Genomic DNA, 113816 nt, shown 5'->3' on the forward strand with positions numbered 1-113816 from the left:
TGCCGCAAGGCGGACCTGGTCGCGTTGGGCGCTGGCGTTGGCAATCTCCATCTCGGCGGCTTTGCGCCTGGCGGTTTCCTGCGCGATCGCCACGTGCTGACTGGTGAGATAGGCCAACTGACCGACCGCGACATCGTCACCCTTGCTCAATGCCGCATCCGCTTTGCTCAGTGACTCGCCGGCCTTCTGCAGCTCAAGCGGTGCCAGGCTCACGACCTGGGAGTTAGTTCGTGCGCTGCCGTAAGCGCTGCGCGCGTCTTCGAGTGCTGTGTTTTTCGGCGGCGTGGTGCTGCAGCCCGCGAGCATCGCAGCAGCGACCAGGCTTAAGGAAAGATAGTGATTTTTTTTCATGATGAGCTCCATTGACGGTTATTTGGATTGACGATCGATTTCCTGGCGCAGCACGCGAATATCCTCCTGCACTGCATCCGCGGCTTGTTTCGCCTTGGCTGAACGCGCCATCTCTGCAGCCAGCTTGGCGTCAACCTCCGCCTGTTCCGCCAGCCGCAAGGCAAGCTCATAATCTTTCGCGGCCACTGCCCGCTCGGCAGCATCCATCTTGTCCAATGCGGACTTGAGCTGCACCGGTGCGAACTGATTGCCCCCGGCGCTCATTGCATTGCTTACCGCAGCCCTGGAAACGGCCATCTGTTCTGTCGGCGCCGAGGTGCTTGCGCAACCCGCCATTAACATAACAGCCACGGCAGCCATGCCAATCCTGCGCGCCATTTGATTCAGTTTGGGGGAGTATGTGTTTTTCATCATCTTTTCATCCATTGGGTTGAGCATCGAACACAATCGTTGCAATGACCATTAAATGCGGTTGCAATACGATTGCAGCTATTAATCATAGTAGTCAAAAAAAAACGGGGTATTTTGCGTGCGCTCTGCATTTGGCTGGCGCCATACATTCATCCTACGAGCAACAATACGGAGAATAGGGGGGGGCGTCTGTGCGGCATCGCACATAGCCGATGTCATACGGCCCCCATCCAGCCTGGCTGGGCCTGCTGCTGCGCTATGTGCGATACCGTACCGACCCCATCTGTTTTTTTGACTATATTTCGATCAAGGCTTCGACACAGTGTGCGAGCAAGGCCCGTTCAGGTGTTGCCGCATCGCACTGGCCTGTCGGCGGGAAGCCGGGACCAAGCAGCTCTTGTTTTTCTTTCTTACCTTTGGAGAATCCACCATGAACAAATTTAGTAAAGTTCTTTCAGCAGCATTCCTGTCCGTTGCGCTGGTATCCGTCGTGGCTTGTGCGCCCACGGCGAAGAAGGAAGGGACCGGCCAGTACTTCGACAACAGCGTCATCACCGCCAAGGTGAAAGCGGCCTTGATTGAAGATCCCTTGACGAAAGCCCTTGAGATCAAGGTCGAGACCTTCAAGGGTGAGGTTCAACTGAGTGGTTTCGTGACTTCGCAGGCCGCGGCGAACAGGGCAGTCGAGTTGGCACGTGGCATTGCCGGCGTGAAATCCGTCAAGAACGACATGCGGATCAAGTAAGCAATCGTTTCTCCAGGGCCGCTGCCGGATTTTGCGTTTGGACGTGACTTGGCGGCATGAATTCACCCTGGGGTTTGATGGTTCAAGCAAGACCCGCAGGCTATAAGGCTTGCGGGTCTTCTCGCGTCTGGAGATCTCGCCACCAATAAAAACCCGCAGCGCCAGGCTTTACACGAGATTCTCTCAAAGCGTCAACCTGGCAAGCGTGATGCGGCAGAAATCAAAAAAACCACGATCAGCCCGCAGGCGGAAGCTTCTCGATCCAGGCGCGCATCTCAAGCGGGCGATGGAAGTAATAACCCTGGAAACGTTCGCAGCCTTGCTGGCGCAGGAAGGCAAACTGGGCTTCGTTTTCCACCCCTTCGGCCACCACATCGAAATGCAGGTGGTGCGCCATCGAGAGGATGGTCTCCACCAGGGCGACGTCATTGGGATCGTGCGGAATGTCCTGCACGAAGCTCTTGTCGATCTTGAGTTCGGACACTGGCAGACGTTTCAGGTAGGCCAGGGATGAATAGCCGGTGCCGAAATCGTCAATGGAAAAGCGCAGGCCGAGCGCTCCCAGCTCGGTCATGCGCGCCACCGATTCGGAGGCGTGTTCGATCAGCAGGTTCTCGGTGATTTCCAGCGTGAGATAGGTCGGGTCGGCACCGGTGGCGGCAAGGATCTCCTTGATCCGCTGCACGAAATCGGCCTGGTGGAACTGCCGCGGGCTGACATTGACGGCGATGCGCAGACCGCGGCCCTCGGCGTCGAGGCGGGCGATGAGCAGGCAGACTTCGTGCAGCACCCATTCCCCCATCGGCACGATGAGACCGGAATCCTCCGCCAGCGGAATGAAGCGGGCTGGCATCACGAGGCCGCGCTGCGGGTGGCGCCAGCGCACCAGGGCCTCGGCCCCGATCACCTTCCCGTCTCCATTCACCTGCGATTGCAGGTACAGTTCGAAGCTGCGTTCGCGCACCGCCTCGCGCAATTCGCGATCGAGCGCATAGCGCTCGGCGACCGCTTCCTGCATGGCGGGCTCGAAATAGGCCAGGGCATTGCGGCCACGCTCCTTGGCCCGGTACATGGCGGTGTCGGCCTCGCGCATCAGGTCTTCCACGCTTTCCGCGCCCTTGGGAAACAGGGTAATGCCGATGCTGGCGCCGGTCACGTATTCCTGCCCGTCGATGCTGATCGGGTTTTCCAGCGCACCGCGAATCTTCTCTGCCACCGTCATCACCAGCGCGCCTGCGCCCTCAAGGTTTTCCGCCAGATCGGGCAACAGGATCACGAATTCGTCGCCGCCCAGCCGCGCCACCGTATCGCCCTGCCGCATATAGTATTCCAGCCGCCCGGCGACCTCGCGCAGAACGGCATCGCCCATGGCATGGCCATGCACATCATTGATGCGCTTGAACTGGTCGAGGTCGACGAACAGCACAGCACCGTAGCGCCGCTTGCGGCGTGCGGCAGCCAGTGTCTGGTCCAGCCGGTCGAGGAACAGCACACGGTTGGGCAAGCCGGTCAGCGCGTCATGGTAGGCCAGACGCTCGATTTCGGCCTCGGCACGCCGGGCCTCGGTGACATCCAGGCAATGCCCGATATACCCCAGGAACTGGCCCTGGCTGCCAAAGCGCGCGCTGCCCTGGCCGATGATCCAGCGGTACTCGCCGCTGACGTGGCGCAGGCGGTATTCCATGGAAAATGGCTCGCGACGGTCGAAGGCGGCGCGATAGATCTCGGTGCAGCGCGCGCGGTCGTCCGGATGCTCGCCTTCGGTCCAGCCCTGCCCCAGTTCCTGTTCCAGGGTGCGGCCGGTAAAACGCAGCCAGGGCTCGTTGAAGTAATCGAATTCCATGTCGACCCCGGCGGTCCACACCAGCGCCTGTCCGCTGTTGGCCAGGGCGCGGAAATGCAGTTCGCTGTTGGCCAGTTCCTCGCGCAGCAAGTACTCCTCCGACACATCGCGAAACACCAACACCACCCCCTGCAATTCCCCCCCGGCGCTGCGAATCGGTGCGGCACTGTCGGCGATGTGGTGACGCGCGCCATTTCGCGCCAGCAACGTGGTGTGGTTGGCCAGCCCCACCACCCGCCCCTCGCGGATGACGCGCGTCACCGGAATCTCCGCCGGTTCGCCGGTGAGCGCATTGTGGATCACGAACACCTCGGCGACACGACGCCCAAGGGCCTCGGCCTGGGGCCAGCCGGTGAGGTTTTCCGCCACAGGATTCATCAGCGTGACGCGTTCTTCGGTATCGGTGGCCAGCAGGGCGTCACCAATGGAGTTGAGGGTGATGGCCAGCCGTTCCTCGCTGGTGGCCAGGCTTTCCTGCGCCTCCTGGATGGCGCGCGCCATGGCATTGAAGTTCTCGGCCAGCACCGCGATCTCCTGCGGGCCCTGCTCCGGCACTCTCACATCCAGCTGCCCGCTGCGCAGGGCATTGGCCGCACGGCCCAGATTGCCCAGCGGAATAGCCAGGTAGCGATGCAGCAGCCATCCAAGCAAACCAATCAGCAACAAGGTGGCGATCAGGTCAGGGGCGCGCGCCTTGAACACGAAAGCGCGCATCGCCCGCCGCTCGCGAGTGAGATCGAAACCGATATACACCATGCCCAGTCGCTGGCTGCGCAACTGCTGCGGTTTGGGTTCCGCGGGGCGCGGGAAATACTGCATCGCGGCAACACGGCTGCCGTCCGGGCTGAGGGTAAAAAACGCCGGCAGCCGTCCTTGTTTCTCTTGCGCGAGGCGGCGCATATCGAAACCCGGCAGCACGTCGGCAGCGAGCCTGCCGCGCCAGGCAGTGCGGTGGGCCGCCAGCACGCGGCCGCTGTCGTCGAGCAGCAGCACGGCCTCCACACGCGGGTCGGTCGCCGCCAGGGCTATATCGTCTTCCACCAGGCCGCGGTTAGTTTCCCAGCCCTGCTCCGCCATGTGCGCCAGATGTACCGTCTGGATCAGGATATCCGCCCTGGCCCGCTGGTCGAGCTGTCCCAGGCGCTTGTGCAACGCATTCGCCACCGAGACTCCCAGCATCACCAGCGCCAGCAGCGCCAGCCCTATGGGCAAGGCGGTGCGCAGCGGCAAATGTCGCATCGTCATGACAAGGCCGGCAAAAAATACGGGGACGCCAGCCCTTCCAGTGCGGGATCCAGAGAATGCTTCCCAACGCGCGGCAAGGGGGACTGGCCGCTACAGGCGCTCGCCAGCGCAAGCGGCGCCAGTGCGCTGGTAACAAGAAATCGGCGGCATCCCTGGTTCATCTGTCCTCCTGTTACCTGGTTGCCCACAGCGCCTCCCGGAAGCGCGCTTTTTGCCGGGAAACCGATCCCCACGAGCCAAATTTGTTGTTTTCGACTCATGTGGCTTTATTCTGTCATGAATAAAGTTAAAGCCTTAAAGCAAATTCGTCAGCAGAGGAACGTCGATCCGCTATACGCATTGCTTCTTCTGCCTGAAAGACAAACCGAGATGAATGAATTGATCGCCTGGCTACCTGCCGAACTGGCCACCCTACCGCGCTACGTGGTGGCGCTGGCGATCGGCCTCTTGATGGGACTGGAGCGCGAGCGCAACCCGGCGGCAAAAGCAGGGCTGCGCACCTTTGCGCTGACCGCACTGTTCGGCGTGCTGACGACGCATCTGGCAACCGAACTGGGCGCGCTGTGGCTGGTCGCGGTGGGCCTGCTGCTGGTCGGCAGCATGATGATCGCGGCCTATCTGCGGTCACCGCAACCGACGGACGGCGACCCGGGCACGACGACGGTGGCGGCGCTGCTGCTGTGCTACAGCCTTGGCGTGCTGGTGTGGCACGACGAAATCCAGCTGGCGGTGATGCTGGGGATCGCGGCGACCATGCTGCTGTATTTCAAGCCGGAACTGCGCGGCCTGAGCGAGCATCTCTCGCGGCGCGACCTGCTGTCGGTGCTGCAGTTCGCGGTGCTGGCGCTGATCATCCTGCCGCTGCTACCAAACCAGAATTACGGCCCCTACGGGGCGATCAACCCTCACCAGGTCTGGTGGATGGTGGTATTGGTCGCGGGTGTCGGGCTGGCGGGCTATGCCGCGCTGCGCGTGGTCGGGCAGGAGCACGGTGCGGCGGTGCTGGGCCTGCTCGGCGGACTGGTGTCGTCCACCGCCACCACACTCGCGTTCAGCCGCCACGCCCGTGCCAGCAGTGCAATGATGCCGGCCGCGGTGATCGTCATCGTGCTGGCCAACCTGATGGTGCTGGTGCGCCTGGGCGTGCTGGCTGCGGTGCTGGCGCCGGAGGTGATGCCGCAACTGTTGCCGGTGCTGATCGGCGGGCTGGCCGTCGGCGGACTCGGCGCGGCCTATGGCGTACACCGGCTGCAGCCGCAGGACGAACTGCCCGCGCTGGCGATAGGCAATCCCACCGAACTGCGCACGGCGCTGGGCTTTGGCCTGCTGTATGCGGCGGTGTTGCTGGCTGCAGCGTGGTTGTCCGATTGGCTGGGCACGCGCGGACTGTACGCAGTGGCGCTGGTGTCGGGACTGACCGATGCCAGCGCCATCACGCTGTCCAGCCTGCGTCTACATAATCTTGGCCAACTGCCGGCGGCGATTCTGGTCAACGTCATCACGCTCGCGGTGCTGGCCAATCTGCTCTTCAAATCGATGCTCACCCTGGTTATCGGCGGCTGGCAGATGGCGCGATACGCCATCGCCGGCATGGGCGCGGCAGGTCTGGGCCTGGTGCTGGCCTGGGCTATAATCGGAAGATTTTCCGCTTAATCACCGAGCCCTAATCATGGAAGCCGAAAGCCTTAATCAGATCGAATCCAAACTCGCCGACCTGAGCGAGCGCGCCACCCAACTCAGGGGGTTTCTTTAACTACGCTGCCAAGAAAGACCGCCTGGAAGAAGTCGTCCGCCTGGCCGAAGCGCCGGATTTCTGGAACGACGCCGCCCGCGCCCAGGAATTGGGCCGCGAACGCAAATCGCTGGAAGACGTGGTGCTGGTGCTCGACCGCGTAGCATCGGGCCTGAAGGATGCGTCCGAACTGTTCGAGATGGCGCGCGAGGAGAACGATGACGACACCCTGGCCGCCGTGCAGGCCGATATCGCAGCCCTTGAAAAGGCTGTCTCGAAGCTGGAATTTCGCCGCATGTTCAACCACCCGGCCGACTCCAGCAACTGCTTCATCGATATTCAGGCCGGCGCCGGCGGCACCGAAGCCTGCGACTGGGCCTCGATGCTGCTGCGGCAATACCTGAAATACGCCGAGCGCAAGGGCTTCAAGGCCGAGCTGCTGGAAGAATCCGACGGCGACGTCGCCGGCATCAAGTCCGCCTCGATCAAACTTGAAGGCGACTACGCCTACGGCACCCTGCGCACCGAAACCGGGGTGCATCGTCTGGTGCGCAAATCGCCGTTCGACTCGTCGGGCGGACGCCACACCAGCTTCGCCAGCGTGTTCGTCTACCCGGAAGTCGACGACTCGATCGAGATCGACATCAACCCGGCCGACCTGCGCGTCGACACCTATCGCGCATCCGGCGCCGGCGGCCAGCACATCAACAAGACCGATTCCGCGGTGCGCATCACCCACCTGCCCAGCGGCATCGTGGTGCAGTGCCAGAACGACCGCTCGCAGCACAAGAACCGCGCCGAGGCGATGTCGATGCTGAAGTCCAAAATGTACGAAGCCGAACTGCGCAAGCGCCAGACCGAACAGGACAAGCTCGAGGCCGGCAAGTCGGACGTGGGCTGGGGCCATCAGATCCGCAGCTACGTGCTCGACAATTCGCGCATCAAGGACCTGCGCACCAACGTCGAAACCTCCGCCACGCAGAAGGTGCTGGACGGCGACCTTGATATCTTCATCGAGGCGAGCCTGAAACAGGGCGTGTAAGCGGCATTTCCATGTCTCGCAGCGCGAGCGTAGACTTTGGCTCGTTACGCACCAAGGAGCTGGCGATGAAAACAGGTGAGTTGATCGACGAAGTGACTTCGCTTCCAGTGGAAGAACGGGCACGTGTGGTGGACACACTTTTGCGCAGCCTGAATGCACCCGAAAGCGCAATCGATGCCGTCTGGCTGGAAGTTGCGCAACGCCGGCTTGCAGAATTGCGCCAAGGGCATGCGACGGCCATCCCCGGCGAGGCCGTGTTCGAGCGCATCCGCCAGCAATACAACAAATGAATTACGCCTTCCACCCGGATGCCGAGGTGGAACTCAACGAAGCCATCGAATGGTATGAAACGCGTGAACCCGGCCTCGGTCTGGATTTCGCGACCCAGGTCCACGCCGCCGTTCAACGCGCACTCGCCTTCCCGTTCGCCTGGCAGGAAATGAACAGTGATATCCGGCGCGCACTGGTACATCGTTTTCCCTATGGTGTTCTGTATGTTGCAGAACCAGACCACTTGCTGATCGTTGCCGTCATGCACCTCCATCGCCACCCTGATTATTGGCACAATCGAACAAGCTGACCTCCAACTGCTGCTTGCACAAGCAAAAGCAGCTTCCACCACTCTTTCCTGGTTAGCTTTTCTCCACCCTATCCCTCTTGGGTCATGCCATGCGCACCGAAACCCCCGTCACGCTTTTTCTGAAGGACTACACCCCACCCGCCTGGTGGATCGAATCGGTCGATTTGCAGGTTGCCATCCGCGACGACCACGCCGAAGTTCGGTCACGCTTGCGCTGCACGCGCAACCCGGCGGTTGCCGCCTGCGCGCTGGTGCTGAATGGCGAGGTGCTGGAACTGATCAGCCTCACGCTCGACGGCAGCGCGCCTGATGCGGCCCGCTACACCCATACCGACGACCTGCTGACGATCGCCGGGCCATTACCGGATGCCTGCGTGCTGGAAACCGTGGTGCGCATACTTCCCGACCAGAACACCCAGCTCTCCGGGCTGTACCGCTCGCGCGACGGCTATTTTACCCAGTGCGAGGCGGAAGGCTTTCGCCGCATCACCTTCTTCCCGGACCGGCCGGACGTGATGGCGAAATTCACCTGCACGGTGGAAGCCGACCGTGCACGTTTTCCGCATCTGCTGTCCAACGGCAATCCCGTCGCAGCCGGCACGTGCGACGATAACCCGACGCGGCATTGGGCACGCTGGGAAGACCCTTACGCCAAGCCCTGCTACCTGTTCGCGCTGGTCGCGGCGAAACTCGACGTGCTGGAAGACGAATTCATCACCGCCTCGGGTCGCAAGGTGCATCTTGTAGTGTATGTCGAACCCGGCAAGCTCGACCAATGCGGCCACGCGATGGCGGCGCTGAAAAAAGCCATGCGCTGGGACGAGCAGCGCTTCGGGCTGGAGATGGATCTCGACCGCTACATGATCGTCGCGGTGGGCGACTTCAACATGGGCGCGATGGAGAACAAGGGCCTCAACATCTTCAACACCAAATACGTGCTGGCGCGCCCCGACACGGCGACCGATGCCGATTACCAGGGCATCGACCGGGTGGTGGCGCACGAGTATTTCCACAACTGGACCGGCAACCGCGTGACCTGCCGCGACTGGTTCCAGCTGTCGCTGAAGGAAGGCCTCACCGTGTTCCGCGACCAGGAATTCGGCGCCGACACCCATTCGCGCGCGGTCACCCGCATCCAGGAAGTGCGCGCCCTGCGCATCGGCCAGTTCCCCGAAGACGCGGGGCCGATGGCGCACCCGATCCGGCCGGCCTCCTACGCCGAGATCAACAACTTCTACACCGCCACCGTCTACAACAAGGGCGCGGAAGTCATCCGCATGATCCACACCCTGCTCGGACGCGTTGGCTTCCGGCGCGGCATGGATCTGTATTTCCAGCGCCACGATGGCCAGGCCGTGACCTGCGACGATTTCGTCGCAGCGATGCAGGATGCCTCCGGGGTTGATCTGACGCAGTTCCGCCGCTGGTATGCGCGCGCCGGCACGCCGCGTTTGCATGCTGAAACGGCGTACGACGCTGCGACCCAACGCTGCACGCTGACCCTGACCCAACACCTCACGCCGACTGCCTACGAAAAACGGCTGGGCGAATCGGGGCAAAACATCGTCGATGGCACACTGCACATTCCCGTCGCGCTCGGGCTCGTCCTGCCCGACGGCAGCGACGCATCGCTGAAACTCGCCGGCGAGGTCGAGGCTTGCGGCACGACACGCGTGCTGTCGCTGACCGAGGCCACGCAGACCTTCGTCTTCGAAGCCATTCCCGCCGCCCCTGTCGCCTCGCTGCTGCGCGATTTCTCCGCACCGGTGCTGCTTGAACTGGAACAGACCGACGCCGAACTCGCGCACCTGATGGCGCACGATTCCGACGCCTTCAACCGCTGGGAAGCCGGGCAGCGCCTGGCGACGCACGTCCTGCTCGCCGGCATCGCGGCCGGCGGAACCGGCGCCGACTGGATTCCCGACGCCTTCGTCGCCGCTTGCGGGCGCGTGCTCGACGACGGCCTCGCCGGCGACCCCGCGCTCGCCGCCGAGGCGTTGAACCTCCCCGCCGAAGCCGTGCTCGCCGAAGCCGTGGTCGCCCTTGGCGGCACCATCGACCCCGAAGCCATCCACACCGCGCGCGTGGGCCTGCGCCGTCATCTCGCTGCCTGTCTGCGCGACCAACTCGAATCCGTGTGGACGACGCTCGCACCAAGCGAGGGGTATGCTCCCGACGGCGCACAGGTCGGGCGACGCGCGCTGCGCAACGCCTGCCTCGCCTATCTGGCCGAAAGCGATACCGACTATCTGAAATCCTCGGTCGTGCCGCGCCTCGTCGCCCAGCTCGCGGCTGACAATCACAACGCTAGCGGCAACATGACCGACGAGATTGCCGCGCTGGCCACGCTCGTCAACCTCGACCTGCCCGAACGGGAAGCGGCCCTGGCTGACTTTTACGCCCGCTGGCAAAACGAAGCCCTGGTCATCGACAAATGGTTTTCCGTGCAGGCCGCTTCCCGCCTGCCCGTCACCGTCGCCCAGGTGCGTGCGCTAATGCAGCACCCCGCCTTCGACCTGAAAAATCCCAACCGCGTCTACGCCCTCATCCGCGGCTTCTGCGGCGCCAACCCGCGCCACTTCCACGCTGCCGATGGCAGCGGTTACGCCCTGGCAGCCGACGTCATCGGGGAATTGCAGGCCATCAACCCGCAGGTCGCCTCACGCATCGCCCGCAGCTTCGACCGCTGGCGCCAGTTCGACGCCGGTCGCCAGGCGCATGCGCGCGCCGCACTGGAACGCATCGCGGCGGTCGAGGATCTGTCGAAAGACGTGGCAGAGGTGGTAGGGATTGCGTTGAAGGATTGATCGCTTGGGGTGCCGCATTGCCGGTGCGAAGCGATGTGGGCGACTGGCTTTCGATGCGGATTCAACCAATCGGCGCAACAGATTGTCCAAATCGCGCAGCGGGTACGTGATTACAAGACCTGCCCCGAACATTTGCCGTTGGTCTGTAGCGTGGATCAGTAACAAAATGGTGCTGACCCTGAGGTTCCCTGTTCTGGGTGCCCTGGGGCAGGCGTTGTACGCCCGGCAATCTGAGCGCGATGGGGCCTTGATCCATCATTCCGACCGCGGCTCGCTGGACGGATTCCACGGCGACAACGACCATGTTTCTTTCTCATTTCACCCCCTTCAAATTGTGGGGTGTTGCGACGACCGGTTGAATCCGCCCAGTATGTCTCGATCCGCTACAGCACTCGCCAGTCAGGCCAAAACAGCAGCATGACTTAAACCAAATGGCCTCCACGAAAGTCGGGGCGGTTCAATCTCCCTGATCGAAGCTCATAAAATTGGCTCTTAGATAACCCAAGTTTTTCATAGAATCTTGCCGCTACAGTTCCCTCACGAACGATCAGCGCGACATGTGAATTTGTTCCTTTCTTCTCCACCAACTGTCTTACAAGATCGCCAGCGATCCCCCTGCGACGATAGTAGATGGTGACAAATAGCTCCTGAAGAAAGAGCATGGAGCCGGTTTGCCACGGATAGCTGTAACCAAACACTGCCCCGACAATCTCATTATCACCCTCTACTGCGACCAGAGCCCCTTGAGGATCAATGTGAAAAAATGATTCTAGATATGCCGTAGCCCGCTCCTCAGACCAATTCTCGCAATAAGGCGGCTCCGCATAAATTTGGCGGAGAAACGCTCCGCACGGCGGCAAATCTTTTTTAGTACATTGGCGGATAGTAATCATCGTATGAAGTACTCCCATAAAAAGCACGTTGGTTAATCCAGATTACTCCCCCGCTGACGGGGAACGCGTGAAATTGTTGGTAACTGCTCCTGACCACCTTCGATTTGCGATGTTGTGCTACTTCCAACCTTATGCCATGAGGGTCTTCGGGTCAGGCACCATTGATTCTGTTATGGCGCCGTCGGCTTGGCGACTCGAGGCGCCAAGCCGACGGCGGAGTCATCACCCGCTGGGCGCGGTCTGGACGACGGGGGTGCCATCCGGTGCGAAGGCGTGCAGCATGCGTGTGGGAATCGCGAAGCCGATGCCGAGTTCGTCAAACACCGCCATGATGTTCAGGTTGATGCTCTGCTGCACATCCATGTACAACGTGTAGTCCGGACTCAGTACGTAATAGACGAACTCGAAATCGAAGCCGTATTCGCCGAAGCCCTTGAGATGCCCGCGATCCAGGCTTGCCTGCTTCTCGTCAGCGATGACCTGCTGCACGCGCTCGACAAGGGTCTGCACCTTTTCGCGTGGCGTGTCGTACGGAATCCGGAATCCGAACACAATCCGTCGCTGCTGCATACGGCTGTAATTGTGCACAAGGTTTTTCAGTAAATCGGCGTTGGACACAGCCAGTTCCTCGCCGGAGAGCGACTGGATTCGCGTGGACTTGATGCCGACCTTGGTGACCGTACCGAGGTCGCTACCGAAGGCGATGAATTCACCGACCTCGAACGGCTTGTCCAACCCGATGCTGATCGACGCAAACAGGTCGCTGAGCACATTCTGTAGGGCCAGTGCCACTGCTACGCCGCCCACACCGAGGCTGGCGACGAACGCGGTGATATTGACCCCCCCTCCGGCCAGCAGCGCCAACACCAGGGTGACCCACACGACAAATTGCGCGGCCCATACAAGTACCCCCAACATCACCGGGTTGGCGGGGCGCGTCTTGTCGTGGTCGGCTGACTGGCGCAGCGATGACACCAGCAGCGTGCTGACCCAGAAGGCGATCTGGATGCCCACCAGCACCCACGTCGCGAGATGCAGTGCCGGCTGGGCGCCTTTGATGTCCGTTGCAGTCTTGCCGAGAAACAAGAACTCGAGTGCCACCGCAATGGAGATCAGCAGCAAGAGCCAGCCCCGGGTGGCCTTGACGACCTTGGCAGCAACTATGATGCCGCGGCGTCCCGTACGTTTGGCGAGGTTGCCGAGACGCGCGCCGAGGATTGCCGCCGCGCTGTGCGCAACGATGTAGCCCAACAGTGCGCCACCTGAGGCGATCACCCACGAAAGCATGGAATTGCCAAGCCATTCGGTGTGGGTCAGCCATTGTTCAATCATGGAATCGTTGCCTCCGGTAGTTGACGTATGCGCCGGTTCAGGCTGTCGGTTTGGATGCCCGCCAATTCGCGGACTGCCAACACTGTGAACGCGTTTTCGGAATCGTCGTCGAGCATCGTCAGCACCGCTCGTGCCTTGTCTGCGCGGGCCTGGCGCAGCACGTCACGGTCGCCAGGTTCGCCGATCACCACATCCACGTCATCGGAGGGCCCGGTTTCGGACTCCTGCCGCAGCAGACAGGTTACGGGATGTCCCCGGTACGCCAGCCCGTGCCAGGTGTTGAGTGCCAGTGTTGTATTGCCGATGGCGACGAAATGGTTTTCGCGATTCATACGGATGCCCTTGCGAGTGACGATGCGTTGGAAACTACGGGTGACCAGCGATGCGATCACCGCAGCCAGTGAGGCGGCGAACACCGCGACGCCGAGTACGACGATGAGACCGCGAACCGTTTCGCTTCGGTGGTTTGTGGTGTGATATCGCCGTACCGCACAGTGCCCCGGTGACCATCGCGTAGTATAGCGCCGTGGCCTGATCGGTGATCTTCGGCTTGAAATCTGCACCCAGAGAAAACGCACCGAAGATCGCGTACACCACCCGCATCACCATCGCGGCCGCTGTCTTGAAGAGCGCACTGCCGAATCACATCACGCTGTTCGATCTGGCGGTTGATCCGCCGGCGCGGTGGGATGAGCAGCGGGAGCGGGCCGGCAGTTCAGACGTCTGTCCAACCTGGTTTTATTGGGGAGGCCAAGCCGAAAGCATTCGTCAGGGCAGCATGGATTCAATATCCGAGGCGGCGGTGGGGTAGGCAAAGGTGGCGTGGCGGATGGCCTCGTCGGTCAGGCCGCTGCGCATGGCAAAGCCGAACAGGTTGATCACCTCGGCCGCATCGGGGCCAACCAGGTGGGCACCGAGAATGCGGCCACTGTCTTCCTCCACCAGCACCTTGTAACCGTAGCAAGTCTCGTTGACCCGGCATGCGGTAAACCAGCCGGGCACGCTTTCGTACTTGACCTTGAAGCGCAGGCCTTGCGCTTTCGCCTCGGCTTCCAGCAGACCCACCCGTGCGATCGGTGGCAAGCTGAAGACTGCACTGGGTATGCCGGTGTAATCGACGGTTGCCCGTTTATTTCCGAGCAGGTTATCGACCACGGCATGAGCCTCCAGCGCTGCAACCGGGGTTAACGGCAGTGGGCCACCGGCGGCGTCGCCAGCCGCATATACAGCAGGATTGGACGTACTGCGGAAAGTCTCGTCGAGCTTCAGCCGCCCGTTTTCGTGCGCGATGCCAGCCGCATCCAGGTCCAGGGCTTGCAGCGCGGGTTTGCGCCCGCCGCTGTGGATCACCAGATCGGTTTTGATGACAACGGGGCCCTCAGCGCCATCTGCTTCGACTTCGAAGCCATCACTCACCTTGCGCACGCCTTTCACCTCGTGACCCAGGCGTACGTCCACGCCGAGCATGCGAGTGCGCTCGACCAGCAAGGCAACCAGATCCGGATCAAAACCGGTCAGTGGCTTTTTTCCACGGTTGAGAATCGTGACTTCGGCCCCAGCGCGTGCCGCGATGTGTGCGAACTCGAAGCCGATATAGCCGCCACCGACCAGCACAATACGGCGCGGCAGCGATTCCAGATTCAGGAAGTCTTCGCTCAAAGCGAGGTGCTCGGCGCCCTCGATCGGCAGCCTGATCGGCTCGGCGCCGGCGGCGATGACAATCTGCCGTGCCTTGAGCGTCTTGCCGTCCACGACGACCGTGTCGGGCCCGTTGAAACGGGCGCGACCGTGATACGCGTCGATTCCCTGCCGGGCATACGCCTGCTCGCGTTTGCCCGGCACCGGGTCGGTGAACGAACGCTTGTGGCGCTGCAGCGCCGCCCAGTCAATGCGCACACTACCTTGCACGGTGCCGATGGCGCCCATGCGCTCGAAGCCGTCGATCACTTCGGTGGCCGCGATCAGCATCTTTTTCGCGTCGCAGCCGCGCAGCGCGCAGGTGCCGCCGAACGGTCGGTGGTCGATGATCGCCACCGACCATCCCGCTTTGCGACAACCGAATGCGGTCACACTGGCCGCCGTTCCTGTGCCGATCACGATCAGATCATAAGTTTTGTCTTCCATCTCTGTCTCCTTCACGTGCAGGCGATGGTCGATAACGCCAGCCCGTGTCTGTATTGTCGCCGGGTGATGAAGCTAGCCGTCATCGCCCGTGACGACTGGCCCTGGAAGAACCCCCACGACGTCGATAGCCGTCTACCCAGAGCGCGATTGGCGCGGTTGCAGCAACTTCGCCACCAGGCCTGTCCATCCCGTCTGGTGCGAGGCGCCCATGCCGCGTCCGCTGTCGCCGTGAAAATATTCGTGGAACAAGATGTGGTCGCGGAAGAGGGGGTCTCTGCGTAGTTTGTCTGCGCCTCCATATACCGGGCGGTCACCTTGCTCATCCCGGCGAAAGATTGCGGTGAGCCGACGCGTCAACTCCTCGGCGACTTGATCGAGACGAAGCGTGCGACCGGAGCCCGTCGGGCATTCCACCTTCAGCTCCTCGCCGTAAAAATCGGCGAAACGGTAAAGGGCATTCAACAGCAGGTAATTGACCGGAAACCAGACAGGCCCGCGCCAGTTGGAGTTGCCGCCGAACAGGCCGGACGTCGACTCCGCCGGCTCATAACTCACGCGCACGGGCTGGCCGTCAAGAGAGAATTCATAGGGCTGATCCAGGTGGGCACGGGAGAGGGAACGCACACCGTAGTCGGACAGGAATTCGCTTTCATCCAGCATGCGTTGCAACACACGCCGCATGCGATGTGGGCGCAGCAGCGACAGCAGGCGGCGGTTGCCGCGACCGGGTTCCAGCCAATGGGATACCAGGGCGGCCAGCTCCGGGCGGTATTTCATGAACCATTCGAGCCGGCGCTTGAAGTCGGGCAGGCGCTCCAGCATTTCCGGCTCGATGATTTCGACCGCGAACAGTGGGATCAGACCGACCATGGAGCGCACCCGCAGGGGCTGCATGCGCCCATCCGGGAAACGCAGCACGTCGTAGAAGAACTGGTCTTCCTCGTCCCACAGGCCGATGCCCTGGTCGCCGATGTTGTTCATGGCCTTGGCGATGTAGAGAAAGTGCTCGAAGAATTTGGTCGCGATGTCCTCGTAGACAGGGTTGGTTTGAGCAAGCTCAAGCGCGATGCGCATCAGGTTCAGGCAGTACATGGCCATCCAGCTCGTGCCGTCGGCCTGGTCGACGTGGCCGCCGCCCGGCAGCGGCGAACTGCGATCGAACAGGCCGATGTTGTCGAGGCCGAGGAAACCACCCTGGAAAACGTTGAGCCCGCCGGGGTCCTTGCGGTTCACCCACCAGGTGAAGTTGAACAGCAGCTTGTGCAGGATGCGCTCCAGGAACGCGGTGTCGCCCTTGCCGCCGTTTGCGTCGCGCTCGGTCTTGTATACCTCCCACGCAGCCCAGGCATGAACCGGCGGGCTCACATCGCCAAATGCCCACTCGTAGGCGGGAATCTGACCGTTGGGATGCATGTACCACTCGCGCGTCATCAGGACGAGCTGGTCCTTGGCGAACGCGGGATCGACCATGGCCAGGGGGATGCAGTGGAAGGCCAGGTCCCACGCCGCGTACCAGGGGTATTCCCACTTGTCCGGCATGGAAATCACATCGGCATTGTTGAGGTGCCGCCAGTCGCGGTTTCGTCCCTGTCTGCGTTCTGAAGGCGGCGCTGGCAGGCCTGGGTCGCCATCCAGCCAGGGCGACACGTCAAAGTAATAGAACTGCTTGCTCCAGATCAGGCCGGCGAGGGCCTGGCGCTGGATCATGCGCGCGTCGGCATCGTCGATACCGGCCTGCAATTCGTCGTAGTAGGCGTCGGCCTCGGCCTGGCGCTGCGCCAGTATCTCGGTGAAATCCGCGAACGGTTGCTCCAACGCGGTTCTTGCCAGGCGCAGGCGAACGGTCACGCTGCCAGCGGCCGGCACCTCGAACACGAAGTTCCCGGCAGCCTTGGTGCCGGTGTGCGCCGGGTTGACGGCATCGTGCCGACCGTCGACCACGTAATCGTGGAATGCGTCCTTGTAGTAACCCTCATCCGGGATGCCATACAGGCGCGGTGCGTTGGTTTCGTTGTCGCAGAACAGCAGCTCGGGGGCACCATCCAGAGAGCAGTAATAGGTTCCCAGCTTGGCATGGCGTGCCTCGATACCGCCCGCGTCGCCGATCGACAACTCCGGTTTGGCTTCCGGCTCACCCCACGACCAGTCGTTGCGGAACCAGAGCTGCGGCAGAATATGCAAGGGTGCGGCGTGCGTTCCCCGGTTGTGGGCGGTGACCTGCATCAGGATGTCGTGAGGGCCGGCCTTGGCGTATTCGACAAAAACGTCGAAATAGCGGTCCTCATCGAAAACGCCGCTGTCGATCAGCTCGAATTCCGGCATCTCCCGACTGCGGCGTTGGTTCTCCTCCAGCAGCTGCGCATAGGGAAAGGCGCGCTGGGGATATTTGTAGAGCATCCGCAGATAGGAGTGTGTGGGGGTGGCGTCGAGGTAGTAATACAGCTCCTTCACGTCCTCGCCGTGGTTCGCCTCAGTGTTGGTCAGGCCGAACAGGCGTTCCTTGAGAAAGGGATCCTGCCCATTCCACAGCACCAGGGCCAAACACAGGTGCTGGTACTTGTCGCAGATGCCGCCAATGCCGTCTTCGCCCCAGCGATACGCGCGACTGCGCGCCTCGTCGTGGCTGAAATAATTCCAGGCGTCACCGTCTGCGCTGTAATCCTCGCGCACGGTGCCCCATTGGCGTTCGCTGAGATACGGCCCCCAGCGACGCCACTCCGGGCTGTCGTGGGATTGCGCCACGCTGCGTGCCTGTTCCACGCCCGCTGCGGAATGACTGCGCGATGAACGCTGCGTATTGTGCTGCGAGGCTGCCATCTGATCCATCCTCCGACTGCCAACGACGATGCAGAGCGAGCCTGTGTGGCGGGATTTCTGCGAAGCTTCGAGTTTGAGAATAGCACGCAGGTTACGTGAACGCGGGTCGGCGGAGAACCTCCAGAATTGCTGCCGGAGAAGGAAAGGTTACCCGGTTTGAAGCGGGGAGAAAAAAACCAGGCAGAGACCCTATTGGCGGTGTTTGGCGCCACTATCGGCTGATTTTAGTGTTTAGCGGCTCCTACCGACCCTAAGCTGCCTGTCGGGCTAACCGCCGGATTTGTCCGGTCCTCGGCCGAAGCGGTCATTTGCCCAGCACTGCAAATACGTCTGCAATTGGCTGCACACCGGCCATTGGCTAGAAGAGCTGCTGAACGGCCGCTTGTATGGTTGAGGTGGTGTTATCGGAATATCCGTTGATGCCACCGAAAGCGGCCTATTCAAAATCCCACTCCAGACCTGTCGACGATAACCTAAGCTGACTTTCACGGATTTCGTAGACGGGGAGCGCAATGCCCATGGTGATGATGGCCAGGCCGAGGCCGCTGCCCAGATAGAGCAGGCCTGCGAGCAGCAGCGGCGACAACTCGCCGACCAGCAGCTTGACCAGCGGCGTGCTGGCGCCGAACAGCGCGGCAGCGGCGAAGGCAGACCAGATGGCCCCACGTGCATTGCTCATTTCATCCACGATAGGCCAGCAAACGCAAAGCGTTCACCACCACCACTACGGTCGAGCCCTCATGGATGAGTACTGCCACCCCGATCCCCGCCCAGCCGAACAGGGTGGCGGGAACCAGCAAGGCCACCACGCCCAGGGACACCCACAGATTCTGCCGAATAATGCGCTTCGATGCGCGGCTCAAGGCCACGGCGAACGGCAGTCTGGAAAGGTCGTCGCCCATCAGCGCGACATCGGCGGCTTCCAGCGCCACGTCGGTGCCGGCGCCGCCCATGGCGATGCCGACAGTGGCGCGTGCCATGGCCGGCGCATCGTTGACGCCATCGCCGACCATCGCCACCTGGCCGTAGCGCTGCGCGAGTTCCTCCATGGCCTTGACCTTGTCTTCTGGCAACAGACCCGCTTTCACTTCGTCGAGACCCACCGCGTCGGCGATGGCGCGGCCCACGCGCTCGTTGTCGCCGGTAAGCATGATGGTCTTGCGGATGCCGGTCTGATGCAGACGTTCCAGCACCTGCTTCACGCCCTCGCGCGGCGTGTCGGCCAGGGCCACCACGCCCAGAAACTGTTCGTCCATCCGGATCAGCATGATGGTTTTGCCTTCCGTCTGCAGGCGCTCTGCGTGCTGCTGGACCACTTCGGGGATGGCTTCGCCGTCAAACAGCCTGACGTTACCAATGGCTATTTTTTGCCCGCCAAATTCAGCACGCACGCCTTTTCCGGTCACGGCTTCGACCTCCCCGGCTTCATCCCAACTTAAACCGCGCCCCTTCGCCTCCGTCACCACCGCCTGCGCCAGGGGATGGGCGCTGCGGCTTTCCACGGCGGCGGCCACGCTCAGCAGACGCGCTTCGTCGCCGCTGATGGCGATGACGTCGGTCACCTTGGGCTTGCCGATGGTCAGGGTGCCGGTCTTGTCGAAGGCGATGGCGGTGAGCACGCCCAGACTTTCCAGATGCGCGCCGCCCTTGATCAGCACGCCGCCGCGCGCGGCGCGTGCGATGCCGGACAGCACCGCTGAAGGCGTGGCGATGGCGAGTGCGCAGGGGGAGGCCGCCACCAGCACGGCCATCGCGCGGTAAAAGGATTCCGCAAAAGGAAAGCCGAACAGTGGCGGCAGCACGATGAGCAGTACGGCGCCCACCAGCACGACGGGTACGAAGATGCGCTCGAAGCGGTCGGTGAAGCGCTGGGTGGGCGATTTTTGCGTCTGCGCCTCGGCCACCATCGTAACCATGCGCGCCAGCGTGCTTTCCTGCGCCAGCTTGGTGACCTCGATCGTCAGCATGCCTTCGCCGTTGACCGTGCCGGCGAACACCTTGTCGCCCGGCTGCTTGTCCACCGGCATGGATTCGCCGGTGATGGGCGCCTGGTCCACCGCCGAGATGCCTGATGCCACCTGGCCGTCGGCGGGGATGCGCTGGCCGGGTTTGACCACCACCCGGTCGCCGCGCTGCAAGGCTTCGACCCGCACCTCGATCTCGGCACCATCGCGCTGCACGATGGCGGTCCTGGGCGCCAGTTCCGCCAGCGCCTCGATCGCCTTGCGCGCCCGGTCCATCGCCATGTGTTCCAGCGCATGACCGAGGCTGAACAGGAATAGCAGCAGCGCGCCTTCTTCCCAGGCGCCTAGCGCTGCGGCCCCGGCCGCTGCGACGATCATCAGGATGTCGATGTCGAAGCTGCGGCTCTTCACACTCTGCCAGGCGTCGCGCAGGGTATAGAAACCGCCCGCCGCATAGGCACCCAGCAGCAGGCCGAGCGAGAGGGCGCGCGGCGCGTCGGCGAGGCCGGTCAGCCAGCCGGCCAGCAACAGCAAGCCCGACACGCCGCTGAAAATAAGCTCGCGATGCTCGGCGAACCATCCGGCCTCATGGCCTTCCTCAAGCACGGCATAGCCGAGCGCCTGGATGCGCTTGATGATTGCAGGACGCCCGATTTTCTCGCTGTCGAATTCCAGGCGCAGGCGTTCCGCGGCGTAACTCACGGAGGCTTCCAGCACGCCATCCATGCGTTGCAGGGCATGTTCGATCACCGTGGCGCAGGTGAGGCAATCCATGCCGTCGATGCGCAGGCTCTCGTGACGAAACCGGTCTCCGATCTTCGCGCCGGCCGCCTGCGCCAGTTCGCGCACCCGGCTCACGCTAAATTGCTGCGGATCGTAGTGCAGGCACAGGCGGGCGCTGCCGTCCTCGCGCACCAGGTGCACTTTTTCCAGGCCTTCGGCCTGCAGCAGTTCCGTCAGCCGCCCTACGCAAGCGTCGCGCTCGTCGGGGATTTCCGGCAGGACCAGGGATAAGTCCAGTTCAAGTTTTTCAGCCATGCTGCTACTCCTTATAGAAACCATCGATTTCGACGCGGGGTTGCCGCTATGCGGCCAAGGGCAGCCACTGGTCAGGAATTTACGCCGAACGGCTGCTTCCAACTTCGGTGAATGCGTGTTCCCGACCCGTTTCTGCCGTTGGTGGCTGCGAAGAGTTGAGATTCGCTTGTGACACATTGAGACTAATGCTGAGGACGAATGTGGGGCAGCAGGTCGACCATTACGGCCAGTCAGAACAGCCAACAAGATAAACAGGCCGGACACCGCCCTAACAGTCTATTTTTTCCAATCAATCACCCGCCTTTAATCTGAACTGGTGCCCGTCCTGGGTTTGGCAAGTGCCTTTGACATCGGCAAGGTGACTGACCCATTCGCAAACCAGGCGCTCGCCATCGGCTGATTCAAGCGTAGCCTTGCTGCCTTTGCTGGTATGCCTCCTATGGAGTCCCAGGGTGTCGTTTCTGTATATGCCATGGCATGCATCCGTCGTGCACGGATTTCTCACCCACTCCCCTTCATATCGTTTTCCATCCAGCATTACCTCCATCCTATGCGTAGCCCCCCAGGCCGACAGGGTTCCCACGGCCCGGGTGGTATCAGCAGCGTCCTTGAGCGCTACGTTAGAGGCGCAGCCGGTCAGCGCCAGCAGGAACAGCATTGTCATTTGTTTCATTTTTCTCTCCTTGCGATGTTGATTGATTAGACGAGACGTCCCGGCCTGTCGGCCGGGGCGTTCCGGTCAGGCGGGTTGTGCTTGCAGTCTGCTGTTATCAACAGGATTTGCCTCGATCTCTTCCTCTTTCCTGTGCGCCAGTCGATACAGGAGCGGCAGAACCAGCAGCGTCAGTGCGGTAGAAGACAGGATGCCGCCGATGACGACGGTAGCAAGCGGGCGCTGCACTTCGGCGCCGGTGCCGGTGGCGATGGCCATTGGGATGAAGCCCAGCGAGGCGACCAGCGCGGTCATCAGCACCGGACGCAAGCGGGTCAGTGCGCCATCGACAATCGCCGCGTCGAGCCGTTTTCCGTCTTCGCGCAGGCTGCGGATGTAGGCGATCATCACCAGGCCGTTCAGCACGGCCACGCCCGACAGCGCAATGAAGCCGACCCCTGCCGAGATCGACAGTGGAATGTCGCGCAGCCACAGCGCGAGGATGCCACCGGTAAGTGCGAACGGCACGCCGGTAAATACCAGCAGCCCGTCCTTGACGTTGCCGAACATGGCGAACAGCAGCATGAACACCAGCAGCAGCGCGACCGGGACGACGATTTGCAGGCGCTTGGCGGCCGATTGCAGTTGCTCGAAGGTGCCGCCCCAGGTTGTCCAGTAGCCGGCGGGAACCGGCGCGTCGGTCTGGATTCTCTGCGTGGCTTCGCTGACGAACGAGCCGATGTCGCGCCCGCGGACGTTGGCGGTGACGACCACCCGACGCTTGCCGTCTTCGCGGCTGATCTGGTTGGGGCCGGGGGCAACGTTGATGTTCGCCACCTCGCCCAGCCGCACGAAGTTGGCTTGCGCATTGTCCGCTGTGGATGGCAGGGGGATCGGCAACTGCTGCATCGCCGCCAAATCGTTGCGCAGGCGCTCGGGCAGACGGACGATGATGTCGAAGCGCCGATCGCCCTCGAACAGCATGCCAGCTTCGCGCCCGCCGAGCGCGATCGATACTGCATCCTGTACGTCGCCGACATTGATGCCGAGGCGGGCGGTTTTTTCGCGGTCGATCTGGATCGTCAGCATCGGCAGCCCGGTGGTCTGCTCGACCTTGACGTCGGCTGCGCCCGGCACGCTTTCGAGCACGCGGGATATCGCTTCGGCTCTGGCGTTCATGGTGTCCATGTCGTCGCCGAACACCTTGACCGCCACGTCGCTCCTCACGCCCGACAGCAGTTCATTGAAGCGCATCTGGATCGGCTGGGTGTACTCGTAGTTGTTGCCGGGCACCCTGGCGGTCGCCTCCCGCATCGCCTGCACCAGGTCGGCCTTGCTGCGCGTGGGATCTGGCCACTCCGACTGCGGTTTGAGCATGATGAAGTTATCCGCGACGTTGGGTGGCATCGGGTCGGTGGCAATTTCCGCCGTGCCAAGCTTGGCGAAAATCCGCTCGACTTCGGGAAACTGCATGATCGTACGTTCGAGTTCGGTCTGCATCTCGACTGCCTGCGACAGACTGGTGCCGGGGATGCGCAAGGCGTGCAGCGCGATGTCGCCCTCGTTGAGGCTGGGCACGAATTCGCTGCCCATGCGCGTGAGCAGCAGTGCCGACAACACCACCGCGACGCCCGCGAAACTCAGCACCAGCGGCGCGTTCTTCAGCGAAAAATCGAGCATTGGCGCATAGCCTCGCCGCGCCCAGCCCATCAGGCGGTTTTCCTTTTCGCTGACTTGTTTGCCGATCAGCAGCGCGGCGGCGGCCGGGATGAACGTCACCGACAGGATCATCGCGCCGAGCAGGGCCGCGACCACGGTGAACGCCATTGGGTGGAACATCTTGCCCTCGACGCCGGTGAGCGCGAAGATCGGCAGGTAGACGACCATGATGATGAGCTGGCCGAACAGCAGCGGCCGCCGCGCTTCGCGCGACGCCAGGAACACTTCGTGAAAGCGCTCGTTGCGGGTCAGGGTTCGCCCCGCCGCAGCTTGTGCGTGTGCCAGTCGGCGCACGCAGTTCTCGACGATTACCACCGCGCCGTCGATGATGATGCCGAAGTCGAGTGCGCCCAGGCTCATCAGGTTGGCGCTGACCTTGTTGCTGACCATGCCGGTAAACGTGAACAGCATCGCCAGCGGGATGACCATGGCGGTAATGATAGCGGCGCGGATGTTGCCCAGGAACAGGAACAGCACCGCGATTACCAGCAGCGCGCCTTCGAGCAGGTTTTTCTTGACCGTGTCGATCGCCTTATCGACCAGGATGGTACGGTCGTACACCGTCTGCGCGACCACCCCGGCAGGCAGGGTGCGGTTGACTTCTTCCAGCCGCTTGGCCACCGCCTGCGATACGGTGCGGCTGTTTTCTCCGACCAGCATGAACACCGTGCCAAGCACGACTTCGCGCCCGTTCTCGGTCGCGGCGCCGGTGCGTAGCTCCTTGCCCATGCCGACTTCGGCCACGTCGCCGATGCGAATCGGAACGCCTTCCCGGCTGCTGACGATGATGTTGCCGATGTCGGTCAGATTGGCGACCTGGCCAGGCGCGCGGATCAGGTATTGCTCACCGCTTTTTTCGATGTAGCCTGCGCCGGTGTTGCCGTTGTTGCGCTCGATGGCGGTAACCAGATCATGCAGTGTCAGGCCGTAGGCCATCAACTTGTCGGGCAGCGGCGCAACCTGAAACGTCTTGGCATAGCCGCCGATGCTGTTGATCTCGGTCACCCCCGGCACGTTGCGCAATTGCGGCTTGATGATCCAGTCCTGGATCTCGCGCAGGTCGGTCGGCGTATAGGCGCTGCCGTCGGCTTTTTTCGCACCCGGTTTGGCCTCGACCGTCCACATGAAAATCTCGCCCAGGCCGGTCGAAATCGGCCCCATTTCCGGGGCGAGTCCGGCGGGCAATTGCGCGCGCGCCTGGCCGATGCGTTCATTGACGAGTTGCCGCGCAAAGTAGATGTCGGTGCCTTCCTCAAAAATAACCGTCACTTGCGACAGGCCATAACGCGACAGCGAGCGCGTCTGTTCCAGGCCGGGCAGCCCGGCCATGACGATTTCGATCGGAAAGGTAATGCGCTGCTCGGATTCGAGCGGGGAATAACCGGGGGCGGCGGTGTTGATCTGTACCTGCACGTTGGTGATATCAGGCACGGCATCGATCGGCAGCTGCTGGTAGTTGTACACGCCGAGCGCCGCCATGCCCAGCGTCATCAGCAGAACCAGCCAGCGCTGGTCGATGGCGAAACGGATGATTTTTTCAAACATGATGAAGGTTTTTCCTAAAGCGCCGCGTCGCCGCGTTCGCCGGAGCGAATGCGCAGCACGTCTGCAAGTTCAGAAACAGCAATCAAACCGTCGCCGGGATTGCCCGTGATGGCCGCTGCGCGGATGGCTTCTACCATCATCTGCGCGTGTTCATCCGCGCAAAACATCAGTAGCACTAGCCGCTCGTGGGCGTCCGGGTTCCACTCGGTGGGTACAAAGGCGTGGTGCGGCCCCTGTCCACGGGAATGGCCGCGTGCCGGAAAGTAGGTAAAGCCGGACAAATGAGCGAGGCCATGCAGCGCCTCTTCAATGCTGTCCAGACGATGCGGCTGCACGATAGCGATGATCTGTTTCATTGGGGTCTCCTAGTGGTCGTGGCTCGCGCCGGATTTTTCCAGATCGGCCTTGATCAGAAAGCTGTTCGTCGCGGCATACACTTCGCTCGCATTCAGCCCGCTAACGACCTCGATGAACTTGCCGTCGCTGCGCCCGAGTTCCAGCGGGCGCGCTTCCAGCTCGTTGCCGTAGCGTCCGAACACCACCGTCCGGTCGCGTAGGCTCTGAATGGCTTCGGCGGCCACCGCGACCGGCACCTCGACCGAGCCGGTGACCAGCTGCACTTTGACCTGCAAACCTGGACGCCAGACCCCGTCCGGGTTAGGCAACACTACCCGCGCAGTGGCCGCGCGCGTCGCTTCGCCGACCAGCGCGCCGACATAGGAAATCGTGCCGCTGCCCTGCGCTGCAAACGCGGTGGCCTGGATGTCCGCCTTCTGGCCGGTTTTGACTGCACCGAGGTCCTTGGCCGCGACCGTCATGTCCACCCACACCGTGGACAAGTCGGCGATGACGAAAATTTTCGCGTCACCCTGCACGGCTTCGCCCAGCGAGAGATGTTTTTCGACCACCACGCCGTCGATCGGCGCGCGGATTTCGTAGCGCGTCAGCGCGCTACCCGGTTGTCCCGCGCCACCCAGCGACGCCAGTTTCTGACGCGCGTTCTGCACGGCGATTTCAGCTTCCTGCATGGCATGCTTCGCTTCCAGGTAATCCTGCTCGGCGGAGATTTTTTCCGCCCACAACTGCTTCTCACGTTCAAACGTCGTGCGCGTCAGCGCGAGGCGTTTTTGCGCCGCTAGCAGTTCGCTGCGCTGGTCGGCCAGCGCCTGGCTGGAAATCACCGCCAGCAATTGACCTTTTTTCACCCGGTCGCCGGCATTGGCCGGCGAAGCTACCACCACCCCGGTCAGCAAAGGCACCACATGCACCATGCGGTCTTCGTTCAGGCGAATCTCGCCGATCAGTTGCAGCACGGCATTGATCCGTGCCGGGCCCGCAGTCAGCAGGTTCACGCCGTTTTGTTTGAGCTGCGCATCGCTCAGGCTCACCCGCGCTTCAATCTGGTCGTAGCCGAAGCGGTACGCCTTGCCGCCAGATTGCGCGGCGATCTCCACCTTGAACGAATGCGGCTCGACCACTTCGGCGTCGCCCCTGAGGTAATCGCCTACCTTGGCAAACTGGATGGCTTGCGGTTCGCGCCCGAGGCGATGCAGCGTAATGGCAACCTGGCTTGACGACGGATCGACAGGCTTGCCGTCGCGGTAGAGGTAGACGCGAAATTCCGGCGGCACGCCCTGTTCGAAAATGGTCACCTCCAGCCCGTAGCCGTTATCGTTGAACAGCTTGCCGCCGTGTGGCCCCTTGGCCGGCCCGGCTTCTGCCGCGTGCGGTTCTTCGTCGGCGTGACCCGGCGCTTCGGCATGACTGTCTTGCCCTTGCTCGTCGCCTGCGGGCTGAGGCTTGCCCGTGCCGAGAATCAGTCCGGCCAGCACGACGCCGATCCCCAGGACGGCGGCAATGGATAGAGTCTGTTTCTTGTTCAGATTGAGTTTCATGTGGGCTCCTACTGCTGAGTGGCGGCTGGCGCCTGGGTCGATGCCACGCCGAGAATGCGCTCGATTTCGGCGGCGGATCGATGCGCCTCGGCCAGCGCGCGTAGATATTGGGATTTGGCCTGGAATGAAGTGCGCTGGGCGTCCAGCACTTCGAGGAAACTGAATTTGCCCAGTTCGAAGCCCTTGGTTGCGGCGTCGTAGGCGCTCTGTGCTCCCGGCAAAATGTCCCGCTGCAGCAACGCCACCTCCTGACGTGCCGTATTCAGGCGTTCATGCGCAGCAGCCAGTTCATTGGATAGACGGGTTCCGGCGGCGGCCAGTTCGTCGCGCGCCTTGTCGGTCCTGTGTAGCGCTTCAAGCAGGTTGCCCTGATTTCGATTGAAAACCGGAATCGGAATCGAAACGCCGAGGATTGCCTGATCGCGCCCCAACTCTTCGTTGCGCTTGGCGCCAAGGCTGACGGTCAAGTCCGGGATGCGCCGGCTTCGCTCGACCTCCGCCAGCGCTTGCCGGCGCTCGACCTCGATCCTGGCCCTCAGCAAATTAGGCGAGGTGGCGAGGCGCATGTTCAGGTCGGCTAGGGCGGGGAGCGGTGGCAGGGATTCGGGGTCGCCTTCGGCGTACTCGAAACGCGGTGACGAATTGCCCCAAGTGGCAGCCAGTCGGCGGCGTGCGGTCGTGACCTCGCTTGCTGCCTGCGCCTGTTCAACGCGCACGGCGGCCTCGGCCACGCTCGCCCTGGTCTCTTCGACCGGGGACACCTTGCCAGCTGTGACTCGCCGCGAGGCGGCACCGGTCGCGCGTTGCGCAAGTTCGACCGACGCCTGGGCAAGCCGCAGACGTTCCTGCGCAACCAGCACGTCAAAGAATGCCGCCGTCCCCGCCGCACGAATCTCGGCACGTTTGGCATCCAACTCCAGGGAGGCAGCATCGCGGCCGCGCTCAGCAGCTTCGATCCTGGCGCCACGCTTGCCGCCCAGTTCGATCGGTTGATTCAACTGCAGGGTCGTGGTCCGCGTCTCCCGGCGCGTGTCCTCGATCAAGGCCGAAAGTTCCGGATTGGGCCGGGCTTGTGCCTGGGTGATGGTGGCGTCGAGCGCCTCCAACTCACGGCCCGCCGCTGACAAATCAGGGTTGGCGCCAAGCGCCAGTTCAAGTGCCGCATTCAGGGTAAGCGGGGCAACCGATTCGCTGGCACGCGGCGAACTTGGTCCCGGGCCGGTGAGCGGGGTTTGTGCCCACGCCACCAATGGCAGCGCGAGCAGGAATACAGATAACGAGAGTCGCATGGTTTTTCCTCGTGAATAAATATCAGAACGAAGATCACCGGCGCGCGACAGCGGAACGCGGTTTGAAGCCGCGTTGAAGCAAACGTTCGCCGGTTCAGGCGGACGCTAGAGGGGGACGGTCGAGTAAGGGGGGGGTGCGGCTGAGGAAGGCGGCGGGTGCATGCTGAACCGGACCACCGCTCAGTTCCAGCCCGAGAACCGGGCCGGGCTGATAAAAGATGAAGGAAAACACGTGATGGCAGTGGTTGCCGTGATGGCCGTCTTCATTGTGTTGCTCGCCGTCGGTATTGCCGAGCGCGGCGAGGTCATGGCTGGCGTGCCCGCCATCGTGATGGTCATGGTCTTGGACATGCGCGCCCACGGCATCCTCCCCAACGTACCCATACAGGCCGGCTGCGGCTGCCCAGGCGAACTGGAGCGGTACGATGAGCATGATGATCAGGGCGATGAAGCGACGCATGGGTCGGATACTACAGGTTCCAGCGTATTCATCAAGAATTCGATCATACGCATTCGCTGGAGTTGGTCATTCATCGGCATTTCTAGTTAATGACCGGTGTGCGGTTGCTTAGCTGACCTGACAGGCGCAGTACGCCAACGGCGGCTCTGGCCGAACTCCGGACGGATAGGTGAGCCAACCCGAATGACGGCTCCTGGCCGGTTGCAGCCAGCCAGAGTCGATTATCATGCCCCGCAAACTGTTATTTATGCCAACAAGGGCAACTACCGAACAAGTTCCGGTTAACCCTCCGCCACTACCCCCAGCACCGCCTCGCCGTACGCCTCCAGCTTCTTCGCCCCCAACCCCGATATCTCGCCCAGCGCCGCAAGTGTGGCTGGCTTGCGTGCGGCAATCTCGCGCAGGGTGGCGTCGTGCAGGATGACGTAGGCGGGGATGCCTTTTTCGTTAGCAGTTTCACGTCTCCAGGTACGCAGGGCAATGAAGAGCGGATCTTCGTCGTCGTGGTAGCCCGCGCCGGAACTGGAGGCGAGGCGGGATTTGCGTTGCTTGGTACGCACCTCGATGGCGCGCAGCCAGACCTGTTCCTCGCCTTTCAATACCGGTCGCGCGGCGGCGGTGAGCTTCAATGCGCCAAAGGCAGTATGATCGACTTCCATCAGGCCGCGCACGACCAGTTGCCGCAGTACCGCGCGCCAGACCTTGTCGGTGTGTGCGGTGCCGATGCCGAACACGCTCAGCTCAGTGTGGCCGAATTTGTCGACCTTTTCGGTTTTCTTCCCCAGCAACACATCGAGCACATGCCCGGCGCCGAAGCGCTGGCCGGTGCGGTAGACCGCGCTCAAAAGTTTCTGCGCGGCTTCGGTGCCGTCCCACAGCGTGGGCGGATTGAGGCAGACGTCGCAGTTGCCGCAAGCCTGGCTGGCCTCGCCGAAGTAGTTCAGCAGCGCAACGCGGCGACAGCTGGCCGCTTCGGCGAGTCCGACCAGGGCGTCGAGCTTGGCGTGGCCGACACGCTTGTGCGCGTCTTCGGCGTCACCCTCGTCAATGAAGCGGCGCTGGGTGACGACGTCCTGCAGGCCCCACGCCATCCACGCCTCGGCAGGCTCGCCGTCACGCCCGGCGCGGCCGGTTTCCTGGTAGTAGCCTTCAACCGATTTCGGCAGATCGAGGTGGGCGACGAAGCGCACGTCGGGCTTGTCGATGCCCATGCCGAACGCGAGGGTGGCGACCATGACGACGCCGTCCTCGCGCAGGAATTTTTCCTGGTGGCGGCGGCGCGTTTCGTTGTCCATGCCGCCGTGGTAGGGCAATGCGGTAAGGCCGGCCTGCTTGAGCGCGTCGGCGGTTTCCTCGACCTTCTTGCGCGTGCTGCAGTAGACGATGCCCGCCTCGCCTTTATGCTCATTCAGAAAATCCAGCAACTGGCGGCGCGGCTCGGATTTTTCAGAAATACGATAGCGGATGTTAGGGCGGTCGAAGCTGGCGACGAACACCCGAGCGGCGCCGAGATCGAGCCGGGTGAGGATTTCGGCGCGGGTGGCGGCATCGGCTGTGGCGGTCAGCGCGATGCGGGGCACCTTTGGAAAGCGTTCGTGCAGCGCCGACAGGCCGAGATATTCCGGGCGGAAATCGTGCCCCCATTGCGAAACGCAGTGCGCTTCGTCGATTGCGAACAGCGCGACGCGCGCCTGTTCGAGCAGGGATTGGAAACGCGGCGTGAGCAGGCGTTCCGGGGCGACGTACAAGAGCTTGAGCTGCCCGGAAACGAATTCGCGCTCGACCCGCATCGCCGCCGCGCCATCCAGGCTCGAATTCAGGAACTCGGCTGCGATGCCCAGTTCTTTCAGCGCTGCGACCTGGTCCTGCATCAGCGCGATCAGCGGCGACACCACCACCGCGCAGCCCTCGCGCAGCAGCGCGGGAATCTGGAAGCACAGCGACTTGCCGCCGCCGGTGGGCATCAGCACCAGCGCATCGCCGCCCGCGGCGACGGTGTCGACGATGGCGGCCTGCTCGCCGCGGAACGCGGGGTAGCCGAAAACACGGTTGAGCAGATCGAGGGCGGAATCAGGCGGCATGCGGGTAAAAATCTTGGGCGGACTGGGTTGAATCTGGTTTTCCGGCTGGAAAATCAGTGTGTCACATCAGCTATAATTGTGTCACGTTTTGCGCCTGGAGCGTTCCATGAAAACCATGACCATCCGCGAAGCCCGCGAGGGCCTGTCGCACCCCGACCAGATGTTCGCCGACAGCGACGAGGTGCTGGTGGTGTGCCGCGGCGAGCCGGTGGCGCGGATTCTGCCCGTCACGCCTGCCGCACCTGCGCGCAAGCTGCCGTCACTTAAATGGCTGCGTGACCAGTCACCGTATCAGGAGATCCCCAGCGAGGTGTTGATCCGCGAAGATCGGGACGCGCGTGACTGAGGTTTATCTCGACACCAGCGCGCTCATCAAGCTTTACGTGGCCGAGGCGTTTTCCACCGAAGTGGAGCGGCTCGTCGCGGAGGTCGATGGACTCGTCATCAGCCGGCTCAGCATGCTGGAATGGCATTGCGCCATGGCGCGTCGGCTGCGCACGGGGCAGATCACCGACGATTACCTGAACCTTGCCCGCACCGAGTTCACCCGCCACCTGGCCGAGAGCTATTTTCGCATCATGCCGTTCGACGACACCTTGCTGATCGACGCATTGCGCGTGCTCGACAGCGTCAAGCCGGTGCCCCTGCGCACGCTCGACGCCATCCATCTGACCGCCGCACGCAATGCCGGCGTTGCCCGCCTCGCCACCGCCGACCGCGTGATGGCGGATGCGGCAAACCAACTCAATCTCGTAGCAGACACTTTTTTTGTATGACCTTGCCTACCATGAACGAAACCACCTCCGCCGCACCCGTCCTCGACGAAAACCAGATCATTGCCGAGCGCCGCGCCAAGCTCGCTTCGATTCGCCAGCAGGGCATCGCCTTTCCCAACGACTTCGAGCGCCGCGACTACGCCGGCAAGCTGGCCGCCGCCCACGGCGATAAATCCAAAGAAACACTCGAAGCCGAGGCGATCGAGGTGCAACTGGCCGGACGCATGATGCTGAAGCGGGTGATGGGCAAAGCCAGTTTCGCCACCCTGCAGGACATGAGCGGGCGTATCCAGGTCTACATCTCGAACGATCTCACCGGAACCGAATCGCATGACGCCTTCAAGCACTGGGACCTGGGTGATTTCATCGGCGTCACCGGCACCCTGTTCAAGACCAACAAGGGCGAGCTGACCATCCAGGCGAAGTCGATCCGCCTGCTGTCGAAGGCGCTGCGCCCGCTGCCGGAAAAATTCCATGGTCTTGCCGACCAGGAGCAGAAATACCGCCAGCGCTACCTCGACCTCATCACCAACGACGATGCGCGCGAGACCTTCAAGCGCCGCTCGAAAGTCATCCAGGCGATCCGCAGCTTCATGGTCGAGCGTGACTTTCTCGAAGTCGAGACGCCGATGATGCATCCCATCCCGGGCGGCGCCGCCGCGAAACCTTTTGCCACGCATCACAACGCGCTCGACATGGAGCTGTTCCTGCGCATCGCGCCCGAGCTGTATCTCAAGCGGCTGGTGGTCGGCGGCTTCGAAAAGGTGTTCGAGATCAACCGCAACTTCCGCAACGAAGGCTTGAGCACCCGACACAACCCCGAGTTCACCATGATGGAGTTCTACGAGGCCTACCGCGAATACCGCTACCTGATGGATTTCACCGAATCCTTGATCCGTGCCACTGCGCTTGCCGCCACCGGCTCGACCACGGTGAATTATCAGGGCCACACCATCGAGCTCGGCACGCCGTTCGCCCGCCTCACCATCGTCGACGCGATCCGCAAGTACAACCCGCACTACACCGTCGAACAGCTGAACGACCGCGACTGGCTGATCGGCCAGTTCGTCGCGATGAAGGCAAAGTACCGCCCGCAGGACGGGCTCGGCGGCCTGCAGCTTTCCTTCTTCGAGGAAACCACCGAAGCGCTCCTGATCCAGCCGACCTTCATCATCGACTACCCGGCCGAGGTCTCGCCGCTGGCGCGCCGCTCCGACTTGCATCCCGACATCACCGAACGCTTCGAGCTGTTCATCACCGGCCGCGAGATGGCCAACGGCTTCTCCGAGCTGAACGACGCCGAGGACCAGGCCGAGCGTTTCATGGAACAGGTGCGGCAGAAGGAAGCTGGCGACGAAGAGGCGATGCACTACGACGCCGACTTCATCCGCGCGCTGGAACACGGCCTGCCGCCCACCGGCGGCTGCGGCATCGGTATCGACCGTCTGGTGATGCTGCTGACCGATTCGCCCAGCATCCGCGACGTCATCCTCTTCCCGCAAATGAGGCGGGAAAGTTAAATGAACCCGCAGATGCGCCGCGAAAGCTGACTCCGCCGCCATGGGGCAATACGCACTCAAGATCGGCCTGTCCGCGCTGATCCTCGTCATCGTTGCCGAAGTGGCCAAGCGCAGCACATTCTGGGCAGCGGCCCTGGCTTCGCTGCCGCTCGTCTCGCTGCTCGCGTTTGTCTGGCTCTATCTCGACACCGGCGACGTGCAGAAGGTTGCCGCGCTCTCCAGTGGCATATTCTGGCTGGTGCTGCCCTCGCTGCTGCTATTTGTGCTGCTGCCGTTTCTGCTGCGCAATGGCCTCGGCTTCTGGTTCAGCCTGGCCGCCTCCAGCGCCGCCACGGCACTGGCCTATCTGGGCACGATCAAGCTGCTGGGCATGTTGGGCATACGCTTGTAAGCGAATATCCGGCCGTTAACAGGCACTGCGCTTCCGGTAAAATCGGGCCTCCCGACCATTTTTCACAGTCAATCATTTTACGAATCAAACCATCATGACCGACACATTCAACACCTTCGATTCCATTTCAACCGCTGCCGGCAAGGCGCACTTCGCCTCGCTGAAGAAACTGGAAACCGCGCTGGGTGTGTCGGTGGCGCGGCTGCCGGTGTCGATCCGCATCGTGCTGGAATCGGTCCTGCGCAACTGCGACGGCGTCAAAGTGACGCCCGAGCACGTCAGGCAGCTGGCGAACTGGCAGCCCAATTCCGATCGCACCGAGGAAATCCCCTTCACCGTGGCGCGGGTGATCCTGCAGGACTTCACTGGCGTGCCGCTGTTGGCCGACCTCGCCGCGATGCGCTCCGCCGCGCAAAGAATGGGCCACGACCCGCAGAAGATCGAGCCGCTGGTGCCAGTCGACATGGTGGTCGACCACTCCATCCAGGTCGACAAGTTCGGCACCCCCGACGCGCTCGATCTCAACATGAAAATCGAATTCGAGCGCAATCAGGAACGCTACCAGTTCCTCAAATGGGGTATGCAGGCCTTCGACACCTTCAAGGTGGTGCCGCCCGGCGTCGGCATCGTGCACCAGGTGAACATGGAATATCTGGCGCGCGGCGTGATGGAAAAGGACGGCATGGTCTATCCGGACACACTGGTCGGAACCGACAGCCACACCACCATGATCAACGGCCTCGGCGTGGTCGCCTGGGGCGTCGGCGGCATCGAGGCGGAAGCGGCGATGCTGGGCCAGCCGGTGTATTTCCTCACCCCGGACGTGGTCGGCGTCAACCTCACCGGCTGCGTGAAGCCGGGCGTCACCGCCACCGACGTGGTACTGACCATCACCGAGATGCTGCGTCGCGCCAAGGTGGTCGGCAAGTTCGTCGAGTTCTTCGGCGAAGGCGCCGCCGCGCTGCCGGTGACCGACCGCGCGACCATCGCCAACATGGCGCCCGAATATGGCGCGACCATGGGCTTTTTCCCGACCGACGAAGCCACCTGCCAGTACTTCGCCGCCACCGGCCGCAAAGCCGCGCAGGTCGACCTGATCCGCGCCTACTACCAGGCGCAAGGCCTGTTCGGCATCCCCCAGGCGGGCGACATCGACTATTCGCAGACGCTCAGCTTCGACCTCTCGACCGTCGAACCCTCGGTCGCCGGCCCCAAGCGGCCGCAGGACCGCATCGCGCTGTCCGCGATCGAAACCACCTTCGACACGCTGATGCAGAAACCCAAGGCGGAAGGCGGCTACGGCAAGACCGTCGAGGATCTGCGCCGCACCTACACGGTCGAGGGCGGCGGCGAGCTGCGCCACGGCAGCGTGGTCATCGCGGCCATCACCTCGTGCACCAACACCTCCAACCCCGGCGTGATGATCGCCGCCGGTCTGCTGGCGAAAAAGGCAGTCGAACTCGGCCTCTATACCCCGTCCCACGTCAAAACCAGCATGGGGCCCGGCTCGCGCGCGGTGACCGAATACCTGAAAACCGCCGGCCTCTTGCCCTACCTCGAACAGCTGGGTTTCGGCGTGGTCGGCTACGGCTGCACCACCTGCATCGGCAACTCGGGTCCGCTGCCGGAAGCCATCGAGAAAACCGTGCTCGACAACGACCTCGTCGCCTGTTCGGTGCTCTCCGGAAACCGCAACTTCGAGGCGCGCGTGCACCAGAACGTCAAGGCCAACTTCCTCATGTCGCCGCCGCTGGTGGTGGCGTTTGCGCTGGCCGGGCGGGTGCCGTTCAACGTCGACAAGGAGCCCATAGGCGCCGGCAAGGACGGCCCGGTTTACCTGAAGGACATCTGGCCGGACAATGAGGAGATCGCAGCGCTGCTGCACCACTCCACCGACGCCGGCGCCTACAAGCGCTACGCCGACGTCGGCGCCGACAACCCGCTGTGGGACGGCGTGAGAGCGCCGACCGGGGCGGTGTATGAATGGGACGAGAAATCGACCTACATCCAGCAGCCGCCGTTCTTCCTCCCCGCCCCCGCAAGCGAGGGAAAGGGTGCCCCCATCAAGGGTGCGCGCGCGCTGGCGATCTTCGGCGACTCGGTCACCACCGACCACATCAGCCCCGCCGGCGGCATCAAGCCGACTTCGCCGGCCGGCCTCTACCTCGCCGAACACGGTGTGGAGAAAGCCGACTTCAACAGCTACGGCGCACGCCGCGGCAACCACGAGGTGATGATGCGCGGCACCTTCGCCAACGTGCGCATCAAGAACCTGATGATCCCCGGCAGTGAGGGCGGCATCACCCTGAAGAACGGTGAGGAAAAGCCGATCTACGACGCCGCCATGCAGTATCAAGCGGACGGCACGCCGCTGATGATCTTCGCCGGCGAGGAATACGGTACCGGCTCTTCCCGCGACTGGGCCGCCAAGGGCACGGCCCTGCTCGGTGTGAAGGCGGTCGTCGCCAAAAGCTTCGAGCGCATCCACCGCGCCAACCTTGCCGGCATGGGGGTGCTGCCCTGCCAGTTCAAGGACGGCGTCGATGCCGCAACGCTCAAGCTCGACGGCAGCGAGGCCTTCGACCTCGAAGGCGCCGAAGCCGGCATCGCGCCGCAACAGGACGTCACGCTGGCGATCCACCGCGCCAATGGCAATATTGAACGCGTCGCGCTCACGCTGCGCATCGACACCCCGATCGAGGTCGAGTATTACGACAAGGGTGGCATCCTGCCGTTCGTGCTGGACCAGCTGCTGGACTAAGCTTGCGCGTTCTCCGCGCCAGCGGCGTCATGAATGGGTCGCTGGCGCATGCGGTCCACCCGGCCAGTGTCGTGAATCCTTACCCGTTGGTTTTGCGCAGGAGCCGCCCATGAAACGCACTGCACTTTCCGCTTTCGCCATCCTTGCTGCCGTATTGCAAGCGGGCTGCAGCGATGACCGGCCGCTGACGTATCGGACCCGCATCAAACCGATCCTCGATACGCATTGCGTAGCGTGCCATGTGCCCGGCAAGCCGGGATATGAACAGTCTGGCCTGCGTCTCGACAGCTATGACGCGCTGATGAAGGGCGCCAGGCTCAACCCGGTGGTGCGTCCGGGCTCCAGTTTAAGCAGCACCCTGCACCGGGTGCTGGCCAGTCAGCTCGATCCGTCCATCCGCATGCCGCATGGCGGGGCCGAACTGTCCGAAGAGGACGTACGCACCATTGGCGCCTGGATCGATCTGGGCGCCAAGTACTGACTGTTCGGCCGGAATTCTCCAGCGCATCCTGCTTCGACGTCTCGCCACGGTGCGGGACGGCTGTACAGAGGGACACGTGACTGGCTGGGCAGACTCGTGGACGGCCAGCTTCCGGTAGAGCGTCCGTTCGCTGATTCCCAGTTGCGCGGCCAGCGACCTGCGGTCGCCGCCATGGTGCGCCAGCGCCCATTGCAGATAGCGCAGCCCCGCCGTTTCCAGCGGCACGATGCCATCCACGCCCGGCATGCCTGCCCTCTCATGGCAGTTCACGTTTTCAACGCCTGCCACAAAATTGATCTATTCTTTTGAAACCAAAGAGAAATAAAAGTCCCCACCTATTCTGGGGAGTTGGCACGGCACTTGCTAATATTGGAGCCCTTATGAAATCTCCCATGCCCACTTTCCTGCAGCATCCGCTGGCCAAAGAAATCTCGCTCGCCATCGTCATCAAGCTGCTGGTGATCGCGGCTATTTTTTATGCGTTCTTCGACGGCCATGCGCTGCATCCAGACGCCGACGCCGTAGCGCAACGCCTGGCCAATCCCGAGCACCCCACCCCATCCCAACCTTCATCGGAGAGCCCCCATGCTGACTGAAGAACTCGTCGACCTGTCGCGGCTACAGTTTGCAGTCACCGCGCTGTATCACTTCCTGTTCGTGCCGCTGACGATCGGACTGGCGGTGATTCTGGTGGCGATGGAACTGACCTACGTCGTCACCAATCGCCTCATCTACAAGGACATGGTGCGCTTCTGGGGCAAGCTGTTCGGGATCAACTTCGCGCTCGGCGTGACCACCGGCATCACCCTGGAATTCCAGTTCGGCACCAACTGGGCGTACTACTCGCACTATGTCGGCGATATCTTCGGCGCACCGCTGGCGATCGAGGGCCTGATGGCATTCTTCCTCGAATCGACCTTCATCGGCCTGTTCTTCTTCGGCTGGGATCGCCTCAACAAATGGCAGCATTTCATGGTGACGGTGCTGATGGCGCTCGGCTCCAACCTCTCGGCGCTGTGGATCCTGATCGCCAACGGCTGGATGCAGAATCCGCTCGGCGCGGAGTTTTCCTTCGTCACCATGCGCATGGAAATGACCGACTTCTGGGCCATCGTATTCAACCCGGTGGCACAGGCCAAATTCGTCCACACGGTGTCGGCGGGTTATGTCACCGCTTCGGTGTTTGTGCTTGGCATTTCCAGCTGGTACCTGCTGAGAGGCCGTGACCTCGACTTCGCTCGCCGCTCGTTTCGCATTGCCGCCGGCTTCGGCTTTGCCTCGGCGCTGTCGGTAATCGTGCTGGGCGATGAATCCGGCTACACCCTGAGTGAATCGCAGCAGGCCAAGCTGGCAGCGATGGAGGCGATGTGGGATACCGAACCCGCGCCCGCCGCGTTCACGCTGTTCGCGCTGCCGAACGAAGCAGCCCAGCGCAACGATTACGAACTGCAGATCCCCTACGTGCTGGGGCTGATCGGCACCCGCTCGCTCAGCGAGACCCTGCCCGGCATCCGTGAGATCAAGGAGAAGAACCGCGAACGCATCGTGGACGGTATCAAGGCGGTGGTCGCATTGGAGCAGCTGCGCAGAAACCGCGACGATGCCACTGCGCTCGCACAGTTCGAAGTGCACAAGGCCAACCTCGGCTTCGGCCTGTTGTTGAAGAAATACATTGTCGACGTGTCGCAGGCCACGCCTGACATGATCCAGCAGGCCGTCGACGACACCATCCCGCGGGTCGCGCCGCTGTTCTGGAGTTTCCGCATCATGGTCGCACTGGGTTTCCTGTTCCTCGCGCTGTTCACGCTGGCGCTGTTCTATTCGATCAAGGGCACCTTCGTCGAGAAGAAATGGCTGCTGCGCTGGGCGCTGTGGTTCATTCCGATGCCCTGGATCGCCGCCGAACTCGGCTGGATCGTCGCCGAATATGGCCGCCAGCCCTGGACGATCTACGGCGTGTTGCCGACGCACATCTCGGTTTCCAACATTTCCGTCGCAAATGTCTACGGCTCGCTCGCGGGCTTTATCGGCTTTTATACCGTGCTGCTCGTCGTCGAAGTGTATCTGATGAGGAAGTACGTACGACTCGGCCCGGCCAGCCTCGGCACCGGCAAATACCACGGCGAGCAGGCGGCGGGCGGCGCATTGCCTGCAGGCGCCACATCGAACAGGGTTTAAGGAGCGGACATGGATTATGCAACCCTGAAACTCGTCTGGTGGCTTCTCATCGGTGTGCTGCTGATCGGCTTTGCCATCATGGACGGCCACGACATGGGCGTCGGTACCCTGCTGCCCTTTGTCGGCAGGACCGACCTCGAACGACGGGCCGTCATCAACACCGTCGCCCCGCACTGGGAAGGTAACCAGGTCTGGTTCATCACCGCAGGGGGCGCGCTGTTCGCCGCCTGGCCGCTGGTCTACGCCACAGCCTTCTCGGGCTTTTACTGGGCGATGATGGCGGCATTGTGGGCCTTGTTCTTCCGCCCGGTCGGCTTCACCTACCGTTCCAAGCTCCACAACGCCACCTGGCGCAGCACCTGGGACTGGGGCCTGTTCATCGGCGGTGCCGTGCCGCCGGTCATCTTTGGCGTCGCCTTCGGCAACCTGCTTCTGGGTGTGCCGTTCCACTTCAACGACCTGATGATGTCGACTTACACCGGCAGCTTCTGGGCGCTGCTCAACCCGTTTGCACTGCTGGCCGGCGTGGTAAGCCTGGGCATGATCACCTTTCAGGGTGCGAACTACCTGATGATGCGCACCGAGGGCGGCATCTATCGCCGCGCCCGTACCGCAAGCCTGCTGTTCGGCGTGCTGACCTTCGTCACGTTCGCACTGGCCGGGTGGTGGGTGACCGGCATCGACGGCTATGTCATCACCAGTACCCTCGATCCCAACGGCCCAGCCGATCCGCTCGCCAAGACCGTTGAAATCGCCGCCGGCGCCTGGATGACCAACTACCACACCTATACGTGGGCGAAGTGGGTGCCGATCGCCGCCTTTGTCGCCCTGGCAGCGGGCATCCTGTTCGCACGCCTCAACAAGGCCGGCCTGGCATTTTGGTCGTCGTCGGCGGCGTGCGCCGGCATCATCGGTACCGCCGGCGTATCGATGTTTCCCTTCATCATGCCGTCGTCGACCGATCCGCGCTCCAGCCTCACCGTGTTCGATGCCATGTCCTCGCAACTCACGCTCGGTCTGATGCTCGGTGTCACCGTGATCTTCATGCCGCTGATCGTCGTTTACACCTCGTGGGCCTACAAGGTGATGTGGGGCAAGGTCACGACGGAATTCATCGCCGCCAACGACAAATCGGTGTACTGAAAGGAATCGCCATGTGGTATTTCGCCTGGATACTCGGAGTCACCCTGGCCGTGCTGCTCGCCTCGATCAGCGCGATGATGTGCGACGCCAGGGAATGCGCAGCCGACGAAGCGCGCGATTCGGCCGCAGACGATGCCCGGCAGGATTGATCTTTGATCGTGAAGAACTCGCCCGCGTGATGCGGACACGCCATACTATTGGCCTGATTTCATCGAGCCATTACAGGAGTTTTTCATGAGTGCCCACCATATTGTCATTCTCGGATCGGGATTCGCCGCGCTCACCGCGGTGCGCGAACTGCGACAACGCGATCGCGACGTGCGGATCACGCTCGTTTCCCCCCGGGCCGCGCTGACGTATTACCCGAGCCTGATCTGGGTGCCTTCGGGATTGCGACGCGGCGCCGACCTCGACATCGACGTGTCGGGCTTTCTCGCCGAACAGCGGGTTGAATTCCACGCCGGGCGTGTAACCGGCCTCGCCGATGGCGGCCGCACCGTGCTGACCGACAACGGCAGCGTCACCAACGATGCGCTGCTGATCGCCAGCGGCGGCCGCTTCCTCAAGTCCCTGCCCGGCATCGAACATGCGCTGACGATCTGCGAAGGTTCGAGTGCGGCCGAAGCGGTCCGCGAACGCCTGGAAAAAATGGACCGCGGCACGATTGCCTTCGGTTTTGGCACCAACCCCAAGGAACAGGGCGCAATGCGGGGTGGGCCGATGTTCGAACTGCTGTTCGGCATCGACACCCTGCTGCGCCGACAGGGTCGCCGTGATCGCTTCAAGCTGGTGTTTTTCAACGCCGCGAAGGAACCGGGCAAGCGTCTGGGTGCGAAGGCAGTCGTCGGCCTGCTGCGCGAAATGCAGAAGCGCGACATCGCCACCCATCTCGGCCACAAGCCCGCTGGCTTCGAGGCCGACCGGATCAGGACCGAAGGTGGCGACGTGCCCGCCGACCTGATTCTCTTCATGCCGGGCATGACCGGACCTGCCTGGGCAAGCGAAACCGGGCTGCCTCTGTCCGACGGCGGCTTTTTCAAGGCCGACGCCCACTGTCAGGTAGCAGGATCGGACAAGGTCTATGTCGCCGGCGATTCCGGCAGCTACCCCGGCCCCGACTGGCTGCCCAAGCAGGCGCACATCGCCGACCTGCAGGCTAAAGCCGCCGCCGAAAACCTGCTGCGGGCCCTGGCGGGCAAGCCGCCGGTCGCGCGTTTCAAGGTCGAGCTGATCTGCATCGTCGACACGCTCGACCGCGGCATCCTTGTTTACCGCAACGAAAAACGCGCCTTCATGCTGCCGTCGTGCCGCCTGTTCCACTGGGCCAAACGGTTTTTCGAATGGCGGTACCTGCGGCCCTACCGCAAGGCGAAACCGACCTGACCGCCATGCTCGATCGCGGATGGATACGCGGCATCACGCTGGCCGCAGCGTTCGTGCTCATACTTCTCGTCACGCTGTTTCCGCGACCATTGACCGTCGAGGACGGCAGTCCCATCGGGCACGGCATTCTCGCGCTGATCATGTGGGGCCTGTCGGCCGGCTTCGTGCACGGCGTCGGCTTCGTTCCTTACAACAGGATCCTGCGCGTATTGCTTGGCCCCGCCGTCGCCTGGCTGGGCATGGGCGTGGCGCTGACTTTCTATGTGCAGTATTTCCTGAGGTGATGACAGGCAGACGATCTGTCAACTCACCATGACCTCACTGCCACGGCCCCGCCGAATCGATCCCGGAAGGGGTTAAGGCACGCCTGCAGACTGAATATCCGCTGGATCGGACCACCGACTATGGGGTAGGCGAATTACGCGGCGCCATCGTCGTCAAGCGGCCCTGGTATTTCTGCAGAAAGTCGATTTAAAAAAGCGCGCCCCTATTTAAATGGGCAGCTCTTTCATCGTTATTTATTGGTGTTGGCCAGCGCCGTAGGGTGCACCCTGCGCACCGATTGACGCACTGTAACAGGAGCGCCCGGAAGCCAAGGAACCGCCGCTGGCGCTTTCCGACGCGGCTACCCGCGCAAATTTGGCGACGCTGAACACATAACCGAGGGTGGATCTGAAGGGCTGAAGATAGCGCGGCAGCGTGCCTATGATCCCTGCTCCGGCGGCGCCGAGCGCAAAGTGCCCGAATGCAGCGGGAGCTGGCAGCGACAAGCGGGCCAAGAGATGAGGGGCCGTCTATTGCACAGGATCGAGTTCGGCGCGCACCGACTCCAGCGCGTCCTTGAGGGTTTCCTCGGTCAGCCCGTTGAGTTGTTCGGCCAGCATTTCAGCCGCATCGATGGTGTCGGTGTCGTCGGGCAAGGTATCGGTATCCAGATTGGCGACGAATACAGCTGCCGCGCCCGTCACCTGCAACAGCTGGCGGCGTTCGTTCATCAACATTTCGATCTCGCCGCGCAACAGGCGGACTTCGTCTTCTTTCATGGCGTGCAAGGGCATTCTTGTATCCTCATACTGGTCATCCGAACAGGGTCAACACCCCGGTGTAGCCATATAAACGGTTGTGGGAAATTTCGCCGTTGGCAAAAAAACCCACCAACGGGAAATCTCCCAGGGCATCGCGAATCAGTTCCATTTCGCGGTTCGGCGCGCCGAACATGTGCTGGCCGCGCCCCAGGCAGGAATAATACACGCCGCCCCGGATTGGCGCGTTCAATTGCGTCCCGATGGCCGCGAGCATCCGCTGCAGGTCGGCCTCGGCCGACTGCCGATCGCGCCGACAAAACAGCAGTTCGTCTCCCGGCTCGACGATTTCGCCGATTGCCACCAGGTGATTCTGCGGGTCGATACCGAGGATGTTGCGCACCAGATAGTCGCCGGTGTCCGAACCGCGTACCGGCAGGCCGACAAAAATATAGCCAGCCGCGCGCCGCAAGTCGCGCGCCAACACTTCGCCGATTTCTTCCTTCATCACGTCCAGCGCCGGACGATGGTCAAGGCTGCCGATGATGTTTTTGTTGGCTGCGGTGACGCGGTGGCGCGGCCCCAGCGGCGAAACCCCCTGCGTCAGCCGCGTCGCCAGCTTCACCCGCTCGCTGAACAGCACGCCCGACAAACCGCCACTCACCACGCCATCATTGATCTGTGCGGTCACGCCTTCCGAACTGGACAGCCCGCCGACGACAAAGCCGCTCGACACGTGTTCACTGAGGCCTTCAATCAGATCCTGGATGCGGGTGTTGGCCGGGTCGCCATGCACCATGGCGAAGTAGGCATCCGGCAACGGCTGAGCGGCGATATCCTGCGGGGTCCGCAGCAGCGGCAGCATGCTGAAATCGGCCGGCTCGAACTCGCCCAGCATCACCGCCATCGCCGGTTGCCCCAGGTATTCCACCCCGCTGGCGCAGACCCCCACGCCCACGCTACCAGTCCAGTGCGGTACCGCCGTCGCGCTTTTGAAAAAAGCCAGGATTGCGTCGAGTTCGCCCGCGAAGGCGTCCGACACATACAGAAACCCCAGCGTCGCAGCGGATGGAATCGTGCCCAGCTGATTCATGCAGGCCTGCGCGGCGCGGGTCCAGTCGGGGTCTACAGCATGGGCAAACTTGAAGGGGGTGTTCATGGCATCACATCAAACAAGAATCGCAACAGTCCGGCCGTCGTGGCGCCAGGCGCCGTCACGATTGGAGCGGGCCATGCATCAGCAGCCCGTTTGGCGCAGGAAATGCTCAGCAAATTTTTCCCCGGCTCCACCCAGGCCCAACAGGACAACTTTAACAACATGGCTCATGGAACGACTCCGGTATCGGTTGGTTGGCAGCTTCGGACGTTGCTACTTTTTTTCTCCCGCACAGCCCGAATCACCGAATTGCCGGCTGGCGCATTCCGGACGCACCGGAAGCATACGACCCCAGCACCCGCCTGTCGATACGGCAAATTTCCGGCAGGCACAGCGAATCGGCGCCCCTCGCCTGTTCATGCCCGACAGCGCAGGCGATAATCCTGGCTTCAACTCCAGGCGCCGCCCATGTCAGACCTTGCCACGCTCTACCCCCCCCTTACGCCTTACGCCAGCGGCATGCTGGAAACGGCAGGCGTCCACCGCATCTACTGGGAGACCTCCGGCAATCCCGACGGCATCCCGGTGCTGTTTGTGCATGGCGGACCCGGTTCCGGCACCTCGCCGATCCAGCGGCAATTTTTCGATCCGGCGCGCTACCGGATCGTTTTGTTCGATCAGCGCGGCAGCGGCCGTTCGACCCCGCACGGCGAGCTCACCGACAACACCACGCCGCATCTGATCGCCGACATGGAAGCACTGCGATGCGAACTCGGCATCGATGCCTGGCTGGTATTCGGCGGCTCATGGGGCTCGATGCTGGCGCTCGTTTATACCGAAACCCACCCCGAACGCTGCCGCGGACTGGTGCTGCGCGGGATATTCCTGTGCCGAAAAAACGAAATCGACTGGTTCCTCTACGGCATCCGTGCCCTGTTCCCCGAGGCGCAGCGGCAACTGGCGGAATTCATCCCGGCAAACGAACGCCACGATCTGCTCGCCGCCTATCACCGCCGCCTGCTCGACCCCGATCCGGCGGTGCACCAGCCTGCCGCCTTTCAGTGGGCCACCTTCGAGGCGTCCTGCTCGACCCTGCTGCCCAACCCCGGCCTCGTCTCCGCGTTCTGCAGCGAAAAAACCGCACTGTCGCTGTCGCGCATCGAGACGCATTATTTCGTCAACCATATCTTCCTGCCCGACAACAGCCTGCTCGCCAACATCGACCGCATCCGTTCCATCCCGGCGGTGATCGTGCAGGGACGCTACGACGCCGTCTGCCCCATCGTCTCGGCCGACGAACTGGCACGCGCCTGGCCCGAAGCGCGCTATGTAATCGTGGCGGATGCCGGCCATTCGGCGTTCGAGCCGGGCACCGCACGCGAACTCGTCGCCGCCTGCAACCGCTTTGCCAAGACCGGAGGATTCGTATGAGCCTGTCACCTTATGTTTTTGACGCCAGCGCCGAGAACTTCAATCGGCTGGTACTGGAAAACTCGCACAAGGGCCCGGTGCTGGTGCACTTCTGGACTCCCAAGGCCGGTCCTTGCTTCATCCTGATGCCGCGCCTGGTCAAGCTCGCCGCCGAATACGGCGGCAAGTTCCTGCTGGTGATGCTGAATACGGATGACCTGCCCGAGTTGGTCCGGCGCTTTGGCGTGAATTCGGTGCCCACGGTGAAGTTTTTCTGGCGCGGCGAGGTCGCCCACACTATTCACGGCGCCGATCCCGACAGCAGCTTTCGCGAAGTGCTCGACCGCTTCATCGCCGGCGACGCCAACCGCGCCCATGCGCTGGGGGTAGCTGCCTGGCAGTCGGGAAACGTAGCGCAGGCGCGCATGCTGCTCGCCAATGCGGCGATGGCCGAGCCCGACAATCTCGCCATCCCGCGCGACCTCGCCAAGCTGCTGTGGGCCGAAGGCGAAGGCGAGCAGGCGCTGAAGCTGCTTGACAGTCTGCCGCCGGACGCGCGGGCGGAGCCCGAAATCGCCCGCCTGCACGCACACCTGGGCCTGGCGGAAACCGCGCGGCTGGCGCCGCCGCTGGCCGAACTCGATGCCCGCCTCGCCCACGATTCAAATGACCTCGGTGCACGCTATCAGCGCGCGGCGGTATTGCTGGCGGCGGACGAGTTTGCCGGCGCGCTGGAGGAACTGCTGTTCATCGCCCGCACCGACCGCGGCTTTCGCCACGACATCGGCCGCATCAGCCTGCTGGCGCTGTTCGACCTGCTCGGCAGCGCCCATCCGCTGACGCGGCAATACCGCCAGGCCCTGTCCGAAGCGCTGCATTGAATCCAGTTTGTTCATTCGGGGGACGAAGTGGTTCCGTAGGGTGCGCCGTGCGCACCCTGGAGAGCATGGATCGGTGCGCATGGCGCACCCTACGGGCCATCTATCGCCTCATGGATAATTCGGGTTGAACTTCGCCCACCCCGCCTTCGCGCCCTACCGGGATCCGATCGACGCGCTGGGACTGGCGCACGCGCTGCCCTCGCTGGACGCCCTCAACGCACTGGCCACTGCACGCGGCACAACGCAGTCACGCGGGTTGCCGCTGCGCTTTTTTGCCGCTGACGGCCGCCTGCCGGCACGCGATTACGAAACCCATATTCTGCACACCGGCCAGGTGCCGACCCGCGCCGACACCTGGCACGATGTGCTGAACGCGCTGGTTTGGCTGCGCTTTCCACGCTTCAAGGCTGCGCTGAACGCGGCCCATGGCGAAGCCATCGCGTTTGAAACCGACGCCCGGCGCGGCCGCCGCCGCGACGCGCTGACGGTGCTGGACGAGTCGGGTGTGTGGGTGCTCAGCCGTGAATCGGCGTTGCCTGCGTTGCTGACCGGGCACGCCTGGCACGCGCTGTTCTGGGAAGCGCGCGCACAGGTCGAAACCGGGATGTGTTTTGTGGTGGTGGGCCATGCGCTGCTGGAAAAAACACTCGCACCCTACCCGTCGATCACCGGAAAATGCCTGCTGCTGCGTTCGGATTCGCTCGACCCCGATGCCGCGGAAGCCCTGGCCGTCACGGCGCTCGGCGCGATCGACACCCCGCGCCAGCTTGTCCCGCTTCCGGTACAGGGCATTCCGGGCTGGGATGCGGCCAACGCCCACGTCGCGTATTACGCCAACAAGGAAATTTTCCGGCCGGCGCGCAATGCGCCCCCATGAGTGGCCGGACAGCAGCCTGAAAACAGGATCACTCTGCGCCAGTCTGATATCGGGCTGGCATGCATCAGCTCGCCGCGGCCGGCAACTTGCCGCCGGCCAGCCAGGCCTGCGCCAGACCCAGATCGTCGAACAGGCGGATATCCGCCGACATGAACATGCGGTTCACCCACATGCTCCACGCTACCCACTGATCGCCGGTCAGGATGGCGATGCGGCCAAAATCGTTCTTGTGCTCGCGCGAAAATTTCAGCTCCTCCCACGCCACGTCGATGCTGTAGGACAGCATATCGCGCAAGTCGAACAGCAGGTTGACGCTGCCCTGAAACTGGATGCCGTAACACACCGCCTTCTCGATCTCGCGGTAATCGTCCAGCGTGAACTGCCCCATCACGGTGACGGCAATCAGGTTGTCCTTGGTGTTCAGACTGATCATGGTGCTCTCCTTTGGAATGTGACCGAACTATAGCGAATCGGGCTGCGCAGGTGTCGACGCGCGCACGGCCCACACACCGGCTGCCGCCGCCACCGCCATCCCGATCCAGGCCGGCAGCGGCAGCCGTTCGCCGAACAGCAGCACGCCGTAGAGGGCGGAAAATCCGACCGTGGTGTAGGCGAGCGCGCCGACCATGAGCGTGCGGCCGCGATGATAAGCGCGCGTCAGCGCCAGCTGCGCCAGCGTGGCGGTGACGCCGATGCCGGCCAGCCACAGCCAGTCGCCCGCCTGCGGCGTGTGAAATCCGGCCACCAGCATCCATGCGCCGCCGCCCATGGTCGCCAGCAGGGTGAAATAAAACACCACCCGCCACTCGGGTTCGCCCAGCCGGCCCAGCTGCTTGACGTTGACATAGGCCACCGCTGCCAACATGCCCGACGCCAGTCCGGCCAGCGCCGGCAACCAGGCCTGGTCCTGCAGCTGCGGACGCAGCAGCAGGACGATCCCGACAAAACCCAGCAGCACCGCCCCGATCAGTCCTCGTCCGTGGCGCTCGTGCAGCCACCAGGCGGATAGCGCAGCCAGGAATAGCGGGGCGGTGTAATTCAGGGTGACCGCAGTGGCCAGCGGCAGCCGCGCGATGGCGTAAAAGAACAGCACCAGCGCGATAAAGCCCGACAGTCCGCGCCAGAAGTGCGCCCGCCAATGGCGCGTGGCGAGCGGCGCCAGCAACCGGCGACGGCTGAGGGCGATTCCCCCCCAGATGGCGACCAGCCCGAACGCCGAGCGGTAAAACACCAGTTCGGCGGGCGAGAAGGTAGCGGACGCCTGCTTCACCAGCACGCTCATCAGCGCGAACAGGGCCGCCGCCACCAGCATCCAGCTTGACTTCATCGATGTCCCTGCTCCACTTCCATCACCGCGATGCATTGTTTGCCCGGCCGCGACGAGTTCGTGCCATGCCGATTACTGTTAAGGCAGCGGGCTAAATTTGTTAAAGTATCGTCCTTTCCCCCGCTGGATTCGATATTCATGGCCAAATCCCGCGCCACCCTCCCGCCCAAGGACTACGAGTCTGCACTGGCCGAACTGGAGGCCATTGTGACTGAAATGGAATCCGGTCAGCTGCCGCTGGAAGCCTCGCTGACCGTATACAAGCGCGGCGCCGAACTGTTGCAGTATTGCCGCCGGCAGCTGGCCGATGCGGAACAGCAGGTGCAGATTCTCGAAAACGGGGCCCTGCAGCCTTTCAAGACCGAAGACACCGATGACTGATTTTGCCGCCTGGACGCAAGGCTGCCAGGCACGCATGGAAAGCGTGCTGGCCGAGTGGCTTCCGCCTGCCCACATTGCGCCCCAGCGCCTGCACGATGCGATGCGTTACACCGTGCTGGGCGGCGGCAAGCGGGTGCGCCCGCTGCTGGCGTTTGCCGCCGGCGAAGTCTGCGGCGCCGGCATCGAGCGGGTGCAGAACGCCGCCGCCGCGGTCGAACTGATCCACGCCTATTCGCTGGTGCACGACGACATGCCGGCGATGGACAACGATGCGCTGCGGCGCGGCAAGCCCACGGTGCACGTCGAGTTCGACGAGGCGACCGCCCTCTTGGCGGGCGACGCCCTGCAGAGCCTGGCGTTCGACATCCTCGCTTCGCAGCCGCTGGCCGACGATGCGGCCAGCCAGCTGAAGATGGTGCAGCTGCTGGCACAGGCTGCCGGTTCGCGCGGCATGGCTGGCGGCCAGGCGATCGATCTGGCCAGCGTGGGCAAGCCGCTTGACCTGACCGAACTCGAATTCATGCATATCCACAAGACCGGTGCGCTGATCCGCGCCTCAGTGCTGCTGGGCGCACAATGCGGCAGCATCCCCGATGCCACTCACACCGCACTCGATCGCTACGCCAAGAGCATCGGCCTCGCCTTCCAGGTGGTCGACGACGTGCTTGACGCCGAAACGCCCACCGCCACGCTGGGCAAGACCGCCGGCAAGGATGCCGCCAACAACAAGCCCACCTACGTCAGCCTGCTCGGCGTCGCGCGCGCGCGCGAACTGGCGCAGGAACTGCGCGCCGACGCCCACGCCGCCCTGTCCGATCTTGGCGCACCCGCCGCGCGGCTGCGCCAGTTGGCCGACTTCGTGGTCGAGCGGACGTTCTGAGATGACCAAGCCATTGCTCGACACCCTCGATACGCCAGCCGACCTGCGCGCACTGGCACCCGCCGAGCTGCCTAAACTCGCCGCCGAGCTGCGCCAGTTCCTGGTCGAATCGGTTGCCAGCACCGGCGGCCATCTCGCCTCCAATCTCGGCACGGTGGAACTGACCCTCGCGTTGCATTACGTGTTCGACACCCCGGCGGACCGCATCGTGTGGGACGTCGGCCACCAGACCTATGTGCACAAGATCCTCACCGGGCGCCGTGCGGCGATGGCCGGCCTGCGCCAGCCGGGCGGCATCGCCGGCTTTCCGCGCCGTGCCGAAAGCGAGTACGACGCCTTCGGTGTCGGCCATTCCAGCACCTCGATCTCGGCCGCGCTCGGCATGGCCGAGGCCTTTCATCAGCTGGACTCCGGCCAGCGCGCGGTGGCGGTCATCGGCGACGGCGCAATGACTGCCGGCATGGCGTTCGAGGCGCTGAACAATGCCGGGGCCACCGATCTGCCCTTGCTGGTGGTGCTGAACGACAACGACATGTCGATTTCGCCCAACGTCGGTGCGCTCAACAATTACCTGGCACGCATGATGTCGGGCAAATTCTATGCGGCCGCGCGCCGTGCCGGCGAGAAAGTGCTGTCGGTCGCGCCGCCGATCCGCGAACTGGCCAAGCGCGCCGAGGAGCACATGAAGGGCATGATGACGCCGGGCACGCTGTTCGAGGAATTCGGCTTCAACTACATCGGCCCGATCGACGGCCACGACCTCGACGTGCTGCTCGATACCCTCTCCAACATCAAGCAGCTGAGCGGCCCGCAGTTCCTCCACGTGGTCACCAAAAAGGGCAAAGGCTACAAACCCGCCGAAGCCAATCCCTGCCTGTATCACGGCGTTTCGTGTTTCGATCCGGAAAATGGCGTCGCCGAGAAAGCCGGCGCCAAACCCACCTACACCCAGGTGTTCGGCGACTGGCTGTGCGACATGGCCGCCGTCGACACGCGGCTGGTCGGCATCACCCCGGCGATGCGCGAAGGCTCAGGCCTGGTGCGCTTCTCGCAGGAATTCCCGAAGCGCTATTTCGACGTCGGCATCGCCGAGCAGCATGCGCTGACCTTTGCCGCCGGTCTCGCCTGCGAGGGCGTGAAACCGGTGGTGGCGATCTATTCGACCTTTCTGCAGCGCGCCTACGACCAGCTGATCCACGACATTGCGCTGCAGGACCTGCCGGTGATGCTGGCGATCGACCGCGCCGGGCTGGTCGGCGCCGACGGCCCCACCCACGCCGGCAGTTTTGATCTGAGTTTCCTGCGCTGCATTCCCAACATGCTGATTGCTGCGCCCTCCGACGAGAACGAATGCCGCCGTCTGCTGACCACGGCGTTCCTGCACAACGGTCCGTCGGCGGTACGCTACCCGCGCGGGAGCGGCGCCGGCGCTGCAATCGACCCCGGCCTCGATCCGGTCGAAATCGGCAAGGGCGTGCTGCGCCGCAGCGGCCGCGAGGTGGCGCTGATCGCCTTCGGCAGCCTGGTCGCACCTGCCCTTCAAGCCGCCGCGGCGCTCGACGCCAGTGTGGCCGACATGCGTTTCGTCAAACCGCTGGATCTCGATCTGCTGCGCGAACTGGCGCAAACCCACCGCCTGCTGGTCACGCTGGAGGAAAACGCGGTGGCAGGCGGCGCCGGCGCCGGGGTGGCCGAGGCGCTAGCCGGCCTCGGCATCCCGGTTCCCGTGCTGCACCTGGGACTGCCCGACACTTTCATCGAACATGGCGACCCGGTCAGGATGCTGGCCGCCTGCGGGCTCGACGCTGCAGGCATTGAACACGCCGTGCGCGCAAGGACAACCCAATTACCCGAGTAGTTTACTCAACTACCCTGGCAGTTTATACTTGGTCTAAACTGCACTCATCATTAGGAACTCGCCATGAACCAGATTTGCGACACCGCCGTTTGCATGCCAGACGTGCAAAGTTCAGTCGATACGCGTCAAATCGCCATCGACAAGGTCGGCATCAAGAGCATTCGCCATCCGGTGCGGGTGGCGGATAAAAGCGATGGCGTCCAGCACACCATCGCCAATTTCAGCATGTACGTGTACCTGCCGCACAACTTCAAGGGCACGCACATGTCGCGCTTCCTTGAAATTCTCAATACGCGCGAGCGCGAGATTTCGGTCGAGAACTTCGAGGGCATGCTGCGCCAGATGGTCGAACGCCTGGAAGCCGAATCGGGCTACATCGAAATGACCTTCCCCTACTTCATCAACAAGTCAGCGCCCGTTTCCGGCGTGCAGAGCCTGCTGGATTACGAGGTCACCTTTGTAGGCGCCATCGAAAAGGGTCAGTTCTTCCACACCACCAAGGTGGTGGTGCCGGTGACCAGCCTGTGTCCATGCTCGAAAAAGATCTCCGACTACGGTGCGCACAATCAGCGCTCGCACGTCACGGTCTCGGCCAGAACCAACGGCTTCCTGTGGATCGAGGATCTGGTGCGCAAGGTCGAGGACCAGGCCTCGTGCGAACTGTACGGTCTGTTGAAGCGCCCCGACGAGAAATACGTCACCGAGCGCGCCTACGACAACCCGAAATTCGTCGAGGACATCGTGCGCGACGTCGCCGCCGCGATGAACGACGAACCGCTGATCGATTCGTATGTGGTGGAAGCGGAGAACTTCGAATCCATACACAACCACTCGGCGTATGCGCTGATCGAACGTAACAAGCAGAAAAGCACCTGAGCTTTGCTGCTCTAAAAAAACAAGGCCTGCAATTGCAGGCCTTGTTGCATTCCGGCAGCCAGCAACGGCAGCCCGAAATCAGTAACGCTGCGTCAGCGTCATCGTCTGGCCGTCACGCTTCATTTCCATCCGGTTCAGAAAACTCATTCCCAGCAACGGCACATTGAGGCCACTTTCCACCACCATTCCGTCCACCTGGTTAAGCGTAATACTGCCGACCTTGACGGTGTTGAACTTGACCCGCCAAGCACGCACCATACCTGCGGCGGTACCAACACCGACGGCCTGCCCGGCCTTGTAGTCGAGTCCGATGCGCCGGGCTTCGGCGGGATTGATGGCGATGGTGGTGGCGCCGGTGTCGACCAGGAAACTCATCGGGTAGCCATTCAGCGACCCGGCGGCCGCGAAGTGACCGCGCGCATCGGCGGTAAGCGACACGCTCTGGCGTTCGGCCGTCACTGTGCCGCCGGCAAACGATTGCCCCATGCCGAGAGTGCGGCGCTTGCCGTCGACATCGAAACTAGTGTTGCGAACCGGAAATAGCGGAACAAATGAAACAGATGGATTTTTTCGCCAGGCTAGGCGCAGACCCGCAGCCGTATGGGGTATACGGCAAGGGGCTGCAACGACGCATGGCGGAAAAAGACGCTGTTTCATGTTTCGTTATTTTTGGTTCGTGACACTACCATCCGAATCCGCGGCGAGCAGCTTCACCCCCTGAACCGTCTGCCCCACACTCAGGATGCGCGACTTGCCGCCGTCGATGCTGACGATGGCCTTGTCCTTGAACAAGCCCATCACCGACACGCTGGTCGCCCAGGTCGCCGTGCACGCAAGCCAGCCTGCCGCTATGATGAGCGTGGTTGTTGCCGCTTTAGCGGCTTTAGAGCGTGGTTGTTGCCGACTTGTCGGCTTTACAACCACGGCCTGCCCCTCGCGGGTACAAACACGGCCTGCCCCTCGCGGGTAGAGCGTGGTTGATTTATATTTATGAGGCATCATGGATCCTGTTCTGATTTTGCGTCACTTCCCGATCGAAGGGCCGGGATACTTCACCGCGTTCCTGGATCGCCACGGCATCCCCTGGCAGCTGGTGCGCATCGACGCCGGCGACGCCGTGCCCGACAAGCTTAACGGCATTTCCGGTATCTGCTTGATGGGCGGACCGATGAGCGTGAACGACGATCTGCCCTCGATCCCGCCTGAACTGGCCCTGATCCGCCAGGCGGTCGCGGCGGCCATCCCGGTAATCGGCCACTGTCTTGGCGGACAGATGATGGCCAAGGCGCTGGGCGGAACGGTCGGCGCCAATCCGGTCAAGGAAATCGGCTGGGCCGATGTCCGCATCACCGACGCCGACGCTGCGCGCCCCTGGCTGGGCGATGCCGCAACCCCCATGCCGGCTTTCCACTGGCATGGCGAAACCTTCACGCTGCCGCCGGGCGCCACTCGCATCCTCGAAAGCGCCTATTGCGCCAACCAGGCCTTTGTGCTAGACGATCGCCATATCGGCATGCAATGCCACGTCGAAATGACGCCCGAACTCATCGCCAGCTGGTGCGAGCACGGCGCCGACGAAATCGCCGCCAGCGACAGTCCCGGCGTGCAATCGCCCGCAGACATCCAGACGGACTTGCCCGCCCGCATCGCCCAGCTTCACCAACTGGCCGACAAAATTTATTCCCGCTGGATTCAAGGGCTTAGGAAATAATCGCGCCACCATCCCGAAAAGGCGCTAACGGCCGCATCGCGCGGCGTAGGATAATGACCGGCTTTGCATCCAGCCTGCAAAGCCTCACCTGATAACGGAGCTCCCATGTCAAACGTCGATTACGCCAACTTCGATTTCGGAGAACGCCTGAACGGCTTCATCCAGGAAGTGATGAATTACGGCGGCGTGCCCCGCACCGAAGCCGATCTCACCGAAGGCCAGAAAGTCTTCGTGCGCGCGGTCAAGCGCGAGAAGGTCAAATACGCCGACCCCAACCGCCAGGGCTATCCGCACAACCTGCTGGAACAGATGGAATCCTTCACCCGCACCATCGGCGATCTGCACAACTCCTATTTCGATGCAGGCATGCGCAGGGTCAGCGACTGCCTGTACAACCGCTGGAAAATGCTCTACGAAGAAACCAAAAAGCTGGCCACAGCCGGGGGCGACATCCAACCCGCCTGGGTTGACGTCATCAGGACGGAACAGTCCGATATGCCCGCTTTTTTTGACGCATAAATCCTTGTTTCATTTGCAAAAAGCCCGATTTGCCCGGGATTTTTCGTCATCGCCACTCCATATCAAACCCGCTTATCCTCAAATAAAAATAAAGGATTATTCAGGCGCCAACCCCGGTGCTATGCTGCCCGGACTCTAATACCCCCACACAGTCCAAGGAGACAGCATGTCCAAACTGGTACGCCCCCACGGTGGCGGTGAACTCAAACCCCTGCTGCTGACGGGCGACGCACTCGCCGCCGAAAAAACCCGCGCTGCTTCGCTGCCCAAAGTCACGATGAGCTCGCGTGAAACCGGCGACCTCATCATGCTGGGCATCGGCGGCTTCACTCCGTTGGAAGGCTACATGACCCATGCCGACTGGGAAGGCGTGTGTGACGGCTACAAGATGGCCAGCGGTCTATTCTGGCCAATCCCGGTCACCCTGTCGACCGATGACGAGGCCATCAAGGCCGGTGACGACATCGCACTGGTCGATGCCGAGACCGGCGACATCATGGGCACCATGAAGGTGACCGAAAAATACAGCATCGACAAGGCCCACGAGTGCATGCAGGTCTACAAGACCACCGACATGGAACACCCCGGCGTCAAGATGGTCATGGCCCAGGGCAAGTACAACCTGGCCGGCCCGGTCAAGGTACTGTCCACCGGCAGCTTCAAGGAAGAATACGGCGATCAGTTCATGACCCCGGCCGAAACCCGTGCCGCGTTCGAAAAAATGGGCTGGTCCAAGATTGCCGCCTTCCAGACGCGCAACCCGATGCACCGTTCGCACGAGTACCTGGCCAAGATCGCCATCGAGACCATGGATGGCGTGCTGGTTCACTCCCTGCTGGGTGCGCTGAAGCCGGGCGACATCCCAGCCGAAGTACGTTCCGAAGCCATCAGCGTGCTGGTCGAAAACTACTTCGCCCCCAACACCGTGATCCAGGCCGGCTACCCGCTGGACATGCGCTATGCCGGTCCGCGCGAAGCGCTGCTGCACGCGCTGTTCCGCCAGAACTACGGCTGCTCGCACCTGATCGTCGGCCGCGACCATGCTGGCGTGGGCGACTACTACGGCCCCTTCGACGCGCAGAAGATCTTCGACGAAATCCCCAAGGGCTCGCTCGAAACCGTGAACATGAACATCGATTGGACCTTCTGGTGCAACAAGTGCGGCGGCATGGCCTCGCAGCGCACCTGCCCGCACACCAAGGATGACCGCATCCTGCTGTCCGGTACCAAGGTGCGCTCGATGCTTTCCGAAGGTCAGGATCTGCCGGTCGAATTCAGCCGTCCCGAGGTCGCCAAGGTGCTGCAGAAGTATTACGCCGGTCTTTCCGCGGAACAGAACGTCAAGATCGAGTTGAAAGGCCACTCGGCTACATGATTATTCCATCCGGCAGCAATGCCGGATGGAATGTGCCCTGCTCGCAGCGGTTGTCGACAGGGAAAAGATTTTAGGACACGAGCCTACCGGAAGCGGTTTCGCGACACGCCCCGGCCAAGGACGGGTTCAGTTCTAATCGGACCGCGACGTACGCGGATTGTTAGCTAACTTTAGGAGACTGTAATGCCAACCTATGTTCGTACCGACAAGTGCGACGGCTGCAAGGGTCAGGACAAGACCGCTTGCATGTACATCTGCCCGCACGATCTGATGAAGCTGGACAAGGACGGTTCTGAAACCGGCCATGCCATGCGCGCATTCAACCAGGAGCCCGAGCAGTGCTGGGAGTGCTATTCCTGCGTGAAGATTTGCCCGCAGCAAGCCATTGAAGTCCGCCACTACGCCGACGTCGTGCCGCTGGGCGGCATGGTTCAGCCGCTGCGTGGTTCCGACTCCATCATGTGGACGATCAAGTTCCGTAACGGCGTGTTGAAGCGTTTCAAGTTCCCGATCCGCACCACGCCCGAAGGTTCCATTGACTGCTACGGCGGCAAGCCCATGCCCAAGATGGCTGACATCGAATCCACGGGTTCGTTCACCCGCGACATGATGGGTGGTTACCGTGCCGGCAACCCTGCCGAACTGATCCGTAAGTAATTTAGAGAGGTTAAACGAAATGGCTGGAGAATTTGGTAATCCCGAAGTAGTCCAGGAGGAAGTAGACATCCTCCTGATCGGCGGTGGCATGGCATGCTGCGGCGCCGGTTACGAAGTCATGCGCTGGGCAGATGCTGCCAAGGCAGAGATGGGCATCGATCTGAAGATCAAGCTGGTCGACAAGGCCGCGATGGACCGTTCCGGTGCCGTGGCACAGGGCCTGTCCGCGATCAACACTTATATCGGCTCCGAACAGGATCCCGCCGACTACGCCCGCATGGTCTCCAACGACCTGATGGGCATCACCCGCGACGACCTGGCCTACGACCTGGGTCGCAACGTGGATGATTCCGTGCACCTGTTCGAAGAATGGGGCCTGCCGATCTGGAAAACCGACGAAAACGGCGAGCGTCATGACGGCGCCCAGGGCCTGCCCACGCTGAAGGACGGCGGCAAGCCCGTGCGTTCCGGCAAATGGCAGATCATGATCAACGGCGAATCCTACAAATGGATCGTTGCCGAAGCCACCAAAAAAGCACTCGGCATGGATCGCATCGAAGAGCGTATCTTCATCGTCAAGCTGGTCAACGACAAGAACGACCCGAGCCGCATCGCCGGCGCCGTCGGTTTCTCGACCCGCGACCACAAAGTTGTCGTGTACAAGGCCAAGGCGATTCTGCTGGCCGCTGGTGGTTGCGTAAACATCTTCCGTCCGCGCTCCGTCGGTGAAGGTACCGGCCGCGCCTGGTACCCGGTGTGGAACGCAGGCTCGACCTACGCGATGGCTGCCGAAGCCGGCGCCGAGCTGACCATGATGGAAAACCGCTTCGTTCCCGCCCGCTTCAAGGACGGCTACGGCCCGGTTGGCGCGTGGTTCCTGCTGTTCAAAGCGCAAGCTGTGAACGCATACGGCGAAGTCTACATGGTGAAGAACAAGGAACTGCTGAACGACTACCCCCCCTACGGGCAGGCAGCCGTTCCCGCATCGTGCCTGCGCAACCACCTGATGCTGAAGGAAATGCAGGAAGGCCGCGGCCCCATCTACATGGACACCGTGACCGCTTTGGCCAAGCTGCGTGAAACCCTGACTCCGCGCGAAGTGAAACACCTCGAAGCCGAAGCCTGGGAAGATTTCCTCGACATGTGCGTCGGCCAGTGCGGTATCTGGGTGGGCGAGAACATCGAGCCGGAGAAGAAGAACTCCGAACTCATGCCGACCGAGCCCTACCTGCTGGGTTCGCACTCCGGCTGCTGCGGCATCTGGGTGTCGGGTCCGGAAGACGTCGGTGCCCCCACCGATGAAGGCCACGCCGATGCAGGCAAGATCCCGGCTCACCTGCCCAAGGGCTGGAACTGGGGCTACCGCTCGATGACCACGGTCAAGGGTCTGTTCACTGCCGGCGACGGCGTGGGCGCATCCGGCCACAAGTTCTCCTCCGGCTCACACGCCGAAGGCCGCATGTGTGCCAAGGCCATGGTCAAGTACTGTATCGACAACAAGGATTGGAAACCCGAACTCGACACCTCCGTCGAGCAGCTGGTGGAAGATATCTACAAGCCGGTGCGCACCTACCTCGAGCACAAGGACTACACCACGGCGATCGACGTCAACCCCAACTACATCACGCCCAAGATGCTGCAGTTCCGTCTGCAGAAGATCATGGACGAGTACGTTGCCGGTGTCGCGACCTACTACAAGACCAACGCCAATATGCTGGGCGTGGCAGAAGAAAAGCTGAACATGCTGAAGGAAGACGCAGACAAGATGCGTGCGAAGGACCTGCACGAACTGCTGCGCGCATGGGAAAATTACCATCGTATCCTGACGGCCGAAGCCCACATGAAGCACATCCAGTTCCGTGAAGAGAGCCGTTACCCCGGCTTCTACTACCGCATGGACAAGAACTTTGTCGATGAGGAAAACTGGCATTGTTTCGTGAACTCGATCTACGACAAGAACTCCAAACAGTGGAACTGCTTCAAGCGCGCCCACGTGGATCTGGTCGACAAGTCCAAGCTGTTCAAGCCCGCTGCTCACTAATTCGCAAGAATTAGCCAGGTAGTAAGCTCCGGGCGCCGCTGTTTCAATAACGGCACCCTTTAAAACCGGGCGCCATCAGGCGCCCGGTTTTTTTCCACCCTCAATAACAGTGAGGCAGGCAAGGTTTAGCATCCAGTCGAAAGCGCGTACCCTACGCACTCCCGTCTGTGTGTTGATTGTTTTTGAAGTGAGGGGGCCAAGCCCCACGAGGTTGAACCATGAACGAAGCCGAATTTAAAGACATGATCGACGACTCCCCGTTTGCGGGCAGTCCGGTCAAACCCATCATGCTGGCCGAAGACGCGACGCTGCAATTCCGCTGTCATCGCGACGTCAAGTGCTGGAATGCCTGCTGCAGCAACATCGACATCCCACTCACCCCCTACGACATCCTGCGCCTGAAAAAACGGCTGGACATGGCGTCCGGTGAATTTCTCAACCAGTATTCGGTGCCGTTCGAGATGGACAAGGACGGCATGCCCGGGGTGAAGCTGAAGCCGGTCGAGGGCGGCACCGCCTGCCAGTTCATGACTCCCGAAGGCTGCGGCGTCTACGAAGACCGGCCGACCGCCTGCCGTTACTACCCGGTGGCGCTGCTGACCATGCGCCGCTCCGACGAATACGTCGACCGCAGCGCGTATGCCATGGTGAAGGAGCCGCACTGCCTCGGCCATTTCGAGGACAAGACGCAGACCATCGAGCAATACCGCACCGAGCAGGGCGTCGCCGAATATGACGAGAAGGCCCATGCCTGGCGACAACTGGTGGTCAAGCGCAAGTCGGCCGGCCCTTCCATCGGCAAGCCCTCGCCGATTTCCAACCAGCTGTTCTTCATGGCGAGCTACGACGTCGACCGTTTCCGTGCGTTCGTCATGAGCCCGAGCTTTAACGACACCTACAACATTCCGGTCGAAATCATGGCGGCCCTGATCGCCGACGACGAGGCCCTGCTCGACTTTGGCATGAACTTCCTGCGCCATGCGCTATTCGGCGAAGATTTTGTCGAGCAGCACCCGGGGGCGTACGAAAAACGTCTGGCGCGCAAGCACGCCCTGGCCGAGCAAGAAAAAGAAACCGGATTCCAGAAGAAGATGGAACTGGAAGACGACAAATATTCAGGCGAACACTGAACGCCGATGCGTTTGCTTGCTCTGGCCCTGCTCGCGCTGCCGGCCCTGCTGCCCACGGGGGCATCGGCACAGGCCACACTCAACAAGTGCATCGATGCGCAGGACAGGATCACCTATTCCAACCTGCCCTGCCGCGATGCACGGGAGGCCCGCAAGCTGGAAATCGATCCCACACCGCTGCCCGATCCCGCACGGCCGGCGCCCCTCCGGGTCGAGCCTGCCAAACCCGCCGCACCCAAAGCGGCAAGCAGCGCCAAGGAGACCGCCACCCTGCGCCTCGACACCCAGCGCACCCCCGGCAAGCCTGCTGCACGTCTCTCGGCGCGCCAGTGCGACGCGCTGACCGACAAGCTGGGACGCGTGTTCGACAAAATGGATCAAGCGCGCCGCAAGGGCTACACGCAGGAACAGATGGATACGTGGAACCTGGAAGTCAAAGACCTCGAACGCCAAAAACAGCAATCCGGTTGTTTCTGAAAGTGACTTCAGCCATGAACGCCCGCACCCTCGACCCTGCGCACCACCTGATCGAAAAAGAACCGTACTTTGAAGCTGTCGGCGACGAAATCCAGCTGTTCGAAGCCGCCTGGCGGCAGCAGATTCCGGTGCTGCTGAAAGGCCCCACCGGCTGCGGCAAGACACGCTTCATGGAACATATGGCGTGGCGCCTCAAGAGACCTTTGATCACCGTGTCGTGCCACGACGACCTCACCGCCTCCGATCTGGTCGGCCGCTATCTGGTGAAGGGCGGCGAAACCGTTTGGGTTGACGGCCCGCTCACCCGCGCGGTGCGCGCAGGCGGCATCTGCTACCTGGATGAAGTCGTCGAAGCGCGTAAGGACACCATGGTGGTGATCCATCCGCTGGCCGACGACCGCCGCACCCTGCCGATGGAAAAGCTCGGCATCGAAGTCGAGGCGACGCCCGAATTCTGTCTCGCCATCTCCTACAATCCCGGCTACCAAAGTGTGCTCAAGGATTTGAAGCAATCGACCCGGCAACGCTTTGTCGCGCTGGAATTCGACTACCCGTCGGCCGAACTCGAACGCCGCATCGTCGCCACCGAATCCGGCGTGTCCGATGCCATCGCCGACAGTTTGGTGCGCTTCGCCCAGATGACGCGCAACCTCAAGGGCAGCGGACTGGAGGAAGGCGCCTCGACGCGGCTGCTGGTACATGCCGGCAAGCTGATCGCCGACGGCATCAGCCCGGTGACGGCGTGCAAATCGGCGGTCGCGCAGGCGGTCACCGACGACGCCGACATGCTGAAGGCCATACAGGAACTCTCCTCATCGATTTTCTGAGGGGTACCTGATGGCGCAGCCACCGTTCACCGCCTCCGAGATCGAGGCCAGCCTCCACGTCTGGCTGGAAACCGAATTCACCTATTTCAAGGTCGAGCAACTCGCCGCCGAGCTTGAGCCGCTGACGCGCGACGAACAGGACTTCATCCTCGGCTGGATCCGCCGCATCGCCTCGACCCACATCACGCTCGCCTGGCAGTTCGGCCGCCGCGCACCCGCGCTGCTGCCGCGCATGGAGCGGCGCTTGCTCGAGGCCTGGGCGGTGCATACCTGTGACGTGTTCGACCGCAGCGGCCTGCAGAACGCGCTCAGGGTAATGGAACAGGTCGACACCTTCGACGAAGTGCAGCATCGGCACGACGCCGCCGGGGCGCTGTTCGACGACATTGCGCCGGTGCTCGGCAATTTCGTCTGCGGCCTCTCCGGCCGGCGGCTGCGCATCGAGGAGGGCGACGCCGTCTGGACCGACGGCGAGCGCATCGTGCTGCCGCCGCTGATCGCCGCGCTGCCGAATCTGGACGACAACTTTCAGCTCGCCAAGATCAGCGTCGCGCTGTTGTGGGCGCAGACCCGCTTCGGCACCCTGCGCATCGACCATGCGACAGTTGCCGCCCGCTATGCCAACCCCGAACGCGCACTCGGCCGCCTGCATGCACTGGAAACGCTGCGGCTGACCGCACGCATCGCGCGCGAACTACCCGGACTGCACCGCCGGATGCAGCGACTGCGCGCGCTGCTCGATCCCCCCCTGCCGTCAGGCTGGCAGCGTTTCGAAGCGGCACTGGCCGCCGAGCAGGCGACGCTCGACGACAGTCTGGCCCTGCTCGACGCCGCCTACGACGAGGCCGAGTGCCCGCAGTGGAGCGACCAGGGCTGCCTGCGCCCGGATGCGATTGCCGCCGCCCGGGCTGCCCGGCTGGACAAGGAAAAGGCGCGGCTGCGCATCAAGCTGGCCGAGCTGCTGGAAGAGCATCGGAACGTGCAGCCCGACCCGCAGGCCACCGCCGATGCGCCGCACGGGCTGGACGTGAGGCCGCGCGACGAAAACGGCCTGCTCGACTTCGACATCACCCTCGACGACGCCCCGATCGCCCCGCCCGAGGGCGTCAAGCAGCTGCTCACCTCGGTCTATCTCGATTTTGGCGAAATCCCCCCGGAATACCTCGTACCGGCGGGTGACGGCGAATACGATCCCGACCGCGTGTTCGACCAGCCGGAAGACCCGGACGCCGTGTGGCAGGGCACCTATCACGAGAAGGGTGCCGTGCTGTATCCCGAGTGGGATCACGGCCGCCAGCATTACCGCAAGAACTGGTGCGTGATGCGCGAGAAAAACGTCACCCCGGTCCACGACACTTTCCATCGCGATACGCTCGACAAATATGCCGGCGTGGTGAAGCACCTGCGCAGAAAATTCGAGGTGCTGCGCGACGAAAACCGCCTCGACAAGCGGCAGACCCAGGGCGACGAGGTCGACCTCGACGCCCTGATCGAAGCACTTGCCGACGCGAAAGATGGCCGCGAGATGAGCGATCGCCTGTTCGTGCGCCTGCACCGCGCCGAGCGCAACATCGCAGTGGCGTTCCTGGTCGACATGAGCGGCTCCACCAAAGGCTGGATCAACGAGGCCGAGCGCGAAGCGCTGGTCCTCTTGTGCGAGGCGCTGGAACTCTTGGGCGACCGTTACGCGATCTACGGCTTTTCCGGCACCACCCGCAAGCGTTGCGAGCTGTTTCGCATCAAGACCTTCGACGAACCCTACGGCGACGAAGTGAAGGCGCGCATCGCCGGGATCCGCCCGCAGGAGTATACCCGCATGGGTTTTGCGCTGCGCCACATGACCAAGCTCTTGAACCAGATCGAAGCCAGAACCCGCGTGCTGATCACGCTGTCGGACGGCCGTCCGGACGATTATTTCGACGTCTACCGCGGCCAGTACGGCATCGAGGATACGCGCATGGCGCTGCTGGAAGCGGCGCGCACCGGCATCCACCCCTTCTGCGTCACGCTCGACCGCGACGCGCGCGACTACCTGCCGCACATGTACGGCGCGGCACGTTACATCATTCTGGATGACGTGCGACAATTACCGATGAAAGTCACCGACATTTACCGACGCATTACGACATGAGCCCGGACGAATTCAAGATAGGATTTTTCTACAGCAACGGCGCCTACGGCCGCACCTGGGGGGTGCGCCAGCTGACCGAAATCGCCGCCGACGCCGAAACCGGCGAGGCGATTTATCACTTCAAGGGAATCGCCGGCACCTGCCGCCACAAGAAGGGCCATTGCAGCCCGAAGGAATTCGCCCGCTGGGCCAAGTACCAGGTGTCGCTGCTGGAAAACGACTGGAAGCGGGTGCGCAGCGACACCACGGAGGACGCCTGTTAACAGAGGCTTGGCAGCCTGCCCCGTAGGGCGGGCTCCCCCGCGAAACGCACCCGCCACGTCGGGCAGAAGGCAAGCCTCCTACAAGGGCGGTATTTCCCCTTCGCTTTTGGGCGCTGCGAGCTCGTCCTCGAGAACCACCGGCGCCTGCGTGTTTAGATAGTCCATCACCGCATAGGTCAGCGCCGTGCAGCCGGTGCCGTCGAGCGCTGAAATCGCGAACACCGGACCGGTCCACTCGTAATCCGCCACGAACTTGGCCACCACGGCCTCGCGTTCGGCCTCGTCCACCATATCGATCTTGTTCAGCACCAGCCAGCGCGTCTTGTCGTAAAGCTTCTGGTCGTACTTGCGCAGTTCCTCGACGATGGCGCGCGCCTCATGCACCGGATCGCCTGCTTCCCAGCGCGGCGAAATGTCGACCAGATGCAGCAGCACCCGCGTACGCTGCAGATGGCGCAGGAACTGGTGGCCCAGCCCGGCGCCTTCTGCCGCGCCCTCGATCAGTCCCGGAATGTCGGCAATGACAAAACTGCGTTCGCTGTCGACCCGCACCACGCCCAGGTTGGGCGCCAGCGTGGTGAACGGATAGTCGGCCACCTTGGGGCGCGCCGCCGATACCGCACGAATGAAGGTCGATTTGCCCGCGTTGGGCATTCCCAGCAAGCCGACGTCCGCCAGCACCTTCAGTTCCATCTCCAGTTCCCATTCCTCGCCCGGTTCACCCAGCGTGTGCTGGCGCGGTGCGCGGTTGGTGCTCGACTTGAAATGCAGGTTGCCCAGCCCGCCCTTGCCGCCTTTGGCCAGGCAAACCGTCTGGCCATCCGCCGCCAGGTCGGCCACCGCCTCGCCGCTGTTGATGTCGGTGAACACGGTACCCACCGGCACGCGGACAATGAGGTCCTCGCCGCCTTTGCCGTAGCACTGTGCGCCGCGCCCGTTTTCGCCTTTTTGCGCCTTGAAGACGTGCTTGAAGCGAAACTCGACCAGGGTATTGATGTTGCGGTCGGCCACCGCGATCACGCTGCCGCCGCGACCGCCATCGCCCCCATCGGGGCCGCCGAACGGGATATTTTTCTCGCGGCGGAACGAAGCGCTGCCGTCACCGCCCTTGCCGGCGATGACCTGTATTTTGGCTTCGTCGATGAATTTCATATTGAATATCCTGGAAACAAAAAAGCCCCATCCGGCGGACAGGGCTTTTTGACGAACGAAGCGGAATCAGTTCAAATCAACTCAGACCGTCGAGTCAATCACACTGCGACCGGCTCGATACAAACCGTGCGACGACGGGCAGCGCCCTTGATCTGGAATTTGACCGTGCCGTGCGCCTTGGCGAACAGGGTATGGTCCTTGCCGATGCCGACGTTGTCGCCGGGATGGAACTGGGTGCCGCGCTGACGCACGATGATGTTGCCTGCCAGAACCAGTTCGCCGCCGTAGCGCTTCACGCCGAGACGTTTCGACTCCGAATCGCGGCCGTTACGGGTACTGCCGCCTGCTTTCTTGTGTGCCATGTTATGAGTTCCTTATGCGGTAATGCCGCCGATTTGCACTTCGGTGAAGTGCTGACGATGGCCCTGGCTCTTGCGATAATGCTTGCGGCGGCGCATCTTGAAAATCTTGATCTTGTCGCCGCGGGCCTGGTTCAGCACAGTGGCCGTAACTGCGGCACCGCGCAGCAAGGGCGCACCCATTTTGATGTCGGCACCATCGCCTACCATCAATACCTGATCAAAGGTGATCTCGCTGCCGATCTCGCCGTCCAGCTTTTCAATTTTAAGTTTGTCACCGGCGCTCACGCGATATTGCTTGCCGCCGGTTTTGATGACTGCGTACATGGGGGGTCTCCAACCAATACGAACCCAGGAAAGCGCAGAAGTTTATCGGCGATGCCGGAACAAGTCAAACCATTTGACAGGCTATTTGAATACACAGCTCGCGCACATGCCCCGCATACATCCCAAGTTCCGCGATTGAATTCACCCAGAACCCGTAAGCACCGCGGCGCGCCTTGATCTTCGATAGAGTGCCGTTATCGAGACGCTCACCTCTGCCAAAGCCCGGCAGTGGGCGCGGCTATGCGGCATCGGCCTGCGTCAACCCGCCGGTGCTCATGCTCACCGGCGGCGGATGCCGCCGGCGACTGGGCTGCGCCGCACCGGTGCGGGCGCGGGGCTGAGCGGCCTTGATCGCATCAACCGGCGCATCGTCGCCACCCGTATCCGCCAGACCGGTACGACCGCGCACTTCACCTGCAAAGGCGAGGTGGGCTACATGCCCATGGTCGGCCATTTGGCTGAAGCAGGGGTTGTCATCCACGTTGCCCCCGCCACGCAGAACCGCGAATTCATCCGTGCCTGCGAAGCACGGCGGCCCAGGGGACACCGTATTGCGCATGTACGCATTGATTCGGCAGGCTGCCAGGCAGACCTCTTCAACCACTGCAAAGACCACGGACAAAGCTTCGCGCTGGGCGCTGCCTCGTCCCAACCGCCAATTTTGGTTTGATGACGGCAGTGGGCTTATTTGTTGGCCAGATGTTCGTGTTGCTGCTGCTGCCGGCACTGCTTCCAATCAGACAATGTGTTGCCGATGCCTGCTTGCGCAAGCCGCCCAAGGTCGTCAAGGCACCGTGATCTTCAGTGTGTCGAACGCGTCGCTGAACAAGCCCACCTCGTCGCCCGAGGCGAACTGCCAGCCTTCCAGGTGGCCAAAATCTGTTCTGGACTTCGGGTCCAGTTCGAGCTGGAAGCGCTTGACGGTCGACAGCGTGGGGTTGCGCACGGCCAGTACCACACTGAGATAACGATCACTGGTGTTTTCGATCATCGCAACCAGGCCCTGGCCCAGCATCGACGAGCGAAAGCCGACCACCACCGGCAGCGCGGGCCTGGCCGTTTCCCGCGCCTGCTGGGCATCGGATTCCTTGTAGGCCAGCTGGGTTTTGAGCTGCTCGATTTCGCGCAGGCTGTCGGTCAGCTGGTTGCGCGTTTCGATCAGATAGCGCTCGGCCTGCTGGCGGGTTTCGACTTCCTTCGACAGGCGCCGCTTCACCTCTTCAAGGTCGACATTGAGCATGAAGGCATACAGCGCCAGCCCGCACACCAGCACCAGCAGCACGACATTCACGGCAATGGAGACGACCAGCCCGCGCCGCTTCGGCTGAGTGGGAGAAGGAATGATCGCCATCGCGTCGCGCCCGTGCTCAGCCGGTATTGCGCATTCCGGCGGCAATGGCATTGATCGACCGCTTCAGCGGTGTCAGCCAACTGTCCTGCTCGGATTCCAACACGCTGTCGGTGCGGTAACGCTTCAGCATCAGCACCTGAATGTGGTTGATGGGATCGATGTAGGGGCGGCGGCGCGAAATCGACAGCGCCAGCGACGGATTGTCTTCCAGCATGGTCTCGATCTGCGCGACCTTTTTGACGCCGGCCACGGTGAGCGCGAATTCGTCCGCAATCGTGCGGTAGATCGTCATGGTGTTGGGGTGATCGCACAGGCGCGCATACTCCTCGGCGATTTCCATGTCGGCCTTGGTCAGCGACATCTGCACATTGGATAGCAGACTGCGGAAAAACGGCCACTCGCGACACATCGCCTGCAGATGCGCGAGACCGTCCGGCTGGCGGTCGATGAAGCCCTGCAACGCGCTGCCGATGCCGTACCAGGCGGGCAGCGTATGGCGCGACTGCGCCCAGCCGAATACCCACGGAATCGCGCGGATCGACCCCAGCGAGCGGTCGGCCTTCTTGCGGTGCGACGGCCGGCTACCGATATTGAGCAGGCCGATTTCGGTGACCGGCGTGCTCTCGTAGAAATAATCGATGAAGCCCGGCGTGCCGATCAGGGTACGGTAGGCGGTCTCGCCCGCCGCCGCGATGTCGCGCATCCAGTCGAGATAGTCCGGCGGGTAATGCACTTCGCAGTTCGCCAGGGCGGTGGCGCTGGCCTTCAGGAGGCCGGTGACGCCCATGCCGATTTCGTAGTTGGCGGTTTCCGGGTTGCTGTACTTGTAGTACAGCATCTCGCCCTGCTCGGTGAACCTGATTTCGCCGTTTACGGTGCCGGGCGGCTGCGACAGGATCGCATCGTGGGTGGGGCCGCCGCCACGCCCGATAGTGCCGCCCCGCCCATGGAACAGGCGGCATTCGACGCCGTGCTGCCGGGTCAGCGCGATGATGGAAAGCTGCGCCTGATAGAGGTTCCAGTTCGACGCCAGGGTGCCGCCGTCCTTGCACGAATCGGAATAGCCGAGCATGACTTCCTGGCGGTTGCCGTCGGACGCCACCAGCGCACGATAGACCTTGTTGGAAAACAGCTGGTCGAGAATCGCCTGGCTGCGCTGCAGGTCGTCGACCGTCTCGAACAGCGGCGCCACCAGAATGCGGCAGAACCACGCGCGCCCGTTGTGGCCGCACAGGCCCACCAGCCGCGCCAGCAACATCACTTCCATCACGTGCGAGGCGCTGTGCGTCATCGAAATCACATAAGTGCCGAAGACCTCGTCGCCGACTTCGATCTTCAGCTTGATCATGCGCCGGAACACCGCGAGCGCCTCGCGCGCCTCGTCGTCGAGCACGGCATCGTTTACCCCGATCGGGCCGATATGGCCGATCCACGCCGCCAGCCGCTGCAGCCGCTCGGCTTCCGCCGCACCGGCGTAGTCGAAATCGGGGTCGATCTGCTGCAATACTGCGATGACCGTGCGGGTATGGACGGTCGACTCCTGGCGGATGTCGAGCTGCAGCAGATGGAAACCGAAACTCTCGACCAGCCGGATCAGCGCCTGCAGGTCCTGCATGGCGACGATGCGATCGCCGTGGCTGATCAGTGAATCGCGCAGCAGATAGAGATCGTCGAGGAAAGCGGCGGCGTTTTCGTAGGCCAGATCCGAGAGGAAGCCCGGCACGTCGGCCAGACACTGGTGGATGTAGGACAGGTTGGCATCCAGCCGCGCCAGCATCATCGCCGCCATGCGGCGGTAGGGTTCGCGGCTGTAGATCTGCACCGCGGTGCCGCGGAAAACCTGTTCGCCGTATTCCGCCTCGTATTCCCGCAGGCGTGCCAGGAAGGGCGCCGAAGGCATGCACCAGTTGCTGCTGTGGGTGAGCGTCTTCCGCAGCTTGAGCAAGCGCGCACGGTATTCGTCAAGCGCTTCCTGCATCTGCCGGTGCACCGTCCATTCGGTGACATCCGCCGTCACAAACGGGTTGCCGTCGCGGTCGCCGCCGATCCACGAACCGAACCGGATAAAGCTCGGCACGCTAACCGGCGCGACGCCCTCGGCGTTCACGCCGTAATGCTTGCGCAGCGCCCGCTCGAAGTGCTCATACGCCTTTGGCACCGCTTCGAACAGGCTTTCCCGCACGTAATACAGGCCGTTGCGTACCTCGTCGCGCACTTCCAGCTTGGCGCTGCGCAGTTCGTCGGTACGCCACATCACCTGGATTTCGGCAGCCAGTTGCGCTTCCAGTTGGCGCTGGTCGTTCACCCCCAGCGTCTGGCTGTACATCTGGTCGCAAATCAGGAAAACCCGCCGCACCCCTTCCATCACCGCACGGCGGCGCGCTTCAGTGGGGTGCGCGGTGAACACCGGTGCGTAGTGCAGCCGGTCGAGCATGTTTTGCAGGGTGGTCACCGAAATGCCTTGCGCCTTGAAATCGGCCAGGGTGTGGTCGAACGAGCCCTCCCACAGTGCCGTGCCGTGCGACAGCATGCGGCGGCGGTTGCGGTGGGCGAAGCTTTCTTCCGCCACGTTGACCAGCATGAAATAGCTGGAAAAGGCTCGCACCACCAGTTCGACCTTGCTGGCAGGCATGGCGTCGATGATCGCCATCAGCTCGGTGCGGCGCTGCTGGTCTTCCTGCTGGTGCAACTCGGAAAAACCGCGCCGCAGGGTCTCCACCGCATCGAATACGTCCTCGCCGGCGAACTGCAGCAGCACCTGGCCCAGTAGAGTGCCCAACAGTTTGACCTGCGCGCGCAGGTGGTCGTCAGTCAGGAGATTTCCGGGTGCGTTCATGATGAGGAATCAGCCCGGCACAGCGGGTTTCAGTGGGGCAAAGCGCGCTATTTTCGCATAGACGACGTGTATCACCCAACCGCGCGCCGCGCGTTGCGAAACATCCGCAGCCACGGGGCGGCGCCACTCATGCCTTCCGGTTTCCACGACAGCTGCGCGGCGCGGAACACGCGCTCCGGATGCGGCATCAGGATGCTGAAGCGGCCGTCCGCGGTGGTGAAGCCGGTCAGCCCGCCGGGCGATCCGTTCGGATTCAGGGGATAGACCTCGGTCGGCGCGCCGCGATGGTCGACGTAGCGCAGTGTGGCCTGCGCCCGGGCGGCGTGCGCGGGGTCGCGGAAAGTAGCCAGACCTTCGCCGTGTGACACCACGATCGGCATCACCGATCCGGCCATGTCGGCGAAGAAAAGCGACGGCGAGGCCAGCACTTCGACCAGCGCGAAGCGCGCCTCGAACTGCTCCGACAGGTTGCGCTCGAAACGCGGCCAGGCAGCCGCCCCGGGGATCAAGTCGTGCAGCTGGCTCATCATCTGGCAACCGTTGCAGACCCCCAGTGCGAGCGTGTCGGCGCGGTCGAAGAAGGCCGCGAACTGGTCGCGCGCGCGCGGGTTGAACAGAATCGACTTGGCCCAGCCGCCGCCTGCCCCGAGCACGTCGCCGTAGCTGAAGCCGCCGCACGCCACGAGCCCGGTGAAGTCGGCCAGGCTGGCCCGGCCGGACAGGATGTCGCTCATGTGGACGTCGACCGCGGCAAAACCGGCCGCGTCGAACGCCGCAGCCATCTCGACCTGGCCGTTGACGCCCTGCTCGCGCAGCACCGCGATGCGCGGGCGCTTGCCGCTGGCGATGAAGGGCGCGGCGATATCGGCGTCGACATCGAAGCCCGGCGCATAGCGCAGACCGGGGTCGGCAGCATCGGCATGTTGCGCGAACTCCTGCTCAGCGCACGCCGGGTTATCGCGCAGCTTCGCCATTTCGTAGCTGGTGCGCGCCCAGGCGGTTTGCAGCGCGGTACGCGCCTCGTCGAAGAACACCTGCTCGCCGCGCACCAGGCGCAGGCGGTCACATGCATTGGGCTGGCCGATCACATGGAATTCACCGCGCAGGCCGGCATCCATGAAGGCCTGCAGCACCGCCTGCGTGTCGCCACGCCGCACCTGCAGCACCGCGCCGGCTTCCTCGTTGAACAGCACATTGAAAATGCGCTGCGAGACCTCGCCCGCGCTTGGCAATTCCGGTTCCGGCAGGCCTGCGTCCTCGACCTCGTGGCGGATCTGGTCGAGACACAACTCGTACACGTCAAGATCCACCCCGCAATGCCCGGCAAACGCCATTTCGACAAGGGTGACGAACAGGCCGCCGTCGGAGCGATCGTGATAGGCCAGCAGCATGCCGGCCACGTTCAGCGCCTGCACGGTGTCGAAGAACGCGATGAGCGCAGTGGGCTCCGGCGCATCCGGGCAGTCGTTGCCCATTTGCTTGTAAGCCTGGGCAAAGCTCGATGCGCCGAGGCGGTTTTTGCTCAGCCCCAGGTCGATCAGGACGAGGTCGGTGTCACCGGCGTCGGTGCGCAGTTGCGGCGTCAGGTGCCGCGTCGCGTCGGGGGTGTTGGCGAACGCCGAAATCACCAGCGAGATCGGCGAGGTTACCGCCTTCTGCTCGCCGTCAGCCTGCCACACGGTCTTCATGCTCATCGAGTCCTTGCCGACCGGGATGGAGACGCCCAATGCCTGACAATACTGCGAGACCGCCGCCACGGTATCGAACAGCGCGGCGTCCTCGCCCGGATGGCCGGCGGGCGCCATCCAGTTGGCCGACAGCTTGACCTCGCCCAGGCTCTCCACGCGCGCGGCGGCGAGGTTCGCGATCGCCTCGACGACCGCCATGCGCCCCGATGCGGGCGCATCGATCAGCGCCAGCGGCGCCTTCTCGCCGATGGAAAACACCTCGCCGTGCGTGGTTTTATAGCCCGCCAGCGTGACGGCGCAATCGGCCACCGGAACCTGCCACGGTCCCACGCATTGGTCGCGCGCGGTGAGGCCGCCAACACTGCGGTCGCCGATAGAAATCAGAAACATCTTCGACGCCACCCCCGGCATCGCCAGCACGCGGTAGGCGGCGTCCTTGAGATCGATGCCGTCCAGCACCAGCGGCGCGAGCGCGCTCGCCCGATGCGTGACGTCACGCGTCATCTTCGGCGGTTTGCCGAGGATCACATCCAGACTCACGTCGACCGGCGCATTCTCGAAATGGCTGTCGGTCACCAGCAGGTGGTTGTCCTCGGTGGCTTCGCCCAACACCGCAAACGGACAGCGCTCACGCTCGCAGAGGGTCTGGAATTCGGCCAGCCGCGCGGGCGGGATCGCCAGTACGTAGCGCTCCTGCGCCTCGTTGCACCAGATTTCACGCGGCGACATGCCGGATTCCTCCGACGGCACCGCGCGCAGTTCGAAGCGGCCGCCGCGGCCGCCGCCGTGCACCAGTTCGGGCAGTGCATTCGACAGGCCGCCGGCACCGACATCGTGAATCGACAGGATCGGATTGGCCTCACCCAGCTGCCAGCAGCGGTCGATGACTTCCTGCGCGCGCCGTTCCATTTCCGGGTTGCCGCGCTGCACCGAGTCGAAATCGAGGTCGGCGGCGTTGGCGCCGGTGTCCATCGACGACGCCGCGCCGCCGCCGAGGCCGATCAGCATGCCGGGGCCGCCCAGCTGGATCAGCAGCGTACCAACCGGCAGCAGCTTCTTCTCGACATGGTCGGCGCGGATGCTGCCGACGCCGCCCGCCAGCATGATCGGCTTGTGGTAGCCGCGCCGCTGCCCGGCGACCGTTTCTTCGAAGGTGCGGAAATAGCCGGCCAGGTTGGGGCGGCCGAATTCATTGTTGAACGCCGCCGCACCGATCGGGCCTTCGAGCATGATCGCAAGCGGCGTGACGATGCGATCCGGCTTGCCGTAGACGCCGGCTTCCCACGGCTTCTCGAAGCCGGGAATATTGAGGTTGGACACCGAGAATCCGCACAGGCCAGCCTTCGGTTTCGAGCCGATACCGGTCGCGCCCTCGTCGCGGATTTCGCCGCCGCTACCGGTAGCCGCGCCCGCGAAGGGCGAAATCGCCGTCGGGTGGTTGTGCGTTTCCACCTTCATCAGCACATGGGTCAGCTCGCTACCGTAGGCGTAGCCGCCGGCGGCGCGCGGGTAAAAGCGGTCGATGGTCGCACCTTCGATCACCGACGAATTGTCGGAATACGCCACCACCGTGCCTGCGGGATGGGCGGCGTGGGTGTCGCGGATCATGCCGAACAGCGTTTTCGCCTGCGCCGCGCCGTCGATCACCCACGAGGCGTTAAAAATCTTGTGGCGGCAATGCTCGGAATTGGCCTGCGCGAACATCATCAGTTCGACGTCGGTGGGATTGCGCCCGATACGGACGAAATTCTCCACCAGGTAATCCAGCTCATCGTCCGATAGCGCGAGGCCGAGCTCGCGGTTGGCGGTCTGCAGCGCCGGGCGGCCGCCGCCCAGCACGTCGACGCGGGCCAGCTCGCGCGGCGGCACGTGGCGGAACAGTTGTTCCACGTCAGCCAGCGTCATCACCGCCTCGGTCATGCGGTCGTGCAGGAGCGGCAGCAGACGCGCCGTCGCCTCGGCCGACAGCGGCCGACCGGTCGCGTCCAGGGCATGGAAGGCCACCCCGCGCTCAATCCGCCCGAAGCCGGCGAGGCCGCAGTTTTTCAGGATATCGGTCGCCTTCGACGACCACGGGGAGAGGGTGCCGGGGCGCGGCGTAACGAGGATCAGCGGGTCGTCCGCGGTGGGTGTGGCGGTCGGCGTGCCGTAATCGAGCGCCTGCTCGACCAGCTGCATTTGCGCGGCATCGAGTGCGGCGTCCGCTTCCAGGAAATGCCAGTGACGCGCAGCCAGCGCGCCCAGGCTCAGGCCCAGTTGCGCAGCCTCGCTGCGGATTTTATCAAGACGGAACGAAGACAGCGCGGCAGCGCCGGGAAGCGAAACAATGACAGACATGTGCGCCTTTGCGGAACGGGCAAAGGCGCTATTTTAGCTGATCGGAGCCCTTCTCCGGACCGGCTTGCCGGCGAATGGCGGCCTGCTTTCGCCAGGCTTCGAGGCAGTCGAGGCCGCAAAAATGATGGACATAGTCCTGCGCATCCGTCACGTTGACCGAATCGGCCGGCACTTCCTTCAGACAGACCGCACAGCTAAGCGTGGTGCAGCTTTTTTCGTCGGAACATTGCACCACCGGCGCGCCCGCCGGGTTGTGGTGTGGGCTATTCATATGATATTCCTCGGATCACCAGACGTTTTCAGTTTAAGCCAATCGCACGACTTCAGCCATGGCATTAAGATGTCGGCGATACCGCCGAACCGGATACTTCACAGCATGGCCGACCCTGAACGCCCCGCCCATCCCGCCGCTTGCGCCCCCCTGCCGGTCGCACCCCGCACCCTCGTCTCCCCGCCGCTGTTCACGGCTGCCGCCATGCGCGAAATCGACCGGCAGTGGGCGGCCCGCCACCCCGCCGCCTCATTGATGGCGAGGGCGGGCGCGGATGCGGCCGAACTGGCCGGCACGCTGGCCAGCGAATCGGGCGCGCCGGTCCTGGTCCTGGCCGGCCCCGGCAACAACGGCGGCGATGCCCTGGTCGCCGCGCGCCGGCTTACGGCGCAGGGATTCCGCATCGACGTCGTCAGCCGCGCCGACCCCGCCCGCCTGCCGCCGGATGCCGCCTGCGCCTGGGCCGGCTGGCGCGAAAACGGCGGCACGATTCTGGCAAACATCCCGCCGTTGCGGCGCTACAGCCTGGTCATCGACGGCCTGTTCGGGCTGGGGCTGCAGCGCGATATCGGCGGCGAAGACGCGCACTGGATCGAGCAGGCCAACGAAATGGACTGTCCGAAACTCGCGCTCGACGTGCCGAGCGGCCTCGACAGCGACAGCGGCCGCATCCGTGGCATCGCCCTGCGCGCCGACCACACGCTGACCTTCATCGGTCTCAAGCCGGGTTTGTTCACCGCCGACGGCCCGGATTACGCCGGCCAGTTGCACCTCGACCTGCTCGGCGTCGATCCGGCCGACCTGCCCGCCGCGCCGGGCATCGCGCTGACGCAGCTGGAAAGCCGCCACCGCCTGCCCGCGCGCGTCCAGAACAGTCACAAGGGCCTGTTCGGCCATGTCGACATCGTCGGCGGCAGCCACGGCATGGTGGGCGCCTGCCTGCTCGCCGGGCGCGCCGCGCTGCGGCAGGGCGCAGGCAGCGTGACCTTGGGCGCGCTGGACGAGCGCGTCGTGGTCGATTACGGCGAACCGCGGCTGATGTTCGCCGTGCCGGAAAACCTGGTTGGCCGGCATCCGGGCGTGCTGGCGGTCGGCCCCGGGCTGGGCCAGGGCGCCCGCGCGCACGCCTTGCTGGAAGCGGCACTGACGGCGCCCTGCCCGCTGGTGCTGGATGCCGACGCGCTGAACCTGCTGGCCGGCAGCCCGGAGCTGGCCAACCGCGCCGCCCGCCGCAGCCACCCCACCCTGCTCACCCCGCATCCAGGCGAAGCCGCGCGCCTGCTCGGCGTGAGCGGGACGGACATCCAGGCGAACCGCATCGAGGCCGCGCAGCGCCTGAGCGCGCAGTATCACGCGCATGTCGCACTCAAGGGCGCCGGCACCGTCATCGCCCACCCCGACGGCCGCTACGCCATCAACACCAGCGGTGGACCCTGGCTCGCCCAGGCCGGCTCGGGCGACCGCCTCACCGGCATGGTGGCCGCGCTGCTGGGTCAGGGAATGGCCGCGGGCGATGCATTGGAAGCTGCGGTGTGGCTTCACGGCAACCCGGCCTGAAAATTACTCAAGGCTTTGCGAACCCACGCGATCATTAAAGTATATCGACCCCATGCCGATATGAATGGTTGAGGCCACATCCCATTCTCACTTATGGTTTTCCGACTATTGCAGATGCTGAGTCAATGAAGAAAAACTCCCAACATCTGGGAATCGGCGTCCGCATCGGGGGCGGTTTTGTCATCGTGCTTGCCCTGATGGTCGCGCTCAGTGCGATCGGTCTGCGTTATGTAGCCGAAGCCAACCAGCGCCTGAAGGACATCGCCCAGACCAATAACGTCAAGATCGAACTCGCGACAGAGATGCACAGTGCGCTGCGTGAGCGCGCGATCTCCATGCACACACTCCCCAGCATCGTCGATGCCTTCGAGAAGGATGACGAGATCCAGCGCTTCAATGCCCAGGCCACTCGCTACGCCAAGGCGCGCGTCCGTCTTGAGAGCATGCCGCTCAGCCCGCAAGAACGCGAGATCCTGGCAAAAATCTTCGAAATGACCCGTGAAGCGGGATCCGAAGTGCAAGCGGTCGTGGACAGGTCCACCTTTATCGACGACCCGGCAGACGTCTTCGAATGGATACGCAATGTGGCGATGCCGCGGCAAAACGCCATCGCCGAACAGGTCAACCTCATGCTCGACCTGCAGCGCAGTCAGACAGCCGCTGCGGTGCAGGATGCGGAGAACTCATTCTCCCGCGTGCGCAGCCTGATGCTGGGGCTGGGTACCACGGCACTGCTGACAGGAATAATGATTGCCGGCTTTGTCGGCCAACGGGTGACGCGCCAGGCCAGGCAGCTCGAAACCCAGGCCATGTATGACCTGCTGACCGGCTTGCCCAACCGTTCGCTGTTGCATGACCGGCTCCAGCATGAGATCGGCTTGTCCAAACGCGAGCATGCGTCGTTTGGCGTGGTACTGATGGATCTGGACCGGTTCAAGGAGGTCAACGATACCCTCGGCCATGATGTGGGCGACGAAGTCCTGCGTGAAGTCGGGTGCCGCTTGAAGGAAGCGATGCGCACCGAGGACATGGTGGCGCGTTTGGGCGGGGACGAGTATGTCTTGCTGATACGCAACCTGGAACCAGAAGACACCGCATTGATCGCAAACAAGATTTTTGCCGCTCTGAACAAACCCTTTTACTGGCAAAACCAGAGCATCGACCTCGGCGCAAGCCTGGGACTGTCGTTTTATCCGTCGCAGTGCGACGACGCCAGCGCCCTGCTGCGGTGCGCCGACATCGCGATGTATGTGGCGAAGCGCTCCGGCCAGGGCTATGCGCTGTATTCCCCGGATCAGGAGCACACCAGTCGCGACGATCTTTCGCTCAAGAGCGAGTTGCGCGAAGCCATCCAGTCGAACCAGTTGAGCCTGTACTACCAGCCGCAAATCGACCATCGCAGTCAGCGCGTATCCGGCCTCGAGGCTCTGGTGCGCTGGAATCATCCGTCGCGCGGTCTCCTCGCACCCGACCAGTTCATCCCCCTGGCGGAAGATGCGGGACTGATCGCCCCCCTCACCCACTGGGTGCTGAAGACCGCGCTGGCACAGCTGGTGGCCCTGCAGAAAAAAGGCTACGACCTGACCATGGCAGTCAACCTCTCCGCGCGCAACCTGTACGACATGGAACTGCCCGCCAGCATTCTCGCCCTGCTTGCCGAGAGCGGCGTGGCCCCGCAAGACCTCATCCTCGAAATCACCGAAAGTGCGGTGATGACCAATCCCAGCGACGGCCTGACCATCCTCAACGAGCTCGACCGCATGGGCGTGACGCTCGCCATCGATGACTTCGGCACCGGCTACTCCTCGCTCGCCTACCTCAAGCGCCTGCCGGTGGACGAACTGAAAATCGACAAGTCCTTTGTGACGGATATGGAAGAAAACGATAACGACGCCGTGATCGTGCGCTCCACCATCGACCTCGCGCATAACCTGGGCCTCAAGGTCACCGCCGAAGGCGTGGAAACCCAGGGCGCCTGGGACCTGCTCGAGATCCTCGGCTGCGATAATTCACAGGGGTACTTCATGGGCAAACCTATGCCGGCGGAAAAGCTGGAAGCATGGCTGCAGGCGACGGCGTGGTCCGGGGTTTGGATGAACGCACTTGCCGCACGCTGAGTGCGCGTCAAAAGCGCGCATCAAGTCCCGTCGAACAGGCGAGTCCCGGAAATTCAGCAAACGTTCTTTTTCAGGTATGCCGCGAAGTCTTCGCTGACCTCGCTGTGCTTCAACGCATATTCAACCGTCGCCTGCAGATAACCCAGCTTGCTGCCGCAGTCGTAGCGGACGCCATCGAAGGCATAGGCCAGCACCTGCTGTTCCTTCAGCAGGGCGGCGATGGCGTCGGTCAGTTGCAGTTCGCCGCCGGCGCCGGGCTTGAGGTGCTGGATGTGGTGGAAAATTCGCGGAGTGAGGATGTAGCGCCCGACCACGCCGAGATTGGACGGCGCATCTTCAGGCTTGGGTTTTTCGATGATGGCGTTCACCCGCGACACATGCTCGGCCAGAGGGCTGACGTCGACGATGCCGTAGGACGCGGTTTCCTCGGGTGCCACCTGCTGCACGCCAAGTATCGAGCACTGATAGTAGTTGTACTGGTCGGTCATCTGCTTCATCACCGCCGGGCTGCCGTCGAGCAGGTCGTCGGCGAGGATGACGGCGAAGGGTTCGTTGCCGATCACCGGCTGCGCGCACAGTACCGCGTGGCCGAGCCCCAGTGCTTCGGCCTGGCGAATGTAGATGAAATTGACGCCGGGCGGGCGAATCGACTGCACCAGTTCCAGATCGCGATTCTTGCCGCGCGCGGCCAGTTCGGTTTCCAGTTCGTAGGCCTTGTCGAAGTGGTCTTCGACGGTGCGCTTGGTGCGGCTACTGATGAAGATGATGTCGGTAATGCCGGCCTCCATCGCCTCTTCGACCGCATACTGGATCAGCGGCTTGTCGACGATGGGCAGCATTTCCTTGGGGCTGGCCTTGGTGGCCGGCAGAAAACGGGTGCCCAGACCGGCAACCGGAAATACGGCTTTCTTTACTTTTTGCATGTCTCTTCCCTGTAAGTCATTTGATTCAAAAATCTAAAGCGTGCTGCCCGGCATTGTTGTTCGATGCCAGCAAGGCCAGCAGCCCGACCTCGTCCAGAATGGCCACGCCGAGTTCCTGCGCCTTCACCAGCTTGCTGCCGGCTTCCTCGCCGGCCACCACGTAGTCGGTTTTTTTCGATACCGAGCCGGCTACCTTGCCGCCCGCGGCCTCGATTTTTTCCTTCGCGGCATCGCGCGTCAACGTCGGCAGCGTGCCGGTCAGCACCAGCGTCTTGCCGGCAAGGATACCTGCCGATTGCTGCATGCCGGCAGAATCCACCCAATGCACGCCGGCGGCGCGCAGTTTCTTGACCACCTCCAGGTTATGCGGCTCGGCGAAAAACTGGAGGATGGACTGCGCCACGATGGGGCCGACATCGCGCACCGCGAGCAGTTCGACCTCTGTCGCATCGATCAGGCGGTCCAGCGAACCGAAGTGCTTCGCCAGGTCCTTGGCGGTGGTCTCCCCGACATTACGAATGCCGAGCGCAAAAATGAAGTGGGCCAGCGTGGTGACCTTGCTGGCCTCGATGGCCGCGAGCAGATTGGCTGCCGACTTTTCGGCCATGCGCTCCAGCCCGGCGAGCGTCTCCAGCGTCAGGCCGTATATATCGGCGGCCGTGCGCACCAGACCGCGATCGACCAGCTGGTCGACCAGTTTATCACCCAGGCCCTCGATATCCATCGCGCGGCGACCGGCGAAATGCAGCAGCGCCTGCTTGCGCTGCGCCGGGCAAACCAGGCCGCCGGTACAGCGCACCGCCGCCTCGCCTTCCAGCCGCACCACATGCGAGCCGCATTCGGGGCAGACGGGATAGGTTTGCAGGATACTGAAGCGCGGCGGCTCCGGCTGCGGACGACGCTCCATCACGACGGCAACCACTTCGGGGATGACATCGCCGGCGCGCCGCACGATCACGGTATCCCCGGCGCGAACGTCCTTGCGGTCGATCTCGTCCTGGTTGTGCAGGGTGGCATTGGTCACGGTAACGCCGCCGACGAACACCGGGGCGAGGCGCGCCACCGGGGTCAGCGCGCCGGTGCGTCCCACCTGCACCTCGATGCCGAGCACGGTGGTCAGCTGTTCCTGCGCCGGAAACTTGTGCGCCACCGCCCAGCGCGGCTCGCGCGTGAGAAAGCCCAGCTCGCGCTGCAGGTCGAGACGGTTGACCTTGTACACCACGCCGTCGATGTCGAACGGCAACTGGTCGCGGCGTGCAGCGATGTCATCGTGAAATGCGATCAGTGCCGCTGCACCCTGGCCGGTAATACGCTCGGCGCAGACCGGCACGCCGAGTGCGGCCAACGCGTCGAGCATCCCGCTGTGGGTGGCCGGTATGCTCCAGCCCTGCACCTCGCCCAAGCCATAAGCAAAGAAGGACAGCGGGCGCTGCGCGGCAATTGCCGGATCGAGCTGGCGGATGCTGCCCGCCGCGCCGTTGCGCGGGTTGACCAGGGCCGGCTTGCCGGCTTCGCGCTGCTTTGCGTTGTAGCGCTCGAAATCGTCGCGCCGAATGAACACCTCGCCGCGCACTTCCAGCACGGCAGGCGGCGATTCGGCATTCAAACGCAACGGAATGGCTTTCACGGTACGGATATTCTGGGTGACATCCTCGCCGGTTTCGCCGTCGCCGCGCGTAGCGGCCTGCGCCAGCACGCCGTTTTCGTAGCGCAGGTTGATGGCCAGGCCATCGAATTTCAGCTCGGCGGCGTACTCGACCGCCGGGTCGGCGTCGGACAGTCCCAGCTCTTTGCGCACCCTCGCATCGAAGGCACGCGCGCCGCTGGCCTCGGTGTCGGTTTCGGTGCGAATCGACAGCATCGGCACCGCGTGAAGCACCTTTGGAAACGCATCGAGCGGTTTGCCGCCGACGCGCTGGGTAGGCGAATCGGGGGTGATGAGTCCGGGATGCTCGGCCTCGATGGCCTGCAGTTCACGGAATAGCCGGTCGTATTCCGCATCGGGAACCGTCGGCGCGTCGAGTACGTAGTAGGCGTGGTTGTGGCGCTCAATTTCCCGACGCAGCGCGGTGACGCGCGCCAGGACATCGGTCGACGCCATCAGGAAAACAGACGCAGCGCCCGCCGGGATCCGGATGGCACGCCGCGCGCTTCCATACGTTCATAGATCTGCGCGAGCTGGGTGCGGATTTTCTCGATGCCGCTGTCGGTCAACGGACGCAGGTTATCGTCCACCAGAATACCGCCGACTTCGCTGGCAAGCTTGCGGCCGAACGCCACCATGCCGTCGAACACCTTGATGCCATCCGGTACGCGCGGCACGTCGAACTGCAGGGTGACCCCCTGCGAGGTCTGTCCCTCGATCGCCGTGGCGCTGAACGGCTCGGCATCATGGTTGCACAGGGCATAGAGCGGCTCGCCGCGGCTGTCGAGTAACTGGAACACGCCGTCCACACCCAGCGCCATGCCGCTGCTCTCTGCCTGGTGCACGATGCGTGTCAGGTTCACCGCGCCCTCGCCACGCGCCACCACATTGAGGCCGATCAGGACGTCGACGTCGACACAGAAGCGATCGATCGCCTGTGCACGTTCGATCGCTTCCGCCACATCGCCACAGGCGATACGCAGGCCATGCGTTTGCGCCGTGTTTTGCAGCATGGCGCAGAGGGCCGAGAGCTGATCTTCCTGTACCGCGCCGTTGCGGTCGGCCAGCTGCATGGTAACCACCACCTGTTGATAATCCACGTCGCGCCAGGGCTGGATCTCTTCCCATTCCGCCGCGCCGACCGGCAGGCCCGTCCAGCGCACCGCCTTGCCCAGGGTACGTGCGTGGCTGAAGGCATCGGCAAATACGTTCGCCCGCACGCCATCGCTGCCGATGCGGACACGGTATTCGATCAGCTCGTCATAGGGCGCGGCCGCCGGCGACACGGCAGGGCGCGACGGAATGGGCGGCGCAACGGAAGATGCCGTGCGCAGGGCGGGCGCCGCATCCTCAGGCGATGCGTGCGACGCAGGCGGATGCGCGGGTTCGATCTGCAGATAGGGCTCACCGGCTTCGTCCTGTTCGTCGGCCTCGATGACGGGCTCATGCAGCGCGGGCTCGACCCGCATGTGCGTTTCGCGGGGCGCCGCACCAGACTGCATCAGGGCATCGCCCGCCGGCGTCTGAAAAGCTGCGTCGGCCTGTTTCCGGAAGCGGCGCTCCTGGACCCAGTTGAACAGCATCACCGCCGCCACAATGACCGCGCCAATCACCAGCAAGCCGATTTGTAAATCACTCATTTACTTTTCCAGACTGAACGGATTGGGCGGACACCACGCGAACGAACCATTCGTCCGGCGCAATCATGCCCAGTTCATTGCGCGCACGCTCTTCGATGGCGTCGCGTCCCTGCTTGAGATCACCGACCTCGGCCAGCAGGCCGGCATTGCGGGTTTGCAAACGCTGGTTCAACACCTGCTGGGTGTCGATCTTGTGCGCACGCTCACGTACTTTCAGCCATCCGCCCTCGCCCAGCCACAGCGGATATTGCAGCAACACGATCGCAGCAGCCAGCGCCCAGGTCAGCCCACGGCTGCGTATGTGCGCGATCCATTCAGCCGCGCTGGCGGAAAGCATCGCGTCCGGGGTAGCTCGCCGTGTCGCCGAGCTCTTCCTCGATGCGCAGCAGCTGGTTGTACTTGGCCATGCGGTCGGAACGCGACAGCGAGCCGGTCTTGATCTGGCGCGCGTTGGTGGCCACCGCCAGATCGGCAATCGTGGTGTCCTCGGTCTCGCCCGAACGATGCGAGATCACCGACGTGTAGCCGGCCTGCTTGGCCATCTCGATCGCCAGGAAGGTTTCCGACAGGGTGCCGATCTGATTGACCTTGATCAGGATCGAGTTGGCGATGCCCTTGTCGATGCCTTCCTTGAGGATTTTCACGTTGGTGACGAAGAGGTCGTCGCCCACCAGCTGCACCCGGCGGCCGAGCTTCTCGGTGTGTATCTTCCAGCCGTCCCAGTCGCCTTCGGCCATGCCGTCCTCGATACTGACGATGGGATACTTGTCGCACCAGGCCGCCAGGTAATCGGTAAACGCGGCCGAGGTCAGTTTCAGGCCTTCGGATTCGAGGTGGTAGAGACCGTCCTTGTAGAACTCGGTCGCGGCACAATCGATGCCGATGGCGACGTCGATCCCGGGTTGCAGGCCGGCTTTTTCGATCGCCTGCACGATCAGCTTGAGCGCCGCCTCGTGCGACTCGAGGTTGGGCGCGAAGCCGCCCTCGTCGCCGACGGTGGTCGCCATGCCGGCGTCATCGAGCAGCTTTTTCAGCGCGTGGAAGACTTCCGCACCGTAGCGCAAGGCCTCGCGGAAGCTGGGCGCACCGACCGGAATGATCATGAATTCCTGCATGTCGATGTTGTTGTTGGCGTGCGCGCCGCCGTTGATGATGTTCATCATCGGCACCGGCAAGGCCATCGGCGCGGCGCCACCGAGATAGCGGTACAGCGGCAGGCCAGCCTGTTCGGCGGCAGCGCGCGCGCACGCCATCGACACCGCCAGCAGCGCATTGGCGCCGAGGCGCGACTTGTTCTCGGTACCGTCGAGATCGATCATGGTCTGGTCGATGAAGGCCTGATCCTCGACATCGAGGCCGATGATGGCTTCGCAGATTTCGGTATTGATGTGCTCGACCGCTTTCAGCACGCCCTTGCCAAGGTAGCGCGACTTGTCGCCGTCGCGCAGCTCGATCGCCTCGCGGCTGCCGGTGGATGCGCCCGAGGGCACCGCGGCACGGCCCAGCACGCCGGATTCCAGCAGCACGTCGGCTTCAACAGTGGGATTGCCGCGGGAGTCGAGAATTTCCCGTGCGATGACATCGATAATTGCACTCACTTTGTTTCCTCAAAATTCAATTTTTATCCTTCGCGGATCAGGTTTTCATCACTTTGTGTTCGATAAAACCGCGCTGCTTCACCAGCGCGTCGATTTCCTTCAGCGTTTCCAGCAGTTCCTTCAGCATGCCGAGCGGCCAGGCATTGGGGCCGTCGGACAGCGCGCATTCGGGATTCGGGTGCGTCTCCGCAAACACGCCTGCCACCCCGGCTGCGACCGCCGCGCGTGCCAGCACCGGAACGAATTCGCGCTGGCCGCCACTGGTCGTGCCCTGCCCGCCCGGCTGCTGCACCGAATGGGTGGCGTCATAGACCACCGGGCACTGCGTGGCGCGCATGATCGCCAGGCCGCGCATGTCGGACACCAGGGTGTTGTAACCGAAGGAAACGCCGCGTTCGCACACCATGATCTGGTCGTTGCCGACCTCGCGTGCCTTGTCGACCACGTTCTGCATATCCCACGGCGCGAGGAACTGGCCCTTCTTGATGTTGACCGGAAGCCCCTGGCGCGCGACGTTCTGGATGAAATTGGTCTGGCGGCAGAGGAAGGCCGGGGTCTGCAGCACGTCGACCACGGCGGCCACTTCGGCGAGCGGCGTGTCTTCGTGCACGTCGGTCAGCACCGGCACGCCGATCTGCTTCTTGACCTCGGACAGGATGCGCAGGCCCTCCTCGATCCCCGGCCCGCGGAAGGACTGGGTCGACGAGCGGTTGGCCTTGTCGAACGAGGACTTGTAGATGAACGGGATAGCCAGCGCCGCGCACATCTCCTTCAGCTGACCGGCGGTGTCCATTGCCAGCTGCTCGGATTCGATCACGCAGGGACCGGAAATCAGGAACAGCGGATGCTCGATCCCGGCTTCGAAATGACAGAGTTTCATGCGGATTCCTGTTGCTGCGCTGGCGCAGTTCCAACCGTGGCCTGATGCGCCAGCGCCGCCTGCACGAACGCAATGAACAGCGGATGGCCGTTGCGCGGGTTGCTGGTGAATTCGGGATGGAACTGGCAGCCGATGAACCAGGGATGAACCGAAGTCGGCAGTTCGACGATTTCGCACAGGTCGGTGCCCGGCGCGCGTCCGGCAACGACCAGGCCCTTCGCTTCGAGTCCGGCCAGCAGCGTGTTGTTGACCTCGTAGCGGTGGCGGTGGCGTTCGATAATGCTGGCTGCGCCATACACCTCGCGTGCCAGGGTGCCGTCCTTCAGCTCGCAGGGCTGGCCGCCGAGGCGCATGGTGCCGCCCAGGTCGGACTGATCGCTGCGCTTTTCGACCTGGCCGCCACGGTCCAGCCATTCGGTGATGAGACCGATCACCGGATGCGAAGTCGCCGGATCGAACTCGGTCGAGTGGGCATCCGTCATGCCGGCGACGTTGCGCGCGTATTCGACCACCGCGAGCTGCATGCCCAGGCAAATGCCCAGATACGGCAGCTTGTTTTCGCGCGCATAGCGGATGGCGGCAATCTTGCCTTCGACCCCGCGCTTGCCGAAACCGCCGGGCACCAGGATCGCGTCCATGCCCTTGAGGCAGTCGATGCCGGATGTCTCGATCTGCTCGGAATCGATGTAGTGGACCTTTACCCGGCTCCTGGTGTGCATGCCGGCGTGGATCATCGCCTCCGACAGCGACTTGTAGGATTCGGTGAGGTCGACGTACTTGCCGACGAAAGCGATGTTGACGGTGTGCAGGGGGTGCTCCAGCGCATGCACCAGGTTTTTCCACACGCTCAAATCGGCGGCGCGCGCCAGGATCTTCAGCTTGTGGCAGACGATCTCGTCGAGCATCTGGTCGTGCAGCATCGCCGGAATCTTGTAGATCGAATCGGCGTCCAGTGCCTGGATCACCGCTTCCGGGCGCACATTGGTGAACAGCGCGATCTTGCGTCGTTCATCGACCGGGATTTCGCGATCGGCGCGGCACAGCAGGATGTCGGGCTGGATGCCGATTTCGCGCAGTTCCTTCACCGAATGCTGGGTCGGCTTGGTTTTCAGCTCGCCTGCGGTCGCGATGTAGGGCAACAGGGTCAGATGGATGAAACAGGTGTTTTCAGGACCGTCCTCAAAGCCCATCTGGCGGATGGCCTCCAGAAACGGCAGCGATTCGATATCGCCCACGGTGCCGCCGATTTCTACCAGCGCCACGTCGGCGCCCTCGGCACCCGCGCGAATCGAGCGCTTGATCTCGTCGGTGATGTGCGGGATGACCTGCACCGTGCCCCCGAGGTAATCGCCGCGGCGCTCCTTGTCGATCACCGATTTGTAGATCTGGCCGGTGGTGAAATTGTTGCGCCGGCTCATCCGCGCGCTGGAAAAGCGCTCGTAATGACCCAGATCGAGGTCGGTTTCCGCACCGTCGTCGGTCACGAACACCTCGCCGTGCTGGAACGGGCTCATGGTGCCGGGATCGACGTTGATGTACGGATCGAGCTTTAACAGAGTGACACGGATACCGCGCGATTCAAGCAGCGCAGCAAGAGAAGCGGAGGCGATCCCTTTCCCGAGGGAAGAAACCACTCCACCGGTGACAAACACATACTTCGTCATTTTATGAGCGGGGACGGGTGATGGCGGATTCTACTTCATCCCATCCCGCGGCTCAAATTCGTGGCCGGCTTTATACTTGCGGCCCGCCTCAAGGCCGGGTCTGATCGATCATGATTTTCACCCCGCTCGCACCCACCTTCACGTTGGCGACCGTGCCCTCCAGATCGCCCGGCTGGGCCATTGGGTTGCCGGATTTTGAAAGGCGGGCCACCAGTGTCACCTGCCTGTGCTGCGAGAGCGTGTTGCCGGGGTTCATCGCCGTGCTGTCGTCCAGTTCGAATTCCAGCGGAAGCTGGCCGGCGCTGGCACGGATCGCAGCAACCGGCGGACCGCCCGGGCCCGAACGCGCGAACAGAAAAAGCACGTCCGTATCCGCCAGCCCGGACTTGAGCGCCGGGGCGACGTCAACGCTGCCGCGGATGGCGGCGCCCGTAGCAATCGGCGCCGTCCTGTCGGCTACGGGAGGCGGGGCGGGCAGCCCGGGCACGCCCGACTGGGCCAGTCGTTCGGCTTCCTGCTGCGCGGCCAGGATGTCCTGGGCATAGGGCGATTCCGGTGGCAGCAAGCCGTGCATGCGCTTCAGGTAGGCGCTGGCCTGGGCAAAGTCGCCTTCCCGAAAGGCATTGATTCCGGCCAGTTCCAGCGCCTTCATGTCTTCGGGGTCGATCTCCAGCGCCTGCCGCACCAGTTCCATTGGCTTGCCCGTCAGCGTAAGGTTGCTGGTAATCGCCAGGGCCTCGGCATAGCCGGACAGTACCGAGGCTTCCCGCGGCAACAACCCGGCCGCCTTTTCGAAAGCCTGCAGGGCCTTGGGCCACTGCTCCGTCGCCGCGTAGGACTTGGCCAGCATGGCCCACGCCTCGCCGTCATCGGGATTGGCCTGGGTCTTTTCTTCCACTTTCCGGATCAGGTTCATGAAATCACGCTCACCCGCGGCGCCGGCCATGGCGGATTGGGCCATACCGGTTTGTGCATCGGCAACCAGGGACGCGGGGCTGCCCAGCCAGAAGTAAAGGGCGAAAGCGGCAACGGGCAGAACGGCGCCCAGGGTATAACCCAGCCTGCGGCTGCCGACGCGGCCGGGTTCGGGAGCATCGTCCGGGGTCAGGGCATCGTCGGCCAGGCGGGCTTCCAGTTCCCGCTTGGCGCTTTGGTACTGCGCATCGGAAAGCAGGCCGTTGGCGCGGTCGGCTTCCATTTCCTTCATCTGGTCGCGGTAAACAGCGATATTGACGTCGCGCCGGACCGCCTTGCCTGCCCCGCCCCGCCCACGCAGCAGTGCAGGCAGCACGAAGGCCAGGGCGATGACGACGCAGACGACGGCGGCAATCCAGAACAGGGGTACAGTCCAGAGTGGGTTCATTTTTCTTCCAGAAGTTGAGCGGCAGCGGCGAGTTTTTTCTCGTCCACCGGGGCGGCCTGAACGTTGCGGCGACGGCGCAGCGTCATGACCCAGGCGCCGCCGCCGATGCCCAGGAACAGCACCGGCCCCAGCCAAAGCAGATAGGTCACCGGCTTGAACGGCGGCCGATACAGCACGAAGTCGCCGTAGCGTTCGGTGAGGTAGGCGATCACCTCGCGGTCGTCCTTGCCGGCCTTCATCTGCGTGCGGATCTCGCGCCGCAGGTCTTCCGCCAGCTCGGCGTGCGAGCCGGCCAGCGATTCATTCTGGCAGACCAGACAACGCAGGTCTTCCGCCAGATTGACCAGGCGCTGCTCGATGACGGGGTCTTCCGCATTGGGCAGCGCCGCCTTCGGCGCCGCTTCATTGGCGAACGCAGGCAGGGTAATCGCCAGCAGAAAGGCCAGCAGGACAGACTTGATGCAACCGGATTTCATGCGCCCAGCTCCTTGAGTTTCGGTTCGAACTTGGTCTGCCATACGTCAGGACCGATCGGACCGATGTGCTTCAGCCGCACGATGCCCGCCTGGTCGATGATGTAGGTCTCGGGCGTGCCGGTGACGCCGTAGTCGATGCCGACGCGGCCATCGAGATCCTCCGGCACCGCCACATAGGGGCTGCCGGTGCGCGCGAGCAGCGCTTCCGCCTCGCGCGCCTTGTCTTTCCAGTTGAGGCCGACGATGGGAATGCGGCCGCTCTGCGTCAGCTGCATCAGGAAACCGTGCTCCTGGCGGCACGATACGCACCAGGGCGCCCATATGTTGAGCATCCAGACCTGGCCCTTCATGTCGGCCGGACTGAAGGTGGCGCTCGGGTCACCCACCAGCGGCAGCGTGAAGGCAGGCGCCACGCGGCCGATGAACGGCGAAGGCACTTCGCGCGGGTTGAGGAACAGGCCCTTGGCGAAAAAGCCGACGAGGACGACGAAGAGGACAAGCGGTAGCCAGCGCTTCATGATTCAGGCCCCCTGCGCCGCGAGGTTCTTCGGCACTTCGCTGCGCCTCAGCGCGAAGCGGTAGCGCTTGTCGGAGGCCGCCATGAACCCGCCCGCCACCATGAACAGGGCACCGAACCAGAGCCAGTTGATGAACGGCTTGTGGAACAGGCGCACGGTCCAGGCGCTGCCCTGGTCGTCGAGCGGCTCGCCCATGGCGACATAGATGTCGCGGAAGATGTTGGGGTGTACCGAGGCTTCGGTCATTCCCATGCCGGTTGCGTTGTAGGTGCGCTTCTCCGGGTGCAGCGTGGCCACAGCCTTGCCGTTCTGACTGACCTCCACGGTGCCGCGGGCGGCATGGTAGTTGGGGCCTTCGTGCCCGGTAGTGCCGCGGAAGACGAAGGTGTAGCCGGCGAGTTCGGCATAACTTCCCACCTCCATGCGCACGTCGCGCTCGCTCGAATAGTTGGCGACCACGGCGATGCCGGCGACGCCGACGGCCATGCCGAAGTGCGCCAGCTGCATGCCCCAGAAACCGCGCGGCAGCGTCGCCAGTTTCTGCAGCAGGCCGCCCTGGCCATGTTTGAGCCGGTCGATGAACGCCACGGCCACCGCCAGGGTGATCCAGGCGGCGAGAAAGAAGCCCAGGCTCGCCCAGGCATTGAAACCGTCCAGCGTCAGCGGCAGCAGCAGGCCGACGGCGAGCGCCACACCGAACGCCCACTTCAGGCGGGTGACCATGTCCGGCAGGCTGGCTTCCTTCCAGCGCGCCAGCGGACCCACGCCCATGAGGAACAGCGCCGGCGCCATCAGCGGCACGAACACCGCGTTGAAATAAGGCGGGCCGACGGAGATCTTGCCCAGCCCCATGGCGTCCATGAACAGCGGATACAGGGTGCCGAGCAGCACCGAGCCCAGGGCCGCGATCAGGATCACGTTGTTGGCGAGCAGGAGCGACTCGCGCGAGAACCAGGTGAAGCCGCTGCCGGTGACCATCTTCGGCGCGCGCCACGCATACAGTGCCAGCGAGCCGCCGATCACCACCGCGAGGAAGCCGAGGATGAAGGCGCCGCGCGCCGGGTCGGTGGCGAAGGCATGCACCGAGGACAGCACGCCGGAGCGCACCAGGAAAGTGCCGAGTAGCGACAGCGAGAAGGCGATCAGCGCCAGCAGCACGGTCCAGGCCTTGAACGCGCCGCGCTTCTCGGTGACCGCGAGCGAGTGCATCAGCGCGGTGCCGGCGAGCCACGGCATGAACGAGGCGTTCTCGGTGGGATCCCAGAACCACCAGCCGCCCCAGCCCAGCTCGCGGTAGGCCCACCAGCTGCCGAGCATGATGCCGAGGGTGAGAAAAGCCCACGCCACCGTGGTCCACGGCCGCGACCAGCGCGCCCAGGCGACGTCCATCTTGCCAGAAAGCAGCGCGGCGATGGCGAAGGCGAAGGCGACGGCGAAGCCGACGTAGCCCATGTACAGCATCGGCGGATGGATGATCATGCCCCAGTCCTGCAGCAGCGGATTCATGTCGTTGCCGTCCATGGCGGCGGGCAGCAGCCGCTCGAACGGGCTGGAGGTAGTGAGCAGGAAGGCGAGGAAGCCGACCGAGATCAGCCCCATGACGCCAAGCACGCGCGCCGCCATATCCTCCGGCAGGTGGCGCGAGAACACCGACACCGCGGTGCTCCAGAAGGCGAGGATCAGCACCCACAACAGCAGCGAGCCTTCGTGCGAGCCCCAGGTGGCGGTGAGGCGGTAGACCTCGGGCAACTGCGAGAACGAGTTGCGCGCCACGTTCTCGACCGAGAAATCGTTGGTCAGAAACGAATAAGCCAGGCAGGCAAAAGCGACGGCGACGAACACGAACTGGCCCTGCGCGGCGGGTCGCGCCACCGCCATCAGCGTGAGGTTGCCGCGCTGCGCGCCGTAGAGCGGCAGGATGGCCTGGGTCAACGCCAGCAGCAGCGCGACAATCAGAGCGAAATGGCCGAGTTCCGGGATCATGGTAGTTACCTCAAGAAAAACCACGGGGTTCCTGCCGCGGCAGGAACGTTATGCATGAATTGGACCGCACCGCACTCACTCAGCGACCGTGAGTTGCGCCTTCTGCGCCTGCTCGATCGCGCTGGCGGCTTCCGGCGGCATGTAGTTCTCGTCGTGCTTGGCCAGCACCTGGGTGGCGGCAAACAGGCCGCCGGGACCGAGCCGGCCTTCGGCCACCACGCCTTTTCCTTCCTTGAACAGGTCGGGCAGGATGCCGGTGTAGGTCACCGGCAACGACTTGGCGGTATCGGTGACGACGAAACGCGTGGTGAGGCCATCCGCCTCGCGCCGGATGCTCCCTTCCTCGACCAGGCCGCCGATGCGGAAGGCGCGACTGGTCGGCGCCTCCCCGTTGGCGACCTGGGTGGGCGAGAAAAAGAACACCAGATTGCTGTTGAAGGCGTTGAGCACCAGCGCGACCGCCACCCCAAGGACGGCGACGACAAGGACGATCAGGGCGAGTTTTCTGTGACGTGGTTTCATTGTCATGCAGTTTCCAGATGATGGATTATTGCGAATCCCATGATTTCATGCGCTTGAGCCGGCGCCAGACCTGCAGGCGATGGCGGCGCAGCAGCCCGACTTCAGCCACGACGCAGAGCAGCGTCATGCCGAACGACCCCCAGACATAGAGGCCGTAGCCGCCCATGGCCCAGAAGGCTTGCCAGCTTTCCCAGATCATGGCTGTCCCTCCAGTTGGGCGCGCACCCATTCGGTCTGCCGCTCGCGTTCGAGGACCAGCGTGCGGGCGCGCACCAGGCTGACGGCGATGGTGTACATCCAGGCGGCGAGCGCCATGATGAGCATGCCCCAGAGCATGGTCTGCGCCATCGAGGGGGCGCGGGTGAGGCTGACCGAGGAGCCCTGGTGCAGGGTGTTCCACCACTTGACCGAGAAATAGATGATCGGCACGTTGATGACGCCGACCAGGTTGAGCAGCGCACCGGCGCGGTCGGCGCGGCGCGGGTCGTCGATCGCGGCCTGCAGGGCCATGACGCCGACATAGAGGAACAGCAGGATCAGCTCGGAGGTGAGGCGGGCATCCCACACCCACCAGGCGCCCCACATCGGCTTGCCCCAGAACGCGCCGGTCCACAGGGCGACAAAGGTGAACATGGCGCCGGTGGGCGCCAGCGCGCGCGCCATGACAAACGACAGTCGCGTGTTCCAGGCCAGGCCGATGGCCGACCAGAAGGCCATGATGACGTAGATGAACATCGACATCCAGGCCGTCGGCACATGGATGAAAATGATGCGATAGCCCTCGCCCTGCTGAAAGTCGGTGGGCGCAACAAAGAAACTGATGTAGAGCCCTGCAATCGCCAGGATGAATGCCAGCGCCGCAAACCACGGAATCAGTTTCCCGGCCAGGGGGTAGAAGGTCGACGGCGAAGCGTAGTGGTACAAATTCAAATGCCTACTCCACAGAAACTTTAAGGGCCATTGCGCTCACCCAGGGCGCCAGCAACAGCGACATCATCAGAAACGCCCCCAGCAGCGAAAGATGCGCTTCCGAACCGGTGCCGGAGAGTACGCCTTCCACCGCGCCGGCGCCGAAGATCAGGGCCGGCACATAAAGCGGCATGATCAGCAGAGTGACCAACGCACCGCCGCCACGCAAGCCCAGTGTCAACGCGGCGCCGATACTGCCGAGCAGCGACAGGATGGGCGTACCGATGGCCAGCGACAGGACAAGCATCCACAGCGCCCCGGCCGGCAGATTGAACTGGATCCCCAGCAGCGGCGCAATTATCAGCAGCGGAATCCCGTTGATGATCCAGTGCGCGATCGCCTTCCCCAAGGTCAGTAAGGCAATAGGACTGGGCGACAGCAGCATTTGTTCCAGGGTGCCGTCACGATAATCGTCGGCGAACAACCGATCCAGCGACAGCAACGACGCCAGCAGCGCCGCCACCCACACCACCCCCGGCCCGATGGTGCGCAGCATGCCCGGCTCCGGCCCGATGCCGAGCGGAAACATGCTCACCACCATGACGAAGAAGAATTGCGCGGTCAGCCAGTCGCCACGGCGCCGCGCCGCCAGCAACACATCGCGGCGAATGACGGTGAACAGGAATTTCAGCATCGTGACCCAAGCGCGAACATGCTCCACCCGCAAGGGGCAGGCCGTGGTTGTCCCCGCAAGGGGGAGGCCGTGAATGTAAAGCTGCTAAAGCAGCAACATTCACGCACTAAAGCCGCTGAAGCGTCAACAACCACGCTCAATCTCCGACCGAGAGGGTTTTGGGGGTCAGGCCGTCGAGCGCCAGCGGCTGATGGGTGGTCATGATCGCCAGCCCACCCGCCACGACGTGATCGCGGATCATCCGCTCCACCATCGCGACCCCCTCGACGTCGAGCCCGGTCAGCGGTTCGTCGAGAATCCACAGCAGCGCGCCGGCCGTCATCAGCCCCGCCAGCGCAACGCGCCGGCGCTGGCCGAAAGACAGCACGCGGGCAGGAAAATCCATGCAACGCGACAGACCCACCCGCTCCAGCGCAGTCGTCGCGGTTCCGATATCCAGTTCGCGGCCGTTCAGCGCCGCCGCGATCCGCAGATTCTCCATCGGGGTGAGGTCGTCCTTGATGCCGTTGGCATGGCCGAGGTAGGCCATCTCCCGCCCATATTGTTCGTGCGCCTTGCTTAAGGGGTCGCCACGCCAGCGCACAACGCCGGCGACAGGTGCAGACAGGCCGCAAAGGATGCGCAGCAGGCTGGTCTTGCCGCGACCATTGCCCCCCACCACCAATAAAGCCTCGCCACGCCCCAACTCGAAACCCAGGTTCCTGAACAGCAGGCGCTCGCCGCGTTCGCAGGCCAGTCCATTGGCAGTAAGCATACTTGGCATCATCAATCGTGAAATAAATCTTGGAATATCGGCGCAGAGCTTATCTTAAATATGCGACGTTTAACACGCTGGTTTCAGGCCCCTGGTGTAAAGACGTAGAATCGGCGAACCCCGGAGAGCTGCCTGCATCAACCCGCGATGCGGAGCACGCGGTCGCCATTCGGCTGGGCCGGACCGATGAGACTCAAAAGCCCATCCAGTTCCACCCTGCTATCCGGGGCGACACGAGCCACGCCGTTAAAAACCGTGCCGCGCCGGCGATCCCAACTGCCCAAACCCTGCAGGAACAGAGGCCCCGATTCGGTCGACAGTTTGAATTTCAGGCCGTTTTCCATACCTTCAACGTCCGCGCGGTAGCTGCCGAGTCGTGGCCGCACCCGACCCGAAGCGGCATCCAGCCAGCGCAGAGTGGCATCGCCTTCGGTGCCGCTCCGGCTGAAAGCGATGCGGTCGGCTTTCAAAACCAGTCGACCGCCCGGTTGCCACAAACCGAGGTCGGGTGACAGTCGCTCCAGCCATTTTGCCGGCAGTTCGATCCGGGTTTCTAGCAGTTCCCCGCTGTTCGCACCTGCACGCAACACGCCCTGCGCATCGATGCCGGCGCCTGTCAGTTGCAGCCGGTAGCCGAGGCGGCCGGCAAAGAGATCGAGCGGGCGCAACTGCCAGCGTATGCGACCCAGTTGCAAATCGGATGACGCCGCAACCTTCACCCGAATCCCCATGGCCTGGCCGCGCCACACGCTTCCTTCGGCCCGATCGAGCGACACCGCCTGCTGGGTGAAGTGCGGCAGCGCCCACGCCAGCAGACTGGCCGGTGCCCACGCCAGCAGCAGCGCCAGGTACACCAGCGCAGCCAGCAGGTAATGCGGTCCGCGCAAACGGAAGGGCGTGCGATCCGCCATCATCCACCCACCAGCACGGCGTCGACACTGACCATGCCGGCTGCGGCAGTCGCCTCGATGCGGGCCGATTCCACCCGCACTCCGTGGCTCGCCTGCAACCCGCCGACCCAGACGATCCATGCGTCGAACGCCACCTGCGGCAGCAGCACCCGGACGTGGCCGGCATCCTGCTGCGCGATCGATTCAATACGCTCGCGCAGACCCATGGCCAGCGCGTTCTGCTCGACGGCGAGCGTGAGGCTGCCCGCCTCCCGCGTCACCGTGGGCTGCGCCTTGAGACGGGCGACTTCCTGCGCGTCCTGCTGCAGTTGCCGGGCCTGAACGCGTAATTGCGGCAGCGCCTGCCGCAGTTGCGCCACCTCGCGCTGCATCGGCAGCCAGGCGTAGGCAAACCCCAGGGCCAGCACCAGCAGCGCCGAACCGCCGGCGAGGACGAGGCGTTCACGCGGCACGCGCGTGCGCCAGAATTGAAGCAGCAGGTCTTTCATGGCGTGTCCCCCGTAACTGCGATACGCGCCAGCGATTGCGGCGCCGTGCCGCTGACGCTCTGCAGCTGGCTGGCCAGGCCGGCGTCGATCAGGCGCTTCAACAAGTTTTCGGCCGCCGCCTGGTCGGTCACCGGCACATCCAGACTGAGCTGGCTGGCTTCGTAGCGGATCGCGCGCAGGCTGCCGCGGCTGTCGGCATCGAGCGCAGGCGCCACGCGCGACAGCAAGGGCATAAAATCGGACGGCGACGTTTGGCCCGCCGTGCCGCGCAGTTCGGCCAGATTGCGCTGCATCTGCAGCGGCGCATCGACGATCACGCGCGCGTCGGGGAAGGCCTCGCGGAAGTTCTCTTCCATTGCCGCCTGCAGGTGTTGCTTTTCACGGCTCAACAGCCACCACTCGGTCGCCGTCGCCCCGACCTGCAGCAAGGCGATCAGCCCGGCCAGAATCAACGGCAGCCGCAAATTGGGCCACCCGTCCCACCCCGCACCCGATGATGCGAATGCGCCCTGCAGCAGATCGATGCCGCCATGGGTGGCGTCCGGATGCTGCAAGGGCATCCATCCCACCCCCACCTCGACCGCCACACCCAGCACATGGCTCCAGGCTTCGACATCGGGTGGCGGCGCGCCTTCGCGCAGACGCACCAGCAGGTGATGCGGCAAGGCTGCCGTCGCACGCGCTTGCGCCACGCTCAGCACGAGCGCGGTGGGCGGCTGCGTGGACGTGCCGCCGTCCAGGCTCATGCCCGCATGCTCGCCGCTGCGCAGGAAGCCGCCACGGCCACCCCACACCATCACCCAGCCATCGGCCGGCAACGCCGGCAGCAGGGTTTCCGGCCAGGCGCTACGCGGCCGCAGGCCGGCTCCGTCCAAACGCGCCAGCACCCGCGCCAGCCAGGCCTTGTCGACCACCGCCAGCGCAGTCTGGCCGTCACCCAGCGTGGGACCGGCGGCCACATGCACCGCATCGGGCTCGGCCACCAGCCGGTCTTCGATCGCGTAAGCCAGCAACTGCCGCATTTTCCGCCTGCTGCCGCGCGGCAGGGTGGCACGGGTCAGCAGCACCGCCTCCGCCGGAATCACCAGTTCACAAGCCTCGGCGCGCGGCAGGTTGGCGAGCGTGTCGCTGCCGGCAGCGAGCCGCTCGCCACGCGTGCCAAGACGGCACCAGGGCAGTGGAGCGTCCGGCTCGGTGTCGGGCCAGGAAGAAGGGATATGGATGCGCAGCAGGCTCATGGTCAGGGTTCGATTGGATCAGATATTCTTTTGCCACGCCAGCTTCGGCCAGGCGGTCGTTTCGCGTTCCAGCAGAGCCTGGTAGCCGACTTTCGCGCGGCCGAAGCGGGCGTGGCCGGTAACCAGAAAATAGTGGCTGCCAACACTCAGCAGGGTCTCATTGACCTGCGTCACCGCCTTCGGCAGACGCGCACGGAAGTCGGCGATGTCCTTGAAATGCTGCTCCTTGCGCGCCGTCACCAACGTCTGTGCCTGGTCGAGCGACAGGTCGGCGATCGCCGCCGCCAGCACCTCCGCCGGCGCGGTGTTGACGTTGACCGGCGTCGCTTGCGGCAGCGCCGTCACGAAGGGGCGCAAGCGCTCCACCGTCGCCGCGTCGAAGCCTTTCAAGCGGGCGAGCCCGTCCACCGTCGTCAGCGCACGATTACCGGCACGATAAGGCGGATCAAGTGCCAGATAATCCATGTCCTCGGCACCACCCGGATGCGTCACCACGGCATTGGGGTCGATCCAGTCGACCACAGCGGCAGCATGCTCGGGCGGCAATTGCAGCAGCTCCAGAAGCTTGCGAAAAACCGCGAGATCGATCGCACTGACCTTGCCCCCGCGTACCAGGCTGTTGAGGTTGAACAGCCCCTGCTGGTCGGTCAGTTCGCCGGCCAGTTCGCCCCCCTCCACCGGCAGCGGCGCCATCGCCTGCGCCCAGATCTCACCCAGATGGTCCACGTTGGTGTTGCGCGCGTCTTGCGCCAGTATCGAACGCGCCCACTGCAGCGCCGCCAGCACCACTACCCTGCTTTGCGCCTGTTCATTGAGATTTTCCACCTGGCGCACCCACAACTGCTGCTGCCACGCCATGAACGACGCCGCGCTCGCCACCAGCGCGACGACCAGGATGGCCGTGATGACGGCCATGCCGCGCTGGCGTCTCATGGCAGGGCAAACACCCGCGTTACGGCGACGCCGCCGTCGAGTTCGAGCACCACCTCCAGCGCCGCCGGTAGCACCGCCATCCCGGGCAGCGGCCAACGCGACTGCCAGTTGCCGCTGCCGTCGAGATAGCGCAACTCGAAGCGGTTCACCCGCTCCAGCAATGCATGCACCACGGGCTCGGTGAGCGGCGCCCGGTCCAGCACCGGCCACACCAGTTGCTCGAGCGTGCCGTTGTTGAGCCGGTAGCCGTGGCGTTGAACATCCGCCAGCACGCCGGTCTGCCACGCCATGCCCATGCGGCTGAAACTCAGCTGCGCGTCGTTGGCACCAAGGGCCTGCGGGTCGCCGACCAGCGCCGGCAGCGGCAGGTCGCCGCCGTCGCGCACCGGCCGGTTCACCACCATGCTCATGTCCTGCTCCAGTTGCGCCAGCGTCAGCGCAATGTCGCGCCAGCGCCGGTTGTCCTCGGTGAGATGCTCGCGCGTCTGCAGAACCGCGGTCAGCCCGCGGTAGGCCAGTACCGACATCAGCGCGAAGATCGTTAGCGCCACCAGCATTTCCACCAGGGTGAAGCCGCGCTGTCTCATTTGCTCTCGGCACGTGCCAGATAGCCGGTCAGCCGTGCCAGCGCATGCTCGTCGCGCCCAGCCGCGCCAACATGGATCTCAACGCGGAGGAACGCCCGGTTGGAGGTGGCGCTGACGGTTTCGTGCCACGTCAATTTCAATCCCGCCTGCTCCACCTCGCCTTCGTAGGTGCCGGCATTGGGCCAGGCGCGCCGCGCCTGCAATTCGGCCAGACGATTTTGCGCCACCCAGCTGGCCAACAGGCGTTGCCGCAGCTCGGCCGAACTGTTGGCCATCATCGCCGACGCGCGACTGGCGGCGGCCAGCGCGATCGCCAGAATCGCCAGCGCCACCAGCACCTCGATCAGGGTGAAGCCACGCGCCGACTGCCTGCTCATTCGGCCATATCCTGCTGCGTCTCGACGCGTACCCGGCCCAGGCTGTCGCCACGGATGCGCGCGTGTGCCGCGTTGAGCGCCAGGTCGGCAGTGAATGGTGCGCTGCTGCCGGACGGCAGGAACAGCAGGCGCTCGCCCGCTTCCAGGCTGGCCTGATTCACCCGCAGTGCCAGCAGACGTACGCCGCTCGCCAGGCTTCGATCCTTCAGCAGATCGTCGCCGCTGCGCGGCACCCATTGGTTGTCCTCGTTCAACGCCCAGAAACGATAGCCCCCCTGCTCCACCGTAAACGCAATCGGCTCGCCCGATACCACCGCCTGGTCGCGCGTCTGTTCCAGCAGCAGCGCCAGCCGCTGCACCTCGTTCGCCAGCACGCGGTCGTCGTCCGGCATCAGGCGCACGCCCACCAATCCAGCCATGATGCCGATGATCACCAGCACCACCAGAACCTCGATCAGAGTGAAGCCGCGCTGGCTTACAGCTCCCACGAACCGATGTCCGCGTTGTTGCCTTCGCCGCCTGCCGCGCCGTCCGCGCCCAGGCTGAAAACGTCGATCTCGCCGCGCAGCCCGGGGTTCAGATACTGATAGGGCGCGCCCCAGGGATCGTTGGGCAGGCGTTCGAGATAACCGCCGGCTTTCCAGTTACCGGGAATCGACCCCGAGGTCGGCTTTTCCACCAGGGCCTGCAGGCCCTGCTCGGTGGCCGGATAGCGCGCGTTATCGAGGCGATAAAGGTTCAGCGCCTGCTTGATCGAAGCAATATCCTGCCTGGCGGCAACGATGCGCGCCTCGTCCGGTCGGCCCATGATCTTCGGCACCACCAGCGCCGCGAGAATGCCGAGAATCGCAACCACCACCATGATCTCGATCAGGGTGAAGCCGCGTGTGACCAGGCCGGGTTTGTGTGATCCGGATTTCATATCGATCCTTTCCAATTAAATCAACGGGTGCAAAAAACCAGCCCGCGTTATAAAAACTGCAGCGCGTGCGCATGGTGATACGGCCGGATCGCGCATTCAGCGGATTCATGCATCGACCGGCGCATCAGCGCACCAGCTGGTTCATCTCGAAAATCGGCAGCAGGATCGCCAGCACGATCACCAGCACCACCACCCCCATCACCACGATCAGCAGCGGCTCCAGCAAGCTGGTCAGCCCCATCACGCGGTTTTCCATTTCGCGGCTCTGCTGGGCGGCGGCGCGCTCGAGCATGTGCACCAGGCGGCCACTCGCCTCGCCGCTGGCGATCATGTGCACCAGCATCGGCGGGAACAGTTTCGCTGCGGCAAGTGCGCGGCTGAGGCTGCCGCCCTCGCGCACCTTGCGCGCTGCCTCCTCCACCGCCTGCCGCATCGGCAGATTGTTCACCACCCCGGCGCCGGCCTGCAGTGCCGCCAGCAGCGGCACCCCGCTGCCCACCAGAATGGCCAGCGTGCTCGCCAGCTGTGCGCTGTTGACGCCACGCACCAGCGCGCCCACCAGCGGCAGCCGCAGCAGCCAGCGATGAAAACGCAGACGCGTCGGCGGCAGGCGTAGCGCCCGCCGCGCCGCCCAGATCGCCACGGCGATCGCAATCAGCCATAGCCAGCCGCTGGCACGCAGAAAATCGCTCAGCCCGATCAGTGCGCGGGTCAGCCACGGCAGCGTCTGGTTGGTGTTCTGGAACACGCTCACCACCTGCGGCACCACGTAGGTCAAGAGGCCGAGCACCACGGAGCCCGCCACCAGCGTAACGATCGCCGGATAGATAAAAGCCAGTCCGACCTTCTGCCGCAGCGCCTGGTGCGATTCGGTATAGTCGGCCAGCCGCTCCATCACCTCGCCGAGACGGCCGGACTGCTCGCCGGCCGCGACCAGGGTGATGTACAGCTCGGGGAACACGCGCGGATATTTCTGCAGCGCGCGCGCCAGCGAATGCCCCGCCAGCACTTCGCCGCGCACCCCGGCCAGCACCTGGCGCTGATAGTCGGTATCGGCCTGCTCGATCAGGGCGTTGAGCGTCTGCTCCACCGGCAGGCCGGCGGCCAGCAGGGTGGCGAACTGTCGCGTGACCAGGCTCAGTTGCGTGCCGGACAGGCCGCGCCGCCAGTGCCAGCGGCTGCTGCCGCGCGCCATGGTGGCTTCGGACATCGTCGCCACTTCCGCCACCAGCAGCCCCTGTTCGCGCAGCCGGGCGCGCAACTGGCGCGCAGTGTCGGCTTCCTGTACGCCCTTCTTCAGGCGGCCGGCAGCGTCGTAAGCCTCGTAGCGAAATGCAGCCATGTCGATCCAGCCGTTCAGGCTTCGCGCGTCACGCGCAGCACTTCTTCCAGAGCGGTGTCGCCGGCACGCACCCAGCGCATACCGTCCTGGCGCATGCTGACCATGCCTTGCGCCACGGCGTGGCCGCGCAGGTTCTGTTCGGACGCGCCATCGTGAATCATGCGGCGCAGCGGCTCGTCGACTGCGAGCAATTCATAGATGCCGGTACGGCCACGATAGCCGGTGGAATTGCAGCCCGGACAGCCGACTGCGCTGAACAACGGCCCGTCCAGCGCAGGCTCCCCGATCGCCGTGCGTTCCTTGTCGCTCGCCGCGTGCGGCTGGCGACACAGCGGGCATAGCCTGCGCACCAGGCGCTGGCCGAGCACACCCAGGAGGCTCGATGCCAGCAGAAAAGGCTCGATCCCCATGTCGATCAGGCGCGTCACAGAACTGGCAGCATCGTTGGTGTGCAGCGTCGCCAGCACCAGATGGCCGGTGAGCGAAGCCTGCACCGCAATCTGCGCGGTCTCCAGATCGCGTATTTCGCCGATCATGATGACGTCCGGATCCTGCCGCAGGATGGAGCGCAGCGCGCGCGCAAAAGTCAACTCGATGCGCGGGTTGGCCTGGCTCTGGCCGATGCCGTCGAGGTCGTACTCGATCGGATCCTCCACCGTCATGATGTTGAGCGTCCTGGCGTCCAGCCGCGACAGTGCCGCGTATAGCGTGGTGGTTTTGCCCGAGCCGGTCGGCCCGGTCACCAGCACGATACCGTGGGGGCGGTGAATCAGTTCGTCGAGCCCGCCGAGGGTGACATTACTCATGCCGAGGCGCCCCAACTCCAGCCGCCCCGCCTGCTTGTCGAGCAGACGCAGCACCACGCGCTCGCCGTGGCCGGTGGGCAGCGTCGACACCCGCACATCCACCGGCCGCCCGGCCAGCCGCAAGGTGATGCGGCCGTCCTGCGGCAGGCGCTTCTCGGCGATGTCGAGCTGCGCCATCACCTTGATGCGCGAAACGATCGCCGCGTGCAGCGCGCGCTTCGGCTCGATCACGTCGCGCAGTGCGCCGTCCATGCGAAAGCGCACCACCGAGCGCGTCTCGTAGGGTTCGATATGGATATCGGACGCATTCTCGCGCAGCGCCTGCGTCAGCAGCGCATTGATGAGGCGAATGATCGGAGCATCGTCCTCGCTTTCCAGCAGGTCGGCCACCTCGGGGATGTCCTGCGCCAACTGCTGCAGGTCCATTCCCTGCGCCATGTCGTCGACCAGGCTGGCCGCCTGGTTCTCGCCCCGCGCATAGGCCAGTGTCAGGACGCGCTCGAACTGCTCCGGCGCCAGCACCTGCGTCTGCAGCGGGCACTTGAGGATGCGCCGCACCTCGGCCAGGGTGGCGGGCTCGGCTCCCTCGCGCAGCCACACCTCCATCTCGTCGCCGACGCGCCGCGCCACCAGCACCCCGCGGGTGCGTGCAAAGCCGTAGGGCAGCAGTGTGGCGAGCTGCGAATCCGGAACGTGGGTCGCGGTCGTATCCATGACAGGCATCAGGGCGCCGTCAGTGGCGCGTTCTGGGCGGGCTGCGGCGGCTTGTTGCCCAGCTGGGGCAGCGGCGGATTCTTCAGTTCTGGCAACGGCTCCATTTGCATATCTGGCAGGGCAAAATGCGGCTGCATGCGGAACTCGGTCTGTTTCTGGCGGATGAAGCCATAACGCTCGCCGGTCAGCAGGTCCGAACTGTTGTTGTCGCGCAGCACGTGCGGACGCAGGAATACCATCAGGTTGGTTTTCACGCGCTTGCGCTTTTCAGTCCTGAACAGATGGCCGAGCAATGGGATGTCCCCCAGCAGCGGCACCTTGTCGACACTGTCCTGCATGGTGTCCTGGATCAGCCCGCCAAGCACGATGATGCGGCCGTCGTCGACCAGCACAGTGGAATCGATCGAGCGCAAGTCGATGATGACACCGGACGCCGTATTTTCCCGCAGGCTGGAAGTTTCCTGATAGATCAGCAGCTTGACCGAGCCGCCTTCGGACACCTGTGGCCGCACCTTCAGCGTCAGACCGACGTCGCGTCGCTCGATGGTCTGAAACGGGTTCACCGTTGGATCGGTGCCGGACAGCGCATAGGAGCCGGTAAGGAAAGGCACGTTCTGGCCCACAACGATTTTGGCCTCCTCGTTGTCCATGGTCAGCAGGTTGGGCGTCGACAGGATGTTGGCGTTGGCGTCGGATTCGAGCGCACGTGCCAGCGCGCCGAGGTTGAGCACCTCGCCGACACCGGGAATATTGATGGTGCCGCTGACGACACCGATGTTCAGTCCCGAGCCCAGGGTCGAGAGGTCGGCCGACGCATCGATGATGTTGCTGCCGGTGCCGCGGCCGAAGTTGGTGCCGCCGATGAGATTCGTCCCGCCCTCCTCGATGCCGCTCAGGTCCTGCCACTGGATGCCGAACTCGGCCGCCTTCTCGGCGGTGATCTCCACCACCAGCGCCTCGATGAACACCTGTGCACGGCGCGCGTCGAGCTTGTCGATCACCGCGCGCAGTGCGTTGTAGGTCACGTCCGGCGCGCTGATGACGAGCGAGTTGGTCGCCGTGTCGGCGAGGATCATGCTGCCGCCAGCGGCGCCGGATAGCGAACTGGTACTGGTTGCGGAGCTGGCCGTGGCGGCCGGCGAGGTTCCCGTCATGCTGGCCGTCTTCGGTCCAATCGGCGCCTCGCCGGTCAGAATACCGCGCAGCGTCTCGGCCAGCTTCGCCGCTTCGGCATTGCGCAGGTACACCACATGAATGTTGCCGCCCGCCGCGCCCGCCACATCGAGCCCGGCAACCAGGCCGCGCAGCGCCTGGATGCGCGAGGGATTATCGCTGCGCACCAGCAGTGAATTCGAGCGCATATCCGGCACGATCGTCAGCCGCGTACCGCCCGGCTGCCCCGCCGCCGCGGCACCGTCGGACATCAGCCGCCCCAGTGACTGCGCCACGTCCACCGCCGACACATGGTTCAGCCGGATCAAGGCGGTATCGTTTGCGCTCGGCTGGTCGACCGCCTCGATGATCGCGTTCAGCCGCCGCACGTTGTCGGCATAATCGGTAATCACCAGCGTGTTGCTGCTGGGCAGCACCGCGATGGCGTTGTTGGGACCGATCAGCGGCCGCAGGACCGGCATCAATTGCGCGGCGGACTCATGTTGCAGCGGGTAAACCTGGGTGATGATCCGGTCGCCGCTCTCGTTGACCTGCTTGCCGCGGGTCACGCTGTAATTCTGCTTCGCCTCCGCTTCCGGCACGATCTTCACCACCCCGTGACCCTCGATCGCCGAGAAGCCCTGCATGCGCAGCGCCGACAGCAGGATCGGATACACCTGGTCGCGCGGCACCGGCCTCGCCGAAGTGATGATCACCGTGCCCTTGACGCGCGGATCGATGATGAAGTTCTTGCCGGTGAGTTCGCCTACCGCCTTGATTACCGAGGGGATATCGGCGTTGACGAAATTGAGAACGATCGGGTCAGTCTGGGTCTGGGTCTGAGCATGGGTCTGCAACGGCGGCAGCGCCAGCGCAAACAACAGGACGCTCAACGTCAGCCGGCGGGGGAAACCCGATCGTGTTTTTTTCATGTTATTCATTATTTCTACTGCAGCCTGTAGGAAAGAGTAAGCGGCTTGCCCTGGCGTTCGCCCACTACGGTGAGGCGCTGCACCCCCACCGTGCCGGACAACTGCCGCGCAAAGTCCTGCACATTGGCAACCGGCATGCCATTGACCATGCGCAGCGTGTCCCCGCTCTGCAGCCCCAGCCGCGCAACCAGCCCGTCAGCCGCTACCGAGGTCAGCACCAGGCCAGGCTGCGCGCCACTCCCGGCGCGCGCCTGAACCCCGAGACTTTGCGGGTTGGCCAAAGCCTGGTTGAATTCGTTGCGCGAGACCGGAATGTCACCGCTGGCCAACGCCAGAGGCTGCCCCACCGCATCCAGGTCGAGGCGCTCACGCATCCCGCGGTTGAGCAAAATCACGTGGTCGGGGGCCACCGAGTCCAACACCACTCCCGGCACGATTTCGTAACCGGTGGCAACGGCCTGGTCCTGCCCGTCGACGCCGAGAATCGCCATCGCCGGCTGGCTGTCCGGTGAAGCGAACACCCCGCGCAGTTTCAGGTTGAGCGAGGTCGCCGGCTCATCGCGCACAGCCACCTCCCCCTGCGCTGCGCCGAACAGATGCGCCGCACGCAGCGAAGCCAGTTGCGCGTCCAGCTTGATATCGGCGCGCGCGGCGCTTGCCGACAGCGGCGGCATCGGCGCGGCAAAGCGCCAGGTCCAGTGCGCCAGCAAGGCCGCCAGCCCCAGCAGTAACAGCAGATTTAGCGGCGCGCCCAACCAGGAAGCGCGGCGCAGCGAGACGAAAAGGGGGGCGAGCGGCATCGCGTTCAAGCTTCCTATAAAAGGCATGGCGGCGCAACTAGTTTTGCCGGACTTGAAGATGGCATCGGCCGGGAAGAAACGCGACACGCGCATTTGATCGATGGCATTATTCCTCAATGCCATAGCGCTTGACCTTGCGCCACAACGTCGATTTGTCGATGCCGAGAATTTCCGCCGCCAGCGCGCGATCGCCGTGCGTCTCGCGCAGGGTCTTGCGGATGAAATAGGCCTCCACTTCGTCAAGGCTTTGCGGTGGCAGATAGTCGAGCGCGCGGCCGCGCGGGTCCTTCTGTTCGGTCAGCCGCGACGGCAGCACGTCGGCATCGATATGATCCGACTCGGCAAGAATAATCATGCGCTGGATGATGTTTTCCAGTTCGCGCACGTTGCCGGGCCAGTCATAACGCATCAGCGCGCCGAGCACGGCGGTGCTGACGCCGCTGATGTGCTTGCCAAGGCGCAACGAATGCTTGTTCAGCAAATAGTAGGCCAGCAAAGCGATATCTTCGCGCCGCTCGCGTAGCGGCGGGACGCTGATCTCCATCACCGACAGACGATAGAAGAGATCTTCGCGAAACTGGCCACTTTCCACCAGTTCGGGAATCGGCCGGTTGCTGGCGGCAATCACGCGGACATCGACATTAACGGGTTCGGTGGCGCCGGTCGGATAGAAACTTCCGTCCTGCAGCACGCGCAGCAGCTTGGCCTGCAGCGCCAGCGGGGCATTGTTGATCTCGTCGAGAAACAGGGTGCCGCCATCGGCAACCTCGAACAGGCCAGGCTTGTTGCGCTCGGCGCCGGTAAAGGAGCCCTTGCGAAAGCCGAACAGCTCGCTTTCGATCAGGTTCTCCGGGATCGCCGCGCAGTTGATGGCGACGAAGGGCTTGTCGCGGCGCTTGCCGCGCTGGTGGATCTGGCGTGCCACCAGCTCTTTGCCGCTGCCGCTTTCACCGAAGATCAACACACTGGAATCGTAGGCGGCGGCGGCGTCGATCAGACGGTCGACCCGCTCCTTCGCCTGGGACTGGCCGATGATCTCGCCGCTTTCCTCATAGGCACGGCTTTGCCGACGCAGGCGCTGGTTCTCGGTCGAGAGCAGGTAGAAACCGAGTGCCTTTTCCACCACGCAGCGCAACTTGATGGTGTCGAACGGCTTCTGGACGTAATCGTAGGCACCCTCCTTGAGGGCGTCGACGGCGGACTCGACGGTGGCATAGCCGGTGACCAGCACGACCTGGGTCTGCGGGTCGTGCGATTTAACGAACTTGAGCAGGTCCAGTCCATCGGCACCCGGCATGCGGAGATCGGTGAGGACGACGGCGGCGTCGTTGTTTTCGAGGAAATCCATCGCCTCGTGCGCGTTCTCGGCGCTGGCCACCTTGAACGTCATCGACGACTCGGCCAGCACGGCGAGGATCAGCTCGCGCATGTTGCGGTCATCCTCGGTAACCAGAATGGCCGGGATGGCATCGGCCATGCCGGCATCCTTGTCATTGCCGCGTAGAGTGGAGGCACCCTGTTTCATGGTTTTGCTCGTTCCAGGTCGACTGCCGGCAATTTGACGATGAAGCATGCGCCTTCATCATTCGCGGCATCATAGGCAATAAAGCCGCCACGTTTTGTAACGATTGCCTGGCTGATGGACAGGCCAAGCCCGGAGCCCTGCCCGACGTCCTTGGTGGAAAAGAAGGGGTCGAACAAGCGCTTACGGATATCCTGCGGCACGCCCGGACCGTTGTCCGAAATGGCGATGGCGGCATAGGCGTCCTCCGCCCAGGTGCGCACGACAATGCGCGGCGACAGCGTTTTGTCGAGCGCGTCGATGGCATTGACCAGCAGGTTGCTCAAAACGATGTCGATCTGGCCGCACCCCCCCTCGACAACCACCATTTCCGGACACAGATCCAGCACGATTTCGATTCGGTAGCGTTTAAGCCTGCAGTTAATGAATGTCTCGATCAACTCTTGTGCCAGCTGGTTCAGATCGCAGGTTTCGCCGCTGCATTTATCCTTGCGCGCATAGTCGAGCAATTCCTGCACCACGCGCGAGCAGCGCTGCGCCTCGTCGGCGATGATGCGGGCATAGCCCGTCAGTTTTGGATGCTCGACCGCGCCCCGGTCGAGCAGTTGCGCATAGCCAAGTATATTGCCAAGGGGCGTGTTCAGTTCGTGCGCAACACCCGCTGCAAGCTGGCCCATCGCCACCAGTTTCTCGCGCATCGCAACGCTTTCCATCAGTTGGCGATGCTCGGTGATGTCCTGCAGGATCAGCACGCCGCCCATGTCGTTTTCCTCATCGCTGTAGAAGGCGAGGTTGAGCGAAAAGAAACGCTTGTCACCATCGACGTTGAGAGCAATTTCCTGGTTTCGGATAATGTGCTTGTAGAGAAAGGCATCGCGCAGCAGTTCGCGGTCGTGCTCGTTGATGTCGAGCAGTTCGAACAGGTTTGCGCCGATCAGCGCACCCGACCGGACACCGAACAGCGCATCCGCCTGGCGGTTGGCGATGGTGACGCGCAAATCGTCGGCCAGGCTCAGCAGGGCGCCCGGCAGGCTTTGCAGAATGGTGTTGCTACGGTTGCGCTCGTTGAGAAAGCGCCCCTGACATTCTTCCACGGTCTGGAACATCATCCGTAGCGTGTTGATGGTGGTGTTGTATTCCGGTATCAGACGGCCGATGCTGGTCCATGCATAGGGCCCGGCCGAGGTCGGCTCCAGCAGACCTTCGCGCGCGTGAAGAATGCCAAGCTCAAGTCGCCTCAACGCGGCCAGTTCGCCAGACAGGCGCACGATCAGATAGGTGAACAGGGCGGCCAGCAGGAAACCGGACAACCAGAGGAGGTGTGATTCGTTCCAGAAAGGACCAAAAAAGGCATACAGCAGGCCGGCCAGCAATGTAATCGCGGCCGGCAGCAGGTGGCCGGAAAAGATTGAAATGAAGGGGCGCCGGTTGGCCGTCCCCCGCAAACTCAGCGATTTGATGGCAATACCTCTTGATTGACACAATACGGAAAAGAACACGGCCGCCAGTCACCGGGCGGCCGTGCAGAGCCACTGCAAGAGACAGATCAGAAGATGAACTGCAGGCCAAGCGTGGCCTGATTATAATCCTGCAGCGCAACGTTGGTCGGGTGTTCGTTATCGAAGCTAATATCCGCGTACTCCAAGCTGATCTTCAACCTCTGTCCATCCAGATAGTAGTTCGCGCCGACGCTATTCCATTTCTGGTCATAATACTCGACACCGCCGGTCTCGATGCCGTAATCGGACGTTTCGTGACGGGCGAAGAACTGCAGACGACCCATGCCAACCTTGTTGGGCAGCATGTAGCCGGCCTTGACGTAATAGCCCTTGAGGTCGCTGCGGACGGTCAACGCGGGATCTGGATTCAGATTAGTGGCGCCATCCGTATCGTAATCGAAGTACGCGCCGGAAAGCGTGTAGACCCCGCTCGCCATCGGGTACTCCATGAACGCGTCCACCGTCCATGCCTTGTAATCCTTGATATCGCTGCGCGCAATATAGTTGCCGTATGCGACGCCATTCTGCATCTCGTAAGCGGCGCCAACGGTCAGCACCTTCTTCGTTCCCAGGTAGGTACCCAGATAGCCGTAGTTGAATTCCGGCTCCCAGAAACTGTAATGCACACGGGTAGTCAGGCGCGGATTGTCCTCGGCCACTGCGTTGTCCTCGCGGCCGTCGGCAACCATGACGCGATACTGGAATTTGGCATCCAACAGATTGCCCCAGACCGCCAGACCGGTATCGCGGCTGCCGCCGAACGGCGTGTAGGCGAGCACCTCGGCACGGTCCATGGTCAGCGGCTCCAGGCACGCTTCCAGGTTCTCCCGCGAGAAGGTGTTCTTGAAGCGGCCGACGATGAAGCGTACGTCATCGCGATAGTCCAGCGTTACATACGCATCGCGGTAATAGACGCTTTTGTCATCCTCGCCGAGCTTGCTGTCGTTGCCAGACTCGAGCTGCGCATAAAAACCCACGAAGTCGTTGTACTGGCCGGAAAAGGTCAGCCGGTTGCGGCGCAAAAAAGCATCGTTCGACGAACCGTTATCGGTTGCCGAAGTGAACCCTTTGTGCTGCAACCACCCCTGCAGGGCGTAGGTAAAGGTGAGCGAACCCTCCTCGCCAAACTCGATGGTCGGGCCTGCCACTGCGCCCAGCGGCAGCAAACCGGCGAGCAGGCCAACAGCACAGGCACGGGACAGCGGGGAAACAGCATTGTGCGGAACGGTCAGAATTTTCATGTTATTTCGCTCCTGGAATGGCGTGATAAGCGTCCTGCACCTTGGTCAGGTCACCCTTGTGGCAGCCGCTGCAGGCGTCAGCCGTGTTGTCAAGAGGCTTGGCGAGCATTTTCGTGTGCGCCACGTCTTGCTTCATGATTCTCGAATTTCCCTTGTGGCAGCCAGCGCACGAGTTGTTCACCTTGGAGTGCTGCGCATGCCAGGGCGCCTTGGCGGCATCCATTTCGGGCGCTGCTGCGCGCTTGCCATTGTGACACTTGAAGCAACTCGAAGCGCCCAGGCCGCAGGCATTGGCGAGAGAAATCGGCGACAGTCGCGCCGCGCCTTCCGCCAGCGCCGCCGTAGCCTCGCCACCCCAACCCGTGGCCGCAAGCACGGTCGAATCTTCAGCGTGCTTGCCAGCCAGGCCGGTGAGCATTGCGACACCCAGGCCAAACAGCGACAGCATGACACCACCGCGCCAGATTTTTCCCAACAGACTACCCTTACCTTGGTTGCGCTTCATCTATCCCTCTCCTTTGCTCGTCACGAGTTGCGGGAAGCCCATCCAGATTATCCAGACGGACGCCTTCCGATTGCTTAAACCGATCATCCCATGCCTTGCGTATATCCGCCTCGCTCGTGCCCGAAGCACACGTACACGCCAGCCCATTGCCGCGATACTTGAGCCTGGGCTGCCCCGGCTCGGTCGCAGCAACGACCGGTGCCGCCAGCAGCAGGGCAAGGGCCATCAAAGTCACTGCGCCAGTCGATTGCATGGATTTCCGGTTCACCTCTGTCTTATCGACACCCTTCTGAAGCACAAGCCATGCCAGCAACCATTATCCATTCATAACAACAACTTATTGCAATACAGCAAGCCCGATTCGATTGCACAATAAGTGCTATGCACGGCGATCTTTCAAATTGCAATCGGTACGAGGATGGCAGCAGTTCACTTCTGGATGAATCGCGCGTCCCCCAGCCGCCTTACGGGGTCGCTCGAAGTCCGGTTTCTCACCGATCCACGCCTGCCTCAATACGCAACAATTCATAGCGTGCCGCTACAGCTTCGGCGAGCGCGCGCCGCAACAACGGTACCGCAGCAGCCGGCAACTGGTCGGCACGACTCAGACTATCACGGTAGATGCGCTCGTAATGCTCGGCCGGCAGCACCCGCATGACCAGCAGCACGCGCCAGTCGCTGCCCGTCGCAGTGAAGGGCTGCCGGAAATCGCGCGCCTCACCGGCGGGGATGCGGGCATCGAACAGCTGCCGCGTGATCTGCGTATCGACATTCCAGCCAATCACTTGGCGCCCCAGTTCGAAAATGCCGCCATCGGCATCGTGGCGGTAAAACACGAGCTCGACCTTCGGCACCATATAGGTCGGGAAATGATGGCCCGCGCCGCTGTTGCGAACGTTCGCCCGTGCCTCGTAGCGGCCGCCGCCAAGCGAATGTACGTTTAGTGCCACCTCGATTGCACGTCGCGTCATTTCCGGATCGTGGATCCCGCGCCACAAATGCTTGCGATCCGGCATGTGGCAGGACTGGCAGGTCTGCTTGTCGGCCCCCTCTCCGGCGTAGGGGCTGGCAAGCCATTGGCGGTAGGTGTCCTCCATCAATTTTCCGGCGATGCGCGGACCGTCATCCGGGAACTGGTGGCAATGCGCGCAGAAGCGACTGTCCTGGAAGGCCTTGGCAACGACAAAGCCGCCATGCGGGACGTCCTGGGCCGCCGCGCGGCGCGGCGGCGGCCCGAAGCGCTGGTGCCCGCGCACATGGCAGGCCGCGCACACCAGTCCCTGATGCCCCAGATCGGCGCTGACATAATCCGGCGGCGGCTGCGTCGGTGCGTTCGGCCAGCCGTGCTCCAGCGCCAACAGCGCTTTCTGCTCGGCCAGCGGCGCATGACAGCGCAGGCAACGGTTACCCTGATCCTGATCCATCAATTTGAGCTGCCAGCGCAAGCCGGGGCCCATTGTCTTGCTATGCAGCGAAGTGCGCCAGGCAGCAAGCTGTTCGGTATGGCACTGCCCGCAGGCCTCAGGACTGAGCGAGGCTTCCAGCGGCGAGAACGTAGCCGGCGGCACCCCCTGCGGCGGCATCGATTCGGTCCAGTGTTTGCTTAAAAAGGTCTCGACCGTAGGCGTAGGCTTCTCGCCGCAACCTGACAGCAGCCCGAGCAGGAGCGGCAGGGTCAGCAGCAGCCATGGCTGCCGCGTATGAAAAAGGCGGTTCAAATCCAGCTCCACGAAAAAAAAAGCCCACGAGAGTATCGTGGGCCAGAGGAGGAGAAAGCAAGGTTCAGGCGGAAATTAGCCGCCGCACGGGTTGGCGGGTGGGGCGCTGGTGCCGGCGGTCGGGATCACCTCGCCGTACTTGTAGGCCTTGTCCGCCTCGACGATGGCGTTGGCCGATTTGGCATACGCATCGGTGATATAGCGCTGGGCGACCGCGGTGTTGCTGGCGGCCGGAATATAGAACGACTTGAGGTCGGTGCGCCACGGGGAATTCTCGGGCAGGATCGCATTGCCGGTCGCGTCGGTGATGACGCTTCCAGGGGTCAGCGAATTCCACTCGACCATCGCGCCGTCGTAGAAACGGGTTGGCTTACCGAGAATCACGGCGCTGGCGACGCCGGTGATCATCGCGCGGAAGGTCGTCTCGCAATAAGTGTAGATGACATCGCCTTCCTGGTAGGCGTTGCCCACGCCCACATTCGTGAAGACCCCTGCTCCATCGCCGGCGATGAAGCCCGCGCCGCTAACATTACCGTCAAGGTAGGCTTGCAGGTCGGCTTTGTCCTTGTAGCGGTAGCCCTCGCCTGAGACGAGCAGGTTGGAGAAGTCAAGTTGCAATGCACCAAACGGATGACCCTGGCGAGAGCCGGAATTCTGGAACCCTGTCCCATTATAATTGGGAATATTGCGTGCATCCCAGATGAAGACGCCGTCATTCTTCACGTTGACGTCGGACGTCGGCAGGACGGCCAGCATGTCCTGCAACGTCGCCTGCAGCTGGGTGTTGTCGACCAGCAGATCCATGACCGAGGCGTGGCCGTTGTTAGGCTCCGAGCTTGCGGTCGCCTGGAAGTCGGCGGGCAGCAGTTCGACGGCCAGCCCCAGATTGTCATCCAGCCACTGGTTGCCGCCATTGAGGATGGCCAGGTTCTTCTTGTCGACGCCCCAGTAGCGCAGGGCATACCAGATGCGACCCTGCGCCATCGCGTTGCCAGTGCTGCCAGTCCCCATGGCGACGACGACCATGTCATTTTGCGGGTCGATGTTGTATTTCTTCAGCAGCGCATCCATACCCGCACCATCTGGCACCATGCTCGGCGTCTCGATAACGCCATTGGTCCGGGTCTGGATCCATTCGCTACCCGGCGACAGATAGGTAAACACGTTGTTGCCGCTGGGCTTGATGTACTCCGCGCCCGCGGGCCCCGGCGTCACCTGCAGGATAACCAGCTTGCCGGTAATCCCTGCCGGGCGCTGGTTGAGCCAGTCATCCTTCCAGCGCTTGAGCGTCGATTCGGTGATCAGGCCATTTTCGTTCAGGTTGTAATCGTCGGCCGACGTCTGAGCAATCGTCGCCGGCGTATTCACCGGGATCTGTTTCACCAGTGCCGTCGTGTCCTCATCGCCGCCGCAGCCCGGCAGGCCCAGCGCCATTGCCAGGACGGTCATGCCGGCCCAACCCCTATTCATCTGCTTGTTCATTGAGAATCCTCCATCCATTATCAAGCCCGCGCCCACCTTGCCGGGCGGCAAGACGGCGCACTCATAGCGGCCGGCCCGCTGGAGGCCGGCAGTAAAACCGCCCGTCCCAGCCATGCACAACCTCCACCGCGACCATGGCCGCGGGCAAAACACTTTCAATCCAGCGGCGCTTTCAGCACCACCGGCATCCAGTCCTGTTCCAGCGCATCGAGCAATGCGCCGTAATCGTCCGTATTCATTTCCCGCACTTGCGCGCCAGCCGCGCGCAAGGCTTCAGCCAGACCCGGCATCGCCGGCACCGCCGCGGGATTGACCAGCAAAACCTTTTTTCCCGTGTTCATACGCAATACACCACGTCGTTGTCAATAATCTGCCGCGCCAGGGCTGCCATGGCGTCCCCGGTGGGAGCGAGTTCCACCACGGGCACCTCGGCGAACTCCAGTGCTTCCATTTGCTCTGCTGCGCCGCCACCTTCAGGCAGCTTGCCCCAGGCGGCGATGGAGACGGCGTCGTCGAGCAGGGTCAGCCCGCTGGCCATGCGCAGCGCCTCGACCTGCTTCTGCACGGCCACCATCAGAATGCGTTTTTGATCTGCCATGTCCCGTCCTCAGAAAACCAGAACCTTGTCGCACTTGCGCACGAGTTCGGCATCCTGGTATTGGCCGCCGACGACGACGATGTCGGCGATGGCACTCAAATCAAACCTGCCGACGGCATAGTGCTCGGCGCTGTGTTCGCACAGGGTGACGCTGTTCGGGCGCGCCCGTGCACGCTCGACGAATCCCGCGTCAGCAAGCAGGTTGACGCCGGTGTCGGTCAGGAAGCTCAGGGTTTCCCAACCGCGCGCAGCCGCCGCGTCGATCAGACCGTTCGCCTGCGGCAGAAAACATTCATCGGTGATCACGATACCCAGTTGCATGACTCAGGCCTTCCTGATCTTCCAGGTGAAGGAACCGCTTCCCTCCTGGCGATCGATCAGGTCGTTACCCTCGGCTTCGCACATGGCCATGATCGATTCGCCCGAGGAGGGGTTGTCGAAAACCAGGCTCAGCACGTCGCCACTTTCCAGCTTCTGCAGCGCTTTCTTGGTGTACATCTGGGGGTGCGGACAGGCGTAGCCGCACACGTTCAACTCCCATTCATGATCGGCGGTCTTGTTGAAACTCATTGCCATAGCACTACTCCTTGATGATGATTGCTTGTCTGAAATGTCTGGGCCATCCTAGAGGCCGCACTCCGAAGGCTTGCGGGCGTCGCTCCAGTCCATGTACCAGGTGAAGACCTTCACGCCGACATAGGCGCCGAGCACCATGCCAATCAGAAAAACCCAGCCGCTGGGGTCGCCATTGGTGACGGTGGCAAAGAAAGCGCCGATGTTGCAGCCCATGGCCAGGCGCGCGCCGATGCCCATCAGCGTGCCGCCGACGATGGCAAAGAAAGCGGTTTCCCAGCTCGGCATCTTCCATTTGAATTCGCGGCGCGAGAGCGCCATGATGGCGGCGCCGAGAATGATGCCGATCGACATGAAGCCAGGGGCATTCAGCAGCGGGTTCGGCAGGCCATTGTCGAGGCCGAAGAAGATGCTGTCCATGTTGTTGATGCCCAGCTTCTGCATGATCCAGCCGCCCCACTGCGCTTCCTGGGTGGTGATGTACCAGTAGCCAGGGTCGAACACGGTGTCCTGGATGGACAGGCCCTCGGTGTAACCCATCGCCACCAGCAGTTCACCGAAGTTGAAGATATCGTAGTGCTCGCGTAATGCACCGGTCACGTACATGTGCAGGCCGGCGAGAATACCAAGACCGATACCGGCCAGGGCGGTATTCTTTGATGATGTGCACATGGCCCACATGCCCGCAAGCTCGTCGCGCAGCACCGGGCTGGCCTTGCCGGAACGGCGCAGGTAGCCCTTGCGGTAATAGAAAACATACAGCACGATCAGGATGAGGATGACCGGCAGGATCGCGGTCAGGAGGGTGTTGTACAGCACAATGCCCGCAGCACCGCTCTGGCCGAGCGCATCGGCGGTGGTGGAGCCCTTCAGATCCCACATGTAGCCCGCGGTGAAGATATCGAACCAGCCCTGCGTGACGGTCAGCTCGGCTGGCATGTCCTTGGCCACGGCAGAAGCGACCCACGACTGCGG

At 63.3% G+C, this 113816-nt stretch carries 109 protein-coding genes and 1 pseudogene (2 of these 110 running past the window's edge); 40 read left to right on the top strand and 70 right to left on the bottom strand.

The features are described from left to right. On the bottom strand, positions 1-363 hold the start of the coding sequence (locus tag ACZ41T_RS04410; protein ID WP_464923260.1) for an OmpA family protein. Its footprint begins 705 nt before the window's first position; only the first 363 of its 1068 coding nucleotides appear in the window; its start codon is at positions 361-363; its stop codon lies beyond the left edge, outside the window. Between the two features lie 6 nt (positions 364-369). Further along, complete coding sequence (locus ACZ41T_RS04415) at positions 370-777, bottom strand: DUF4398 domain-containing protein (RefSeq protein ID WP_464923261.1); 408 nt, start codon at positions 775-777, stop codon at positions 370-372. Positions 778-1192: 415 nt separating this feature from the next. Here ACZ41T_RS04415 and ACZ41T_RS04420 point away from each other — a divergent pair, with 415 nt between their 5' ends. Further along, a complete protein-coding gene (locus tag ACZ41T_RS04420) occupies positions 1193-1507 on the top strand; it encodes a BON domain-containing protein (protein WP_464923262.1) in 315 nt (104 codons plus the stop codon). A 235-nt stretch (positions 1508-1742) separates the two neighbouring features. On the opposite strand, the gene ACZ41T_RS04425 is transcribed toward ACZ41T_RS04420, so the two are convergent. Beyond that, on the bottom strand, positions 1743-4595 hold the full coding sequence (locus tag ACZ41T_RS04425; RefSeq protein ID WP_464923263.1) for a bifunctional diguanylate cyclase/phosphodiesterase: 2853 nt from the start codon (positions 4593-4595) through the stop codon (positions 1743-1745). A 369-nt stretch (positions 4596-4964) separates the two neighbouring features. Between ACZ41T_RS04425 and ACZ41T_RS04430 the strand changes: the two genes are divergently transcribed. From ACZ41T_RS04430 to pepN, 5 genes are all read left to right on the top strand, one after another. Beyond that, the gene (locus tag ACZ41T_RS04430) at positions 4965-6248 is read left to right on the top strand and encodes an MgtC/SapB family protein (protein ID WP_464923264.1); all 1284 of its coding nucleotides are present in this window, start codon (positions 4965-4967) and stop codon (positions 6246-6248) included. A gap of 16 nt (positions 6249-6264) precedes the next feature. Next, a protein-coding gene (gene prfB, locus ACZ41T_RS04435; RefSeq protein WP_464923265.1) for a peptide chain release factor 2 occupies positions 6265-7369 on the top strand; the annotation gives its coding sequence in 2 pieces (ribosomal slippage) (positions 6265-6345 and positions 6347-7369; 1104 coding nt in all). Positions 7370-7434: 65 nt separating this feature from the next. Further along, entirely contained in the window at positions 7435-7659 is a 225-nt protein-coding gene (locus ACZ41T_RS04440; protein WP_464923266.1) for an addiction module protein, read from the top strand. Further along, positions 7656-7949, top strand: coding sequence for a type II toxin-antitoxin system RelE/ParE family toxin (locus ACZ41T_RS04445; RefSeq protein WP_464923267.1), 294 nt, complete (start codon positions 7656-7658; stop codon positions 7947-7949). Before ACZ41T_RS04440 ends, ACZ41T_RS04445 begins: the two co-directional genes overlap by 4 nt. Positions 7950-8038: 89 nt before the next feature. Continuing rightward, entirely contained in the window at positions 8039-10756 is a 2718-nt protein-coding gene (gene pepN, locus ACZ41T_RS04450) for an aminopeptidase N (protein WP_464923268.1), read from the top strand. A 422-nt stretch (positions 10757-11178) separates the two neighbouring features. Here the strand turns inward: pepN and ACZ41T_RS04455 are convergent, their stop codons facing one another. The 3 genes from ACZ41T_RS04455 to ACZ41T_RS04465 form a co-directional block, all read right to left on the bottom strand. After that, positions 11179-11649, bottom strand: coding sequence for an N-acetyltransferase family protein (locus ACZ41T_RS04455; RefSeq protein ID WP_464923269.1), 471 nt, complete (start codon positions 11647-11649; stop codon positions 11179-11181). Positions 11650-11871: 222 nt separating this feature from the next. Then, positions 11872-12981, bottom strand: a complete 1110-nt coding sequence (locus ACZ41T_RS04460) for a mechanosensitive ion channel family protein (RefSeq protein WP_464923270.1) — start codon at positions 12979-12981, stop codon at positions 11872-11874. Next, positions 12978-13397 carry an NAD-binding protein gene (locus ACZ41T_RS04465; protein WP_464923271.1) on the bottom strand — a complete coding sequence of 140 codons (420 nt, stop codon included), beginning with the start codon at positions 13395-13397 and terminating at the stop codon, positions 12978-12980. Before ACZ41T_RS04465 ends, ACZ41T_RS04460 begins: the two co-directional genes overlap by 4 nt. Before the next feature lie 134 nt (positions 13398-13531). Between ACZ41T_RS04465 and ACZ41T_RS04470 the strand changes: the two genes are divergently transcribed. After that, positions 13532-13792, top strand: coding sequence for a hypothetical protein (locus ACZ41T_RS04470; protein ID WP_464923272.1), 261 nt, complete (start codon positions 13532-13534; stop codon positions 13790-13792). Here ACZ41T_RS04470 and ACZ41T_RS04475 read toward each other — a convergent pair. From ACZ41T_RS04475 to ACZ41T_RS04515, 9 genes are all read right to left on the bottom strand, one after another. Continuing rightward, complete coding sequence (locus tag ACZ41T_RS04475) at positions 13750-15105, bottom strand: dihydrolipoyl dehydrogenase family protein (RefSeq protein ID WP_464923273.1); 1356 nt, start codon at positions 15103-15105, stop codon at positions 13750-13752. The two genes, ACZ41T_RS04470 and ACZ41T_RS04475, sit on opposite strands and share 43 nt — an antisense overlap. Positions 15106-15237: 132 nt before the next feature. After that, a complete protein-coding gene (locus tag ACZ41T_RS04480; RefSeq protein WP_464923274.1) occupies positions 15238-17922 on the bottom strand; it encodes an MGH1-like glycoside hydrolase domain-containing protein in 2685 nt (894 codons plus the stop codon). A 436-nt stretch (positions 17923-18358) separates the two neighbouring features. Continuing rightward, positions 18359-18601: a hypothetical protein gene (locus tag ACZ41T_RS04485; protein WP_464923275.1), complete on the bottom strand. Its 243-nt coding sequence runs from the start codon at positions 18599-18601 to the stop codon at positions 18359-18361. Between the two features lies 1 nt (position 18602). Further along, positions 18603-20924, bottom strand: coding sequence for a heavy metal translocating P-type ATPase (locus tag ACZ41T_RS04490; protein ID WP_464923276.1), 2322 nt, complete (start codon positions 20922-20924; stop codon positions 18603-18605). Between the two features lie 289 nt (positions 20925-21213). Further along, the gene (locus ACZ41T_RS04495; protein WP_464923277.1) at positions 21214-21597 is read right to left on the bottom strand and encodes a hypothetical protein; all 384 of its coding nucleotides are present in this window, start codon (positions 21595-21597) and stop codon (positions 21214-21216) included. 66 nt (positions 21598-21663) lie between these two features. Beyond that, the gene (locus ACZ41T_RS04500; RefSeq protein ID WP_464923278.1) at positions 21664-24840 is read right to left on the bottom strand and encodes an efflux RND transporter permease subunit; all 3177 of its coding nucleotides are present in this window, start codon (positions 24838-24840) and stop codon (positions 21664-21666) included. 14 nt (positions 24841-24854) lie between these two features. After that, the gene (locus tag ACZ41T_RS04505) at positions 24855-25196 is read right to left on the bottom strand and encodes a P-II family nitrogen regulator (RefSeq protein ID WP_464923279.1); all 342 of its coding nucleotides are present in this window, start codon (positions 25194-25196) and stop codon (positions 24855-24857) included. Positions 25197-25205: 9 nt separating this feature from the next. Then, complete coding sequence (locus ACZ41T_RS04510; protein WP_464923280.1) at positions 25206-26735, bottom strand: efflux RND transporter periplasmic adaptor subunit; 1530 nt, start codon at positions 26733-26735, stop codon at positions 25206-25208. An 8-nt stretch (positions 26736-26743) separates the two neighbouring features. Then, positions 26744-28024 carry a TolC family protein gene (locus ACZ41T_RS04515; protein ID WP_464923281.1) on the bottom strand — a complete coding sequence of 427 codons (1281 nt, stop codon included), beginning with the start codon at positions 28022-28024 and terminating at the stop codon, positions 26744-26746. A 160-nt stretch (positions 28025-28184) separates the two neighbouring features. Between ACZ41T_RS04515 and ACZ41T_RS04520 the strand changes: the two genes are divergently transcribed. Beyond that, entirely contained in the window at positions 28185-28574 is a 390-nt protein-coding gene (locus tag ACZ41T_RS04520) for a hypothetical protein (protein ID WP_464923282.1), read from the top strand. A 191-nt stretch (positions 28575-28765) separates the two neighbouring features. Here ACZ41T_RS04520 and recQ read toward each other — a convergent pair whose 3' ends face one another. Beyond that, positions 28766-30565 carry a DNA helicase RecQ gene (gene recQ / locus ACZ41T_RS04525; RefSeq protein ID WP_464923283.1) on the bottom strand — a complete coding sequence of 600 codons (1800 nt, stop codon included), beginning with the start codon at positions 30563-30565 and terminating at the stop codon, positions 28766-28768. 106 nt (positions 30566-30671) lie between these two features. Between recQ and ACZ41T_RS04530 the strand changes: the two genes are divergently transcribed. From ACZ41T_RS04530 to ACZ41T_RS04555, 6 genes are all read left to right on the top strand, one after another. Further along, positions 30672-30911 carry a type II toxin-antitoxin system Phd/YefM family antitoxin gene (locus tag ACZ41T_RS04530; protein WP_464923284.1) on the top strand — a complete coding sequence of 80 codons (240 nt, stop codon included), beginning with the start codon at positions 30672-30674 and terminating at the stop codon, positions 30909-30911. Then, positions 30904-31341 carry a type II toxin-antitoxin system VapC family toxin gene (locus ACZ41T_RS04535; RefSeq protein ID WP_464923285.1) on the top strand — a complete coding sequence of 146 codons (438 nt, stop codon included), beginning with the start codon at positions 30904-30906 and terminating at the stop codon, positions 31339-31341. Before ACZ41T_RS04530 ends, ACZ41T_RS04535 begins: the two co-directional genes overlap by 8 nt. An 11-nt stretch (positions 31342-31352) precedes the next feature. After that, the gene (gene lysS / locus ACZ41T_RS04540) at positions 31353-32861 is read left to right on the top strand and encodes a lysine--tRNA ligase (RefSeq protein WP_464923286.1); all 1509 of its coding nucleotides are present in this window, start codon (positions 31353-31355) and stop codon (positions 32859-32861) included. 40 nt (positions 32862-32901) lie between these two features. Continuing rightward, complete coding sequence (locus tag ACZ41T_RS04545) at positions 32902-33252, top strand: DUF3147 family protein (RefSeq protein ID WP_464923287.1); 351 nt, start codon at positions 32902-32904, stop codon at positions 33250-33252. Between the two features lie 94 nt (positions 33253-33346). Beyond that, positions 33347-36013 carry an aconitate hydratase AcnA gene (gene acnA / locus ACZ41T_RS04550; RefSeq protein WP_464923288.1) on the top strand — a complete coding sequence of 889 codons (2667 nt, stop codon included), beginning with the start codon at positions 33347-33349 and terminating at the stop codon, positions 36011-36013. Between the two features lie 109 nt (positions 36014-36122). Further along, on the top strand, positions 36123-36494 hold the full coding sequence (locus ACZ41T_RS04555) for a c-type cytochrome domain-containing protein (protein WP_464923289.1): 372 nt from the start codon (positions 36123-36125) through the stop codon (positions 36492-36494). A gap of 147 nt (positions 36495-36641) precedes the next feature. Here the strand turns inward: ACZ41T_RS04555 and ACZ41T_RS04560 are convergent. Continuing rightward, positions 36642-36740, bottom strand: a pseudogene (locus ACZ41T_RS04560) (hypothetical protein); the annotation flags it as partial. A gap of 146 nt (positions 36741-36886) precedes the next feature. Between ACZ41T_RS04560 and cydP the strand changes: the two are divergent. The 6 genes from cydP (at position 36887) to ACZ41T_RS04590 (ending at position 41482) form a co-directional block, all read left to right on the top strand. Continuing rightward, positions 36887-37090, top strand: a complete 204-nt coding sequence (cydP, locus tag ACZ41T_RS04565) for a cytochrome oxidase putative small subunit CydP (protein WP_464923290.1) — start codon at positions 36887-36889, stop codon at positions 37088-37090. After that, the gene (locus ACZ41T_RS04570) at positions 37080-38672 is read left to right on the top strand and encodes a cytochrome ubiquinol oxidase subunit I (RefSeq protein ID WP_464923291.1); all 1593 of its coding nucleotides are present in this window, start codon (positions 37080-37082) and stop codon (positions 38670-38672) included. The genes cydP and ACZ41T_RS04570 overlap by 11 nt, the downstream gene beginning before the upstream one ends. 9 nt (positions 38673-38681) lie before the next feature. After that, entirely contained in the window at positions 38682-39815 is a 1134-nt protein-coding gene (gene cydB / locus ACZ41T_RS04575; RefSeq protein WP_464923292.1) for a cytochrome d ubiquinol oxidase subunit II, read from the top strand. Positions 39816-39826: 11 nt separating this feature from the next. Further along, complete coding sequence (gene cydX / locus ACZ41T_RS04580; protein ID WP_464923293.1) at positions 39827-39964, top strand: cytochrome bd-I oxidase subunit CydX; 138 nt, start codon at positions 39827-39829, stop codon at positions 39962-39964. 85 nt (positions 39965-40049) lie between these two features. After that, positions 40050-41198 carry an NAD(P)/FAD-dependent oxidoreductase gene (locus tag ACZ41T_RS04585; protein ID WP_464923294.1) on the top strand — a complete coding sequence of 383 codons (1149 nt, stop codon included), beginning with the start codon at positions 40050-40052 and terminating at the stop codon, positions 41196-41198. A gap of 5 nt (positions 41199-41203) precedes the next feature. After that, positions 41204-41482, top strand: a complete 279-nt coding sequence (locus ACZ41T_RS04590) for a cyd operon YbgE family protein (RefSeq protein WP_464923295.1) — start codon at positions 41204-41206, stop codon at positions 41480-41482. A 510-nt stretch (positions 41483-41992) separates the two neighbouring features. On the opposite strand, the gene ACZ41T_RS04595 is transcribed toward ACZ41T_RS04590, so the two are convergent. Both ACZ41T_RS04595 and ACZ41T_RS04600 read right to left on the bottom strand, forming a co-directional pair. Continuing rightward, positions 41993-42256 carry a hypothetical protein gene (locus tag ACZ41T_RS04595; protein ID WP_464923296.1) on the bottom strand — a complete coding sequence of 88 codons (264 nt, stop codon included), beginning with the start codon at positions 42254-42256 and terminating at the stop codon, positions 41993-41995. A gap of 19 nt (positions 42257-42275) precedes the next feature. After that, complete coding sequence (locus ACZ41T_RS04600) at positions 42276-43379, bottom strand: FIST signal transduction protein (protein WP_464923297.1); 1104 nt, start codon at positions 43377-43379, stop codon at positions 42276-42278. Between the two features lie 405 nt (positions 43380-43784). Between ACZ41T_RS04600 and pip the strand changes: the two genes are divergently transcribed. From pip to ACZ41T_RS04615, 3 genes are all read left to right on the top strand, one after another. After that, positions 43785-44747 (top strand): prolyl aminopeptidase, encoded by a 963-nt coding sequence (gene pip, locus ACZ41T_RS04605; protein WP_464923298.1) that lies wholly within the window; start codon positions 43785-43787, stop codon positions 44745-44747. Further along, a complete protein-coding gene (locus ACZ41T_RS04610; RefSeq protein WP_464923299.1) occupies positions 44744-45607 on the top strand; it encodes a tetratricopeptide repeat protein in 864 nt (287 codons plus the stop codon). Before pip ends, ACZ41T_RS04610 begins: the two co-directional genes overlap by 4 nt. Positions 45608-45731: 124 nt before the next feature. Beyond that, entirely contained in the window at positions 45732-46484 is a 753-nt protein-coding gene (locus tag ACZ41T_RS04615; RefSeq protein WP_464923300.1) for a DUF3025 domain-containing protein, read from the top strand. A gap of 64 nt (positions 46485-46548) precedes the next feature. On the opposite strand, the gene ACZ41T_RS04620 is transcribed toward ACZ41T_RS04615, so the two are convergent. Next, complete coding sequence (locus tag ACZ41T_RS04620; protein ID WP_464923301.1) at positions 46549-46917, bottom strand: SpoIIAA family protein; 369 nt, start codon at positions 46915-46917, stop codon at positions 46549-46551. Between the two features lie 27 nt (positions 46918-46944). Continuing rightward, entirely contained in the window at positions 46945-47811 is an 867-nt protein-coding gene (locus ACZ41T_RS04625; RefSeq protein ID WP_464923302.1) for a DMT family transporter, read from the bottom strand. A 138-nt stretch (positions 47812-47949) separates the two neighbouring features. Between ACZ41T_RS04625 and ACZ41T_RS04630 the strand changes: the two genes are divergently transcribed. The 4 genes from ACZ41T_RS04630 (at position 47950) to folE2 (ending at position 51806) form a co-directional block, all read left to right on the top strand. Then, positions 47950-48192 carry an exodeoxyribonuclease VII small subunit gene (locus tag ACZ41T_RS04630; protein WP_464923303.1) on the top strand — a complete coding sequence of 81 codons (243 nt, stop codon included), beginning with the start codon at positions 47950-47952 and terminating at the stop codon, positions 48190-48192. Continuing rightward, a complete protein-coding gene (locus ACZ41T_RS04635) occupies positions 48185-49072 on the top strand; it encodes a polyprenyl synthetase family protein (RefSeq protein ID WP_464923304.1) in 888 nt (295 codons plus the stop codon). The genes ACZ41T_RS04630 and ACZ41T_RS04635 overlap by 8 nt, the downstream gene beginning before the upstream one ends. Position 49073: 1 nt before the next feature. After that, complete coding sequence (dxs, locus tag ACZ41T_RS04640; protein ID WP_464923305.1) at positions 49074-50930, top strand: 1-deoxy-D-xylulose-5-phosphate synthase; 1857 nt, start codon at positions 49074-49076, stop codon at positions 50928-50930. Between the two features lie 63 nt (positions 50931-50993). After that, the gene (gene folE2 / locus ACZ41T_RS04645) at positions 50994-51806 is read left to right on the top strand and encodes a GTP cyclohydrolase FolE2 (protein ID WP_464923306.1); all 813 of its coding nucleotides are present in this window, start codon (positions 50994-50996) and stop codon (positions 51804-51806) included. A gap of 78 nt (positions 51807-51884) precedes the next feature. On the opposite strand, the gene ACZ41T_RS04650 is transcribed toward folE2, so the two are convergent. Both ACZ41T_RS04650 and ACZ41T_RS04655 read right to left on the bottom strand, forming a co-directional pair. Beyond that, positions 51885-52292: a retropepsin-like aspartic protease family protein gene (locus ACZ41T_RS04650; RefSeq protein ID WP_464923307.1), complete on the bottom strand. Its 408-nt coding sequence runs from the start codon at positions 52290-52292 to the stop codon at positions 51885-51887. A gap of 177 nt (positions 52293-52469) precedes the next feature. After that, positions 52470-52808, bottom strand: a complete 339-nt coding sequence (locus tag ACZ41T_RS04655; RefSeq protein WP_464923308.1) for a hypothetical protein — start codon at positions 52806-52808, stop codon at positions 52470-52472. On the opposite strand from ACZ41T_RS04655, the gene ACZ41T_RS04660 reads away from it, so the two are divergent. From ACZ41T_RS04660 to ACZ41T_RS04705, 10 genes are all read left to right on the top strand, one after another. Then, complete coding sequence (locus ACZ41T_RS04660) at positions 52807-53517, top strand: type 1 glutamine amidotransferase (RefSeq protein ID WP_464923309.1); 711 nt, start codon at positions 52807-52809, stop codon at positions 53515-53517. The two genes, ACZ41T_RS04655 and ACZ41T_RS04660, sit on opposite strands and share 2 nt — an antisense overlap. Positions 53518-53622: 105 nt before the next feature. After that, positions 53623-54036, top strand: a complete 414-nt coding sequence (locus ACZ41T_RS04665) for a hypothetical protein (RefSeq protein ID WP_464923310.1) — start codon at positions 53623-53625, stop codon at positions 54034-54036. 166 nt (positions 54037-54202) lie between these two features. Continuing rightward, positions 54203-55411 carry a sulfate adenylyltransferase gene (sat, locus tag ACZ41T_RS04670; protein WP_464923311.1) on the top strand — a complete coding sequence of 403 codons (1209 nt, stop codon included), beginning with the start codon at positions 54203-54205 and terminating at the stop codon, positions 55409-55411. Between the two features lie 183 nt (positions 55412-55594). Then, positions 55595-56068, top strand: coding sequence for an adenylyl-sulfate reductase subunit beta (gene aprB, locus ACZ41T_RS04675; protein ID WP_464923312.1), 474 nt, complete (start codon positions 55595-55597; stop codon positions 56066-56068). Positions 56069-56087: 19 nt separating this feature from the next. Further along, positions 56088-58109, top strand: coding sequence for an adenylyl-sulfate reductase subunit alpha (gene aprA, locus ACZ41T_RS04680; protein ID WP_464923313.1), 2022 nt, complete (start codon positions 56088-56090; stop codon positions 58107-58109). Between the two features lie 218 nt (positions 58110-58327). Further along, positions 58328-59239, top strand: a complete 912-nt coding sequence (locus tag ACZ41T_RS04685) for a YkgJ family cysteine cluster protein (RefSeq protein ID WP_464923314.1) — start codon at positions 58328-58330, stop codon at positions 59237-59239. 6 nt (positions 59240-59245) lie between these two features. Next, on the top strand, positions 59246-59716 hold the full coding sequence (locus tag ACZ41T_RS04690; protein WP_464923315.1) for a DUF4124 domain-containing protein: 471 nt from the start codon (positions 59246-59248) through the stop codon (positions 59714-59716). Positions 59717-59730: 14 nt separating this feature from the next. Then, on the top strand, positions 59731-60543 hold the full coding sequence (locus tag ACZ41T_RS04695; protein WP_464923316.1) for an AAA family ATPase: 813 nt from the start codon (positions 59731-59733) through the stop codon (positions 60541-60543). A gap of 10 nt (positions 60544-60553) precedes the next feature. After that, on the top strand, positions 60554-62674 hold the full coding sequence (locus ACZ41T_RS04700; protein WP_464923317.1) for a nitric oxide reductase activation protein NorD: 2121 nt from the start codon (positions 60554-60556) through the stop codon (positions 62672-62674). Next, the gene (locus ACZ41T_RS04705) at positions 62671-62937 is read left to right on the top strand and encodes a hypothetical protein (protein ID WP_464923318.1); all 267 of its coding nucleotides are present in this window, start codon (positions 62671-62673) and stop codon (positions 62935-62937) included. The genes ACZ41T_RS04700 and ACZ41T_RS04705 overlap by 4 nt, the downstream gene beginning before the upstream one ends. Before the next feature lie 78 nt (positions 62938-63015). Here ACZ41T_RS04705 and cgtA read toward each other — a convergent pair whose 3' ends face one another. The 3 genes from cgtA to rplU form a co-directional block, all read right to left on the bottom strand. Next, positions 63016-64089, bottom strand: a complete 1074-nt coding sequence (gene cgtA / locus ACZ41T_RS04710; RefSeq protein ID WP_464923319.1) for an Obg family GTPase CgtA — start codon at positions 64087-64089, stop codon at positions 63016-63018. A gap of 98 nt (positions 64090-64187) precedes the next feature. Next, positions 64188-64451, bottom strand: coding sequence for a 50S ribosomal protein L27 (gene rpmA / locus ACZ41T_RS04715; protein ID WP_464923320.1), 264 nt, complete (start codon positions 64449-64451; stop codon positions 64188-64190). Between the two features lie 12 nt (positions 64452-64463). Continuing rightward, positions 64464-64775, bottom strand: a complete 312-nt coding sequence (gene rplU, locus ACZ41T_RS04720; protein WP_464923321.1) for a 50S ribosomal protein L21 — start codon at positions 64773-64775, stop codon at positions 64464-64466. 292 nt (positions 64776-65067) lie between these two features. Between rplU and ACZ41T_RS04725 the strand changes: the two genes are divergently transcribed. Further along, positions 65068-65445, top strand: a complete 378-nt coding sequence (locus ACZ41T_RS04725; protein WP_464923322.1) for a hypothetical protein — start codon at positions 65068-65070, stop codon at positions 65443-65445. Between the two features lie 114 nt (positions 65446-65559). On the opposite strand, the gene ACZ41T_RS04730 is transcribed toward ACZ41T_RS04725, so the two are convergent. The 4 genes from ACZ41T_RS04730 to ACZ41T_RS04745 form a co-directional block, all read right to left on the bottom strand. Further along, on the bottom strand, positions 65560-66126 hold the full coding sequence (locus ACZ41T_RS04730; RefSeq protein ID WP_464923323.1) for a hypothetical protein: 567 nt from the start codon (positions 66124-66126) through the stop codon (positions 65560-65562). Between the two features lie 16 nt (positions 66127-66142). After that, positions 66143-68962 (bottom strand): phosphoenolpyruvate carboxylase, encoded by a 2820-nt coding sequence (gene ppc / locus ACZ41T_RS04735; protein ID WP_464923324.1) that lies wholly within the window; start codon positions 68960-68962, stop codon positions 66143-66145. Between the two features lie 71 nt (positions 68963-69033). Beyond that, positions 69034-72987, bottom strand: a complete 3954-nt coding sequence (purL, locus tag ACZ41T_RS04740) for a phosphoribosylformylglycinamidine synthase (protein WP_464923325.1) — start codon at positions 72985-72987, stop codon at positions 69034-69036. A 28-nt stretch (positions 72988-73015) separates the two neighbouring features. Beyond that, complete coding sequence (locus ACZ41T_RS04745; protein ID WP_464923326.1) at positions 73016-73258, bottom strand: DUF3330 domain-containing protein; 243 nt, start codon at positions 73256-73258, stop codon at positions 73016-73018. Positions 73259-73363: 105 nt separating this feature from the next. Between ACZ41T_RS04745 and ACZ41T_RS04750 the strand changes: the two genes are divergently transcribed. Next, complete coding sequence (locus tag ACZ41T_RS04750; RefSeq protein WP_464923327.1) at positions 73364-74815, top strand: NAD(P)H-hydrate dehydratase; 1452 nt, start codon at positions 73364-73366, stop codon at positions 74813-74815. Positions 74816-74940: 125 nt separating this feature from the next. Next, positions 74941-76932: a putative bifunctional diguanylate cyclase/phosphodiesterase gene (locus tag ACZ41T_RS04755; RefSeq protein ID WP_464923328.1), complete on the top strand. Its 1992-nt coding sequence runs from the start codon at positions 74941-74943 to the stop codon at positions 76930-76932. 53 nt (positions 76933-76985) lie between these two features. Here the strand turns inward: ACZ41T_RS04755 and galU are convergent, their stop codons facing one another. The 40 genes from galU to ACZ41T_RS04955 all read right to left on the bottom strand — a co-directional run. Further along, positions 76986-77855, bottom strand: coding sequence for a UTP--glucose-1-phosphate uridylyltransferase GalU (galU, locus tag ACZ41T_RS04760; protein ID WP_464923329.1), 870 nt, complete (start codon positions 77853-77855; stop codon positions 76986-76988). Positions 77856-77880: 25 nt separating this feature from the next. Then, positions 77881-79956, bottom strand: coding sequence for an NAD-dependent DNA ligase LigA (gene ligA / locus ACZ41T_RS04765; protein ID WP_464923330.1), 2076 nt, complete (start codon positions 79954-79956; stop codon positions 77881-77883). Further along, the gene (locus ACZ41T_RS04770) at positions 79956-81140 is read right to left on the bottom strand and encodes a cell division protein ZipA (RefSeq protein ID WP_464923331.1); all 1185 of its coding nucleotides are present in this window, start codon (positions 81138-81140) and stop codon (positions 79956-79958) included. The genes ligA and ACZ41T_RS04770 overlap by 1 nt, the downstream gene beginning before the upstream one ends. Beyond that, the gene (ftsB, locus tag ACZ41T_RS04775; protein ID WP_464923332.1) at positions 81133-81477 is read right to left on the bottom strand and encodes a cell division protein FtsB; all 345 of its coding nucleotides are present in this window, start codon (positions 81475-81477) and stop codon (positions 81133-81135) included. Before ftsB ends, ACZ41T_RS04770 begins: the two co-directional genes overlap by 8 nt. Continuing rightward, positions 81455-82738 (bottom strand): phosphopyruvate hydratase, encoded by a 1284-nt coding sequence (eno, locus tag ACZ41T_RS04780; protein ID WP_464923333.1) that lies wholly within the window; start codon positions 82736-82738, stop codon positions 81455-81457. The genes ftsB and eno overlap by 23 nt, the downstream gene beginning before the upstream one ends. Before the next feature lie 37 nt (positions 82739-82775). Continuing rightward, positions 82776-83618 (bottom strand): 3-deoxy-8-phosphooctulonate synthase, encoded by an 843-nt coding sequence (kdsA, locus tag ACZ41T_RS04785; protein WP_464923334.1) that lies wholly within the window; start codon positions 83616-83618, stop codon positions 82776-82778. Next, positions 83615-85282 (bottom strand): CTP synthase, encoded by a 1668-nt coding sequence (locus ACZ41T_RS04790; protein ID WP_464923335.1) that lies wholly within the window; start codon positions 85280-85282, stop codon positions 83615-83617. The genes kdsA and ACZ41T_RS04790 overlap by 4 nt, the downstream gene beginning before the upstream one ends. A gap of 88 nt (positions 85283-85370) precedes the next feature. Then, positions 85371-86645, bottom strand: coding sequence for a c-type cytochrome biogenesis protein CcmI (ccmI, locus tag ACZ41T_RS04795; RefSeq protein WP_464923336.1), 1275 nt, complete (start codon positions 86643-86645; stop codon positions 85371-85373). Further along, positions 86642-87121, bottom strand: coding sequence for a cytochrome c-type biogenesis protein (locus tag ACZ41T_RS04800; protein WP_464923337.1), 480 nt, complete (start codon positions 87119-87121; stop codon positions 86642-86644). The genes ccmI and ACZ41T_RS04800 overlap by 4 nt, the downstream gene beginning before the upstream one ends. After that, positions 87118-87639, bottom strand: coding sequence for a DsbE family thiol:disulfide interchange protein (locus ACZ41T_RS04805; RefSeq protein ID WP_464923338.1), 522 nt, complete (start codon positions 87637-87639; stop codon positions 87118-87120). Before ACZ41T_RS04805 ends, ACZ41T_RS04800 begins: the two co-directional genes overlap by 4 nt. Positions 87640-87642: 3 nt before the next feature. Next, positions 87643-89622: a heme lyase CcmF/NrfE family subunit gene (locus ACZ41T_RS04810; protein WP_464923339.1), complete on the bottom strand. Its 1980-nt coding sequence runs from the start codon at positions 89620-89622 to the stop codon at positions 87643-87645. A 75-nt stretch (positions 89623-89697) separates the two neighbouring features. After that, positions 89698-90144 (bottom strand): cytochrome c maturation protein CcmE, encoded by a 447-nt coding sequence (gene ccmE, locus ACZ41T_RS04815; protein ID WP_464923340.1) that lies wholly within the window; start codon positions 90142-90144, stop codon positions 89698-89700. 25 nt (positions 90145-90169) lie between these two features. Continuing rightward, on the bottom strand, positions 90170-90343 hold the full coding sequence (gene ccmD / locus ACZ41T_RS04820; protein ID WP_464923341.1) for a heme exporter protein CcmD: 174 nt from the start codon (positions 90341-90343) through the stop codon (positions 90170-90172). Continuing rightward, positions 90340-91074 carry a heme ABC transporter permease gene (locus ACZ41T_RS04825; protein ID WP_464923342.1) on the bottom strand — a complete coding sequence of 245 codons (735 nt, stop codon included), beginning with the start codon at positions 91072-91074 and terminating at the stop codon, positions 90340-90342. Before ACZ41T_RS04825 ends, ccmD begins: the two co-directional genes overlap by 4 nt. A gap of 4 nt (positions 91075-91078) precedes the next feature. Then, a complete protein-coding gene (ccmB, locus tag ACZ41T_RS04830; protein ID WP_464923343.1) occupies positions 91079-91747 on the bottom strand; it encodes a heme exporter protein CcmB in 669 nt (222 codons plus the stop codon). Between the two features lie 136 nt (positions 91748-91883). Beyond that, a complete protein-coding gene (gene ccmA / locus ACZ41T_RS04835) occupies positions 91884-92501 on the bottom strand; it encodes a cytochrome c biogenesis heme-transporting ATPase CcmA (RefSeq protein ID WP_464923344.1) in 618 nt (205 codons plus the stop codon). Between the two features lie 137 nt (positions 92502-92638). Continuing rightward, positions 92639-93415 (bottom strand): type II secretion system protein N, encoded by a 777-nt coding sequence (locus ACZ41T_RS04840; RefSeq protein WP_464923345.1) that lies wholly within the window; start codon positions 93413-93415, stop codon positions 92639-92641. Beyond that, positions 93412-93900, bottom strand: a complete 489-nt coding sequence (locus ACZ41T_RS04845) for a type II secretion system protein M (RefSeq protein ID WP_464923346.1) — start codon at positions 93898-93900, stop codon at positions 93412-93414. The genes ACZ41T_RS04840 and ACZ41T_RS04845 overlap by 4 nt, the downstream gene beginning before the upstream one ends. Next, complete coding sequence (gene gspL, locus ACZ41T_RS04850; RefSeq protein WP_464923347.1) at positions 93897-95138, bottom strand: type II secretion system protein GspL; 1242 nt, start codon at positions 95136-95138, stop codon at positions 93897-93899. Before gspL ends, ACZ41T_RS04845 begins: the two co-directional genes overlap by 4 nt. 18 nt (positions 95139-95156) lie before the next feature. Next, a complete protein-coding gene (gene gspK / locus ACZ41T_RS04855; protein ID WP_464923348.1) occupies positions 95157-96071 on the bottom strand; it encodes a type II secretion system minor pseudopilin GspK in 915 nt (304 codons plus the stop codon). Beyond that, positions 96068-96658, bottom strand: coding sequence for a type II secretion system minor pseudopilin GspJ (gene gspJ, locus ACZ41T_RS04860; protein WP_464923349.1), 591 nt, complete (start codon positions 96656-96658; stop codon positions 96068-96070). The genes gspK and gspJ overlap by 4 nt, the downstream gene beginning before the upstream one ends. After that, on the bottom strand, positions 96655-97035 hold the full coding sequence (gspI, locus tag ACZ41T_RS04865) for a type II secretion system minor pseudopilin GspI (protein WP_464923350.1): 381 nt from the start codon (positions 97033-97035) through the stop codon (positions 96655-96657). The genes gspJ and gspI overlap by 4 nt, the downstream gene beginning before the upstream one ends. Then, the gene (gene gspH, locus ACZ41T_RS04870) at positions 97032-97523 is read right to left on the bottom strand and encodes a type II secretion system minor pseudopilin GspH (protein WP_464923351.1); all 492 of its coding nucleotides are present in this window, start codon (positions 97521-97523) and stop codon (positions 97032-97034) included. Before gspH ends, gspI begins: the two co-directional genes overlap by 4 nt. After that, positions 97511-97957 carry a type II secretion system major pseudopilin GspG gene (gene gspG, locus ACZ41T_RS04875; protein ID WP_464923352.1) on the bottom strand — a complete coding sequence of 149 codons (447 nt, stop codon included), beginning with the start codon at positions 97955-97957 and terminating at the stop codon, positions 97511-97513. The genes gspH and gspG overlap by 13 nt, the downstream gene beginning before the upstream one ends. Positions 97958-98081: 124 nt before the next feature. Then, complete coding sequence (gene gspF, locus ACZ41T_RS04880) at positions 98082-99299, bottom strand: type II secretion system inner membrane protein GspF (protein ID WP_464923353.1); 1218 nt, start codon at positions 99297-99299, stop codon at positions 98082-98084. A 14-nt stretch (positions 99300-99313) separates the two neighbouring features. Then, complete coding sequence (gspE, locus tag ACZ41T_RS04885; RefSeq protein WP_464923354.1) at positions 99314-100819, bottom strand: type II secretion system ATPase GspE; 1506 nt, start codon at positions 100817-100819, stop codon at positions 99314-99316. An 8-nt stretch (positions 100820-100827) separates the two neighbouring features. Continuing rightward, complete coding sequence (gspD, locus tag ACZ41T_RS04890) at positions 100828-102903, bottom strand: type II secretion system secretin GspD (RefSeq protein WP_464923355.1); 2076 nt, start codon at positions 102901-102903, stop codon at positions 100828-100830. 14 nt (positions 102904-102917) lie between these two features. After that, entirely contained in the window at positions 102918-103796 is an 879-nt protein-coding gene (locus tag ACZ41T_RS04895) for a type II secretion system protein N (protein WP_464923356.1), read from the bottom strand. A 13-nt stretch (positions 103797-103809) separates the two neighbouring features. Continuing rightward, a complete protein-coding gene (locus tag ACZ41T_RS04900; RefSeq protein ID WP_464923357.1) occupies positions 103810-105228 on the bottom strand; it encodes a sigma-54-dependent transcriptional regulator in 1419 nt (472 codons plus the stop codon). Continuing rightward, complete coding sequence (locus ACZ41T_RS04905; protein WP_464923358.1) at positions 105225-106670, bottom strand: two-component system sensor histidine kinase NtrB; 1446 nt, start codon at positions 106668-106670, stop codon at positions 105225-105227. The genes ACZ41T_RS04900 and ACZ41T_RS04905 overlap by 4 nt, the downstream gene beginning before the upstream one ends. 101 nt (positions 106671-106771) lie before the next feature. Continuing rightward, positions 106772-107965, bottom strand: coding sequence for a selenite/tellurite reduction operon porin ExtI (extI, locus tag ACZ41T_RS04910; protein WP_464923359.1), 1194 nt, complete (start codon positions 107963-107965; stop codon positions 106772-106774). Between the two features lies 1 nt (position 107966). Next, positions 107967-108470, bottom strand: coding sequence for a hypothetical protein (locus ACZ41T_RS04915; protein ID WP_464923360.1), 504 nt, complete (start codon positions 108468-108470; stop codon positions 107967-107969). Continuing rightward, positions 108451-108783, bottom strand: coding sequence for a hypothetical protein (locus ACZ41T_RS04920; RefSeq protein ID WP_464923361.1), 333 nt, complete (start codon positions 108781-108783; stop codon positions 108451-108453). The genes ACZ41T_RS04915 and ACZ41T_RS04920 overlap by 20 nt, the downstream gene beginning before the upstream one ends. Before the next feature lie 178 nt (positions 108784-108961). After that, complete coding sequence (locus ACZ41T_RS04925; RefSeq protein ID WP_464923362.1) at positions 108962-110188, bottom strand: multiheme c-type cytochrome; 1227 nt, start codon at positions 110186-110188, stop codon at positions 108962-108964. 75 nt (positions 110189-110263) lie between these two features. Further along, entirely contained in the window at positions 110264-111670 is a 1407-nt protein-coding gene (locus ACZ41T_RS04930) for a hypothetical protein (RefSeq protein WP_464923363.1), read from the bottom strand. A gap of 155 nt (positions 111671-111825) precedes the next feature. Beyond that, positions 111826-112011: a hypothetical protein gene (locus ACZ41T_RS04935; RefSeq protein WP_464923364.1), complete on the bottom strand. Its 186-nt coding sequence runs from the start codon at positions 112009-112011 to the stop codon at positions 111826-111828. Beyond that, on the bottom strand, positions 112008-112268 hold the full coding sequence (locus ACZ41T_RS04940) for a hypothetical protein (RefSeq protein WP_464923365.1): 261 nt from the start codon (positions 112266-112268) through the stop codon (positions 112008-112010). Before ACZ41T_RS04940 ends, ACZ41T_RS04935 begins: the two co-directional genes overlap by 4 nt. A 9-nt stretch (positions 112269-112277) precedes the next feature. Beyond that, positions 112278-112589, bottom strand: coding sequence for a hypothetical protein (locus ACZ41T_RS04945; protein ID WP_464923366.1), 312 nt, complete (start codon positions 112587-112589; stop codon positions 112278-112280). Between the two features lie 3 nt (positions 112590-112592). Further along, positions 112593-112844, bottom strand: coding sequence for a sulfurtransferase TusA family protein (locus tag ACZ41T_RS04950; RefSeq protein WP_464923367.1), 252 nt, complete (start codon positions 112842-112844; stop codon positions 112593-112595). A 48-nt stretch (positions 112845-112892) separates the two neighbouring features. Continuing rightward, positions 112893-113816: the 3' portion of a YeeE/YedE family protein gene (locus ACZ41T_RS04955; RefSeq protein ID WP_464923368.1), read on the bottom strand. 525 nt of this gene lie beyond the right edge of the window; only the last 924 of its 1449 coding nucleotides appear in the window; its start codon lies beyond the right edge, outside the window; the stop codon is at positions 112893-112895.

The sequence above is a fragment of the Thiobacillus thiophilus genome, from assembly GCF_055378705.1.

Excerpts from the sequence above, each read along its gene's own strand:
- ACZ41T_RS04555 (WP_464923289.1), top strand. The coding sequence starts at position 36,123 with ATGAAACGCACTGCACTTTCCGCTTTCGCCATCCTTGCTGCCGTATTG.
- ACZ41T_RS04490 (WP_464923276.1), bottom strand. The coding sequence starts at position 20,924 with ATGGCTGAAAAACTTGAACTGGACTTATCCCTGGTCCTGCCGGAAATC.
- ACZ41T_RS04800 (WP_464923337.1), bottom strand. The coding sequence starts at position 87,121 with ATGAAATCCGGTTGCATCAAGTCTGTCCTGCTGGCCTTTCTGCTGGCG.
- cgtA (WP_464923319.1), bottom strand. The coding sequence starts at position 64,089 with ATGAAATTCATCGACGAAGCCAAAATACAGGTCATCGCCGGCAAGGGC.
- ccmD (WP_464923341.1), bottom strand. The coding sequence starts at position 90,343 with ATGATCTGGGAAAGCTGGCAAGCCTTCTGGGCCATGGGCGGCTACGGC.
- cydX (WP_464923293.1), top strand. The coding sequence starts at position 39,827 with ATGTGGTATTTCGCCTGGATACTCGGAGTCACCCTGGCCGTGCTGCTC.
- ACZ41T_RS04650 (WP_464923307.1), bottom strand. The coding sequence starts at position 52,292 with ATGGGGCAATCGTTTGCCGGCGGCACAGTGACGGCCGAACGCCAGAGC.
- ccmB (WP_464923343.1), bottom strand. The coding sequence starts at position 91,747 with ATGCTGAAATTCCTGTTCACCGTCATTCGCCGCGATGTGTTGCTGGCG.
- lysS (WP_464923286.1), top strand. The coding sequence starts at position 31,353 with ATGAACGAAACCACCTCCGCCGCACCCGTCCTCGACGAAAACCAGATC.
- ACZ41T_RS04700 (WP_464923317.1), top strand. The coding sequence starts at position 60,554 with ATGGCGCAGCCACCGTTCACCGCCTCCGAGATCGAGGCCAGCCTCCAC.
- ACZ41T_RS04625 (WP_464923302.1), bottom strand. The coding sequence starts at position 47,811 with ATGAAGTCAAGCTGGATGCTGGTGGCGGCGGCCCTGTTCGCGCTGATG.
- rplU (WP_464923321.1), bottom strand. The coding sequence starts at position 64,775 with ATGTACGCAGTCATCAAAACCGGCGGCAAGCAATATCGCGTGAGCGCC.
- rpmA (WP_464923320.1), bottom strand. The coding sequence starts at position 64,451 with ATGGCACACAAGAAAGCAGGCGGCAGTACCCGTAACGGCCGCGATTCG.
- gspE (WP_464923354.1), bottom strand. The coding sequence starts at position 100,819 with ATGGATACGACCGCGACCCACGTTCCGGATTCGCAGCTCGCCACACTG.
- folE2 (WP_464923306.1), top strand. The coding sequence starts at position 50,994 with ATGAACCAGATTTGCGACACCGCCGTTTGCATGCCAGACGTGCAAAGT.
- ACZ41T_RS04950 (WP_464923367.1), bottom strand. The coding sequence starts at position 112,844 with ATGGCAATGAGTTTCAACAAGACCGCCGATCATGAATGGGAGTTGAAC.
- ACZ41T_RS04475 (WP_464923273.1), bottom strand. The coding sequence starts at position 15,105 with ATGGAAGACAAAACTTATGATCTGATCGTGATCGGCACAGGAACGGCG.
- ACZ41T_RS04705 (WP_464923318.1), top strand. The coding sequence starts at position 62,671 with ATGAGCCCGGACGAATTCAAGATAGGATTTTTCTACAGCAACGGCGCC.
- ACZ41T_RS04460 (WP_464923270.1), bottom strand. The coding sequence starts at position 12,981 with ATGATTGAACAATGGCTGACCCACACCGAATGGCTTGGCAATTCCATG.
- ccmI (WP_464923336.1), bottom strand. The coding sequence starts at position 86,645 with ATGAACCCACTCTGGACTGTACCCCTGTTCTGGATTGCCGCCGTCGTC.
- purL (WP_464923325.1), bottom strand. The coding sequence starts at position 72,987 with ATGTCTGTCATTGTTTCGCTTCCCGGCGCTGCCGCGCTGTCTTCGTTC.
- cydB (WP_464923292.1), top strand. The coding sequence starts at position 38,682 with ATGGATTATGCAACCCTGAAACTCGTCTGGTGGCTTCTCATCGGTGTG.
- ftsB (WP_464923332.1), bottom strand. The coding sequence starts at position 81,477 with ATGCTTTCCGCCAGCGCGGCTGAATGGATCGCGCACATACGCAGCCGT.
- ccmE (WP_464923340.1), bottom strand. The coding sequence starts at position 90,144 with ATGAAACCACGTCACAGAAAACTCGCCCTGATCGTCCTTGTCGTCGCC.
- acnA (WP_464923288.1), top strand. The coding sequence starts at position 33,347 with ATGACCGACACATTCAACACCTTCGATTCCATTTCAACCGCTGCCGGC.
- ACZ41T_RS04900 (WP_464923357.1), bottom strand. The coding sequence starts at position 105,228 with ATGAAACAGGGTGCCTCCACTCTACGCGGCAATGACAAGGATGCCGGC.
- ACZ41T_RS04635 (WP_464923304.1), top strand. The coding sequence starts at position 48,185 with ATGACTGATTTTGCCGCCTGGACGCAAGGCTGCCAGGCACGCATGGAA.
- gspF (WP_464923353.1), bottom strand. The coding sequence starts at position 99,299 with ATGGCTGCATTTCGCTACGAGGCTTACGACGCTGCCGGCCGCCTGAAG.
- ACZ41T_RS04505 (WP_464923279.1), bottom strand. The coding sequence starts at position 25,196 with ATGAAACAGATCATCGCTATCGTGCAGCCGCATCGTCTGGACAGCATT.
- ACZ41T_RS04745 (WP_464923326.1), bottom strand. The coding sequence starts at position 73,258 with ATGAATAGCCCACACCACAACCCGGCGGGCGCGCCGGTGGTGCAATGT.
- ACZ41T_RS04500 (WP_464923278.1), bottom strand. The coding sequence starts at position 24,840 with ATGTTTGAAAAAATCATCCGTTTCGCCATCGACCAGCGCTGGCTGGTT.
- ACZ41T_RS04695 (WP_464923316.1), top strand. The coding sequence starts at position 59,731 with ATGAACGCCCGCACCCTCGACCCTGCGCACCACCTGATCGAAAAAGAA.
- cydP (WP_464923290.1), top strand. The coding sequence starts at position 36,887 with ATGCCCACTTTCCTGCAGCATCCGCTGGCCAAAGAAATCTCGCTCGCC.
- gspK (WP_464923348.1), bottom strand. The coding sequence starts at position 96,071 with ATGAGACGCCAGCGCGGCATGGCCGTCATCACGGCCATCCTGGTCGTC.
- ACZ41T_RS04630 (WP_464923303.1), top strand. The coding sequence starts at position 47,950 with ATGGCCAAATCCCGCGCCACCCTCCCGCCCAAGGACTACGAGTCTGCA.
- gspD (WP_464923355.1), bottom strand. The coding sequence starts at position 102,903 with ATGAAAAAAACACGATCGGGTTTCCCCCGCCGGCTGACGTTGAGCGTC.
- ACZ41T_RS04530 (WP_464923284.1), top strand. The coding sequence starts at position 30,672 with ATGAAAACCATGACCATCCGCGAAGCCCGCGAGGGCCTGTCGCACCCC.
- gspJ (WP_464923349.1), bottom strand. The coding sequence starts at position 96,658 with ATGAGACAGCGCGGCTTCACCCTGGTGGAAATGCTGGTGGCGCTAACG.
- ACZ41T_RS04770 (WP_464923331.1), bottom strand. The coding sequence starts at position 81,140 with ATGAGTGATTTACAAATCGGCTTGCTGGTGATTGGCGCGGTCATTGTG.
- recQ (WP_464923283.1), bottom strand. The coding sequence starts at position 30,565 with ATGCCGCCTGATTCCGCCCTCGATCTGCTCAACCGTGTTTTCGGCTAC.
- ACZ41T_RS04685 (WP_464923314.1), top strand. The coding sequence starts at position 58,328 with ATGAACGAAGCCGAATTTAAAGACATGATCGACGACTCCCCGTTTGCG.
- ACZ41T_RS04940 (WP_464923365.1), bottom strand. The coding sequence starts at position 112,268 with ATGGCAGATCAAAAACGCATTCTGATGGTGGCCGTGCAGAAGCAGGTC.
- ACZ41T_RS04620 (WP_464923301.1), bottom strand. The coding sequence starts at position 46,917 with ATGATCAGTCTGAACACCAAGGACAACCTGATTGCCGTCACCGTGATG.
- sat (WP_464923311.1), top strand. The coding sequence starts at position 54,203 with ATGTCCAAACTGGTACGCCCCCACGGTGGCGGTGAACTCAAACCCCTG.
- ACZ41T_RS04485 (WP_464923275.1), bottom strand. The coding sequence starts at position 18,601 with ATGAGCAATGCACGTGGGGCCATCTGGTCTGCCTTCGCCGCTGCCGCG.
- aprB (WP_464923312.1), top strand. The coding sequence starts at position 55,595 with ATGCCAACCTATGTTCGTACCGACAAGTGCGACGGCTGCAAGGGTCAG.
- ACZ41T_RS04520 (WP_464923282.1), top strand. The coding sequence starts at position 28,185 with ATGCTGAACCGGACCACCGCTCAGTTCCAGCCCGAGAACCGGGCCGGG.
- gspI (WP_464923350.1), bottom strand. The coding sequence starts at position 97,035 with ATGAGCAGGCAGTCGGCGCGTGGCTTCACCCTGATCGAGGTGCTGGTG.
- ACZ41T_RS04655 (WP_464923308.1), bottom strand. The coding sequence starts at position 52,808 with ATGATGCCTCATAAATATAAATCAACCACGCTCTACCCGCGAGGGGCA.
- ligA (WP_464923330.1), bottom strand. The coding sequence starts at position 79,956 with ATGGCGTCGACCGATGTCCTGGCGCGCGTCACCGCGCTGCGTCGGGAA.
- ccmA (WP_464923344.1), bottom strand. The coding sequence starts at position 92,501 with ATGCTTACTGCCAATGGACTGGCCTGCGAACGCGGCGAGCGCCTGCTG.
- ACZ41T_RS04570 (WP_464923291.1), top strand. The coding sequence starts at position 37,080 with ATGCTGACTGAAGAACTCGTCGACCTGTCGCGGCTACAGTTTGCAGTC.
- ACZ41T_RS04425 (WP_464923263.1), bottom strand. The coding sequence starts at position 4,595 with ATGACGATGCGACATTTGCCGCTGCGCACCGCCTTGCCCATAGGGCTG.
- ACZ41T_RS04665 (WP_464923310.1), top strand. The coding sequence starts at position 53,623 with ATGTCAAACGTCGATTACGCCAACTTCGATTTCGGAGAACGCCTGAAC.
- ACZ41T_RS04935 (WP_464923364.1), bottom strand. The coding sequence starts at position 112,011 with ATGAACACGGGAAAAAAGGTTTTGCTGGTCAATCCCGCGGCGGTGCCG.
- kdsA (WP_464923334.1), bottom strand. The coding sequence starts at position 83,618 with ATGAAACTCTGTCATTTCGAAGCCGGGATCGAGCATCCGCTGTTCCTG.
- pepN (WP_464923268.1), top strand. The coding sequence starts at position 8,039 with ATGCGCACCGAAACCCCCGTCACGCTTTTTCTGAAGGACTACACCCCA.
- ACZ41T_RS04600 (WP_464923297.1), bottom strand. The coding sequence starts at position 43,379 with ATGAACACCCCCTTCAAGTTTGCCCATGCTGTAGACCCCGACTGGACC.
- ACZ41T_RS04660 (WP_464923309.1), top strand. The coding sequence starts at position 52,807 with ATGGATCCTGTTCTGATTTTGCGTCACTTCCCGATCGAAGGGCCGGGA.
- dxs (WP_464923305.1), top strand. The coding sequence starts at position 49,074 with ATGACCAAGCCATTGCTCGACACCCTCGATACGCCAGCCGACCTGCGC.
- ACZ41T_RS04845 (WP_464923346.1), bottom strand. The coding sequence starts at position 93,900 with ATGAAAGACCTGCTGCTTCAATTCTGGCGCACGCGCGTGCCGCGTGAA.
- ACZ41T_RS04495 (WP_464923277.1), bottom strand. The coding sequence starts at position 21,597 with ATGAAACAAATGACAATGCTGTTCCTGCTGGCGCTGACCGGCTGCGCC.
- galU (WP_464923329.1), bottom strand. The coding sequence starts at position 77,855 with ATGCAAAAAGTAAAGAAAGCCGTATTTCCGGTTGCCGGTCTGGGCACC.
- ACZ41T_RS04610 (WP_464923299.1), top strand. The coding sequence starts at position 44,744 with ATGAGCCTGTCACCTTATGTTTTTGACGCCAGCGCCGAGAACTTCAAT.
- ACZ41T_RS04455 (WP_464923269.1), bottom strand. The coding sequence starts at position 11,649 with ATGATTACTATCCGCCAATGTACTAAAAAAGATTTGCCGCCGTGCGGA.
- ACZ41T_RS04840 (WP_464923345.1), bottom strand. The coding sequence starts at position 93,415 with ATGATGGCGGATCGCACGCCCTTCCGTTTGCGCGGACCGCATTACCTG.
- extI (WP_464923359.1), bottom strand. The coding sequence starts at position 107,965 with ATGAAAATTCTGACCGTTCCGCACAATGCTGTTTCCCCGCTGTCCCGT.
- ACZ41T_RS04810 (WP_464923339.1), bottom strand. The coding sequence starts at position 89,622 with ATGATCCCGGAACTCGGCCATTTCGCTCTGATTGTCGCGCTGCTGCTG.
- ACZ41T_RS04545 (WP_464923287.1), top strand. The coding sequence starts at position 32,902 with ATGGGGCAATACGCACTCAAGATCGGCCTGTCCGCGCTGATCCTCGTC.
- ACZ41T_RS04585 (WP_464923294.1), top strand. The coding sequence starts at position 40,050 with ATGAGTGCCCACCATATTGTCATTCTCGGATCGGGATTCGCCGCGCTC.
- ACZ41T_RS04790 (WP_464923335.1), bottom strand. The coding sequence starts at position 85,282 with ATGACGAAGTATGTGTTTGTCACCGGTGGAGTGGTTTCTTCCCTCGGG.
- ACZ41T_RS04420 (WP_464923262.1), top strand. The coding sequence starts at position 1,193 with ATGAACAAATTTAGTAAAGTTCTTTCAGCAGCATTCCTGTCCGTTGCG.
- ACZ41T_RS04730 (WP_464923323.1), bottom strand. The coding sequence starts at position 66,126 with ATGGCGATCATTCCTTCTCCCACTCAGCCGAAGCGGCGCGGGCTGGTC.
- ACZ41T_RS04945 (WP_464923366.1), bottom strand. The coding sequence starts at position 112,589 with ATGCAACTGGGTATCGTGATCACCGATGAATGTTTTCTGCCGCAGGCG.
- ACZ41T_RS04805 (WP_464923338.1), bottom strand. The coding sequence starts at position 87,639 with ATGAAGCGCTGGCTACCGCTTGTCCTCTTCGTCGTCCTCGTCGGCTTT.
- pip (WP_464923298.1), top strand. The coding sequence starts at position 43,785 with ATGTCAGACCTTGCCACGCTCTACCCCCCCCTTACGCCTTACGCCAGC.
- ACZ41T_RS04440 (WP_464923266.1), top strand. The coding sequence starts at position 7,435 with ATGAAAACAGGTGAGTTGATCGACGAAGTGACTTCGCTTCCAGTGGAA.
- ACZ41T_RS04430 (WP_464923264.1), top strand. The coding sequence starts at position 4,965 with ATGAATGAATTGATCGCCTGGCTACCTGCCGAACTGGCCACCCTACCG.
- ACZ41T_RS04415 (WP_464923261.1), bottom strand. The coding sequence starts at position 777 with ATGGATGAAAAGATGATGAAAAACACATACTCCCCCAAACTGAATCAA.
- ACZ41T_RS04915 (WP_464923360.1), bottom strand. The coding sequence starts at position 108,470 with ATGAAGCGCAACCAAGGTAAGGGTAGTCTGTTGGGAAAAATCTGGCGC.
- ACZ41T_RS04895 (WP_464923356.1), bottom strand. The coding sequence starts at position 103,796 with ATGCGCGTGTCGCGTTTCTTCCCGGCCGATGCCATCTTCAAGTCCGGC.
- ACZ41T_RS04690 (WP_464923315.1), top strand. The coding sequence starts at position 59,246 with ATGCGTTTGCTTGCTCTGGCCCTGCTCGCGCTGCCGGCCCTGCTGCCC.
- gspL (WP_464923347.1), bottom strand. The coding sequence starts at position 95,138 with ATGAGCCTGCTGCGCATCCATATCCCTTCTTCCTGGCCCGACACCGAG.
- ACZ41T_RS04480 (WP_464923274.1), bottom strand. The coding sequence starts at position 17,922 with ATGGCAGCCTCGCAGCACAATACGCAGCGTTCATCGCGCAGTCATTCC.
- ACZ41T_RS04750 (WP_464923327.1), top strand. The coding sequence starts at position 73,364 with ATGGCCGACCCTGAACGCCCCGCCCATCCCGCCGCTTGCGCCCCCCTG.
- ACZ41T_RS04595 (WP_464923296.1), bottom strand. The coding sequence starts at position 42,256 with ATGCCCTTGCACGCCATGAAAGAAGACGAAGTCCGCCTGTTGCGCGGC.
- ppc (WP_464923324.1), bottom strand. The coding sequence starts at position 68,962 with ATGAACGCACCCGGAAATCTCCTGACTGACGACCACCTGCGCGCGCAG.
- ACZ41T_RS04590 (WP_464923295.1), top strand. The coding sequence starts at position 41,204 with ATGCTCGATCGCGGATGGATACGCGGCATCACGCTGGCCGCAGCGTTC.
- ACZ41T_RS04445 (WP_464923267.1), top strand. The coding sequence starts at position 7,656 with ATGAATTACGCCTTCCACCCGGATGCCGAGGTGGAACTCAACGAAGCC.
- gspG (WP_464923352.1), bottom strand. The coding sequence starts at position 97,957 with ATGAAATCCGGATCACACAAACCCGGCCTGGTCACACGCGGCTTCACC.
- ACZ41T_RS04930 (WP_464923363.1), bottom strand. The coding sequence starts at position 111,670 with ATGAACAAGCAGATGAATAGGGGTTGGGCCGGCATGACCGTCCTGGCA.
- ACZ41T_RS04725 (WP_464923322.1), top strand. The coding sequence starts at position 65,068 with ATGCCGCCGGCGACTGGGCTGCGCCGCACCGGTGCGGGCGCGGGGCTG.
- aprA (WP_464923313.1), top strand. The coding sequence starts at position 56,088 with ATGGCTGGAGAATTTGGTAATCCCGAAGTAGTCCAGGAGGAAGTAGAC.
- ACZ41T_RS04755 (WP_464923328.1), top strand. The coding sequence starts at position 74,941 with ATGAAGAAAAACTCCCAACATCTGGGAATCGGCGTCCGCATCGGGGGC.
- ACZ41T_RS04515 (WP_464923281.1), bottom strand. The coding sequence starts at position 28,024 with ATGCGACTCTCGTTATCTGTATTCCTGCTCGCGCTGCCATTGGTGGCG.
- ACZ41T_RS04510 (WP_464923280.1), bottom strand. The coding sequence starts at position 26,735 with ATGAAACTCAATCTGAACAAGAAACAGACTCTATCCATTGCCGCCGTC.